Below are 115,343 nucleotides of genomic sequence, written 5' to 3' on the forward strand. Positions count from 1 at the left end.
ACTCCCTTGATTCTTCCCTACTCAGCGCGATGCGGTCCATCATCTTCAGCGCCTCCTGGTAGATCCCGATCGACACCTTGTCTTCGAGAAACAGCGCCGAGTTCAAGTTGGCCCTGTAGACCAGCGGCTCGAACTTCTCGAACTTCAACAGGCTGAAGTCACCTGTCAGGGCGCGCCCCGCGGGAAGGATCCGCATGCCGATGTACGGCCGGACCGACATGCGTACCAACTCGTGCAGTTGCTCAGCCAGCACATCGGCACCACCGACAGGCGAGCGCAGCACTGGCTCATAAAGGTAGAAGACGAACTTCTTGTGCCCCGCCACGATGCCGCGTCGTTCCATCCGGGCCGCGACCCACTCGGGAACCTCCTCTGGCTCGATGAACGGAGAGTCCTCGGCCACGGCGCGTGCGTACAGCTCGGTTTGCAGCAGACCCGGTATGTACAACGAACTCCAGTGCACGATCTCCTTCGCGATCCGCTCATGCTGGACCAGGGTCCGGACGTGAGCGGGCAACACCGAGTCGAAGATCTGCAGCCAGCCTTTCTCCCTCGACTCCAGGAAGAAGCGTTTCATAGAGTCGAACTCGTCCGACCCGACGCCGCACATACCGAGCAAGAAGGCGAACTCATCAAGCGAGGTCCCGCCCTTGCCGTTGACGAGATCTGACATCTTGGCGTGCTCCCACCCGAGCTTTCGTGCCAGCTCGGACTCCAGCAGCCCGGTACTCCGGATGAGCTCGCGCAGGCGCTCACCGAACTCACGTCCTTGCACAGTGGACACTCTCTTTGGCATGCCAAGGAAATTAGCGCCACCGCTCCCCTCAGCTCCAAATTTTCGGACCCAAAATGACCTGAAAGAAGCAGACGTAGAAGGGTTCTACAGAATTCCTAAGGCCACCAGCGCGCGACATCGTCAACCACAGTTGCGACGTCGGCAACGGCCTCCATTCCCACGGCGCACGCGACGTGCCGGGCCCCGGCCGCCAGCACGACCATCGCGCCAGGCCTCCCGAGGTCGGCGAAGAGCTCCCGCAGCGGCCCGATCGGGGACTCGCGCCACGACTCCGCGTCCGGCTCGACCGCACCGAGCACCGCCTCACGCATGCGTGCTTTCGTCCCGTCCTGCAGGTGACTGACGCTCTGCAGCATCTTGACCAGAAGTGATGCGTCCGCCTGCCTGGCGAGGGCACCGAAGTCGGCGTCCGGTTTCATCACGAACTTCCGCAAGTCGATCGTGGCATGCGCAAGCAGGTCCGCTTTCAGCTCAGCCGACAGCGAGGGCAGAACGGCGGCCAGCGCCTCGACCTTCAGTGGCCACTGCAACAGCCATTCGAGCTCCGGTTCCGTCATCGTCCGTGCCAGCGCACCGGTGGTCGGGGCATCCAGCTCGGCGAAGTCCTCTTGGGACAGAAACTGCATCACTCCGCATTTCAGGCGCGCGGCGATCGTCGCCGTCGGCAGGGCACGGTAGGGCGGAGGCAGTTCCACGGCCTGCTCGAACGCCTTACGGATCTCCTTCTCCTTCTCCAGGTGCGGCGCGCCGACGGCGAGGAACCTGGAGTACACGCGCTCGTCGCAGTTCTTCACCGCCTTCACCGCTGCCCGCCAATGCTTGTCGGACAACGACCCCGGCGGTGCGAGAGCGGCCCACACGTCGAGCGCCACGTCCGGATAGCTGACCGAGAACGTGTCGAGCAGCCGGGTCAGCACCTCGTCGTCGGTCAGCACCGGGCGCACCGCCGCCAGTCTCGCCACGAAGCCGTGGTCCCAGGCTTCCGGCCGAAGCGGAAGGTGCGCCACGGCCTCCCGCAGCATCCCCAGTGCGATCAGCACGTCCGCACGGCCCGGTCCCGCGCAGGTTTCCAGCAGTTCCAACGCCCGTGCCGTGAGCGCCGGGCGGTCGGAGCGGAACCCCTGCCCTGCCAGCGCGGCGATCGCGGCGGCTCGGGGCTGTTCGTCGCCGACGCGTTGCATGACCCGCAGGGCCAGCTCCAGCTCCTCCTGGTCCAGTGGTCCTTCGGTGAGCGCGTCGAGCACCGCCAACCGGTGTTCCGGCAGTTCGCATTCCGCGGCGAGTGCCAGCGCGGCCAGCCGCTCCTCGTGGTTGAGCCTGGGCGCGACCAGCTTGAGCACCTCTGCCCGCCGCCAGTCACGATGGCGCGCCGCGGTCGCGATCGCCTCCGCGCCGGACCGCGCGTTGCCGACGTGCGGCGTGAGCAGCTCGAGAGTCTCGGCACGTTTGTGATCGTCCGAGGAACCTTCCGGTGGCAGGGCGCGCAACGCTTCTGGTGCCAGCTCGGGACGTGCTCGCACCAGCGCGGCGAGGGCGAGGGCACGTGCACCAGGCAGGTTGCGCGGATCGATGCCGCGGGCGATGCGCACCGCGATGTCGACCGCGTCGCCTTCGAGGAACTCCGAAAGCCCCTCCAGCTTCAACGCCGTCGTCCAGTCCCGAGACCGCGCCACGTGCTCCAGCACCCTCCGCAGCAGCGACTGCCGACGAGTGGTGTCCATCGCATCGAACAACGGCCGCACCGGAACGCGTGCGGGGTCGGGTGCGTTGAGTCCATAGAGGACGTCGACCAGGTATTCGTCGACGTATGCCGGTTCAAGGCCATCACGCACCAGCCGTGTGACGAGAGCGTCCTGGAGGATGTGGAAGCCCGGTGCCGGCGGCAGCGCCATCAGCGTTCGCAGCGTGGCCACGGACACGTGCGGTACGAGGGCGGGCAGCACCCTGGCGTACCGTTGCCACGGATCCCGGATCTCCAGTGCCGACGCCACACACCGGTCGAGCTGCTCTTCGTCCAACGCCCCGGCGAGCGTCACCCAGATCCACGACTGGGCCGGAGAGTTCGGGTCGAGCGCGAGTGGCAGCAGCTCCTCGACCTTCGCGGTGCGGTCCTCGGCCGGCAGGCGGGGCAGCAGAAGTCCCGCCACCACGTGGTTCCGGCCGGTCTTCAACGGAGAGACCAGGTCCCACAGCCCAGCTGCATCCTCTTCGGACAGACAATGCTTCCCGTTGGGGTAGCGGGCCTGCAACAGTGCTTCGAGCAGGTCCATCCTGACGTTGCGGTCCCGCACCGCCCGGATGCGGCCGATCGCGAGCTTGGGCCACCACAGCCGGCTCTCGACCAACGCGCGCAGCAGGTTCGGCGTGATGTTCGCGGTGAGCGACTCGACGCTGGCCTCCATCAGGGCGCAGGCGATCTCGCGGACCACAGCCCTGGACGACCTGCCGGCGTTGATCTCCTGATCCGCCTCGCGAACGGCGAGCCGCCGTGCATGAGCGAGGTCTTCGCGATACTCGTTGAGCGCGCCGTGCTTGTCGTGCACTGAGAACCACAGGTTGCTCGTACCGTCTTCCAACGCCAGCAGGCGATACACGTCCTCCTGCCTGCCCGCATTCTCCAGGTGCACGACCAGGTTGCGCAGCCCGTAGCCGTCGTCGAGCGACTTCAACGCCGCGTCGGAAGGCCAGTAGTGGCGCACGATCCGCAGGTGGGTGTCGTGCGCGGCCGTCCGCAGCTGGTCGATCCGGGTGAAGTCGCCCGTCATGTCGTCCTGCGGCCGTTGGCCGGTGAAGTAGTTGCGGAGGCTGTCGTGGTCGACGCTGTACAACGGGTCGTCCGCCTTCGTGATCTGCACGAAGTTGCGCAGCGGCCCCGTCATGAGCGCGCGCACCTGCACTTTGTCCTCGACACCGGCCAGCGTGACCAGCGTGTCGAGGTCGACTGGCTCGGCGGTGCAGGCGAGCGTGCTGATCGCGGGCAGTGCGGCGGCGAAGTGCGATCCGGCCAGCTCGTCGAATGTCCGGCTGTAGAACGACCACAGGCCCAGTGGCAGGTTCGGCACCTCCTCCGGATCGATCGTGCCGTCCCGGATGCCGTCGAGCACGCGGCTCAGGTAGACCCACACGCCGGCACACTTCCGCACCAGCGTCTCGGTGAAGGTCGCCTTGTCCTTGACCCTGTCGCTCAGCAGCGCGTCGGTCCGCAGCACCGCTTCGATGTGGTTGCGCACGTCGACGAGCGCCTCCGGGCCGTACGGATCGATCACCGTCCGGCCGTACCGCCGGTCGCGACCGGCGCCGATCACCTCGAAACCCTCCCGCATCGCGGCGACCACGTACACACCGTCCGGGAGTGCGGCGGGCAGCCCGAACGGCATCGGACGCACGTCGTCCGCCTGCTCCAGGCCGTCGACGAGCAGGACCACCTGGTCCTTCTCGTCCTTCGCCGCGGCCGCCTGTGCCAGCACCTCCGCGAACAGGCCGGTCTCGCGCACCTCCGTCGTACGCAGTTCGTCCAGCTCGTAGCGGTCGATGAGCTGGTCGGCGAGTCGTTGCAACGCCACGGCGGTCGACCGGCTCTGCCGCTCGTCCGAGACGACGTGGGTGGCCCAGCCGTGTGTCTTCGCGAGGTGCGCGATCAGCGTCGACTTGCCGACACCCGTCTTGCCCTCGATGAAGAAGTAGCCGCTGGGGCCGCCCTTCAGGAACTCGTCGATCTTGCCGGTGAGCCAGTCGCGCGGGGTGAAGTCGACCGGCGTGCGCACGCCGCGCAGACTCCTGAGCCGCAGAGCCCGGGCCCGGTGGGCCTCGATCCTGTCCCGCGACTCCAGCAGCGCGTGGTACAGCTTGAGCTCCAGCTCGTCCGGCGTCTGGAACGTCATGTGGATCGCCGGCACACCCTTTACCTTGCGCCGGAATTCCAGCTGCTTCTTGTCGGGCACCTTGCCGTCCGGCTTCAGCTGGAGCAGTAGCACCCGGTACTTGTCCAGCCGCGTGGCCGTGTCGAACTCGTGCTCGGTGTAGGACACGTCGCGGCCGGTCACCTGTGTGCCGTAGTCGAACCCGATGATCCCGACGTAGATGTCCGCGTCGGCTACCTTCTCGGCGTCGTAGTAGGCCGGTTCCAGGTCCACCGCCGGGTACTCCGCCATCTCCACGCTCAGCCAGCCTGCTCGCCGCAGCGCGCTGTTCGCGGCGTCGACGAACCCGCCGTCGGTGAGCTCGGAGGTGTGGCTGAGGAACGCGCTGTGGATCACGCGACCGATCTTCCACCGAACGGGGCCAAATGGAGTAGTCAATTCGTGGCCAACTTCTGGCCAATCACGGACTCTGGTCGGCGGGTATGCCGGCGAGTTCCTCACTAACGCTCGTGAACGCCTCCGGCTCAACCCGCAACATCCCGGTGAACGGCTGCGTCATCCCGGCGCACAACACACACACGAACGCCAATACCGCCGCAGTGAGGCTCAACTGCAGAACGTGCCGCACGCGCGAAGTGAACCCGATCAGCAACGGGAACAGGATCATCCCCACCGCGCCCGTGATGGTCCCGATCAGCATCAGCTTGCCGGTGTTGTCCAACCCACCGGCCTGATCCAGCCGATCGCGCCGCAGGTCCGTGATCTCCCGCAACCGCTCCAGCGACCGTTCGCGCGCGCTCTTCACCTGATCCGGCGAGGCAGGCAGCGACAGGATCTCCGAGTGCAACGAGTTCAGCGTCGACGTGGTGCGTTCGTCCGACTCCCCCACCGCCAGGCGCGCCCATTCCTTGTCCGCCACCAGTTTCGGGTACTCGGCGAGCAGCGAGCGAATGTGATCACGTTGCGGCTGCGGCATCACGGACGTTTGCCAGTAGGCGTCGGCGATGGCGGCGGCCTCGTGGGCGGCGTTGTCCTCGGCGGAGCCGTTCTCCTCCCACACGATCACCACGTAGAACGCCAGGGCGACGATGAACAGGCCGCTGATCACCGCGCCGAGGAAGCCGCGCGAGTCAGCGTCGCGGTCGTCGGACTGTTCGTGCGCACGGGAGCGCCCGAGCAGAAGGCAGGCGACGGCCGTGACGACCATCGACGCGACGACGACTACAAAAGCGGTCCACATGGCCTCAATCTCCCCACAGCGGCCACCGTTTGACCACCAACACCACGCTTCTCGGCGGTCTCACCCGCCCATCAAGAGCAACGGCGGGTGGATCAAGCACACAGCAGGTCCACATCGGATCCCGGCGGCGAACCCTTTGACACGAATGGGAGAACCGCACTGCCACAGTCCTCAACGGAGAGTGAGCGGGCGCTGATCGACTGGCGGTGACAACGCCGCCTCAGCGTGCCAACCTGTGCGCCGACCCCGACCGAGAGGCGTGGCATGCGCGTCCCGATCCTGATCGCCGTTGTGCTGCTGGTTCCGCTGCTCGCCCCAGGTCCACAGGTCGCCGCGGCCGAGGTCTGGCACACCCAGTTCAACGAGGCGGTGTACGGAGACGTCTCGGTCGTCGGCAACGCCGTGCTGACCTGCCCGACCCCCGAACAGGCGGGACCCGACCCGAAGTACCCGCAACGATCCTGTGTGGACGCCCAGAACCGCCAGGGCCACGGCCCGTCCGCGCAGAACAACGCTCACCGGATGTCCTACGCCGACGTCGACAACAACCCGGCGACGTACAACTCCTCCAGCGCACAGCTGCAGATCCCCACTGGAGCAACGGTCGCCTACGCCAAGCTGGGCTGGGCCGGCAACGCGACCTGCCGCGACGCCCAACCACCACCCGGCAAGCCGCAGGACCCGGTCACCCTGAACGGCACGAGCATCAGCCCCGGCCAGTTCGCCATCGACTCGCCGGACGACCTCTCCCACACCGACAACGCCTTCTACAGCGCCGAAGCCGACGTCACCCCGCACGTCGGAAGCGGGACCGTCACCGTCGGCAACGTCTGGGCGCCCCAAGGCTTCGACTGCTTCGGCGGCTGGTCGCTGACCGTCGTCTGGAAGTTCGCCGGCCCCACCGCGGCCGCACCCGCCCGCAGGCACGTCTCGGTGCACGGCGGGCACGTCCGCCTGCCCACGAAGGCCCCGGCCATCCGCACCCCGATCGCGCCCACGCACCCCGCGGGCGGGACGATCCGGCTCGGCATCACCGCGTACGAGGGCGACTGGGCCACGGACGGCGACCAGATGCTGGTCAACGACAGCTCGATCGCCGGCCGCAACGCGTTCGTCTCGAACGCACAGGGTGCGGTACAACCCAGCAATCCCAACAACATGAGCGTCGACGCACGCACGTTGACCCTCACCGACGGCGTGCTCAAGCCCGGCACCAAGAGCGCCGAGCTGGCGTTCAAACGAGCCGACGACGCGTTCCTGATCCAGAGCATCGCCTGGTCGTTCCCGCTGCCCGAACTGACCCTGGCCGTCGACCCCGAACAGCCCGCCGCGCATCCCAAGGACAACGTCGCGCAAACGGCGACCGTCACGAACGTCGGTGACGCCCCGGCCGCGAACGTGTCCGTGTGCGGCCAGAACATCGGCACGATCGCCGCGAAGGCCAAGGCCACCCGCACGTGCACCTCGCTGGCCGCCGACGACGACTACCCGGCCACCGTCACCGCGAGCGGCACCAGCCTCGCCGGTGACCCGATGTCGATCCACCTGACGTCGGCCGTCGACGTGCTGCACCCGGCGTTGCGCGCGACCACCGCGACGGACCCGCTGACCGCGCTGCCGGGCCAGGCCGTCAGGTTCACGACGACCGTCACGAACAGCGGCGACACCCCGCTCTACAGCCTCAGCGGCCGAGCCCGGGGCGGGTGCGCTCCCATGCAGGGCCGGCTCGACCCCGGCGCGACCTCCACGGTGGACTGCACGGCTCCCGCTGGCGACGAGTCCGGGGCGCTGACCTCCACCGTCTCCGCGGCCGACAAGATCGGCGGCAAGGTCGAGGCGTCCGCGTCCGTGCAGGTCAAGGTGATCTACCCACGACTGACCATCACCGCACTCTGGTCGAAGGACCGCGCGGAGGACGGCGAGCTCGTCACGGTCACGATCACCGTCGGCAACCCGTCCGAGTACCCGATCAGCGACGTCGAGGTCGGCGGCGAACCCGCCGCGTGCCGGCGCGCCTTCCCCGCACTTCAACCCAGGGAACGGATCACCTACACGTGCCAGGTCGCCGCTCCGGTGAACTCCCGGTTGACGGTGTCGGGCGCGGGTGCCGGGCAGGCGATCAGCGAGAGCGCCGTCCTGCGGATCGCATCGGCGACCACACCGCTGCCGCCCGAGCCTCAAGAGCCTGCATCGACACCTGACGAACCAGCTCCTCCACGCCCGGTCGCGCACGTTCAGCAGGTGTCGAAACCGGCGATCGGTGGCGTCGCGGCGATAATCGGCGTGATCGGCATGGTGCTGGTCGCCAGCGCGATTTCCGGGCTGGGCCGGCGGTGAATCCTGAAACCGTTTGCGTTCCCGGTCAGGACAGAGGCGTGTTCCTCCAGTCCGGAATGCGGTAGAAGGACTTCATGGAGATCACCGCCTTCCTAGACCGCAAGCTGGCCCGCCGGTTCCGGACGTACGACTCCGACGGCGACGGGTTCATCGAGCGCGAGGACTTCACACAGGCGGGCGAGCGCACCACGAAGGCATTCGGGCTGGCGGGCGACGACCCGAAAGCGGTCAGGTTCCACACCACGCTGATCGGGCTGTGGGACCAGCTCTCCTCGGTCACCGACCAGGACCACGACGGGCGGATCAGTCTCGACGAGTACAAGAAGGCGTTCGCGAACGGGCTGCTGGAGACGCCCGAGTCGTTCGACGAGGGGTATGTCCCGTTTCTCGACGCGGTGATGGCGATCGCGGACGAGGACGGCGACGGCAGGCTCACGCTCGAAGAGCACGTGACGTGGACCGGCGCGTTGATGAACCTCTCGGAGGGTGACGCGCGCGGAATTCACGACCTGCTGTCCGATGAGGACGGGTTGTTGTCCACGCAGGCATTGCTGGACGCGATCCGCGAGTTCTACTTCTCCGAGGATCCCGCGGCCGCCGGAAACTGGCTGCTCGGGTCGTTGGACTGACGTGCTGCTCAAAACGCTGCAGGAATACGCGGCACGGGCCCAGCCCGCCGCCCACGTCGAGGAGGCCGGCGGCTGGTGGCTGCGGCACTCCCCCGGCGACGCCTGGTGGGTGAGCGCGGTGCTGCCGCACGACCGGGAGGACCGGGTCGCGCTCGCGGAGGAGTTCTGCGCCGAACGCGGGTCCGGGGTGCGGTTCCAGATCACGCCCGGCGTGTGCGCGGACGATCTGGACGCGCGGCTGGCCGACAGAGGCTACGAGCGGGGGCACACCATGTCCCTGCAGATCGCGTCGACCGCCGAGGTGCTGCGGCACGCCCAGGCCGACGCGGGCGCGGTCGAGACCCGGCCGACCGACAAGTGGCTGGCCGCGTGGCGCGCGGTGACCACGCGGGACGTCAGCGCCGAACGCGACCTGCTCAGCCGGGTCGAGCACCCCAGCGCGTACGCGTATGCCGAGGTGGACGGCGAAGTGGTGGCCGTCGGACGTGCGGTGGCCGAGAACGGCTGGGCGGGCGTGTTCGGGATGGCGACGCTGCCGCACGCACGGGGTCAAGGCGCCGCACGGTCGGTGCTCGCGGCGCTGGCGTCGTGGGCGGCCGCGAGAGAGGCCGACCGCATGTACCTGCAGATGGAGAAGCAGAACAGCAGCGCGTTCCGGCTGTACGAACGGACGGGGTTCCGCGAGGTGTGCACGTACCACTACCGAATCGGGCCACTTCCGGACTTTGGCGACAACCAATCAGGAATCAAGAAGGCAGGAGGGTGCCGCCCGAGCTAGTTTTGCGCCATGACCAGGACAGCACCGGCGGCGCACGATGCCGACGCCCACGATCTGATCCGCGTGCAGGGCGCGCGAGTGAACAACCTTCGCGACGTCGACGTCGAGATCCCGAAGCGCCGGCTGACGGTCTTCACCGGTGTCTCCGGTTCCGGCAAGAGCTCGCTGGTGTTCGGCACGATCGCCGCGGAGTCGCAACGGCTGATCAACGAGACCTACAGCGCGTTCATCCAGGGCTTCATGCCGACGCTGCCGCGCCCCGAGGTGTACCTGCTCGAAGGCATCACCACGGCGATCCTGGTGGACCAGCAGCGGATGGGCGCCGACCCGCGCTCGACCGTCGGCACCGCGACCGACGTCAACGCGATGCTGCGCATCCTGTTCAGCCGCCTCGGCGCCCCGCACATCGGCGGCCCGCAGGCGTTCTCGTTCAACGTCGCCTCGATCTCCGGCGCGGGTGCCGTGACGATCGAGAAGGGCGGCCAGAAGGTCAAGGAGCGGCGCGAGTTCTCCATCACGGGCGGCATGTGCCCGCGCTGCGAGGGCCGCGGCCAGGTCTCCGACATCGACATGACCGAGGTCTACGACGAGTCGAAGTCGATCCTCGAGGGCGCGATCAAGGTGCCCGGCTACAACGTCGACAACCAGTGGACCGTGCAGACGTTCGCGCAGTCCGGTTTCCTCGACCCGGCCAAGCCGATCCGCAAGTACACCAAGAAGGAACTGCACGACTTCCTGTACAGGGACCCGGTCAAGATCAAGGTCAACGGCATCAACCTGACCTACGAGGGCCTGATCCCGAAGCTGCAGAAGTCCATGCTGTCCAAGGACCGCGAGGCACTGCAGCCGCACATCCGGGCCTTTGTGGACCGCGCGGCGACGTTCGGCACCTGCCCCGACTGCGACGGCACGCGGCTCACCGAGGCCGCCAGGTCGTCCAAGATCAAGGGTGTGTCGATCGCGGACCTGTGCGACATGCAGATCACCGATCTGGCGGACTGGACCCGTGGCCTGAAGGAGAAGTCCGTCGCGCCGCTGGTGGACAAGCTCGTGCACACCCTCGACTCGTTCGTCGAGATCGGTCTCGGCTACCTGTCGCTGAACCGGCCCGCGGGCACGTTGTCCGGCGGTGAGGCGCAGCGCGTGAAGATGATCCGGCACCTCGGATCCGCGTTGACCGACGTGACGTACGTGTTCGACGAGCCGACCATCGGGCTGCACCCGCACGACATCGAGCGGATGAACAACCTGCTGCTCCGGTTGCGGGACAAGGGGAACACCGTTCTCGTCGTCGAGCACAAGCCCGAGACGATCGCGATCGCGGACCACATCGTCGACCTCGGGCCCGGCGCGGGCCGCAACGGCGGCACGATCTGCTACGAGGGCACGCTGGAGGGGTTGCGCAAGAGCGACACCGTGACCGGGCGGCACCTCGACGACCGCGCCCAGCTGAAGACCGAGGTCCGCAAGTCCAACGAGGTGCTGGAGATCCGCGGCGCTTCGACGAACAACCTGCGTGACGTCGACGTGGACATCCCGCTCGGCGTGCTGACGGTGATCACGGGTGTGGCGGGCTCCGGCAAGTCGTCGTTGATCCACCAGTCGATGCCCCGTGACGCCGGTGCGATCGTCGTGGACCAGACGCCGATCAAGGGCTCGCGGCGGTCGAACCCCGCGACCTACACCGGGTTGCTGGAGCCGATCCGCAAGGCGTTCGCCAAGGCCAACGGCGTGAAGCCCGCCCTGTTCAGCGCGAACTCCGAGGGCGCGTGCCCGAACTGCAACGGCGCGGGCGTGGTGTTCACCGATCTCGGCATCATGGCGACGATCGAGTCCCCCTGCGACGTGTGCGAGGGCAAGCGGTTCGACCAGGCCGTGCTGGAGTTCAAGTTCGGCGGGCGCGACATCTCCGAGGTGCTCGCGATGCCGGTGTCCGAGGCCGTCGAGTTCTTCGGTTCCGGCGAGGCGAAAACCCCCGCGGCGCACGCGATCCTGTCGCGACTGGCCGACGTCGGCCTGGGCTACCTGTCGCTGGGTCAGCCGCTGACCACGTTGTCCGGTGGCGAGCGGCAGCGGCTGAAGCTGGCGACGCACATGGCGGACAAGGGCGGCATCTACGTCCTGGACGAGCCGACCACCGGCCTGCACCTGGCCGACGTCGAGCAGCTGCTCGGCCTGCTGGACCGGCTGGTCGAGTCGGGCAAGTCGGTGATCGTGATCGAACACCACCAGGCCGTGATGGCGCACGCCGACTGGATCATCGATCTCGGTCCCGGCGCTGGTCACGACGGCGGCAAGGTCGTGTTCGAGGGCACGCCCGCTGAGCTGGTGGCCGGCCGGTCGACGCTGACCGGCGAACACCTGGCGGACTACGTGGGTGCCCCGGCCCGCCGCAAGAAGCGCTGACGAGGTACTAAGAGGGCATGCACATCACGTCGTTCCTGGATCGCAAGCTCACCCGCAGGTTCGAGACCTACGACAGCGACCAGGACGGGTTCATCGAACGCTCGGACTTCGAACGCGCCGGTTCCCGTACCACGGCGGCGTTCGGCCTGAGCGACGACGACCGCCGGGCGAGGCGCTTCCACGAGCACCTGCTGGGTGTGTGGGACCACCTCATCGCCGTGACGGACACCAACGACGACGACCGCATCAGCCTCACCGAGTACAAGGCGGCGTTCGCCCGGCAGCTGCTGGAACGGCCGGAGTCGTTCGACGACAGCTACCTGCCCTTCCTCGACGCCCTGATGGCCGTCGCCGATCACGACGGCGACGGCCACCTCGGGGTGGACGAGTACGTGCGGTGGAGCGGCGCGTTGATGAACCTGCCGCCCTCCGACGCCCGCGTCGTGCACGCCCGGCTCGATCACGACGGTGACGGTCTGATCAGCAGTGACGACCTGCTGGCCGCGATCAGGGCGTACTACTTCTCGGAGGACCTCGACGGTCCCGGCGCGTGGCTGTTCGGCCCGCTGGACTGACCGTGCGGGTGCGCGGTTTCAGGAGCGCTCGGCGAACTTCCTGATCGTCTCGGCCTCGGTCTCGACGTACTGCCTGGCCAGCTTCTTCGTGAACAGCCAGCCGATCCCGCCCAGCGGGCCGGAGATGCCCACGGTGAGGGTGAGCCGGGTGCCGTCCGGATGCGGCTCGACGAGGTGCGAGGCGACACCGGTGACACCGGGCGCCTTCTGCTCCCAGGTGTACGACTTCCCGTCGGTCAGCTCGGTGACCGTCCACACCGCCTCCGGCAGCTTGGGCTGCCGCAACCGGGTGCGGGAGCCGACGGCCAGCGGTCCGGCGTCGAGGCGCTCCACCTCGTCGACCGTCGGGATCCGCTCCGGCCAGCGCTCGACGTCGATCAGCACCGCCCAGACCCGCTCCGGTGGGGCCGCGATCGTGATGACGTGCTGGAAACCAGCCATGCGCCAAGTCTACGGCTCAGCACGTCGCCAAAGTTCTGTCCGTTACGCGCCAAGGGGCTGCGGCTTGGCCCTGATGGCGTCTGCAAGTACCGCCAACTCAACATCAACAGGCACTGTTCTACTACCAACAGCCCACTCGGGCCTGCCGGCTCGGGAGTCCGCGAACAGGTTGGGTGTAGTTGGGGGCGATTCGATCAAGTGTTGGTGGTACTTGCAGACGCTTGTCGGCACCAGCGGGCCAGAGAATTCGGACAAGACTTCTGGCCAGGTGCTCAGAACCGCTGTTCGATCTCCTTCACCGCGGTGGCCGCGATTTCGGCGGCTGCCTTGCGGGGTGAAGGCGCGTCGACGATCTTCGCGACGAGCTTGCGCATGTTCGTGCCGATCTTGTCGAACGCCGACTCGGCGGTGGCCTCGATGTCGCCGAACAACGTCCACCACCACCAGGAGTTCGTGGCGGAGTTCGCGACGACGTCCGGGATGATCAGCGCGTCGATCTGTTCCTCGGCCTCCCGGGTGACCGGCATGTTCGCGGCTTCGACGATCAGCTTGGCGCGCACGGACTTCGCGTTGTCCTGGTTGATCGCGTAACTCGTGGCGGCCGGGACCAGCACGTCCGCCTCGACGTCGAGCCACTTGTCGCGGTCCAGCTGGACGTCCGTGTCGCGGAGTTTCGCCCGGTCGATGCCGCCGTGCGAATCCCGGGACAGCAAAAGGGTTTCCACGTCGAGACCGGCAGGGTTGGCTACGACCCCGTGGACATCCGCGAGCCCGACGATCTTGACGCCGGCCAGGGCGAGGTAGCGGGCGGTGGCGCCACCCATCGAGCCGAAGCCCTGGACGAACGCGGTGGGGCTCGGCAGGTTCAGGTGCTCGATGCCGGCGAGCGCCGCTTCCGCCACGCCGTAGCCGCCGACGAGTTCGTCCAGGCTCACTCCGTCGACGGTGACCGCGAAGGCGTCCGCAAGGCGTTGGCGAGCCTTCTCCTCGTCGTCCAGCAGCGGGTAGACGGCCTGGATCGACGACTGCAGGCCGATCTTCTCGATCGCCCTGTCGATCGTGGACTGCCGGAGCCCGAGGTCCTCCCCCATCGTCCAGAACCGTTCGATGTAAGGCGACATGGCGAACAGGTAGGCCACGAGGACCTCTTCCGCCCGCGGGTCGTAGGGGTCGAAGTCGATGCCGCCCTTGGCGCCGCCGAGCGGCACGTAGCGCGCCTCGGGGTCGTAGTTGAGGGCTTCCTTGGCGGTCATCCCCTCGGCCAGCCCGCGCACCTCGTCGAGCGTGCAGCCCTCGCGCATGCGCAGTCCCCCGCTGCTCACCCCGCGCACGAGCCGGTCGATGACCAGGTAGCCGCGCGCCCGCGTGGCCGGATCGGTCCAGGTGACCTGGAGAAAACTCATCGAACACACCCCCTTGACTTCAGCGTATGACCGCGGTCACATGGTCCGTCCAAATAACTGACTGACGGATCAGTTAACCATCTGGAGGGCCCGTGAGCGAGGTACAGCCTCTCAGCGGCAACTGGCTCGGCGAACGCACCCACCTGCGCAAGTCGCTGCGCCGCGTGGACGTGACGTTCTACCTGCTCTGCACCCTCGTCGGCCTGGACACGATCGGCAGCGTCGCCGCCAACGGGCCCCAGGGCCTCGTCTGGATGGTGATCCTGGCGGTGGTGTTCTTCCTGCCGTACGGGTTCCTGACCACCGAACTGGGCACGGCGTTCCCGATCGAGGGCGGGCCCTACGTGTGGACCAAGCTCGCGTTCGGACGTCTCGCCGCCGGGGTGAACCAGGTCCTCTACTGGCTGTCCAATCCACTGTGGATGGGCGGCACGCTGGCGATCATCGCGGTGACGACGTTCGAGACGTTCTTCGTGGAGTTGGGACTCGTCGGCAAGTACGTCGCCGGGCTGGCGTTCATCTGGATCGGCGTTCTGGCTGTTGCCGCCTCCTTGCGGATCGGCAAGTGGGTCCCGATCGCGGGTGCGTTCGCCCGAATCGTGCTGCTGGGGTTCTTCACGCTGTCCGTGGTCGTCTACGCGTTCAAGAACGGTGTGCAACCGTTGTCCGGCGGGGATTTCGTGCCAACCTGGGCGGGTTTCGTGGCGTTGGTACCGGTGCTGATCTTCAACTACGTCGGCTTCGAACTGCCCTCGACCGCGACCGAGGAGATGACCGATCCGCAGAAGACCGTGCCGTTCGCGATCCTGCGGGCGGGCATCGCGTCGTTCCTGCTGTACGGCGGGCCGATTCTCGGGATCCTGCTGGTGGTTCCGGCCTCTCAGATCCAGGGCCTGGGCGGGTTCATCGACGCCGCCAAGCAGGTCCTGACCGTCTACGGCGGATCCGTTGCCGCCGACGGGACCGTGACCCTGACGGGTGTGGGAGCCGTTCTCGGGTCCGTCTGCGCGGCCGGTCTGATCATCGGCGTGCTGACGTCCGGCGTCTCCTGGGCGATCGGCGCACACCGGGCGCAGGCCGTGGCCTGTGCGGATGGTGCGGGGCCCGCGTACCTGGGCCGGCTTTCCTCGCGGCACGGCACGCCGATCCGCGTGAACGTTCTTTCCGGACTGCTGGCTTCGGTGGTGCTGGTGACAGCTCTGAACCTGACGGGCGGGAACTCCGAGAAGTACTTCACCGCCGGGCTGGCGCTGGTGATCTCGACGACGTTCATCAGCTACCTGCTGACGTTCCCGTCGATGCTGGTGCTGCGCCGCCGCCTGCCGGACGCGCCACGTCCGTTCCGGGCACCTTTCGCGGTGCTGACAACCGTTCTGACGACCGGCCTGGTCGCGTTCACCGTCGTGGTGCTGATCTGGCCGCTCGACCTGCCCTCGGCATTCGCCGGCGAGCGAACGGCCTACACGCTGTCGCAGGTGGTTCCGCTGCTGATCGTGATCGCCATCGGCTTCCTGTTCTACGCGCTGGGTGCGCCCACGCGTGCGCTGGACCGGGAAGTGCGGCGGGAGGTCACCTCGACATCTGCATGAGGAACTCGGCGTTGCTCTGGGTCTTGCGCAGCCCTTCGAGAAGCACGTCGATCTCGCGGTCGGCCATGGCCCGGCGCATCGTGTCGGTGATGGCGAGTTCGTGCGGGGAGACCAGCAGCTCCGCCTTGCGGGTGCTGGACTGGTGCAGATCGACCGCGGGGTAGATGCGCTTCTGCGCCGCCTTGCGGTCGAGCTTCAACTCGGCGTTGCCGGTGCTCTTGAGCTCCTCGAAGATCGCCGTGTCGGCCAGCGACCCGGTCTCGACGAGCGAGGTGGCGAAGATCGTGAGACTGCCGCCGTCCTCGATGTTCCTGGCCGCACCGAGGAACTGCTTGGGCGGCGTCAACGCCCTGGCGTCGATGCCACCGCTGAGGATGCGGCCACCGTTGGGCTGCGCGAGGTTGTACGCACGCCCGAGCCTGGTCAGCGAGTCCAGCAGGATCACGACGTCCTGCCCGTCCTCGACCAGCCGCTTGGCCCGCTCGACAGCGAGCTCCGCGACCCGGATGTGCTCGTTGGGATGCTCGTCGAAAGTCGACGTGAACATCTCGCCGGGGATCGTGGCGCGCATGTCCGTGACCTCTTCCGGCCGTTCCCCGACGAGCGCGACGATCAGGTGGACCTCGGGGTTGTTCTTGGCAATCGCTTGCGCGATCTGTTGCAGCACAATGGTCTTGCCTGCCTTGGGCGGCGCGACGATCAGCGCCCGCTGCCCCTTGCCGATCGGCATGACCAGGTCGATGGTCCGGCTGGTCAGCTCGTCGGGGTCGTGCTCCAGCCGGAGCCTTTCGTTGGGGTAGAGCGGCGTCAGGTCCTGGAACCTGGGCCGCTTGTGCGGCTTGAGCCCGTTGACCGTGTCAACGCTGATGAGCTTGTCGTTCTCGGCCTCACCGCTGATCTGGTCACCGCGGCGCAGGTCGTGCTGCCTCACGAGACTCTGCGGCACCTGCGGCCCGTCAACGAGAAAAGCCTTGCTGTTACGTACGTCTAGTACACCGATGTGCATCGGGGACTGTCCTTTCAGGAGGGTTGTTTGAGACGCGCTTCATCGACTCCGCACACAGGGCGTGCCCTGCTGGAGGAGAGCGCTTGCAGATGCGTTCTGACGGCATCTGATGTAGGTCCGCCAGCGTGAGAAGCTGGGGGTGTGGGCTGCGGATTCAAGAGCGTCCAGCAGCTGGTCGGAACTTACGTGCGCTAACCGCGCACCGCCGGTTACAAACGGACTGTAGCAGACAACGCCAAGACCGCGCGTGTTATTCCGAGCACTTCTTCCACGAGAGCCGGAACGTGGTGCTCACACTCGAGTCGGTCGAGTCCATGGTCATGAAGCTTTCGCTCCCCTTCCCGGTGACCTTCAACTCGGCCTCGATCGTCAACGGCTTGCGATCCTTGCACGGCCCGTGCGCGACCCCGCCCGGCCTGTCGGTGACCTGCCAGTTGTCACTCATCGGCCCCTGATACGTGTGCATGCTGTGCCGCGTAGGAAACCCCGGGAAGTGGTAGCTGTTGCGCGCGACGCCCTTGGCCTTGTCCGTCAGGTGCGCGAACCCGCGGAAGTCCGTGGCCGCGATGCCGTACGTGTACCCGGCCGTGTGGTTGATCCGGAGCGCGATCGTGCAGCTCCTCTTGGCCTCGCTCCCGTTCCCCTGCACCAAAAAGTCGCTGTAGTTCACCGTGAACGCCTCGTTGTCCTGCGACATGGCGACAGTCGTCGTGCCGGCCGGACACCCGGACCCGCCGACGCTCACGACGTCGATGGTGACCGGACCGGGCGGCGGCACAAGGGTCGCCAGCAGTGCCACCACAGCCAACATCGAGGCCTCCTCACATCACTGCTGGAGAACCTATCGGTCCGCACAATCACGCAATCGGACCAGCAGGGCCCGCGCATCCTCCCGCATCAACTCACTCCACCGGGCCAGATCACGTGCCGCGTTGCGCCTGACGTGCCTCGGCACCGTCTCGTCCCACGCCACCGCCCGCGCGATCACCGACGCCACCTCCCGCTGGTCCCGCCGCATCTCGACCAGGGCCCGCGCACACCGCATCCGCACCACCGGGTCGAGCTCGCTCCTCCCCATCGCCTGCAAATGCATCGATGCCCGCATCGAGTCGAACTCACCAATGCGACCCAACACCTGCACGCGCCGCAACGGATCCGCTTGCTCGACCAGTCCAGTGAGGACGGTCAACGCCTCACGCCGTGCAGACCGTTCGACCTGGTGGAGGATCATGGCCGCTTCCGCCCGCGCCAGCACCGGAAATTCGGACGCAGCGATCATCGCGCGGGCCGCGCAGGCCGCACGTCTCCGTCCCACCACCCCGAAATCATCGAGATAGGTCGCCGCCCGCACCCGCAACGCGGGCCGTTCGCGCTCGTCGACAGCGATGTCCTCGATCAACTGAACCCCGGCGATGCGGTCGTCGGCGGAGTACGGCCCGAGCTTCCACGCCGCCCGCAGCCGCGCGACTGGCAGTTCATCGACGCCGTCGCGGATCTTTCGGATGGTGTCCAGATCCTTCGCCACCAGGCGGTCGTCGATGCGGCGCAACCACGACGGCGCCGCGCACAACACCTCCGTCACGGCAGCGTCGAGTTCCGCGCCGATGTCGTTCAGCAGACGGGCGGCAGCGTGCCGGACGCGGAACGGCAGTCCCTCGTCCATCGCCTCGGCAAGCGCCTGGTCGTGCACGCGCCACCAATGCGTCTCGCTGAGGCCCGCGAGAGCCGACAGCGCTTTGGGTCCCTTCAGCTGCTCCAGAACTGCGACAGCCTCGGGCTGAAAGGCTTCGGACACCTCTACAAGCGCGACCGCGGCGTCCGTTAGTTCACCCAAAGGGGTTTCCACTGCTGCGATGACATCACGGATTTCGGCCACCGCCTCATTGCGCAACGGCAGGTCGTCCCACTGGTCCGCGGACGGCACCCGGTCCTCGATCGGAATCGCGCGGTTGTGCAGCATTGAGCGCTCCAGGTCGGTGCGCACCGGACGGGGCACCGTGGTGATGAGCCACTCCCAGACCTTCCTGCTCACATCCGGATCGCGCAGCATCTCGACCGCCGCCTGCTCGAAGCGCGGCGTCGTCGGACGCAGCAGTACCCACAGCCACCGCAACGCTCGCGCTCGATCCTTCATCGGGACGCTCGGGTCCTCCGCGAAGCGCCACTGGACGGGGATCGCCGACGCCGTCGTTGTCCGGTCGAGCTGAGTGAGCGACCAGACCGCGCGGCTGCGTTCGTCGATCGGGACATCGTCGTCGTCGATCACCGACCGCAGAAAGGCCGCCGCCTCCCCCAGTGCGGCCGGCTCCACCGACACCAGGTTCTGGAACGCGAACCGCCGCGAACTGAGCGGCAACAGATCGTCCTGTGCGAGCCGGCGCAGCATGGCGGAGTCTCCGAGCACGGTGGCGGCGGCGATGAGCTCTCCCGACGTTGCCCGGCCCCCGATCAGCTGTGCTTGAAACCGGCCTTTCAGGTCCACATCGGACAATCGCGGGTCGCCGACACGGCTCCAGAGCAACTCGAGGGGAAACGACCACGCCGCGGCCACGAGCAGGTTCGCGGCGTGGTCGAGATGGGCCGGTCGCCGCGACGCGAGCAGGCATGCTGCCTCGGCCCGGTCGTCGGCGGCGAGACCGGGGAAGTCCACCAGGCGCTCCAGTGCCGCGAGTACCGCCTCATCGCCTCCGTGTCCCAGTTCTTCCAGGGCCAGAACGGCTCTCCACGCTTTCCGAGCCGAGGTTCGCTCGTCACCGAGGATCTCCAGCAACGCGTCAGCCAGTTCCTGGCGTGGGCCAGGTCCGTTGGCCGAGTGGTAGGAGGCCATGTAGAAGAACTCAGAGATCATCGGTTCACCGCCGATGATCCTGCGCAGTTCCACGGCCGACTCCCGGTCGAAACGGCTGCCGAGCACGCTGAGCCCGTTCGCGGCGGTGATCCGGATTCGCATCGGCCGTCGCTCGTCCCGCGCGGCTTTCCTCAGCACGGCCGCGGCTTCCTCCACCCGTGCGCCGTCCTGGCCCGACACCGTGTTGGCCAAGGTGGACATCACGTCGTCGGCGGCTTCCGGCGACCGGGCACAGTCCAGGAGCGCGGCCAGCGCCTCGTCGCCGACGCCGGTGCGAGCCAGATCCTGGTATGCGGAGGGAGACGCGAGCCGCCGCAGGCACTCGATCGCTTGTGGGTGGTGGTCCGGCCCCGACCTGATGAGAGTGTTGGCAGCGCGGCATCGAACTTCGCTGTGCACATCGGGGGCAACGAGCAGATCGCGCAGGTCGCGCACCGCCTGTGCGCGGTAAGGCTCACCGAGGCTCACGAGTTCGTCCAGAACGGTGACGTGGTCATGTGAGCCGGGTGGTGCACCGGAGTTCAGCAGAGCGGCGGCCGCCTCGTCCCGGAACGAAGGCCCCACCTTGCCGATGGCCGAGGCCACCCGCCTGATGTTGTTCCAGTTCTGGTGGCGTTCGGCGAGCATCTTCCGCAGGCCGGCGAGAGCCGTCTCGCGCTGCGTCCCATAGGTGACGAGGTGGCCGAGCAGGAGCGAGCGGTCCATCTCGCGAACGGCGCCTTCCGCCGCGGCGGCGACCAGCTCTCCTGCCGCCTGCCGGTGCTGTGCCCCCAGCTCTCGAAGCGCCGTCGCCGCGGCGATCACCTCGTAGACCGTGCGACGACCGTCGACGACGTGCGCGGTGAGTTCGGCCACCGCCTGCTCCAGGTGGGCAGGGCTGATCGAGGCGAGTCCGAACGCGGCGTCGCCCCAGGTGAAATAGGTCTTCGCCGGGCTCCGCAGCAGGGCGAGGAAGTGGTGGGCACACACGTCCGCGAACTCGGGGCCGATCTCCAGCAGACCTGTTGCCGACTCAGCGATGAGCAGCGGAGCCGAATCCACATTGGACAGCTTGCTCTCCAGCGTGCCTACCGCGAACTCTCGCGCTTCCCCGCCGAACGTCGCCAGGACCACCGCAGCTGTTCGCACGGAAGAGGCCGAAGCGTTGGGATCGGTGAGCACCGCGCGCAGACCGCGTTCGGCCGCTTCGCGTTCGCCGATGCCGCACTGTGCCAACGCCTCCGCGGCCATGAGCCGGTCGGGCACCGAAGCCCGCGGCTCGTCGGCCAGGTGGTTCAGGAGCCTGACCGCGTCCGCGGTGTGCTGGCCGCGGACTCGCACCGCCAGCGCGGTGGCCGCTTCCGCACGTGAACCCCATGGCGCACCGGCACAGTTCATCAGGCGGATCAGCCAGGTCGTCAGACCGGCGAACCGGGTGGCGCGGGAAGCCTCGGCGAGGATGTCAGCCGCGTGGTAGTGCGTGGTCATGGCCCAATCCCAGACCGTGTCGAGAAAGGCTTCAGTCTGGTCGGCGCTCGTCGGCAGGTGATGCGCCAGCAGGCGGGCCGCGAGCAGGTGCTGATCACCGTCGCCATGGTGCAGCCAGTCGAGGAGCCGGTCTGCTTCGGTGGGACGCAGCCTGGAGTGGTGGAGCAGCACGGCTCTGGCGAAGCGGCCTGACTCACGGGGGCCGGCTGCGTGCAGGACATCGGCGAAGGCATTGGGGCAGAACTCGTCCGGCAGGTCGCGGGCGCAGGACGTGGCGGCGAGGTGTTCGGCGAAGCTGTGGTGCAGGAACGCGAGGTCGTCGCCGCGCAGGATGAACGGCCCGACCGAGAGCAGGTAGGCGGTCAGTTCTTCCTGCCACGACGTCGAGTTCGGGACGCCGCGGTCCGTCACCCAGGTGCGGGCGGCGTTGAGGAGTGAGCCGTCGGTTTCCAGACGGGTGCGCGCGAGGTGTTCGAGGAGCTTCTCGCGGTCGAAGCGGTCTGGCTGGTCGCGGCGGATGTGCGCGAGATAGGTGTCGTAGAGGGAGTACTGGTTGCCGGGCAACGGTTGTGCGTTGTACTCGCTGAAGATGATCGCGGCGATCGTGGCGAACAGCGGGACCTGGACCAGTTCGTCGAGGTAGGCATCCCGGATCTGACGGAGGAAGCGGAGAGCGTCGTCCTCGGGGAACCACTTGGCGGCGAAGCGTTCGAGGGCGGCTGCGTCGAACGGCTGCAGTTCGTAGCGGACCGCGCTGATGCGGTGCAACGGGGCGAGGGCGCCGCCTTCCGTTGGACGGGTGGTCAGCAGGATCCGGTGGGCGCCCGCCGAAGCCCAGGCGGCGAGCGCGCTCACGAGGCGGTGGCGTTGGTCGGCATCCGCGACCTCGTCCAGGCCGTCCACCAGGAGCAGCCAGCGGCAGCCGACCGCGCGGCCGGCGAACAGGTCCTTGTCGACGGGTTCGCGCAGGAGCGGACCGTACTCGGCGACCGTGCTGTCGGCCAGCGCCTGCGCGAGCGGGACGTCCAGGTGGGCGGCCAGTGTGCGGGCGGTGAGCCTGAGCGGAACGACCGGTTCGGCCAGCGGGTCTTCGTCCAGGCGCCGCATCCAGTGCTGGGCGATGTCCGCGGCCAGGCGCAGGGTCAGCGTCGACTTGCCGAGACCGGGACCTCCGGTGACGACGAGGTGCGCGTCGCCGTTGAGAGCCTCGCGCAACGTGCGGGACGGCGGGCGGACGGTGAAGCGCACGACAGGGCGGGCCGGCGTCTCGATCAGCCTGCCGTCGTCGTCGAGCATCGGGCCCTGGCGTGGTTGTTCCGGCTCGTCGACGGCGCTGCCCAGGTCCTGGCGGACGTAGATGGTGTCCAGCGATGGCTTGCGCGCGCCGGGCAGGCGGTATGGGGCCTCATAGGCCGCGTTGACCTGCGCCAAAAGCAGCCACATGATCTCCGGTGGCCATTGCGGCGCTTCTGCCCACGTATGGGGCGGGTCGTAGGCAGGTCTTGGTGCTTTGCCCGCGTGGACGTGCACGTCGCCGTGGACGTTGTTGGCCTGGAACACCGTGCCGGTGACGTCGCCAGTCGTGAAGTCCAGGTCGTCGCGCGCCATCGCCGGATGGTCCCACGATCGGGGCGGCCATTTAGTGCCAAATCATGGACTCAGGCGCCGGCCAGGTCGCCCACCACGTGGATCACGGTCGGGCGGTCCGCGGTGAAGGCCTTGCGCAGGGCCGTGGCGAACCTGTCCTGGTCGTCGATCGTGACGCCGTGGCAGTTCAGGCCCTTGGCGACCTTGACGAAGTCGACGCCCGGCAGCGTCACGCCGTGCACCGGATCGCTGCGGTCCACCATCTCGCGGCGGATCTCGCCGTAGCCGCCGTTGTCCGCGATGATCACGGGCAGCGGCAGGCGTTCCTGGGCCGCGGTGGCCAGTTCGGGGAGGGTGAACATCACGCCGCCGTCGCCGTGCAGGGCCACCACCTGACGGTCGGGCGCGCCCATCTTGGCGCCGATGGCCGCTGGCAGGCCGTAGCCGAGGGTGCCGAAGCCGGTGGGATACAGGAAGCTGGCCGGGCGTTCCAGCGGCAGGTTGGACAAAGTGCCGTAGTAGCAGGCCATTGCGCTGTCGCCGGCGACGATCGCGCCTGGGGACAGGGCTTCCCGCATGGCTTCCACCAGCGGTAGCCAGGGGGCGCCTTGGGAGCGGGCGTGTTTGCGGAAGAGCCTTTGCCAGCGCTCGGCGCGTTTCACCGACTCCTCGTCTGTTTTGCCCTTGCCCAGCCGTTGGTTCAGGGCCGTGACGGTGGCTTGGGCGTCGCCCACCAAGCAGTAGTCCGGGAGGGCGTTGGTGATCATCTGGGCCGGGTCGACGTCGATGCGGATGAGGTCGCCGCCGAACTTGAGCGGGCCGTTCCACAGGTCGGTGGAGGCGAGTTCGGTGCCGATGGCCACCACCACGTCGCATTCGGCCACGAACTCGGCCACCGCCTTGTGGTGCAGGCCCGCGCCGATGGAGAGCCGGTGGCGTTCGGAGAAGGTGCCTTTGCCGTTGGCCGTGGAGACGACCGGGGCGCCCAGGCGTTCGGCGAGGGCGGTGATCTCCTCGGCCGCGCCCCTGGCTCCGCCACCGATGATCAGGCCGGGGCGGGTCGCCGCGTTGAGACGTCCCGCGGCCGCGGCGATGGTGACGGCGTCGGCCGGCGGGTGGGCGACCAGGACCGGGGCCACGTCGCTGACCTTGTCGACGGCGTCGATGAGGTCGAGCGGGATTTCCAGGTGTGCCGGGCGGGGGCGGCCGGAGGTCATGTGCGCGAAGGCTTGTGCGACGGCGAGCGGGATCTCGGCGACGCTGTGCACGCGGTTCGAGTAGCCGATGACGGCTTCCAGTGCGGCGCTTTGGTGCCGGACCTCGTGCAGGGTGCCGTTGCCGCGGCCGGGGTGGCGCAGGGGCATGCCCGGCGAGATCAGCAGCACTGGCACGGAATCCGAGTACGACTGGGTCACGGCGGTGATCGCGTTGAGCACGGCGGGGCCGCTGGTGGTGAGGCAGACGCCTGGTTTTCCGGTGACGCGGGCGTAACCGTCGGCGGCGAAACCGGCGCCCTGCTCGTGGCGCGGGGTGACGTGCTGGACGCCGTGCTCGGCCAGGGCGCGGTAGATGCCGAGGTTGTGGGTGCCGGGGATGCCGAACACCAGCTCGGTGCCGTGCGCGACGAGTGCGCGCACCAGCGCGTCACCCCCGCTGATGCGAGGTGGGGTCATGCTCATGCCACGCGTCGTCCGCTCGTGTCGTTCAAGGTGTCCCCCGAAGGGATGATCAGCGCGTCCACGGCCAGCACGCCGTCGGGACCCACGCGCACAGGGTTCAGCTCGATCTCGGCGAGGTCCGGTCTGGCGGCGAGCGTCTCGGAGACCTGTGCGATGACCTGGGCCAACGCTGTCACGTCCGCCGTCGGCGCGCCGCGCCAGCCGGACAGGAGCGGGGCGGAGACGAGGCGTGCCAGCATGTCCCTGGCTGTGGCGGGCGTCACGGGTGCCAGCTCGATCGCGGTGTCCTTGAACAACTCTGCGTGGATGCCGCCCGCCCCGACGAGAACTACTGGGCCGAACGAGTGATCCCGCTTCGCGCCGATGATCAGTTCGACCACGTGCTCGCGGGTGTCCATCTCTTCGAGGACGTAGGTGCCGGGGCCGAGCCTGGCTTCCATCTCCGCGAAGGCGGCGGACGGGTCGGTGACGTTGAGCCGCACGCCGCCGTGCTCGCTCTTGTGCGCCAGCCAGTCCGCTTTGAGCGCGTACGGTCCGGTCAGCGTGGTCGCCTTCGCCTCGGCGGCTGACGTGACGGCGTGTGCCTGGGGGAACCGGACGAAGCTGAGCAGCTCGCGGGCCGCGAGGTAGCCGGGCCGGAACGGCGCTGCTGTGGCCGTGTCGCGCAGAACAACGCTCTGGAAGTTCGCGCCAAGTCTTGAAGCGTGGCCCAGTGCGGCCACCGCGCGCTCGATCGTGTGCTGGACAGGCACCCCGCCGGCCCGCAACGCCCGCACCGCCGCCGAGTCCGCACGCATGCTGTGCACGAGCACCGGCACGCCGGTCTCCCTTGCCAGCAAGCAGATCTGCGCCGCGATCGCCACCTCTGACGACTCCAGCGAGGGCGTGTCCTCTCCGTAGCTGCCGAAGTAGCCGGACAACACGACGGTGTCGACTTCGCCGCCGCGCACCAGCGCTGACACCGCGCGAAAGTAGTTCTCCAGGTCCCGCTCCCCCGCCCCCGCGAGGTCCACCGGGTTCCGCGGCAGCACACCAGCGGGCAGACCGTCCACAGAAGACAGCTCAGGCACCGAGAGTCCGGCGGCAGCAGCAAGGTCCGCCGCGATCGCACCCTGCCCACCGGAGTCGGAGATGAGCCCGACCCTGTGCCCGGCAGGGACACCGGCGGAAAGCACCGCCGCCAGGTCCACCAACGCGGCAGGCGTCGCCACCCGAACCGCACCGGCCCGGCGGCAGGCCGCGTCCACAACGTCCAAAGAGGACGTCAACGCACCGGTGTGCGAGCGAGCGGCTTCCTGCGCGGCAGAGGAGGACCCGACGGTCAGCAGCACCACCGGCTTCCCGGCCGCGCGCAGTTCCGACATGGCCGCCACGATCCCCGGACCGAAGCTCTCCAGATACACCCCCACGACCGTGGTCAGATCGTGGGAAAGCAAGTCCCGCAACGCTTCCGTCGCCGTCACGTCCGCCTGGTTGCCCACCGAGACGAACCGCGAGACTCCGATCCCCGACGCCGCCGCGAGCCCGGCGATCTCCAGCCCGACCTGCCCGCTCTGCGACACCACGCCCAGCGAACCCGCCTGGAACTGCCCCCACGCGAGGTGCAGTGACGTCGCCGCGTCGAACACCCCCAGGCAGTTCGGCCCGAGCAACCGCGCCCCCGCCTCGCGGATCCGGCCGATCACCCCGTCGTCGATCCCCGTGGGAATGCCTACGAATCCCCGTACCCCGACGGCCAACGCCTCGTCCACCACGGCCGGCACGTGCGCGGCGGGCACCGCGAGCACGACGAGTTCGGGCGCCTCAGCCAGTTCCGAGAGGGATCGCACAGTCGGGTACGAGAGAACCGGTCCACCGCCGCGGTTCACGAGGTGCACGGCGCGGCGATCACGCCCGGCCAGTGCGCCGCGAGCGAGCCAGTGGCCCCATTTGGCGGGGTCGTCACTGGCGCCTACGACCGCGACGGACGCGGGATCGGAGAAGATCATCTCGCACCGAGGCCGCGGGAGATGATGAGGCGCTGGATGTCCGAGGTGCCTTCCTCGATCTCTTCAAGCTTGGCGTCACGCATCCAGCGCTCGACGGGGTACTCGCGCGAATAACCGTAGCCACCCAACGTCTGCACAGCCGCGTGCGTGCACCACATGGCGTTCTCCGAACCGACGAGCTTCGCCATCGCCGACTCCTGCGCCACGGCGTGCCCCGCGTCGTACAACGTCGCCGCGCGCACGGTCAGCAGATGCGACGTGTCGACGCACGTGGCCATGTCCGCGAGCCGGAACGCCACCGCCTGGTGCTGGATGATCGGCACGCCGAACTGCTCACGTTCGCGCGCGTAGTCGGAAGCGAAGTCGAGTGCGGCACGGGCGAGCCCGGTCGTGGCGGCGCCGATGAGGATGCGCGAGGCGTCGAACGTCCGCATCAGGCCCGAGAAGCCCTGCCCCTCGTCGCCGAGCCGGTTCTCGAGCGGCACGCGCACGTCGTCGAGGAACACCTCGGCGTTGACGATCGCGCGCTGCCCCATCTTCTGGAACGGCGGCCCGACCACGAGCCCCGGAGTGTCGCGCGGGACCACGAACGCCGTGACGCCCTTCGCGCGCTTGGCGGGATCGACCGTCGCGAAGATGACGAAGTGCTCGGCGTAGGGGGCGTTGGAGATCCAGGTCTTCTGTCCGTTGAGGACATATCCGGCGCCGTCTCGTTCGGCCGACGTCTGGATGCCCGCCGCGTCCGACCCGCTGCCCGGCTCGGTGACCGCGACGGCGGTGAGCGGCGGGTTCTCGGTCCCCAGTGGACCGAGGAACCGCTCCTGCTGCTCTGGCGTGCCGAGGTGCTCGATCGGCGCGCTGAAGAAGCCGTTGGACGTGATCAGGTTGCCGATGCCGATGTCGCCGTGGCACAGCTCCTGCTGGACCAGCACCTGGGTGAGCAGGTCGGTGACACCGCCACCGCCGAACTTCTCGCCGATCATGAACGACGTCAGCCCCAGCTTGGACGCCTTCTCCCACACGTCGAGGGGTGACTCGGTGTCCGCCTCGTCGACGGCACGTCCGCGCGGGCGGATCTCGTTCGCGGCGAACTCCCTGGCCAGCTCGACGAACTGCTCCTGTTCGGCCGTGAGCCGCAGGCCGTCGCGGACGGTCCGCCCCATCTCGCACCCCTAAGTTGACTGACGAATCAGTTATTCACGATCCACGGGGCAGCCTAGCTCTGTCAAGACGCATCAGGAGGGTCGCGAACGGGTGACTACCAGCGTCCGGACGTGGAGATCGTCGAAGGTCCGAGGACCGTGCCGAACCGGCGATCAACGGGAGCGTGCTCGACCGTTGGGACCGAAGGCGAAGTGACGGGCGGAGGTGAACATCAGGCTGGCGGACGAGCCGTGAGCGCACGGCTCGCCGACCTCCAGCCCGGCGACCATTGTGGAACGTCGTTGTCCCACAATGGTCAGGGGCGCAGCGCCGCCCGGACGATCTCCAGGGCTTCCTGCGACGTGAGGCCCAGCTCCGTGGACATCGTCGCGTACTGGGCCGCCGCCGCACGGATGCGCTCGCGGTTGTTGTCGCCGTTCGCGCTCACCACGGTTCCCGCGCGGCCCCGCGTTTCGACGAGGCCTGCTTCCTCCAGTTCACGGTAGGCACGCGCCACCGTGTTGACCGCCAGGCCCAGGTCCTTCGCCAGGGCGCGCACGGTCGGCAGCTTGGCGCCCACCGGCAGTTCCCGATTCGAGATGGCGCTCGCGTAGTGCACACGCACCTGCTCGTACGGAGGCATCTCCCCGTGGTGGTCGATCTTCACTGCGCCCCATCCTCCCCGCATGCAACTACTTCTGTATTGACCAACGGAGGAAAGGCGCGGAGGTTGCGGTCGAATCAGCGGAGATTGGTCTGGTCCGCTCCCATCCGCACGTAGAGCCGGCGCCAGCCCTGGTCGGCGGCCGTGGCTTCTTTGCCGTCGCAGTAGGGTTTTGTGCCGTTCGAGGTGTAATAGCGCAGGATGGACAACGAGACGACGGTGTCCCAATTACCTTCGTCGAAGTACGTCTCACCCGGTGTCTGGTCCTGGTGCTTCAGGCAGGAGATGTCGGACTGCTGTTCGTCGTCGAACTGAGCGGTAGCCGCCTCTGGCGAGGTGGAGCACGCCGCCAGGGCGAGCGCGGCCAACACGATGAGCTTCTTCATGATCTCTCCAATCAACCGGCCAGCGCACGCGTGGCCAGACCGACTCCGACGAGCATCACCAGCGCCGCGGTGCCCAGCGGCGTGATGTCCGAGAACCTGCGGAAGCGGGCCAGCCGCCCGCCGAAGCGGTCCCGCAGCGAGACCAGCAACAACCCGGCCGCGGTCAGCGTCGCGGCCATGCCCAGGCCGTACGCCAGCACCAGCACCACGCCGAACCACGTGCGGCCCAGTGCGATCGCGCCGAGCAGCACGACCAGCGCGGACGGCGACGGCACCAGGCCGCCCGCGACTCCCATTCCGACGAGCCCCGCCCGGCGGTGCCCATGACCATGTCCGTGGCCGTGTCCATGACCATGTGCGTCGTCGTGTTCGTCCCCTTCTCGGGCACGCTTGCGACGACGCGCCAGCACCGCCGAGCGGAGCAGCACCCCTCCGATCACCGCGACCAGCAGACCGCTCGCCACGCCGAGCCAGCGCAGAACTGACTCACCGGCGATCACGCTGGACACGCTGAGCAGCAGCCCCAGCACCAGGACACCCGCCGTGTGGGTGACGGTGACCGTGGCTCCTACGAGGAATGCGTCACGGCGGGTTCCCCTCGAACCCGCCAGATAGGCGGCCATCACGGTCTTGCCGTGGCCGGGCAGCGCAGCATGAGACGCGCCCAGCACCAGAGACAGCAGGACCGCACCGATGCCGACCAACGGGGTGAGATCACCCACGAGGCCGACGGCCGCCTTTGTGGCTTCACCTAGTGCTCCAGGCGGGGTGACGACCGTCCCCTCGCCCGGTTTCGCGACGAACCGCACCGCCCGCACGTCCAACGGCGACGACAGCAGGTCGTCCGGGTAGGTGCGCAGCTCGTTGCTGATCGTCTCGGCCGGCGCGCCCGACACCGCGACGTCGACACCGACGACGGTGATCTCGCGCCAGCCGAGCTTGTCCTTGAGGTACGAGTCGCTGAACGTCACCTCGACCTCGCCGCGCACCGGCAGCAAGGCCGTGTACTCGCAGGTCAACCGCATCGTGGGCAGGCCGGCCTCACCGGCGGGGCGCACGACGTCGGCGTCACGCACCTCGAACGTCAGCTCGCGCTCGTCGGCCATGGCGTTCAACGACTTCCCGCGTTCCGTGCAGCGCTTGCGGGCGTCGACGAACTCGCGGTCCTGCAGGGTCGGGATCTCCGCACTGTCCACAACGGACCGCAGCTCGATCCGGTCGGGGAACACCCGCAGGCCGTCGTAGTGGTTCACGCTGAGGTTGCTCAACGGGTGCGCCTGCGCGACCCCGCCCATCAGCAGCATGCCGAACACCACCAGCAGGAACACTCTCATCGCAGGCTCCCCAGGATCGCCTCGCGGTGCCGCAGGACCTCCGCGTCACGCCAGCCCAGCGAGACCGCCTTGTCCGAGTACGGCAGGGCTTCCGCGGATCGCTTGTTGACGTGCAGAGCCCACGCCATCGCGTCCGCGGTGAAGACGCTCTGCCGCTTCGCCCACTCCTTCTCGGCGAACCTCAGCGCCTCCGCGGGGTCACCGTGATCAGCGGCGATCAGGGCGGCGGTGAGGTCGTCTCCGCCCAGAGCGCGCAGCTGTTGCAACGCGAGGTCGTACTGCGCCCGCGCCTCAACCGGCTTGCCCGCCTTGTCGAGCGCCTCGCCATACCTCACGAGGTGCTCAGGCGAAGGCACCTTGGACGCCAGCTCGCGAGTGGTCTCGAGAGACTCGTCGGTCCGCCCTTCCAGCTTGTCCAGGTGGAGCCGGCAGAACGCGACCTCGTCAGACGAGGAAGCGGACTCCAGCGCCCGCTCCAACGCCCCGCGCGCCTCGTCCAGACGGCCGTGCAGCTCGAAGTGGTAGGCGGCGCGGGTGAACGACGCGACACCGGGCCTCAGGTCCAGCATCCGTTGCAGCGCGACAGAAGCACCTGCGTCGTCACCGAGCTGCGTCAGTGCGTCGACCAGCACGCCCTGAGCCGCCGCGGAGTCCGGCAACGCCGTCACCGCTCGCTGACCCCACTCGCGGGCACCAGCGAAGTCGTGCTGAGCGTTGGCGAGCGCACCGCGGCCGATGAACGCCTCACCGTTGCCGTCCGGCTTGAGCCGCAACGACTCGGTCAGCGCCCGTTCGGCGCGGCTGTGGTGCTGGGGATCGAACGTGACGCGGGCCAGCTCCACCTGGGTGACGCCGAGCTGTGCCCACGCGGCCGCGTCGGCGGGCGTTCGGCGAAGCTTGGCCTGCAAGGACTCTGCGTTGCGCTGCAAAGAAGAAGTCTGCGTGGCGGCGGGTGTTGCCGCCTGCGGGGAGGCGCAGGCGGCAACAGCGAGCACGGCTGCCAGCAGCGGAATGGTTTTCCACATGTCAGGCACCCTCACTCAGCGGGAGTTGACCGCCCTGTTGCTCGGCAGGCCGACGTACGGGAACTTGTCACCGAAGCGAACGTCGTTGGCGTTCACCCGGTCGCCCTTGGCGAGCGCCGGCACGAGCTTGCCGGTCTGCGCCGCACCGACCACGGCCTGGATCTCGATGTCCACCACGTCGTCGGCGAGCCTGCGGCCGTTCGGGAAGCCCTGCAGGTCACCGCCGAGCACGCCGAGCCGGTTGGGGTTCTTCGTCACCGGCGTGGACATGTTGAGCCGCAACATCTCCGACGGCGCGAACTTCTTCGGGTCCACGTCGGCGTTGTTCAGCTGCGAGTTGAGATCGGCCCTGATCGGGCCGCCCGCCTTCGTGGTGATCCCCGTCAGGAAGATCTCCACCAGGTCGGCCCGTGGCGTCTTCGGCGCCGGGATGCCGTAGATCGCCTGGATCAGCCGGGCCAGTTCCGGGTCGTTGACCCGGTCCAGCAACGCCTGAACCTTCGCGTCACCAACGGGTTCGAGCCCGTTGAACGCGTCCTTGATCGCCGCCGACGACACGACCTCGTTCACCAGCGGGTTGCCCAGCCGCGACACCTGCACGAACGGTCCCTGCGGGGTGGCCTTGCCGGGGTCGAGCTTCAGCGTGCGGCGCTCGGTGTCGCTCCACACGCCGATCACCGGGTTGCGCTTCGGGTCGCCCTTCAGCGCGAGCATCGTCTTGGGCACCTGGATGGCGATGGTGTTGACGTTGTAGCCCATCAGGGTGTCCTGGTTGACTTCCTTGAGGTTCCCGCCGTAGAGCAGGTCGAACACCCTCAGGTCCAGGAAGAACGAGTCCTCCGACGGTCCGATGTAGACCTGGCCGCCGCCGGGCAGCTTGGCCGTCGCCTGGTCCCTGATCGCCGCGAAGTTCGGGAACGACGCGGGGCCGGTGTTGGACGGCGCCGCGCGGCCGTTGCGCACGAGCTGCGTGGTCTTGCCGGGTTCGATCAGCTCGAGGTTGTAGTTCTGGCGGAACAACAGGTTGTCGTCGTTGATCGACGTGACGGGCCCGTTGTTGTAGAGGAAGGTGTTCTTGCCGCGCCGGTCGTCGGTGCTGAACGTGAACCGGAAGGTCTTGTCCGGCACCGCGTCGCCGTCGGCGTCGATGTTGAGGTCGTATCGGGCGTCCGTGGCCCACGGGTAGAAGTTGGGGCCACCGTTGGGTTCCTGCAGCCCGAACCAGTTCGCGACGAGCGTGACGGTGTCGGGTCTGTCCGGGCTGGTGAAGGCGTACACGTCGGTGTTGTCGACCGCCGGGTCCGCCGCGATGAGCGGTGCCTCGCGGTGGCTTGACGCTTCCGCTGCCGGTATGGCGGCCGCCGCTGCGACGACCACCGCGGCGATCGCACCGCGGCGTAATCGCTGTTTGTTGCTAGTTGGCATTGTCCTGCTCCCTTCCAACAGCCAGGGATTCGGAGCAGGACGCCTGCCGGTTCGGTCTGAATTCTGTTGTTATTCGGCGGCTTTCGGAGCGACGACCGTGCCGCGGGCGCGCGTTACGACGATCGGCTCAGCCAGTACGTCGGCCGCCGAAGGACCGCGTTCGGGCGCCGAGCGGCACACCACGCGTGCCTCGAACTCGATCTCACGCGACCGCTTTCCGATGCGCACCAACGTCGCCGTGGCCTCCACGACGTCACCGGCCTGGATCGGCGCCGCGAACTCGACGGAGCTGTAGCCGGCGAAGAGCCCCTCGTCGGAGTCCGTGTGGATCAGCAGCTCGGTGGCGACGTCACCGAACATGCCGAGCCCGTAGGCACCGTCGACCAGGTTGCCGCCGTAGTGCGCGTGCGAGTGCGGAACGTACCGCCGGTGCGTCACCGAAAAGCCTTCGACCAAAGCCCCGCTCACGCGGCGACCCCCTTTTTCTCCTGCATCGCGTGCACCAGGTAGCTCGCGACCTCGCCCGGGGTGGTACCCCGGCTGAACACTCGATCAACCCCCAGCTCGCCCGCCATCAACGGGTCGAACCGCGGGCCGCCCGCGACCAGCAGCGGCCGCCTGTCCCCCATCGCCTCGCGGAACGCCGCGGACATCTCCTGCGTGTTCAGGATGTGCGCGTCCCGCTGGGTCACGACCTGGGAGATCAGCACGGCGTCGGCCTTCTCCGCGCGGGCGGACCGCACCAGTTCGGGCACCGACACCTGCGCGCCGAGGTTCACGACCTTCAGCTCGCGGTAGTACTCCAGGCCCTTCTCGCCGGCGAAGCCCTTGATGTTGAGGATCGCGTCGATGCCGACCGTGTGCGCGTCGGTGCCGATGCAGCCACCGACGACAACGAGCTTGCGCCGCAACACCTTCTTCAGCGTGGTGTTGACCTCGGCCGGGCTCAGCAACGGGTATTCGCGCTCGACGACCTTCACCTCGTCGAGGTCCACGAGGTGCTTCACCGAGCCGTAGACCACGAAGAACGTGAAGTCGTCGCCGATGGGGTTCGAGTGGACCACCATCGCGGGATCCATGCCCATCTTGTTCGCGAGCTGCTGCGCCGCGCCGTCCGCCTTGGGGCCGAAGGGAATCGGCAGCGTGAACGACGTCTGGATCATGCCGTCGCCGGTGGTGTCGCCGTAGGGCCGCACATACCTCTTGGACTCGGTCACCGCGCTGCCTCCAGCATCTCGCTCGCGGGGTTGAAGTACGTCTCGGCCTTCTCGATCACGCCGTCCGCGCCCTTGCCCTTGTCGGCGGGGCGCTTCATCAGGCCGAACGTGCCGTCCGCGATGGCGTTGAGCAGACCGTCGTCGACGATGCGTTCGAGGAGGTCCACGGCCTCGCCGAGCACCTGGTGCGCGCGCTTGACGATGAGCCCGTCCGGCGAGGGCCGGAAGTCCTCCGCGAGGCTGCCCGCCGCGTTGAGCACGTACCGGACGTTCTGCAGCGCGAGGTCGCGGTCGGACAGGAACGGCGTCACGACGGCTTCCGTCATCATGCCGACGAGCAGAATGGACTGTCCTGTCAGGACACCCGCGAGGTTGAAGAACCCGTCCAGCAGATAGCCGTTGAACACGTCGCCGGTCATGTGCTTGGTCGGCGGCATCCACTTCAGCGGCGCGTCCGGGAAGAGTTCGCGCGCCAGCAACGCGTGCGCGAGTTCGAGCCGGAACGAGTCGGGCACCTTCGGATTGATCTCGAAGGCGTGGCCGAGGCCCAGCAGGTGGTCGGGCAGTCCCGCCTCGTGGGCGAAGTGCTCGTTGAGCAACTGGGAAACGGTGACGGTGTGCGCGGCGTCGACGGCGTCCGCGGTGGTGAGGTAGTTGTCCTCACCGGTGTTGATGATGATGCCGGCACGTGCGTGGACCTGGCGGCTGAAGCGCTGGTCGACGAACGTGCGGATCGGGTTGATGTCGCGGAACAGGATGCCGTACATCGAGTCGTTCAACATCATGTCGAGCCGCTGAAGCCCCGCCAGCACAGCGATTTCGGGCATGCACAACCCGGACGCGTAGTTGGTCAGCCGCACGTACCGGCCGACCTCCTTCGACACGTCGTCGAGCGCCGCCCGCATGATCCGGAAGTTCTCCTGCGTGGCGTACGTGCCCGCGAACCCGTGGTGCGTGGCGCCTTCCGGCACGTAGTCGAGGAGCGACTGCCCGGTCGACCGGATCACCGCGATGATGTCGGCACCCGCCCGCGCCGCGTTCTGCGCCTGGACGACGTCCTCGTCGATGTCGCCGGTCGCGACGATCAGGTAGATCCACGGCCGCTGGGCGGGGTCGCCGAGCTTGTGGACCAGCTTGTCGCGCTGGGCCCGGTTGCGGTCGACCGTCTTGAGCCCCTTGGCAACAGCGGACGTGGCAGCCTTCTTAGTGGTGTTTAGGTCCCTGCCAGTAGGGATTGAGAACTGGATCTGCCCGGCCGCGGTGGCTTCCGCGAGTTCGGTGAGGCTCGCGAGGTTGTGCTGCTTGAGCGCGTGGAACGCCGGCAGCACCACGCCGTGTTCGAGGCCGCACTGCTCACGCACCGTGTCGATCACGCGGTTGACCCACGGGACGTCACCGGCGCGGTGCGTGGAGTCCGCGCCGGTGATGCCGGCCAGGCGAAGTGTGGCGCGCTCGACGGCAACGGTGGTGTGCGCCTTCGCGATGGACACCACCGGTTCGGCCGCCCGCGCCGCGAGTTCGCGCGCGGTGGCGACGACCTTGGGGTCGAGGTCGAGCAACGCCATGAGTCACTTCCTTTCGTAGATCGTCCGGCCGTTCAGCACGGTCCGCACGCACACAGGCGCAGGGCCGGTCAGATCCGGCAGTCCAGGCACACCAGAGCGCGGGTCGGTGGACCAGCGCTGCACCCGCGAGTCGCTCCCGGCCACCACGAGCTCGCCGGTCTCCCACACCGCGTACGTCGCGGGCGCACCAGGCTGAAGGGTGCCGGTCAGGCCGTCATCAACCCCTGCCGCACGCCACCCACCACGCGTGTGAGCCGTGAAGGCAGCGCGAGGAGAAATCCCGTGGCCCTCAGTCTTGTGGTGCACCGCAGCGGTGACGGCCGCCCACGGGTCGATCGCGGTCACCGGGGTGTCCGAGCCGAACGCCAGAACCACGCCGGCCGCGGCGAGACGTGAAAAGGGATTCAGCCCCACTCCGCGTTCCGCGCCGAGGCGCTGAACGTACATTCCGGCCGGTCCGCCCCACTCGGCGTCGAAAAGAGGCTGCACAGAGGCGACGACGCCCCACCCGGCCAGTTGCTGGGCCTGCTCGGCGGACACCATCTCGACGTGTTCGAGGCGGTGGCGGGCGGACGCGAGTTCAGGCGTGCCGAGGGCCTTTTCGGCGATGGAGAACCCCTCGATCACGGCGGCCATGCCGGCGTCGCCGATGACGTGGAAGCCCGCCTGCACGCCCAGCTCGGCGCACTTGATCAGGTGGTCGGCGACCTGCTGGCCGTCCAGGTAGAGCGCGCCGGACGTGTCCGCGTCGGCGTAGGGCTCGACCAGCGCCGCGGTGCGGGAGCCGATCGCGCCGTCGACGAAGTGATCACCGGCGAGGCCGCGGACCTCGACGCCGGGCAGGTCGTGCGCGCCCCAGTAGGCCACCACCTCGGGGCCTTCGCCGAGAGCGAGAAGTTCGCGCAGGTCGTCCTCGCCGGAGATGTCCGGGCCCGCGCACTCGTGCACGGACGCGATGCCCATCGACGCAGCGTGCGCCAAAAACGCGCGTTGGGCAGCGTTGCGTTGTGCGGGCGTGATGGCTGCTTTCGCGGTGCCGCGCACGTGGTGGTGGGCGGCGCGCGAGAGAGGACCGTCGGCGGAGAAGCCGTCGGCTGTGCGGGTTTCGTCGATGATCAGGTTCGACGAGACGAGCGCCGAGTGCACGTCGATGCGCGACAGGTAGACCGTCTTGCCCGCCGCGGCCTCGTCGATCTCCGCGCGCGTGGGCGGACGGTTCTCCGGCCAGCGCGTCTCGTCCCAGCCGTGACCCCACACGAGCGGGCCGGGCGCGTTGCGGACCTGGTCCAGCAGGGCGTCCACAGAGGACGTCCTGGTCAGGTCGAGGCCGGTCAGCAGCAGGCCGGCCGAAGTGGCGTGGACGTGGGCGTCGACGAACGCGGGCGCGACGAAGGCACCGTGCAGCTCCACGACCGTGGCGTCGGGGTGCAGCGCACGGCCTACCGAGTCCTGTCCGATCCACACGACGACGCCGTCCGTGACGGCCATGGCCGTCGCATCCGGTGCGTAGATGCGGCCGCCGACCAAAAGTTGCGTACTCACGTCACGCAGTCTGCCGTTGCTCGAACAGCGCCCGCACACCCGGCTGCGTCCGGACGAGGTCCAGCGCGAACTCGGCGTGACCAGGCACATACCCGTTGCCGACCAGCATCTCGACGTCGGCCGCGAGACCCTCCGCCCCCAACGCGGCGGCGCTGAACGAGGTCGCCATGGAGAAGAAGATCACGGTCCCGCCGTCGCCGGTCGCAAGGATGGCGCCGTGCTCGCACCCCGGCACGTCCACACACACGACCGTGACGTCGACCTGCTTACCAACCGCCTCGGCGACCGCCACCGGGTTGCGCGCATCCGCGATCACGACCTCATCCGCGAGACCGGCCGCACGCACCTGTGCAGCCTCACGCTCGGTCGGCACCAACGCGACGAGGCGCGACGCACCAGCCTGACGTGCGGCCGCGAGAGAGAGCGAGCCCGACTTACCACCACCGCCGAGCACCAGGACAGACCCACCAGGATGCTTCCGCACCACACGGTCGGTCAGCGCCGGTGCACCACACACGTCCAGAACAGAAAGCGCCAGCTCGTTGGACATGTCGGACGGCAGCACGGCCGCGATCGACCGTCCGAACAGCACCGCGGTCCCCCGGCACGGCACCTGCTCGTCCTCGCCGGTCCAGTCCTGCAGGCCGTCGTTGATCCTCAGCGGCGTCAGCGTGAGGCTGACCAGCGTCGCGATCCGGTCGCCCGCCTTCAGCCCGAGCGGCGACGACGGCCCGACCTCCAGCACCGTGCCGAGCAACATGCCGCCAGATCCGGTGACCGGGTTCTGCATCTTGCCGCGCTCGGCCACGATGTCCAGCACGGCCTGCCGGACCGCGTCACCGCTGCCGTGCTGCTCCCTGAGCTGCCGGAACGACGCCGCGTCCAGGTTGAGCCGCTCGACCGCGACGATCACCTCGTCGGCGGCGGGGACGGGTTCCGCGTCCAGCCGCCACGCCTGCTGCGGCAGGACACCGCTGGGCTCGAGGACGCGGTGCAGTCCGTACGCGCTCACCTGAAAATCCTTCGGTCGACGACGCTGTCTCGACAATATCTTCACGTGAAGCGATAAGATCCCGCAAGTATCGCTCGGCGATCCGCGCCCTCATCCGCCGCTGGAGTCGAGCGACCGAGCACGGACGAGGTAGTCCTGTGCCCGATCGGCGTCACCGGCGGAACTCCAGGCCGACGCCAGCTTTCGCAGCAGTTCAACGGCCTGCACCGGCGCTACGTGCCTGATCAGCGCGTCCACGTGGAGATGGATGTGTTCGAGCACCCGCCAGTCGATCTGCTGCTCCGCCGCGAACCGGCGGACGACCGCGTTCACCACCAAACCTCCAGGCGCGAAGTCCACCAGTGATGCCCGGATCAGCGCGGCGACAGCGTGATCGGACCGCAGCTCATGAGGCAACGTCGACTGACCGAGAAGGCACAGGGCGATCAGCAGCGCTCGCGGCTCGTCATCGACCTGTCTGATCGCACTGGTCAGCGCTCCGCTCAAGGACAACGCACCAGCGGTGACGAAGGACGTGCCGTTCTCGTCGAGCATGCGCAGGTACTCCTGCACCGACATACCGTGTTCCAGCAGTTGACGCTTGGCGCAGGCAAGCGCCAGTGGCAGATCTCCGAGCTGCTCCGCCAGCGAGTCTGCGTCCGACCGATCCAGATATCTCACCGACTGACTCCTGGTGAACGGGTCGACCTCGACCACCTCGCCGTGCTCAGCCCAGTCACGGTTGTGCGTGGTGACCATGATCAATCCCGCGCTCAGCCGCGGCAACTCCGCTGCGAGGTGCACGTTGTCGAACCCGTCGTAGATCAGCAGCACGCGGCCCGCGGAGTCGAGCCGGTCGGAGAGGGCTGTTATCCCGACGGAGAGACTCCTCGCGAGGCTGTCCATGTCGTCGTGGTAGGTCTCGGCGCGAATCAGCCAGACGACGCTGAAGCCGGAGCGACGGTCCCTCGCATAACGCAGCGCCTGCATCGTCTTGCCGCTGCCCGGCGGACCGACCAGGACGGTGATGGGCGCTCGCGGCGATACGTCCGGCCGGTCGTCGCGCCGTACGAGGTCGTCGCGCCGTACGAGGTCGTCGGGAAGGCGCGGGAGGTTGTTGGCCTGAGGACGGTACGACGGACGCGGATCATCTGTTGCCCAGGTGCGTGGGAACGAGTAGCCGAATCGCGCCAGAACTGTCGTGGCGAACTCGTCATCGTCCATTGACACGAGGTTCAGCGACTCCTGTCCGTTCAGAAAACGGGACCCCAGCGCGTTCTCCACGCGCACAGCCAAGAACGGTATCCCGTTCGCCACGGCGGCCGCCCACCGACGTTCCGCCTCATCAGAGCCGGTAGACGCCCACGTCCACACGCCGATGACGAACCCGTCGTCCAGGGGATGGCCGTCCTCGACCAAGGCGATCACGACCTGCTCGCCCGCACCGCGCAGCAGTTGCTGGATTCGGCCGGCCCAATCCTGGTCCTGGCGCAGGCAACTGACGACGATCAAGCGCCGAGCGGATCTCTGCGAGGGTTCGGGTGCGGGTTCCTCGGCCACCGCCACCGTGTCGACAATCAGCAGGTAGGCCTCGACCGACACCGAGGAGAAGGTGTCCACGTAGTCGTTCCCCAGGCAGAACAACGCTCCGAGCCCCGGATACAGCTCCGAGAACCGCTCCACCTGCGCCTTCAGCACCGCGTCAGCGTCGTCGTCCGGCGCCCGATAGGCCTGCTCCAGCCGGGCGAGCAGCGAGTGGTCGTTGACGGCGGCGCGGTAGACCTGCCGGAACTGCGCCTGGATCACCACCAGCTTGGCGAGCACCGACGGCACCGGTTCGAGGTCCGCGGACAACTCCTTGAGCAGCGTGAAGGCCTGCACGCTGCGCTTGATCCGCCGCGGGTTGTACGGAGTGGTGCCGCGCAGGATCGGCAGACACGCCAGCACATCCGGATCGGACGAGATGGTGCGGATGTAGGACTCGACGAGCCCTTCGGCGGGCGACGGCAGCGAGTACGGCAGCTGCACGATCTTCTCGAAGAACGTCTCCCCCAGCTCACCGACCGACGGCAGGTCCTTGTACTTCACCCGGATCGCGTGCTCGATGACCTCCCGGTCGACCGCGAGCAGGAAGACGCAGCCGGGTTCGTCGAGGAAGAGCTTGACCGTCTCGATGATCTGCAGCGTCTGTTCCGGCAGGCACCGGTCCAGGTCGTCGATGATCACCACCAGCGGCTTCTTGCGGTACACGACCTTCAGCACACCCTGAAACTCGGCGGTGAAGTCGTCCAGCAGCGCGGTCTGCGAGCGATGCGCCCGACGCCGCCGGAACGCGCCCAGGTCGGCGCCCAGCTTCACGTCGAACAGCTTCAGCAACGCCTCCGGCTTGGTGCCGAAAGCCGCCACGACCCCGATCAGCACCCGGATCCACGGCTCGGCGAGCAGCGGGCTGCCGACGAGCCAGCCCGCGATCGGGTTGCCGGCGACCGGCACCAGGCTCAACGCCATCAGGATCAACGCGCTCAGCATCGCGATCTTGAAGCCGATCGCGAGCAGCTTGCGGAACAGCTCGAAGAAGCCCGCGCCGAAGTCGATCGACCGCAGCCAGATCCGCAGCCGCACGTCCGGCACGCGGTACCAGGGCACCGAGCGGCGGGCCTCCACCACGATCTTCTCGATCAGCGCGGCCCAGAGGTTGTCGTCGCGGGCGTACTTCCACGCGTTGAACCAGATCGGGCGCACGCCGGACGGCAGCAACGCCTTCTCGACCAGCCGCAGGAACGTCGTCTTGCCGCTGCCCCACTCGCCGTAGACGCCGATGGTCCATGGTGTCGTGGAGCGGTCGGTGGCGGCGATCGTCCGTGCGAGCGGGACAGCGAAACGGTCGAATCCGAGTTCGTCGGTCGAGGCGGGCGTGTCGGGCACCGGCATGCTCGTTAGTCGCCCGCCGGCCGGGATTCGCTACGTGACCAAACGGAACCAGCGGCAGTCGTAGGGCGCGAGGTCGACCTTGGCCCCGATCTTCGCGGGCTTCACCCGGCCGCCCGTCAGCAGGTCGTCGAGCACCCCCTCGGCAGGAACCCTCACGGTGACCTCCTGGTCGGCGAAGTTGTGCACGGCGATCACCGCGCCGCCATCGCAGTCCGCACGATGGGCGAACACGCTCGGGTCGCCCACGTCGAGCACCTGGAAATCGCCCCACGCCAGCTCCGGGCACTCCCGGTAGAGCTCGATCAGCCGCCGCATCCACACCAGCAGCGAGTCCGGATCGTGCCGCTGCTTCGCCGCCGCCTCCCAGTCCATCGGCACGCGCACCGCCAGCCTGCCCTCCAGCGACAGGTCCTCGACCAGGCCGACTTCCTCGCCGTAGAACAGCACCGGCGTGCCCGGCAGCGTGAACAGCAGGCTGTAGACCATCCGGATGCGGCGCTGGTCGCCGCCCAGCATCGACGGAAGCCGCCGGCGCAGGCCTCGGCCGTAGAGCTGCATCGACTTCTCCGGGCCGAAAGCGTCGAAGACCTCCTGGCGTTCGTCCGTGGGCAGCTTGTCCAGGGTCAGCTCGTCGTGGTTGCGCACGAACGTCGCCCAGTGGCCGTCGCGTGGCGGCTGCGGGCGTTCCTGCAACGCCTTGACCAACGGACCCGTCGACTTCCGCGCCAGCGCGAGGTACATCGCCTGCATGCCAACGAAGTCGAAGCACATCGTCAGCTCATCGCCCACGCCCTGGCCGTAGAACGCCATCGTGTCCTTGTACGGCAGGTTCACCTCGCCCAGGAGCACTCCTTCGCCGTTGCGGCGGTTGAGGAACGCGCGCAAGTCGGTGAGGTAGTCGTGCGGGTTCGGCAGCGAGAGGGCGTCCATCGAGTCGTTGTGCTCCAACAAGAACGGCACGGCGTCCACACGGAAGCCGCTCAGACCCAGTTCCATCCAGAAGCCCATGATCCGGGCGATCTCGTCGCGCACCTCGGGGTTGGACACGTTGAGGTCGGGCTGGTGCTTGTAGAAGCGGTGCAGGTAGTACCTGCCCACCTCCTCCGAGTACTCCCAGAGGCTGTTCTCCTTGTCCGGGAACGTGATCCCCTGCGGTCCGTCCTGCTGCGGCTCGTCGGCCCAGACGTACCACTCGCGCTTCTCCGGATCGTGGAACCACGGGTGCTGATCGGAGGTGTGGTTGACGACGAGGTCCGCGATCACGCGCATACCCCGGTCGCGGGCCGCGCGCACGAACTCCACGAAGTCGCCCAGCGAACCCAGGCGCGGGTCGACGGAGTAGAAGTCGATGATGTCGTAGCCGTCGTCGCGTTCGGGTGTCGGGTAGAAAGGCATCAACCACACACACGTGACGCCTAGGGCGTGCAGGTGGTCGATGCGTTCGGTGGCGCCGCGGAAGCCGTCGGAGGAGAAGGTCTCCACGTCCAGGCAATAGAGAACGGCGTTCTTCCACCAGACGTCAGACGTGCGGATCACTTCGTCACCTCCGGCAGGACGTGCTCACCGAACGCGTCGATGAACGGCATCAGGTCCTGACCCACGTGGTGCAGGTAGATCTCCTCGAAGCCCAACGACGCGTACTGGTGCAACTGCTCGATGTGCCACTTGAGGTCAGCCGAAGCGTCAACGACCTGTGCGACCTCTTCTGGCGTGACGTGTTCGGCGACGACGTCGAAGTGCTCGGCCAGTTCCAGGTCCCAGCACACGGGTGGACGGAACACGTTGGATCGCCACTGTTCGTGCGCGATCGCGAGCGCGGTCTCGTCGTCGGAGGCCCAGCTCAGGTGTACCTGCAGGTGAAGCTTGCCCCGCCCGCCCGCGTCCCGGTAGGCGTCCGCGACCTCCCGCAATCGGTCAGGCGGCGCGCTGACCGTGATCAACCCGTCGGCCCACTCCGCGCACCAACGGGCGGTGGCCGGGCTGACGGCGGCACCGATCAGCAGCGGCGCCTCGTCCGGCAGCGTCCACAACCGGGCGCGGTCCACGCGGACCAGGCCGTCGTGGCTGACCTCCTCGCCCGCGAGCAGCGCGCGGATCACGTCGACGCACTCCCGCAGCCGGGCCGTGCGGACGTCCTTGCGCGGCCAGCCGTCGCCGGTGATGTGCTCGTTGCTCGCCTCGCCGGTGCCGAGCGCGGCCCAGAACCGGCCCGGGTACATCGAGGCGAGCGTGCCGACGGCCTGGGCGGTGATCGCCGGGTGGTAGCGCTGGCCGGGGGCGGTGACCACGCCGAACGGCAGGCTCGTGGCCTGCAGCGCCGCGCCCAGCCACGACCAAGCGTACCCGGACTGGCCCTGGCGCGCACTCCACGGTGAGAAGTGGTCGGAGCTCATCGCCGCGGTGAACCCGGCCTCCTCGGCCCTGCGCACGGCGTCGAGCAGGGCGGTGGGGTGAATCTGCTCATGGGACGCATGGATGCCGTAAACGGTCATGAGTGTTCAGGTACCCAGCGCGAAGATCGAGGCAACCTCCGCGGCGGTTCGAACGTGACCGTGTCATGAAGATCCTCATCGCCGCACTGGCCGCCGCCGCACTCGCCCTCCTGCCGTTCGCGAGCCAGGAGACCCAGAACGTCGCCGCATCCGGAGAGCTGGGCTGGTGCTCTGACCAGGTCACCCCGGCCGGCCCCGGCCCCTGCACCTGAGTCCGCGCGGGTCGCCGAGATTTCTTCGCCGGAGCGTTGAACCGACCTCGAACAGCATCCGTGTGGACATCAACGCCCTCGAAGAGGAGGAACGGCGATGTTCAACGAGACGCGGATCGGCACCGCCACCGTCGTTGAGTTCATTCGGCCGGACGGCACCGTCGAGCCGATGAACGTCGACCTCCACTACCGCTCAGACGATCCGCACGCCGTCACGCTGCGGTTTCACACCAGAGACCAGGAGTCGACCTGGCTGGTCGGGCGGGAGCTGCTGTCCGACGGGCTGCTGTCGCCGGCGGGCCTGGGGGACGTGCGGCTGCGGCCGCACCACGGGGACGTGCTGGTGCTGGAGCTCTTCACCGAGGACTCGCACGCGGTGTTCCACCTGTCGTTCGACGAGTTGCACCGGTTCCTGGAGTCCACCTACGCGGTGGTGCCGGCCGGGCGTGAGGTCCTCGACTTCGACCTGCTGCTGAAAGACCTCCTCGCCTGACACTCGTGACCTCCTCGCGGGGTCAGAGGCGCAAGCCCAGGACGAGCTTGTCAGCCGAGTCGATCACGCGGAACCCGAGGTGTTCCCAGAAACCGATCGCGTGTGTGTTGTGGTGCCGCACGTGCACATGAACGCCCTTCTCGAGACGTTCGAGCACAGTGCGTACGAGAGTGCCGCCGAATCCCTTGCCCTTGGCGCGTGGCAGCAGGTTGGTGTGCATGTGCGCGGGATAGTCGAGCGTCAGCAACGGATCGACCTTCGCCGGCTTGTGGATCTGCTGCACGACCCGGTTGGCACCAGGCGTCAGCGGATACCGCAGGCGCAGGTCAGGCCACCAGTCACGGTCACAACGATCTTCGAACGCCACGCTGTCGGGCGCCGCGATCGCGTAACCGCACACCCCGAGGTCGTCCTCCACCACGAACGCCAGGTCAGGCTCGAACGCCACGTACGGGCCGACGTACGCGTGCCCCATCAGGCGCGGATCGTCGAACAGGTGACGTGCGCCCAGGCCACCGTTGCCGGTGTCCAGGCAGATGTCGTACAGCGCGTCCAGGTCAGCGGGCCGGTACGCGCGGATCACCGCAGCTCGCGCCGTTCCGCGATGATCACCGGCTCGGTCTCGACGTCGACCACTTCGCCCTCGACGACCTGACCAGCGCCGAAGCGCCGTTCGTGCTCGAACTTCAACGCCGCCGCCTCCGCCTTCCGCGCGATCCGGCGGCTCACGAGCCTGCGCGTCGGCGGGAACAGCAGGAACAGCGCCGCGACGTCGCTGATGAAGCCCGGCACCATGATCAACGCACCGGCCGCCGCGATCAGCACGCCGTCGGCCATCTCCTGATGCGGCTGCTGACGCCTCAACACGGCCTCGGAGAACGCGGCCATCGTCTGCGCCCCCTGCCTGCGCACCAGCGACAGGCCGACCAACGTGCCGGCCAGCAACAACGCGATCGTCCACAGCCCGCCGATGGCGTTGCCGACGGCGACCATGACCGCGATCTCGGCGAACACCCCGAGCAGCACCAGCGCGAAAACAGGCATACCCCCTCAACGCGCGAGGTCCCGAAATTGCTCCCGACCCGCCGTCGACCAGGCCTTGAGCTGAAATATTTACGGCACGCTAGCGGTATGACAGGATATCTTCACGCGACCTCGACGCTGAGGAGTACGGATGACTGCGCTGCACGACGCCCCCACGGCGCTGGAGCGGCTGGGCCGACAGCCCTACACGTACGTGCGCCGTGAGCTGGTCGAACCCGACTGGCGGCGCTTCCCCGGCTGGTCCCACGTGACCGAGTCGCAGTGGCGTGACGCCCAGTGGCAGCGCGTGAACTGCGTGAAGAACGTCAAGCAGCTCCGCAAGGTCACCGGCGACCTGCTGACCGACAAGTTCTACGACGACCTGGCCGCCGACCAGGAAACCTTCGCGACGATGTCGATGCTGCTCCCGCCGCAGATGCTCAACACCATGGCGGTGGACGCCGGCCTCACGCCGTCGGAGTTCACCGACGCCTTCCTGGCCGACCCGGTCCGCCGCTACATGGTCCCGGTGCGCTCCGACCGCGACCCGCACTGGCCGTCGCACCCGCACTCCCAGCGCGACTCGCTGCACGAGGCCGAGATGTGGGTCGTCGAGGGGTTGACCCACCGCTACCCGACCAAGGTGCTGGCCGAGATGGTGTCGACCTGCCCGCAGTACTGCGGCCACTGCACCCGCATGGACCTGGTCGGCAACTCGACGCCGCTGATCGACAAGCACAAGCTCTCCCTGAAGCCGGTCGACCGCCAAGACCAGATGATCGAGTACCTCAAGAAAACCCCCGGCGTACGCGACGTGGTGGTCTCCGGCGGCGACGTGGCAAACGTGCCGTGGCCACAACTCGAGTCGTTCCTCATGCGCCTGCTGGACATCGAAACCGTCCGCGACGTCCGCCTGGCCACCAAAGCCCTGGCCGGCCTCCCCCAGCACTGGCTCCAGCCACGCGTAGTCGAAGGCCTGGAACGCGTCGCCCGCACCGCCTCACGCCGCGGCGTCAACCTGGCGATCCACACCCACGTGAACCACGCCCAGTCCGTGACGCCTCTCGTCGCCGAGGCCGCCCGGACCGCTCTTGAAGTCGGCGTCCGGGACGTGCGCAACCAGGGCGTGCTGATGAAGGGCGTCAACGCCACGTCGGACGACCTGCTGGACCTTTGCTTTGCGCTGCAAGGGGAAGCGAACATCCTGCCGTACTACTTCTACATGTGCGACATGATCCCCAACGCGGAGCACTGGCGGGTGTCCGTGTGGGAAGCCCAGGAACTTCAGCACGCGATCATGGGCTATCTGCCTGGGTACGCGACGCCGCGGATCGTGTGCGACGTGCCGTACGTGGGCAAGCGGTGGGTGCACCAGCTCGCCGAATACGACCGTGAGCTGGGCATTTCCTACTGGACGAAGAACTACCGCACCGGGATCGAGCTCGAGGACCCGGAGGCGCTCGACCGTCGCTACCCCTACTACGACCCGATCTCCACCCTCGGTGCGGCTGGCCAGAAGTGGTGGACCGACCAGACCTGACGGGTCACGATGGGGCCGTTTTCGGGATCTTCCGAAGGCGGCCCCATCGGCATGTTTTGCCTGTTCAGCACCGATAGGGTCACATTAGGCCCCGACGTCAAATGTCCCCAGAATGCCCCAGAAAGTCCATTGAGGACGGTGCCGGTAGTCCATATTGGACACCCAGTCACGCATTGGTCCAGTACATCAGCTCGTCGACGGGATCGGCTCCGTCGCGGACGGCGAAGCGGCCCTCGATGAACGGTGCCGCCGGGGAGCACCTCAGCCCAGAAGGTACGCGCGTGCCTGCTCGGCGACCGGTTCTGGCGCCGTCCAGAACGCCGAGTGGTCGTGGTCGGCCAGCGTCAGCACGGTGACGTCGGGCAGGATCGAGGCCAGTGCCTCCGCGCCCTTGCGGATGAACTCCTCGCCGTTGCCGCCGACGGCCACCGCGATCGGCGCCTCGATCGACCAGCGATCGGTGGGCAGCGGTTTGCCGTCCTGCAACCCCTGAAGGATGCGGCCGTCGTAGGCATAGGTGTGGGCGTACTTGGCCATCTCGTCCCAGGACGGATCCTGTTTCATCGCCGGGATGTACTCGGCCGGCACGCGGATCATCTCGGTCATGAAGTACTCGACGGCCTCGCTGCGTTTGCCCGCCGCGACCAACGCTTCCAAGTGCTCGACGTAATCGGTGGGCGCCGGGGGCCGGGAGTCGTCGACGATCAGCGGCGGCTCGTAGAGGTAGAGCCCGGTCACCTTGTCTCCCAGGGCGCTGGCCGCGTCGAGAGTCAGCCCGGAGCCACCGGAACCGCTCATCAGGGCCGCCGAACCGCCCAGGACCTCGACCAGCGCGGCGATGTCCTCGATCTCGCGGGCCGGGTCGTAGGGCTGCGGGTCACCGCTGGCGCCGCGCCCGCGGCGGTCGAAGGTGAGCACGGTGAAGTGCGCGGACAACGCCTTGGCCAGACCGGCGACTCCGGTGCGGTCCTCGGCGACGTTGCTGATCACGACGACCGCGGGACCGGAACCGGTCTTCTCGTAGGCGATCGTGGTGCCGTCGGCGGAAGTGATCGTGGACATGATCGTTTCTCCTTCGTTCGAAAGTGGTTCGAGCAGGCCGGCGAGCCGGTCGAGCGCTTCGGCGTAGCCGCCGGCCATCTGGAGTTCGACGGCCCGCTGCAAGGCGGCACCGTCGGGAAAGGTCGCTGCCACCTCGACGGTGCAGCCAGTGCCGGACGCGGCGAAGGTGACCGTGGTCGGGAAGATCCCCGTGCCATCGGCTTCCCACGCCTCGTCGGCGAAGCTGTCCTCATAGGACAGTTCCGCACGGGGTACGACCGTGCCGTAAGTGGCGATGATGCGGACCGGGTCGGCCGATTCGTCCACCGGCGCGATCCGGAACCGCCATCGCCCGCCTGGGCGCACGTCCATCTCGTACACGGTCGCGACCCAGCCCTCGGGACCCCACCAACGACTGATCGCCTCGGCGTCGGTCCAGGCCCACCACACCCGGTCGAGACCCGCGGTGTAGGTGCGGCTGATGTGAATGGTGTTGCGCGACCGGTCGATCGCGATGCCGTCCGGCATGTTCACACTCCCTGCTGGCTCGTGTCGTCGTCGAGGAAGGCATCGAGGCGGTCCATCCGGGCCGACCACAGCTCGGCGAAACCGGCTGCCCAGTCGCTCAGCTCGCGCATCGCTTCGGGGTGCAGCCGGTAGATCCGCTGCTGGGCCTTCTTGGTCGCCTCGACCACGCCCGCCTCGGCGAGCAGCCGCAGGTGCCGAGACACCTGCGGCTGGCCGAGCCCCAGCGCGCCCACGATCTCCCCCACCGACCGCGGGCCGCCCCTGAGCAACTCGACGATCCGGAACCGGTTCGGCTCCGCGATCGCCGTCATGCGCTGTTGCACGTAGTTGACCACGACACGAACATACACAACGGCATATATACACACAAGTAGATGTACGGGCCGCCTGGTCTCTCGTGGCATCGGCCAGCTGAAGGCATCCAGGCAAGCCGGCAGGTCCTGCCGCAGGGCAAGCAGGTCCGCGCCCAGGCGCCGGACACGACGCCTTCCCCATCCGGCGGCGGGGATCGCGAGTTGTCTGGCCGGGTAGAGGTTCGGGACGATCGGGTGGTCAGCTCCCGCTCCCCCGCCTATGCCCCGCTCATCGCCTCGCCCAGAGTCCCCAGGTACGCCTTGCGGTACCCGCTCGGCGTCGCGCCCACCTCACGACGGAACACCGACCGGAAGTTCGACCCCGTGCCGAAACCGGTGGCGGCGGCGATCCGGTCCACCGGCCAGTCCGAGGTCTCCAGCAGCCGCCGCGCGCTCAGCACCCGCTGCATCGTCACCCACCTCATCGGCGAGTACCCGGTCTCCCGTTCGAAGTGCCGGATGAACGTCCGCCGCCCCAGGTTGCTCCGCATCGCGAGCTGGTCGACCGTGATCGCCTCGCCGAGGTGCGCCATCGCCCACGACCGCACCGCGGTCAGGTCCGCACGCATCGGGCTCAACACGTCGATGTACTGCGGTTCGGCGCCGTCACGGGCAGGAGACGCCACGACCTCACGGCCGGCCTCATGCGCAGCGGCGGCGCCGAAGTCGGTGCGGATCAAGTGCAGGCACGCGTCGATGCCTGCCCCACCGCCCGCCGACGTGAGCAACGTGCCGTCCTCGACGAAGAGCCGGTTCTCCAGCACCTTCACCGACGGCCGCAGCGCGCGCAACAGTTCGAGGTAGCGCCAGTGCGTGGTGGCGTCACGGCCGTCGAGCAACCCGGCGAACGCGAGCGCGAACGTGCCGGTGCAGATGGCGGTGATCCGGGAGCCGCGAGCGTGCGCCTCGCGCAGGGCGTCGAGATGCTCGGCGGCGGGCGCGGTCTCCGGGTTCTCGTAGCCCGGCACCACGACGACGTCGGCCGGCTTGAGCTCGCGCACGACCTCGACGGCGTAGCCGGGCTGTGTCCCGAGCACGTGGGCCGGGATGCTGAGGTCGAGCGGGTACACGTCGGGCAGCGCGAGAATCGCGACGGTCAGCACGCACCCGACCGTACGCCAGGTGTCACGATCCTTGCGGTTTCCGGCACCAACACGGATCGTGTCCACACGCGACCTTCGCAAGGCTCAGCGGCATGGAAACGCACAACCACGACGTGCCTTGGGAATCCGCCTACGGCTACGTGCAGGCGCTCAAGCACGGTGACACCATCTACATCTCCGGGCAGTTGTCGCACGACGGCGCGGACCTCGTCGCGCCGGCCCCTGTCGAGAACGGCAGGGCGACGAGCTTCGAGCAGATGGAAGCGCAGATGCGGCAGACCTACGTCAACGCCGCGAAGCTGCTCGAACGGTTCGGCGCCACGCTCGACAACGTCGTCGAGGAGGTGGTCTACGTGCTGGACATCCCTGCGGCGTTCGCCGTCGCGGGCAAGGTGCGCAAGGAGGCGTACGGCAGGCCCGACCCGCAGGTCGCGAGCACGCTCGTCGGCACGAACGGGCTCGCGTTCCCGGAACAGCTGGTGGAGATCAAGTTCATCGCCCGCGTGTGACGAACGGGTTACCTCGACGCCACCAGCGAGGAACAGACCGAGTTCGACGAGCACTTCGACAAGCGCAAGGTCGAACTTGGCTCCTGCGGGCGCCCAGCCAGTGCTCGGACGTCCACGCCTGGTGGGCCGCGTTCTCCTTGCCGGCCATCGCGTCGATGTCGACCTGGGAGGCGTAGTGCGTGATCCTGCACTTTCTTGGCTTGTCTCCTCAGCTCGCCCCAGATGTGGCCGGCATCGCTGACTGGAGACTACGTCCAGGCGGGATCACGGCCGGTCAGGCCAAGGATGCGGTCCAAGGTGGGCGCGTCGGCCGGCACCGCGACTTCCGGTCCGTACATGCCCATCTCCCGGCCCTGCTCCACGCCGGCGAACACCGTGTCGTGCAGATGCACCAGCAGGTCGGCCGGTAGTTCCAGCCGCTGCCCGGTCGCGACCGCCAGGTCCCAGCCGTGCAGTGCCAGTTCGCCGACGATCATGTCGCCCATGACGGGCGCGGGCAGCATGTGCGGCGTGCCCATGCTCGTCTCGCCCTCCCAGGCGCTCGGCGGCGCCCACGACGACGTGATGTCGTCCAGCAGGGCGAGCAGGCTGCCGCGCCAGTCGCCGACCGCCAGGTCCACATCGGACTCGGCGGCCGCCGGCTGCGCAACGGACTCCTTGCGGCCGGCGCCGGCGAGCGACGGGCCCCAGAACAGGAGGTGGTTGACCAGTGCCCGCACGTCGTACTCGGTGCACGGAGTCTTGTTGGCGAGCTGGTCGTCGGTGATGGTGCGGGCGACCGCGGTCATGGCCTCAGCCGCGTTGGACAGGTGTGACATGGCGGCGACGCTAGGCGGCGCGGGCCGGAAGGGTATTGGACAAAGGCGACATACACTCTGCTGTGTGGGGCGGGACGTTCGTGAGCTGGGGAGTGCGTGGACCAGGTATCAGCGCCACGCGTTCCACGACCCGTCGCCGGCGCTCGCGCCATGGGTCGAGCGGTACTGGGAGGCTCGCTGGGACTACGCCGAGCCCTACCGGCAGAAGATCGTGCCGTACCCGAACGTGCACCTGTCGTTCGGCCGCGGCCGCGCGGACGTCAACGGCGTGCGCAGCGGCTACCAGCTCAAGGTCCTCGAGGGCCGCGACCACGTCTTCGGCGTCGCGTTCCGGCCGGGCTGCTTCCGCCCGTTCCTCGGTGCCTCCGTCTCGACGATCACCGACCGCGTCATCCCGGCGACCGAGGTGTTCGGCCCTGACCTGCCCACGACGCTCGACGTGCCGACCGTGGATGCGTTCCTGCTGAAACACCTGCCGGACGACGACCCGCAGGTGCGTCAGGCGGTGGCCGCGGTCGCGCTGATCGCCGAGGACAAGGCCGTGACCAGGGTCGAACGCCTCGCCGGCGAGCTGGGGCTGAGCGTGCGGGGGCTGCAACGGCTGTTCGCGGAGTACGTCGGCATCGGGCCCAAGTGGGTGATCCGCCGCTACCGCCTGCACGAGGTGACCGCACGCATGGCCGCCGGCGGGGCGATCGACTGGGCCGCGCTGGCGGCGGACCTCGGCTACGCCGACCAGGGCCACTTCATCCGCGACTTCAAGAGCATGTTCGGCGAGCCACCGACCTGGTACGCGCAGCGGTATTCGAGATAACAACCTGCTCGACTCGGTCATGCGCTCCTGACAACTCGCTCGTGCTGGTGACCGTCGCCAGGTCACCGCACCTTGCCGCGCCGCCGGACCAGCAGGACGCCACCCAGCACCAGCGCTGCCAGCACGATGACGAACGGCAGCGGACCGATCGACGTGAACCAGTCGACGAGCAGTCCCTGCAACCGTCCGGCGCCGTCGACGACCGGATCCGCGGGATCGGCATCGCCGAGGAACAGCCGCAGTTCGTAGATCCCGTAGTACGTCACGTACGCCCCGACGAGCACCAGCAGCACGCCGCCGAGCCGGGACACATGGGGCAGCAGCGAACGAGCCTTGCGCGTCACCACGTCGCTCGCCAGCGCGGTGGCGATCGCGAGCACCGTGACGACCAAGCCCATGCCCGCCGCGTAGGCGAGGAACGCCGTGAGGCCCTCTACGACGTCACCACTGCGCAACGTTGATCCGGTGACGGCCAGAAACGGGCCGATGGTGCACGACAGCGACGCGATCGCGTAGGCGACGCCGTAACCGAACATCGAGCCGACATGCCGGTTCGGTGCTCCCCTGGCCGGCTTCGGCATCAGCAGCGTGATCTCCCGCCCCATCAACAGCAGCACGCCGAGCACCACGAGCGCGAGCCCGATCACCACCGTCACGAAAGGCAGGTAGCGCTGCACCGACGACGCGACCACGGAGAACACCAAGCCGAACGCGCCGAACACGGCGACGAACCCGAGCGTCATCATCGCGCTCGACACCACGGCACGGGTCAGCAAGCGCGCCCGCGACTGCTCGCTCGCACCCGCGACGACCAGCGCCAGATAGGCGGGCAGCATCGCGAAGCCGCACGGGTTGACCGTGGCGACCATCCCGGCCACCACGGCCACCAGCAACGTCTCCGTCATGCCAGCCGGCTCAGCCGTTGCGCGAGGTCCTGTTCGGACAGCTGGCTGGTCACGAGCTCGACCTGGCCAGAGGTGCCGATGAACGCGTAGGCGGGCTGAGCGGTCACGCCGAACCTCTTCCAGACCGAGCTGTCCACGTCGGCGACGTGCTGGAACGACTGCAGGCCGTACCGCTGCACGAACTGCTGCATCGCGGGCACCTGGTCCAGTGCCGCGACCCCCAGGAACGTCACCTTCTCGCCGTGTTTCTCGGCAGCCGCGGCCATGCCAGGCGCCTCCCGCTGACACTTGGGACACCACGGCGCCCAAAACCACAGCACGACCGGCTTCCCGGCCAGATCCGCGCCGGAGATGTCCTTGCCGTCGACCGTCTTCGCGGTGAACTTCAGCTGCTCCGGCGCCGCGACCGCGGACGTGCCGCTCGGTTGCACGGCAGCGCTCGATGAAGTCGTGGCCGGCGATGTTGAGGCGGGGCCGGGTGAACTCACCGGACCACCACAAGCGGTCAGAGCCGCGACCACGACAAACGCCCCTGCCACCACACGGATTCCGAACATGGGGCCGATCCTGCCGCACCACCGGCCCACCAGTTGTTACGAACCGCTGACGGCAAACACCTTCACAGGATCGTGAAGGTGTCGTGGCCGCAGCGTGAGAGGGCGCGCAGGAACTCGGTCGTGCGGACGGCGAGCCTGGCGACGCCCCTGGTCAGCGCATTGCCTCGTTCGCCGTAGGCCATGGTCCAGAGTGCAGGAATCATGTTGTGAGCGTGGGCCCGGACAGACTGCGAGCCGGGTTTTGTGGATGATCCTGGACGGTGGTTGCGTGCGCACGCAGAAAGGGCTAACTTGGAACGGTTGGTTCAAGTTAGCTTTGGGGTGGCGACGATGCCCGACGTGAAGCACTTCGACCCGGACGCCGTGCTCGACGAGGTGATGGCGTTGTTCTGGCGGCGAGGTGCGGCGTCGACCGGTATCCAGGACATCGTGACGGCGACCGGGCTCAACCGGTCGAGCTTGTACTCGACGTTCGGTGGCAAGCGCGAACTCTACCTCGCGGCGCTGCGCCGGTACGTGCACGAGCGCTCACAACCGATCTTCGCTCGGCTGATCGCCGACGATCGCGGCTTGGCCGCGATCGAGGACTTCTTCGCGGGCCTCATCACGACGCGATGCTCAGGCGCGCACGCCAGATGGGGTTGCATGGTCGCGAACGGGCATGCGAACGGCGAGAACGACGACGCGGACATCAGCGCCGTGCTGCGCGAACATCACGACCAGCTGAGCAAGGCGTTGCACATTGCTCTCGAACGCGAACAGCAACTGCGCATCTCCGCCGGGCAAGCCGCGGACATGCTCGCCATGCTCGCTTACGGGGTGAACCTGCGTTCTCGCGCGGGTGCCGACGAGAAAGCGCTGAACGCGACCGTCAAGGCCGCGCTCAGCGCTCTCGTCTAGGCCGGGACTTTCTCCCGCTCCGGTGGGAGGAACACCATCTGCTGCTCGACCCTGGTGGGCAGCGCCCATCGGTAGAGCGGCACTGCGGCCGCCGTGGTGATCACCGCGACCAGGACGAGCATGGAGAACACTTCCTGGGTGATCATCTTCTGGGCCAAGCCGATGTTGATGAAGATGAGGATCATCAGCCCGCGGGCGTTCATCAGCCCGCCGACGGCGAACGATTCGCGCCATCCGAACCCGACAGCACGCATGGAGAGCGCGCAGCCGAAGTACTTGCCGGCGAACCCGGCGATCAGGATCAGCGCGAACGGGACCAGCAGTGCGGCGCTGGCCAGGCCGTTCAGCTGAGTGTTGAGGCCGGACAACGTGAAGAAGATGGGCAGCAGCAGAACGCACACCACGTCCATCATCTTGCCGTGCAACGCATCGCGGAACGCCTTGTTGCGAGGCATGGCGAGCCCGGCGATGAAGCCGCCGAACACCGAGTAGATGCCGATGTAGTCGGTGCAGAACCCGGCGAGCAGCACCACACCGACGACGATGTACATCTGGTCGAAACCGAACCTGCCGTTCCGTTCGACCTGGTCGCCGAGCGGACGCAGCAGCCGCCGCACGCCGAACAACATGACCACCACGAACGCGGCGGCCAGCCCGATCGTCACCATGGCGCTGCCGATGCCCGCGTTGGCGTGCAGCGCGGACAGAACAGCGAGGAAGCACCACGCCGCGGCGTCGTCGATGGACGCGGCGAACAGGGTCAGCCTGCCGATCTTCGTGTTCTGCAGCCCGCGCTCGTACAGGATCCGCGCCAGCATCGGGAACGCGGTGATCGACAGCGCACCGCCGATGAACAACGCGAACTGGAACATGTTGACGTTGGGCAGGGACAGCTTGTCGTGCAACAGCACGGCAACGCCGGCACCGAGCAGCAATGACGGCAGGATCCCCGAGATCGCGAGTACGGCCGCCTTGCCGCCCTCGCCCTTCTCCTTGGAGCCGTGGTCGAGTCCGGCGCCGACGAGGAACATGAACACCGTCAGGCCGATGGTGCTCAGCACATACAGGATCGGCTTGACGTCTGCCGGGAACAACGCCTGCTGCACGCCTGGGAACCAGGCGCCGAGGAACGTGGGCCCGAGCAGGACGCCCGCCACCATCTCGCCGAGCACCCTCGGCTGCCCGATCATCATCGCGAGCCTGCCGCACAACGCCGACGCGGCCAGGATCACGACGATCGCGGGTAAGACCTTCAACACCAACAACAAATTCGGATCGGTGTGTTCGAGCACCGATTCCCCCTCCCCCTAGGTGGTCACCCGCGGCCGCGGGATCCGCAGTTCGGTCAGCCAGCGCTCATCGGCGGCGTCCACCACGACGCGACGCGCGTACCAGCTGTCGACGAAGGACAAAGCGAACGTGGGCAGCAGTGACCAGATCGCCAGCGTGGCGAGCGTGGCGTGCCCGGTCAGCATCGCGATGATCACCACGACGAAGACGTTCGGATATGTCATCGCCACGTAGTCGTCCACGCCCTGCAGACCGTTCCGTCTGGTGAGTGCCAGCGAGACAAGGCGCAGCACGACGGCAACTCCCACCGCCGCGAGCCCGTACGTCGAGAACGTGGAGAGATCCACGGACAGCGACACGAGCACGATGAACGCGGTGAGCAGCAGCACGGCCAGGTAAGCATTGCGCTCACCGAACTTGGCCGTGCGGATCGGGCTCCGCTTCCGCAGCTGCTTCACCACCGCGTACGACACGAGGACGGTTCCGGTCGACGCCAGCACGCTGAGCACGACCGCGAGCACGATGTTGCGGTCCAGCACCACCGACAGCACCGCGGAGAACGACACGGCCGCCGCCAGCGAGGACAGCATCACGTGAGCGAACGCGGGCACGATCATGCCGCCCAGGCACCGGCTCACGGTCATCGCGACCACCGAGCTCGGTGCCGCGACCAGCACGGCCACGTACCCGACGCCGCCAAGCGGGAACCAGTGCAGCATCAGGGCCAGCGCGACCGGCAGCGCCACGTACCGCAGCAGGACCGCCCTGATGATCCCGCGGTCGGTGACGTACCGGCCCGCACTCTCGATCTCGATGCGGCACATCGTGATCACGCTCGCGGCCACCAGCAGCCCGAGCAACACGTACGGTGACGCCGGAATCCTGACTCCGGCGAGGTTGCCGAGCAGACCTGCGATCATGCCGAGGCAGAACACGACCGGGTGGTGCACGACGATCCGGTCGTAGAACATGTTGCGCCGCTTGTTCTCCCGGCCGACGTAGCTCGCGATCCGGTCACCGCGCAGCATCTCCGAGTTCGGCAACCGCAGGTCGTACGACTCACTCGCGGGCCGATCGAGGATGAACCGGCAGATCAGCTCGACGACATACTTGTGCGACACCACGCACACGACCTCGCCACGTTCCAGCGCGGGCACCAGCTCCTGCACGAAGAAGTCGTGCACCCGCGACCGGAACTGCTCGAAGGTCTCGCCGCCGGACATGGTGTCGCTGTCGCCGTTCATCGCCTTCTCGTACTCGGCGACGCCGTGTTCCTTTTGCAGCAACGACTTGCTCTGCAACGTGTAGTCGCCGAAGTCGCGTTCCACCAGACGCGGGTCGACGATCATGTCCGGCCGGTCGCCGAGAATCGTTCGAGCCGTGTCGTGCGCCCGCGAAAGCGGTGACACGAAGACCCGGTCGAACTGTTGCCCCTTGTGCTTGCTCGCGACCTTCTCCGCCTGGACGCGCCCGAGGTGGGTGAGGGGCGCGTCCAGGTTCCCCGCGATGCGGTGCACGACGTTGCAGGTCGACTCGCCGTGCCGCACCATGAACAGCCGGTCGAAGATCGTCACTTCAGCTCCACCGCGGTCGTGCGGACCTGGTCGGTGTACTGCGGCGACTGCCACTCCGACAGCCTGGTGATATCGCACATCGACTGCACGACATGCTTCTCGACCAACAGCGCGAGCAGTGCGGTGAGCCGTTGCGCGACAACGGTTTCCACGTCGAGTGTCTCGCCGAACTCGGACAGGTCGTTGGCGATCGCCTTGCGCAGCTTGGCACGCTGGTCCCGATCCTGCGCCTGCAGATACGCCAGGGTCGCGGGCAGCACTGACTCCTGTGCGTGGGCCAGCACCCGGTCCTTGAGCTGCGGCACGCCCAGGTGCTCGACGAGCCAGCCGGAGCTGCGGATCAGGCAGTGCGACACGTCCTCAGGAATTGCGGACACTTCAGGGAAACGCATGTGCCGCAGCATTTCCATGGCCGTGTCGAAGCACTGGTTGCGCAGCGTGCCGATGCTGAACACGAAGGCGCCGAGCCGGCCACGGCGACACGTCTCGTCGCCCTGGCGCATGGGGCCGACGCCGTAGAGGGTGGCGCTGACCTTGCCGTCCTGCGCGACCAGCTGGCCGTGCTGGCGAACCTCGACACCGCGGCCGGTCGTGCCGTGCGCACGGGCCTGCCGGCGATCCTGGACCAGTCCACGCCACAACGGGTGCACGACCGTGCTGTAGTCCGTGGTGTTGCCGAGGCAGTTGACGACCCGGTCGACGTCGAGATCGGGCCGATCGCTGAACGACACGCGAATCTTGTCACCGTGCACTGTCATGCCGGTGATCTCCGCAGGCAACTGGGAGATCGTGCGAGGCGCGCCGGGGTAGCCGCGCATCCGGCTGCGGACCACATTGCCGATGTCGGGCACGGTGCTGGTGCGGCTGGCGACGATGAGGCTCTTGTACCTGTCCAGCAACATGCGCACGTCCGCCGGATCCAGCCGCTGGGCCAGCTCGATGACGTACGGCTCCCACGCCTTCATGATCCGTTCCGCGACCACGTCCGGATGGACGTCGTGCAGCACCGCCTTGAGGTGCAGGTACTCGGACCGGACGCCTTCGACCACGGCGTCCGCGGTCAGCGTGTCGGCGTCCAGGAACGGTGGCCGCCGCGCCTGCCAGATGTCGTGCTGATGGTCGGCGGGGTAGGTGCCGTGCAGGTAACCGGCGCGCGAGCAGATCAGGATCTCGCCGGAGTGACCCGCGTTCACCAGCGAAACAACCGCGTCGAACGACGTCAGGCCCGAGCCGACGAGCAGGACCGTCTCGTCCGGCGCGATCGAGCCGAACACCGCCCGCGAGCTGTTGGCGTACGGGTTGAACAGGAACCGATCCGACTTGGCCACGCCGTCGTAGAACGGCTTGCGCACCGGATCCAGGTGGCCCGTGGCGAACACGACGTAGTCGGAGTGCAGGGTCTCGACGTGTCCCTCGTCGCCGGACACGAACTGCACGAGGTGCCCCTCGCCGTCCGGCCGCACATCCACGACGGCGCCGGTGCGCTCGACCAGAGTCGACTGCTCCCGGGCCTCCGCCGCGGTGGCGTGGAGACGTTCGGTCAGGTACTGGCCGAAGATCCGCCGTGGGACGACGCAGCTGAGGCCGAAAGCGTGGTACTTCCACTTCGTCGGCCACGTCGCCCGGTCGGCCTCGTGGTTGGCCCATTCCAGGAAGTCCTCGGCCCGCTCCCGGTAGAGCGTGATCCGGCCCGCCTGGATGTTGAGCATGTGGTCCCAGGTCGTCGACGCCTCGCCGAACGCGATCCCGCCGCCGCGAACGCCCTCGTTGCGCTCGATGATCGTGATTTCCAGCGGCGAGTCCGCGAACTGCAGCAACCTGGTCGCCGTCAACGTCCCGGAGAACCCCGCCCCGACGATGACGACCTTCTTGATCTCCCCCGTTGACACTCTCATCCCCCTGTTGTCCACCGGTACTCGAACGCGACGGAGATCGCGTCCTTGATCGAGTTGTGCACGATGCAGCCGCGTTCGGCCTTCAGGAACGGCTTCGCGAACTCCGCTTCCAGCTCGGCGGGCGCCGTCACCTCGACGGTGATCGAGGTGAACCTGGTCGGCGCCGGCGTGAGCACTCCGGTGACGTCGAGGCTCACCAGTTCCCGGTCCAGCGGATGACCGTCGTCCTTCACCATGCCGAGAAACGTGCTGAGGAAGCAGCCGCCGAGGGCGAGCAACAGCAGCTCACCACCCATGGGGCCCTTGTCGTTGCCACCCTTGGATTCCGGCCGGTCCACGACGACCGAGTGCGACCGGGCCTGCCCGGTCGTGACCGTGTCTCCAGCGTGCTGGAGCGTGACGTTGATCTCTGCCATGACGGCAGCTTCTCGGTTGGGCGACTGAAACGGTTCGGACGTGGACGATCCTGGACGGAATGTGCCGCCGAGTGGGAAAGCCTTGACAACCCGGCTATCTTGAAACGAGTGTTCCAAGTTCGCTGAGGGGGGCGTTCGGTGTTCACTCCAGGAAGACCGCGCACGCTGGACGACTACGTCGCGGCATTACGCGCGTTGAAGGTCGACGCGGGCAGTCCGTCGATCACGGACATCACCCGGCGCATCCACGCGTCGTGGCAGAAAGCCGGCAGGCCGCGCAGCGAATGGCCCGCGCGGTCGACCGTGGGCAACTGCTTCCAGACCGGTAGGCGCCGCCCGAACTTCGACCTGATACTGGCCGTCGTGGACGTGCTCGTCGATGGCGATGTGGCACTGGTCGGCCAGTGGCGGCAGGCGCTGCGCCGCGTGCTCGGCGAAACCGATGCGACCGCCTGCGCACGCGTTCAGTGTGAGCTTCCCTCGGACCTGCCCGAGTTCGCCGGCCGCACAGAGCTGGTCGACCGGTTCAGTTCCGGCGGCGTCGTTGCCCTGGACGGGATGCCCGGCATCGGCAAGACGGCGCTGGCCGTCCACTTGGGACACAGGTGGATCCGGCGCGGGCTCGTCAACGGCCCGGTGCTGTTCGTGAACCTGCGCGGCTTTGACCAAACCCGCCCGCCAGTGACCGCGGCGGCGGTGCTCGAGTCTTTTCTCCGAATGCTGGGTGTACCCGGCGATCTGATCCCGCCGGATGTCGACGCGCGAATCAGGGCGTATCACCGCGAGCTCGCTGGAACGCGCGCACTCGTCGTGCTCGACAACGCGGCGGATGCGGCTCAGGTCGAACCACTACTACCGCCACACGGGCATCACGCGGTGATCACCGGCCGCCGCACGCCGCAAGGACTTCACTCCGTCACCCTGCCTGCGCTCACCTCCCCGGAAGCGCTGCAGGTGTTGCGGCAGATCGCGGCACCGCGCCGCTTCGACCCAGGTCCGGCGACTCGTGTCGCACACGCTTCGACAGGGCATCCGCTGGCGTTGTCCATCATCGGCCGCCACATGCGCGAGCACCCCGGCTGGACGCTCAACGACTACGTGGAGTCAATGGCCGCACTCTCACTCGAAGGCGGACTTCGGAACACGTTCGCGTTGTCCGATCGAGCGTTGCCTCCGGAGTCCCGCAGGCTGCTCCGGCTGCTGACCCTCCACCCCGGCGACATCTTCGATGTGCGCGCGGCCTCGGCGCTCGCCAACCGCGCCGTGCGACCTGTGCGACGCCTGCTCGACACACTCCTCTCCGCGCATTTGCTGGAGTGCGCAGGACGCGGCCGCTACCGGTTCCACGATTTGGTACGCGCCTACGCCGCCGAACGCCTCGGCGTCGACGAGCCGGTGAGCGGTTGTCGCAGCGCACTGGAACGACTACGCGACCACAGCAAGCTTCGCCTGGTGAGCTGAGCGGGCTCGGGCAAGCGCCTCCGTCACATGCGGCCGTCGGCGTCCTGTTCGATCAACATCACGTCCTCCGCGTCGACGCTGACCGCCAACCCCTCCGAGCAGGCACTGCTGGAACAGCGGCTCAGGCCTTGACCGCGGCCACCCGTTCGACCATGCCGAGCTTGAGCCGCTCCTGCCGCTGCACCACGAACCCGGCCTGCTCCACCAACGGCAACGGCCGCCGGGTCTGGTAGTCGCCGCACATCCGCACGCTCAGCCTCTCCAGCAGCGACTGTACGAAATGGACAAGGCGATGGTGGCTACCGACGTGGTCGAGCAACAGCAGCTTCCCGCCAGGCCGCAGCACGCGGTGCATCTCGGCGATCGCCGCGCGCTCGTCGGGCACACCGCACAGGCCGAGCGTGCAGACCGCGGTGTCGAACGACTCGTCCGGGAACGGCAACGCCTGCGCGTCTCCCTCATGCAACTCGACTTCACGTCCGAGCTCGGCCGCGCGGGTGCGGGCGATGCCGAGCATGGCCGGACTGAGGTCCAGGCCGGTCAGTCTGACGTCCGCCGGGTAATGCGGGAGGTTGAGGCCGGTACCGATCGCCACCTCCAGCACGTCACCGGTCGCCTGCGGGCACACCCACTCGCGGCCGCCGCTGAACTGGATGCGTTCGAAGAAACCGATGTCGCGGTCGTAGCGCGGCGCGTAGCGATCCCACACCTCACGGAGACCCTCGTTGTCCAACTTCTTGCTCATGTCGATGACCCTTCCGGCAGCAGTCCACGCGTGAGCAGGCCTGCCAGCGTGGATGGAACGGCAGCGGTGTCCTGAGGCTCGTGCCGGGCGGGATCCCAGTGCAGGTGCACCGCCCACAACACGCAGGTCTCCAGAATCGTGCGGGCGACCAGCGGCGCCGGTCCGGGCAGCCGCAACGCCTTGCGCCGCTGGAGATACTCGGTCAGCACGACAACGAGACCCGAGCGGCCCTGGCCGAACCAGACGTCGGCCAGTTCCGGCAACTCGGGGGCACAGCGGTCGACCAGCTTGATGCTGACCCGGTGCCGGGACAGCGTGTCGTACAGGTTCGTGATGATCTCGCTCAGCTCCACGGCGAGCGGGCCACGGCGTCGTTTCGACAACGCCTCGACCAGCCGCAGCTGCTCGACCTCGCCCCGCAGCCGCTCGGCAACCATCGCGGCCAGCTCGCCTTCCGCCGGCGCGCGGACCGGCAGATCGGCCACCTCGGGCAGCGGCTCCACACCGTCGGCGAACCGCAACGCGGCCCCGAGCAGCGCGTCCTTGTTCTCGACATAGCCGTAGACGGTGCCCTTCGCCACCCCCAGCGCGTCGGCGACATCCTGCATCTGGGTCCGTTGAAAGCCCTGCGCGATGAACGTCTCGGCCGCGGCCGAGACGAGCTTCGGAAACATGTCCGCTGAACGAGTGCGTGGCACCCGCACAGCATAAATGACCGACTGGGTCAGTCAAGACTATTTGCCGCCCGGATGGCGCTGTGCACCACCAAGGCGATGCGATCAGCGGCCTCACCCGGGTCAGGTTGCCCGGCGTCGAGCCAGGCGATCACGGCCTCGAGGGTGACTGTCGGCACGTACTGCACCGCCCAGTCCAGCCATGGACCTTCCGGAATCACCGCGGCCAGCTCGCGCCGGGTGACCTCCGCCGACATCGCGCGGATTCCGTCGACCACGTCGCGGAAGTCCGGCTCTCGCGCGGCATGCCTGAACAGCAACCGGAACCCGTCCGGATCTTCGGCGGCAGCGCGCAGCAGCGCGGAGATGCTGTTCTCGTCGAAGTCACTGGAGCCGACCGTCGCCTCAAGCCGGGCACACGCCCTGTCGAGCACAGCTCTGTACAGGTCAGCCTTCGAGTCGAAGTGCCGGTACAACAACACAGAGGTGACCCCGGCTTCGGCTGCCACGCCGTCGAGTCCGGTCGCCACGTATCCAGCACGGGCGAACGCGCGGGTCGCGGCGTCCAAGATCTGCTCTCGTCGTTGAGCACGAGGCATGCGCCGCACGTTCTGAGGACCCGCCACCACTGTCGCCTCCACTTGTTTAGGTCAGACTAAACAAGTAGCTTTGTTTAAGTCAACTTATACAAGCGCGCCCGAACAAGGGGGCACACGTCATGGTTTCTCCTGCTCAACTGCCGTTCGAGCAGCCCCAGCCGCTGCAGGTCCCTCCGCAACTGCGTGTACTTCAGTCACAGGGCGCGGTCCACCGAATCCGCACCGCGGTGGGCCACGGCGCGTGGCTGGTCACCGACTACGCCCACGTGCGCGAGCTACTCGGAGACGACCGGCTCGGCAGATCGCACCCTGACCCGCAGAACGCGGCACGCACCGGCGAATCCGCTCTCTTCGGCGGCCCGCTGGGAGACTTCGTCACCGAGCGGGCCGACCACACCCGCATGCGCGCGCTGCTGCAACCGCACTTCTCCCCCAAACACATGCGCGCACTGCGTCCCCGCGTCGACGTACTGACCGCACAACTGCTCGATCAACTGGCCACCTCAGAGACTCCAGCCGACCTGCACGCCGCGGTCGCGGTCCCGCTGCCGATCCTCGTGATCTGCGAGCTGCTCGGCGTGCCGTACGACGACCGCGACCAGTTCCGCGCGTGGACCGAGGCCGCCGCGAACATCAACGACCGAAGCGTCTCCGAACAAGGTCTCGGAGACCTGTTCGGCTACGGCATTCGCCTGGTCGAGACCAAGCGGCAAGAGCCGAGCGACGACGTGATCTCACGCTTGTGCGCGACCGACGGTGTCTCCACAGAGGAGGCCGCCATGCTTTCCATGGCACTGCTGTTCGCCGGCCACGAGACGACCGTGGTTCAGATCGGCATGGGCGCACTGCTCCTGCTGGCCAACCCTGATCAGTGGAACGCCCTGCGCGACGACCCCGGCCTCATCCCGAACGCCGTCGAAGAAATCCTTCGCGCGCCCGGCAAGGGCGGCGGCGGAATCCCTCGCTATGCCCGCACCGACATGGAGATCGACGGCGTCAGCATCCGCGCCGGCGACCTCGTCCTGCTCGACATCGGCGCCGCCAACCACGACGCGACCGTCTTCGCCGAGCCGGACCGCGTCGACATCACCCGCCAGGCCGCCGCCCATCTCACCTTCGGCCACGGCCTCCGCTACTGCATCGGCGCTCCCTTGGCTCGCATGGAACTACAAGCCGTGTTCTCCCAACTGATCCCGCGCTTCTCGACCATGCGCCTGGCCGTTCCCGCGGAGAGCCTGACGGTGCGGAAAGACGTGCTGACCGGTGGGCTTACCGCACTTCCGGTGACGTGGGACCGCTGACCTCCCGCAGGGTGCGGTCGTGCTCCTCAGAGTCGAGGATCTCCCAGGTCGCCTGTCCGACGGCGAGGACACCGCGGGCAGGCAGGGGAACGCCGCCGATCATCGGGTTGTCCTTCAAGCGGACTGGAGTCCCCAGGTCGGTTCCGGCGAACGTCGCGTGCGAGTCGTCGACGAAGTACATCCGCTCGGGCATGAGCTTCCCGTTGTGGCCGCTGGGCATGACTCCGGCCATCTTGAGATGTCCCATGCCCAGTGCCTGGGCCATGAGCTCGCGGGCGCGGACCAGAGGTCGCGGGCGCCAGGTGGCGAGCGGCATCGCCGAGCTGAGGACGTTGATCACGTCGAGGAGCCGGGTCGAGTGGGCGGTGAGTGTCCAGTCCAGTGCCGGCGAGTCCATGGTGATGCGGGCAGAGGTCTTGCCGGTCCAGGTGACGTCGATGTGGGCGCGCCCCGTGTGGGTGCAGGCAGCGCCGTAGTAGCGAGGGCATGCGGTGTCGATTCGGGGGCCGTCGACGTAGATGGTCCAGTTGCCGTCGGGATCGCGGTGCCAGACAGTGCGGTACGGGCCGAAGTCGCTCTGGGGGAACACCCTCAGGGCGAGTACGTGGCCGGAATCGAACGGCAGGCCGAACACGCCCCATCCCTTGGCGTACTCGTGGCCCGGCCACGGCGCCGTTCCCGTTGTCACGGGCAGGTCTGACAGTGAAGACAAGTCGAGCATGGTCATCACCTCATGTCGGAGTCCACGGCTCGCACGAGTCACGGGCATCGAAGGTAAGCCGATCGGCACCGCACCGCTCGTTAGCCCGACTAACTACGGCAGCCGCAGATCCGGCTCACCGAGACCGCTCCCTTGCCCGGTCACAACGAAGTGATGACCGGAGGCGATCACGACTCCCGCGAGCGACTCGTGTGCTCGCCGGCGCGATGCGAACACCCCGGCAAACGGGCTGTGGCCGCGAAGTCCTCGCGGCCACAGTTCACTCAGTGCTGGTGATGACCTTCGTGGCCGCCGCCGTGGTACTGGTGCACCACGGCGTGCCCTTTACCGCGCGAGATCAGCCAGCGGTTGACCGGGACCGTCACCACGAACGCCACGGCCAGCGCGAAGGCGAGGCTGACCCAGAACAGCCAGTTCGCCAGGCCCGCTTCCATCGCGCCGGGCACGAGCAGCATCACCGCGTTGTCGACGATCTCCATGACGGCGATCGACACCGTGTCGGCCGCGAAGGCGACACCGATGGCGGCGCGCAGCGGCAGACCCGACTTCAGCACCGGGCGGATGGTGAGCGCGTAGCCGAACACGAAGGCCAGCGCTACCGCGAGCACGATGGTCGACAGGTTGGACCAGCCCAGCGCGGTACCGATCACCATGCCCAGCACCTCACCGATGGCACAGCCGGTGAGGCAGTGCAGCGTCGCCGATATGGCCAGTTTGGTCAGACTCTGCTGTGCACTGCCGCGCTCCATGACTTTCCCCTTCGAGTTGTTGTACCCCCTAGGGGTATGTTGAGAAGCAAGTTACGCTCATACCCCCTAGGGGTGTCAACCCCGATTTGAGCAGTCGAGGTGAACCGGTCGCGACCGTCACCCGTAAGCGTCGGTGATGGGACCTACTAGGTACGGTAGTTGCGTGACCGGGCGTGCGCAGCGAACAGTGACCCAGTGGGCCCTGCTTTGCCTGCTCGTTCTCGGTGTCGTCGGCATGCACCACGTCAACGCGGACGCGGACGTTCCAGGCGGACACACTGGCATCGCCGCCACAGGCAGCACCCACGGTGGCCATCACGCGCCGGATGAACCGGAGCCCGCACCTGTACACGACATGTCGCACATGTGCATGGCGATCCTGTGCGCTGTGGCATCACTGCTTCTGCTCGGCTGGTTGCTACTGCGCCCGACCCGCCCGTCGGACGACCCTGCGGCTTCCACTTCCACATGGCCACGCGCACCCGCCAGGCCTCCCCCCGCTCGGCGGCCGCGAGTTGCTGAACTCCTTGTGCGTGCTGAGGTTGTGACCGACACCGGCTTCCGGACGGTCACATTCCCAGCACAGAAGGTTGCCCATGATGAGGAAGTCCCTGATCGGTTTCGGTGTCGCCGGCCTGGCGGCGGTAGCACTCCTCGCGGGATGCGGGAGCGGTGACGACATGGCGGGCGTGCAGCACAGCTCGACCGCCGCCTCCCCGTCCGCCAAGGGCCAGCAGGACGGCCACAACGAGCAGGACGTCAAGTTCGCGCAGGACATGATCGGGCACCACCAGCAGGCGCTGGACATGGCGGCGATGGTCCCGAGCAAGAGTACGAACCCGAAGGTCACCGACCTCGGCAAACGCATTGCCGCGGCACAGGACCCCGAGATCAAGAAGATGAACGAGTGGCTGACGAAGTGGGGCGCCGCCCCCGCCTCGACGTCGATGCCGGGCATGGATCACGGCTCTGGCCACGGCTCCATGCCGGGCATGATGACGGCCGGGGAGATGGCAAAGCTCAACGGCGCCACCGGTGCGGAGTTCGACCGCATGTGGCTGGACCTGATGATCAAGCACCACCAGGGTGCCGTTGAGATGGCCAAGACGGAGCAGGAGAAGGGTTCCAGCGCCGACGCCAAGAAGCTCGCGCAGGACATCATCGCCGCCCAGCAGGCGGAGATCACCGAGATGCAGACCCTCCTCAAGTAGAGCTGACGCAGTAAACGCCGGACGGACAGCGCACAGCGGTCCGTCCGGCGTTCTCCTTGCCGGAGCTGGCCGCATCCGGCCGAACACTGAGCGCCACCTCGCATCACATACCCCCACCCCGTATCGTCGAAATCCTTGCACACCCATACCCCCCCATAGGTATAAAGGCGGCAAGCTCGCCGTCACGTCCCGGCCGTTCACCCGGACCACCGCCGCTCCGCTGACCCTGACCAGAACGTCACCGCCGCTGACGAAATCCGGCCGGACATTCGACTCGACTTCGATGGAAGCCGGCGAATGCCCGGCGGCCGCCGCGGGCACTGCTGCGGCGACCAGGCAAATCGCCACCATTGCCGACAAGAGCGAATGTGGAGTCCCTTTTCCAGACGCTGGTCCTGGCCAATTCTCCGCACAATCCTCTCCATGTGGAGACGGGGGTGTGACGAGGTCGTCCGGCGGCGGCCGCGGCACGGTGCTACGATCCGGAATAGCTATTCCGCTACGAAGGAGGTGGAGATGACACCGGATCGGCAGCACTGGTGGGTGCTGACTGTCGTCGCGCTCGCGCAGCTCATGGTGGTGCTGGACGCGACCATCGTGAACATCGCGCTGCCCGCCGCGCAGGCGGACCTGGGGTTCGGCGACGAAGACCGGCAGTGGGTGGTGATCTCCTACTCTCTCGCGTTCGGCAGCCTGCTGCTCGTCGGAGGGCGGCTCAACGACCGTCTCGGGGCGCGGACCGGGTTCGTCATCGGCCTCGCCGGGTTCGCCATCGCCTCGGCGGTCGGCGGGTGGGCGGACGGTCTGACGACCCTGGTCGCGGCACGCGCGGCACAGGGCGTGTTCGGTGCGCTGCTGGCGCCGGCCGCGTTGTCGTTGCTGTCGACGACGTTCCGAGGCACGAAGCACCAGGGCCGCGCCTTCGGCGTCTACGGTGCGGTCGCGGGTGGCGGCGGTGCGATCGGACTGCTGCTCGGCGGCGTCCTCACCGACCTGGTGTCCTGGCGGTGGTGCCTGTTCGTCAACGTCGTGATCGCGGTCGTCGTGATCGTGGGCGCGCTGGTGTGCCTGCCTGCCACCACAACGCGCGCGGTCTCTGAGCGAACCGACTGGCTGGGCACGGTTCTGGTGGTCACCGGTCTGTTCGCACTCGTGCTCGGGTTCGGCCGCTCCGAGGTACTCGGCTGGTCCAACGCGACGACGATCGGTTCTCTTGCGGCGGGCGTCACGCTGCTGGTGGCGTTCGTGTTCGTCCAGGCCCGAACCCGCACACCGTTGCTACCGCTCACGATCCTGCGGTCACGTGTCCGTGGAACGTCCTATTTGGTCATGTTGCTCGCCGCCGTCGGGATGTTCTCCGTCTACCTGTTCCTGGCCTACTACCTGCAGCGGACACTGGGGTTCTCCCCCGTGCTCGCCGGTGTCGCGTTCCTGCCGATGGCGGTCTCGGTCGCCATCGGGTCCGCGGCCTCCGGTGCGGCTTTGGTGCCGCGGTTCGGCATCCGGATCCCCGTCGCCGCCGGGTCGGCGCTCGCCGCGGCCGGGTTCCTCTACCTGACCGGGATCGGCGGCGACTACGCCACCACCGTCCTTCCTGGACTGATCATGGCCGGGCTCGGCCTCGGCGCGGTGTTCGGCTCGGCCATGAGCTCGGGCGCGGACGGGGTTCCACCGGCACAGGCAGGGATCGCGTCCGCGACGGTCAGCACCACCCAGCAGATCGGCGGCTCCATCGGCATCGCCGTGCTCACCAGCCTGTCGCTGTCGGCCTCGCGGTCGGGCGGCGAGATGGCCGGCTACCACGCGGCGTTCTGGGGTGCGGCCGCCGCACTCGCGCTCGCCGCGGTGATCGCCGCCGTCCTGTACCCCCGGCGTTCGGCCTCCATCAGCGAACCAGCCCCGGTGAGGAGCGGGTCATGACGAAGTCTCCAGGCCTCTTCACGCGTGTCGTCAGCGCCGTCCACCGCAGGGCGACCGGCCTGCCGCCAGGTGCCGTGCCGTACACGGTGGAGCGCGGGATCCGCGTTCCCACCGGCGACGGCGCGCAGCTGGTCACCGATCTCTACCTGCCTGACGGCGATGCTCGCGGCACGGTTCTCATCCGCTCGCCCTACGGCCGTGGCTTGCCGGAGAGCCTGTTCCACGGACGGGCTTTCGCCGACCACGGCTACCAGGTCGTGATCCAGAGCGTGCGCGGAACCGGAGGCTCCACCGGGACGTTCCGCCCGATCGCGCAGGAGACCTCGGACTCACACGACACCGTCGCGTGGCTGCGTGAGCAGTCGTGGTTCAGCGGGCGGCTGGCCACGCTCGGCGGTTCCTACCTCGGCTGGACGCAGTGGGCGCTGATGCGGGATCCCCCGCCCGAACTGCGCGCCGCGGTGGTCCTCGTCGGGCCGCACGACTTCTCCCGCGCCATCCGCGGCACGGGTTCGCTCGCCCTCGCCGACTTCCTCGGCTGGAGCGCCAACGTCAAGGCGCTGAACAGCGGCGGGATGAGTGCGATGGTCACGGCCGGTCGCCGGGTGACGGCCGCCCTGCACGAGCCGACGCCCGAACTCGCCGCCGCCGCCGCGCTCGGCGACGAGCCCACGTGGTTCGACGAGTGGCTCGCCCACCCGGACCTCGCCGACCCGTTCTGGCAGCAGTACGACGCCACGTCCGTGCTGGGCACCACGACCGTGCCCACGCTGCTGATCGGGGGCTGGCACGACGTCTTCGTCGACCAGACGCTCGAGCAGTTCCGCAGCCTCGAAAGCCGTCAGGCCGACGTCGCGATGACGATCGGCCCGTGGACCCACCTGGACACCACGGTCAAGGCCGCCAGAGTGGCCGACACCGAGGCGTTGGCGTGGTTCGACGAACACGTCGGCGGACTCGAACGTGCACGCGAGGCGGCGGTGCGGGTCTACCTGACCGGTGCGGAGCAATGGCGCACGCTGCCGACCTGGCCGCCGTCGACGACCGAGCTCACCCTGACGCTCGACGCGAGCAGGCTGCTCAGCACGGAACCCGGCTCCGGCACCGTCGAGTTCGGCTACGACCCGTCCGACCCGACGCCCTCGCTCGGCGGGCGGCACATGTCGGCGAAGGCGGGTCGGCAGGACAACCGCTCGATCGAACGCCGTGCGGACGTCATCACCTTCACCTCTACCGCGCTCGGCCAGCCGCTCGACGTCGTCGGTGCACCTCGGGTCACCCTTCAGCTCAAGGTCACCGGTGCGGCGCCGGATCTCTTCGTCCGGCTCTGCGAGGTCGATGCCCGCGGCCGGTCCTGGAACGTGACCGAGGCGTTCATTCGCTTCGACCCCACCGGCGGGCACGTCGAACTGCCCCTCGGCTCGTGCGCGCACCGGTTCCGTGCCGGTCACCGCGTTCGCCTGCAGATCTCCGGCGGGGCCTACCCGCGTTTCGCCCGCAATCCCGAGCCGAGCCACTACACGGTCGACTGCGCGGGATCAGCTCTCAGTCTGCCCGTCGAGTAAGAGTAGCGTTGTGAAGACAGCTGTAGCGATGTGCGCGCTGGCACTGGCGGTGAGCGCGTGTTCGTCCGCCGAGCCGGCGCCGTCGAGCGCCACCGCGCTGACGACCTGCCCGTCGAGCGTGGTGCAGGCAGGCCAGGGCCAGCGGCCTCCACAGGCGGCCGAGCTCAAGGTGCCCGTCGACACCAGCACGAGCGAGGTGATCGACCCGGCCGGCGCCAAGCAGATCCAATGTGGACGGACCAAGCTCACCGCCACCAACGACGTCGTGTACACCGCGGCCGGGACCGCCAAGCCACTGCACGTCGACGTTCAGGTGCCTGCGGGGGACGGCGCGAAGCCTCTCGTGATCTACGTTCCCGGTGGCGGTTTCTCCTCGGCCGACCGGAAGCAGACGCTGAACCTGCGCACGTTCGTCGCCGAGGCCGGGTACGTGGTGGCCAGCATCGAGTACCGCGTGCAGCCCGACGGCGCGGTCTACACCGACGGGATCGCCGACATCCGTGCGGCAGTGCGCTACTTGCGCGCCAACGCTGCCACCTACGGCATCGACCCCGGCCGCGTCGCGCTGTGGGGCGAGTCGGCCGGCGGCTACCTCGCCTCGATGGCGGGCGCGACGGACACCGACGCGGACAGCCGCGTTCAAGCCGTCATCGACAAGTTCGGTGCCTCGGACTTCACGAAGCTCATGGCGGACTACGGTCCCGAGGCCGAGCAGGGGTTCGCGAACTCGCCCAACCCGATCGCGCAGTACATCACCGGAAGCGCCGGGAAGACCCTCGCGGCCAGCCCGGAGGCGGTCGTCGCGGCCAACCCGGTCACGCACGCCGGACCGGGCGACCCTCCGCTGCTGATTCTGCACGGTGACAGCGACAAGCTCATCTCCCCCAGCCAGACGTTGTTGCTGCACAACGATGTGACCAAGGCAGGCGGTGACAGCACCCGTTACGTGGTGCGCGGTGCCGATCACGGCGACCTCGCGTTCGCCGGTGACCCGAACGCGGCATCCCCCTGGGCGACCGAGCCAGTGGTCGCCGTGATGACGGACTTCCTCAAGACACATCTGCCGCGGCCGTGATCAGCTTCGTGCGCGGTCGCGGCTAGCATCGGTCAGATGAGCACGCCCCGCCGCCGTGACGCGCAGGCCAACCTCGCGCGGGTCCTCGCCGCCGCGGCCGAGGTCTTCGCGGAACGCGGCTGTTCGGCGACGCTGGCCGACGTCGCGAAGGCGGCCGGGGTCGGCGTCGCCACGGTGTACCGGACGTTCGAGACCAAGGACGACCTGATCTACGCCGTGTACGAGCCGAAGATCGCCGAGGCGCGGGAGCAGGCGAAGGCGGCGAGCGACGATCCGGACCCGTGGCAGGGCGTCGTGGCGCACCTGGAGCAGTCGGTGCCGACGCTGGCCGCGGACAAGGGCTTCCGGGAACTGCTGAGCGGCTCCTACAGCGAGACGCTCGGCTGGTCGCGGCCGCGCACACCACATCGGCTCGCCAAGCTGGTCGAGGACAACCACAACCAGACGGGCGAGCACCTCGAGCGGCTCGTCGGACGCGCTCGCAGGGCCGGTGTGGTGCGCGACGACCTCGTGGCGGGCGACCTGCTGCTGTTGTCGATGGCGGTGCAGACAGCGGTCGAGTTCGGCGGTCCCACGCATCCGTTGCTGTACAAGCGGATGATCGGTTTCCTGCTGGACGGCATCAGGCCGTCGCGCGCGGCGCCGACCCCGCTTCCGGAGCCCGGACTGACCAGCCCGCAGATCGCCGCTCTGGAACGCGAGCGCAGCGAGCGGATGTCCGGGTCGCCGGAAGCGTGACGATCAGACGGTTTCCGCGGCCTGCTTCACCAGCTCGGCCACGGCACCCGGCTGCGACTCGTAGATCGCGTGGCTGCCGGCCACCTCGGTCACCGTCGCGCCGGCCCGCTCGGCCATCTGACGCTGTGCGGGCGGCGGGATCATCCTGTCGTCCGTCGCGACGAGGTACCAGCTGGGGCTGACCCGCCACGCCGGCTCGCTGACCGCGCCCGCCAGTGCTCCGACGCCCCACGGGACCTGGGAGTCGGCGAGGAACCTCGCTCGGCCCTCCGGCAGGTCACCGGCGAACGAGGCGTGGAACTTCTCCTTGTCCAGGAACAGGAACCCGTCCTGCGGGGGCAGGATCGGCGGTACCGGGGCACCGGGCGGCGGGTCGGCGATCAGCGTGTTGACCGACTCGCCCTTGTCGGGGGCGAAGGCCGCGATGTACACGAGGGCCGCGACGTTGCCGTGCGTGCCCGCCTCGCTGATCACGGCACCGCCATAGGAGTGGCCGACCAGCACGGTCGGGCCGTCCTGCTGGTCGAGGATCAGCCGGGTGGCGGCCGCGTCCCCCTCCAGCGACAGGGTCGGGTTCTGCACGACGCTCACCCGGTAGCCGTCCGCCACCAGGAGGTCGTGGACCGCCTGCCAGCCCGCGCCGTCCACGAAACCGCCATGGACGAGAACGACGTTGCGCGCACTCATCTTTCCTCCTCGGGGTCGGTGATGCGTGGCGACGGTAAGTCGGTCTCGGGTGGCCCCGATTCAGTCAAATGACTGTGCGTCCAGCTCGGTCAGCGCGTCGCGCAGGGCCGCGCGGGAGGTGACGCCGAGCTTCGGGAACAACTGGTACAGGTGCGCGCCGACCGTTCTCGGCGAGAGGAACAGCTGGGCGCCGATCTGCTTGTTCGTCAGGCCTGCCGCGGCCAGCGTGGCGATGTGATGTTGTTGTGCCGTGAGCACGACGGCTGGTCGTGGCTGGTCGGACCGCGCTCCGGTGGCACGTAGTTCGCCACGGGCTCGCGCCACCCACGGCTGCGCGCCGAGCCGCTCGAACCGTTCCAGAGCGGCGGCGAGGTGGCGGCGGGCGGCAACGAGGTCCCTGTCGCGGCGCAGGCGTTCACCGAAGTACAGGTCCGCGCGGGCCAGTTCGAACGGCCACCGCTCCAGGCCGGGTGCGGCCAGCGCTTCGGTGAACTGGCCCGGCTCCGACGTCATCGCCTCCGCCACGCGTCCGACGAAGGTCAGACGTGGTGAGATCGCGCCGATCTCCCGTGCGGCGAGTGCGTGGGCTCGGGCTTCGGCGTGCCTGCCGGAGTTCTCCGCGGACTCGACGAGGTCGAGGATCGTCCACAGCGCCTGCGGGGCGTGCGGCGTGAACGTGCCGGGTGGGGTGATCGAGGCGGTGCATCGATAAGCGGTCTCGAAGTCACGCCTGCCGAGAGCTTCCAGCGCCTCGACGTGCCACGCCTGGTGTTGGACGAGCCCCTTCTCCGTCGTTTCGCCTCGTGCGGCGGCCACCAGCGCACGCAGATACCGGCTGGAGTCCCCCGCTTCATCCCATTGGCCGGTCTGGAAGGCGTCGGTGGCCAGCAGCAACCTCGCCTCGGCGGCCTTCGCGGCCGGACCTCGCCTCGCCACGCGGTGCAGCGGCTCGCGGCACACGGGCAACCGGTCGACGTACATCGCGGCGGCTCCGGCCCGCACGATCCGGGTCGGGGACGTCTCGTGGGCCAGGTCGGAGAGCAGGGCGTCCAGCCGGTCGAGGACCGCCTGTGTCGACCGGGCCGGGTCACCGAACGTCGTCTCGGCGATCTCCAGCAGTTCCGGGGACGCTGGGAGATCGTGCGCGTCGCCGGGTTCGCGGGTGACGACGAGCAGGCCGATCCTCGTTCCGGTCACCCGTCGTGCGACGAACTGGAGCACCTTGGCGGTCGTCCACTGGACGTCGTCCACGACCACCAGCAGTGGTCCGTCGGCGGCCGCGGCGGTGAGCCGTGCCAACGCGCGGTGAGCGTCGGCAAGGTCGCCCAGTTGTCCGCCGAAGTCCGCGCCGGTCAGGTGCAGGACCTTGGTACCCGCGGCCGACGCGTGGGACACCGCCACGTCCAGGAGCCCGGCCTCGTGCAGCAGGAACACGCCCCCGGACTCGGCGGCGTCGTCGACGAAGGCGAGCAGGTTCATGTTCGGTCCAACCGCTCGAGCGCGTCCCGCAGTCCCGCGCGCGAGGACACCCCGAGCTTCGGGAACACCTGGTAGAGGTGGGTGGCGACGGTCCGCGCGGACAGGTTGAGCCGTTGCGCGATCTCCTTGTTGGTCAAACCTTCCGCTGCCATCCTGACGATGGTGAGCTGCTGAGCGGTCAGCTCGCCGCCGGGCCGGTGCGCGTCCGCGGGGCGGAGTTCACGTTCCACCCTGGCGACCCAGATCCCGGCACCGAGCCCGGCGAAGATCTTCTGAGCCCGAGCCAGCTGCACCCGTGCGAGCTGGTTCTTCCTGGCCCGCCGCAGCTGTTCGCCGTGCAGCAGCAGAACACGCGCGTGCTCGAACGGCCACGCCTCTACTCCTGGGTGTTCGAGCACGTCCTCGAACGGTGCCGAGGTGCACAAGGCCTCCGCCGCGCCGACCAGCAGCACGTACCGAGGTGAGATCTCCTCCAGCCGCGCCGCCCTCGCCGCCTTCACATGGGCGACGGCCTCGTCCCGCAGGCCGAGCCGCAACGCCGACTCGACGAGGTCGAGCACGAACAACGGCGCCGCGGGCACGTGCGACGCGAGCTCTCCGGCCGGGGACACGGACGACGCGTGCCGGTAGGCCGACTCGTGGTCACCGCGTCCGATCGCGGCGAGCGACAGCGCTTGGGCGGCGAGCGTCGACAGCATGGTGGCGCCACGAGGGGCCGCCCAGCCGATGATGCGGTTGGTCAGCTCGGTGACGGCGCGGTCGTCGCCCCGGCCGGCCGCGACCATCGCCCTCGGGTAGAGCCCGAGGCAGCGCAGCAGGCTGTAGCCGTGTGCGTCGGCCAGTCGCACGTGCTCGTCGGCGAACTCCACCGCCTCGTCCCACGCGCTGGCCGCCAGCCGTTCCAACGCCAGCAGGGACAGAGTGTGCAGCTCCGCGGTCGCCGGCAGACCCGGCCGTGCCCGCAGCCGCAGCAACGGTTCCCGGCAGGCGGCGAGCCGGTCGACGAAGACGCCGGTCAGTCCGGTGCGCACCAGGTCCACCGGCGGCACGTGGTCGTCCCACCCGGCGATCACGCGGTCCAGTTCGTCCAGTGTGGACAGTGCTGTCCGCGCGGGGTCGGCGCAGAACGCACGCAGCCGCTCCACCAGCGGCGGCAGCTCTCCCATCCGCGACGTGACGTGGTGGAACGCCTCCCACCACCGCGGCCCGCCACCGAAGTAGCACACCCAGCCCAGCGTGATCACCGCGTCGGTGATGGTGTCGTCCGGCTCGTCGAACTTCTGCATCTCCAACGCACCCACCAGCAGCCGGTGCGCGGTGTCGATGTCGCCCTCACCGCTGAAGAGCAGGTAGTGGGCGGCAGCGACGGCGATCTCCAGTGACGGCAGTTCGTCTCCGGTCCGCACTTCCTCCAGCAGTTCGGGGACCCGCCGCAGTTGCCCGTCGGCCAGCGCGCCGATGTACGCGGCGTCCGCGAGCCGGCGGCCGCGAGCGTTGATCGACCCGCTCAGCTCTGCCGCCCTGATCAGCGCCGAGACGGCACCGGCGGTGTCACCGCGCTTGCGGGCGTGCAGAGCCGCGTCCTCCAGCAACAACGCGATCTGCTCGTCCGGTTCGGCCGCGGTCTGCGCCAGGTGCCAGGCGTGCCGGTCGGGCCGGTCACGCATCCGTTCCGCGAGAACGGTGTGCGCGTGCCGCCGGTCGTCGGCCGTCGAGACCGCCACGACGGCGGAGCGGGTCAGCGGATGCCGGAACACCACGGCGTCCCCGGTCAGGTCGACCAGGCCCAGGCGCTCGGCGGGGGCGAGGTCCCGCGCGGACTCGAACAGCTCCAGTGGTGCGGGACTTTCCAACGCTGCCAGCAAAAGCGCCTGCCTAGTGGCGTCCGGCAACGCGCTCACCCGTGCCGCGAACACCTCACGCAGCCGCTCCGGCACCGTGTCACCGACCTGCGGCGAGGCCGAGGTCAGCGCGGCGGGCAGTTCGAGCAGCGCCAACGGGTTCCCGCGAGCGTCGTCCAGCAGCCTCCTGCGCACCGCCGAGGTCATCGCCGGATACCGCGCCTCCAGCAACCTTCCCGCCGCGTCGTCGGACAGCGGGCGAACCACGCGCACCTCCGCGCCGGCGACGTGACCGGCCTGCTCGCCCCGCATCGCGAAGAGAAGGCCGACGCGGCCCAGCTGTCTCTGCGCGACCTCGTCCAGCACCATGGCGCTGGGCCGGTCGAGCCAGTGCAGGTCGTCCACGGTCACCAGCAGCGGCTGAGCGGCCGACAGCAGGGCTGCCACCGCGTCCACCACCTCGGACCTGCCCGGTGGCGGTCCCTCGGCCATGCCCAGCGCGACCGCCAGCGGGGACGCGACCTCGGCCCCCGGCAGCGTGCTGACCAGCTGGTGCAGGCCGGCGAACGCCAGTTCGGCCTCGAACTCCGCGCCCGACATCGGCAGGATCCGCATGCCCAGGCTCGCGGCGTGGCCGGCCGCCGCGTCCAGCAACGCCGTCTTGCCCACGCCGGGGTCACCGGCCAGCACCAGCGCGGACGTCCCGGTCAGCGCCCGGTGCACGAACGCGTGCAGGGCGGTCAGGTCGTCGTCACGGCCGATGAGGCTGGGTCTGGCCATCAGGCGCCTCTCCCTCTCAGGCCGTCCAGTGCCACGGCGATCACGGTGTCGGCGAGGTCGGCGGGAGTGAGCCCACCGCTCGGCCGATACCAGTCGATGAGCGAGTTCACCATGCCGAAGAGCAGCCTGGTGACCGTGGCCGGTTCGACGTCGGCGCGCAGATCGCCCTCGGCCACGGCCTGGGTGACGAGGTCCGTGACGATGCCGTCGAACTCGCGGCGGCGGACCAGCGCGGCGCGCTCGGTCTCCGTGTTGCCGCGCACGCGCAGGAGCAGGGTGACGAACGGCAGCTCATCGGCCAGCACGGCGACGCTGCCGCGGACGAGCTGCTCCAGGCGGTCGACCGCGCGGCCGTCGTCGCCGAGCTGCGCGACCTGGGCGAACAGGCCGTCCAGCGCGCGGTCGACGGCGAGCCCGAGCAGCGACTCCTTGCTCGGCACGTGGTGGTAGATGGCGGACTTCCCGACACCGAGGCGGGTCGCCAGGTCCTGGATGCTCGTGCTGTCGTAGCCGCGCTCGTGGAACAGTTCGGCAGCCGCCCTCAGCAGCGACTCCTGGTCGTAGCCCGGCCGGCCGCGCCGCCTGGTCGTCACCACCGGTAGAACCCCTCACCGGTCTTGCGGCCGAGGTGCCCGGCCGCGACCTCGTCCCGCAACACCTGTGGCGGGGCGAACCGGGGGCCCAGCTCGCGGGAGAGATGCTCGGCGATCGCCAGCCGCACGTCCAGGCCGACGATGTCCGTGGTGCGCAACGGGCCGACCGGATGCCGGTAACCCAGCGTCATGGCGTTGTCGATGTCCTCCGCGGTGGCGACGCCTTCCTCGACCATGCGTATCGCCTCGAGCGCGATCGCGACGCCGAGACGGCTGCTCGCGAATCCCGGTGAGTCCCGCACGGTGATGGCGTGCTTGCCCAGGCCCTCCACCCATTCCTGAGCCCTCACCACGAGCTCGGGAGCGGTGCGGGCGCCGACCACGACCTCGACGAGATCGCTGGCCGGGACGGGGTTGAAGAAGTGCAGTCCGATGAGGACGGACGGGTCGGGCAGCGCGCCGGCGAGGGCGTCGATGGGCAACGAGCTGGCGTTCGTGCCGATCGCCGCGTCCGGCGCGCAGCGGGCGACGGTCGCGAGCACGGCGTGCTTCACCTCTGGCAGTTCGGGAACCGCCTCGATCACGAGACTCGCGGTGGCCAACGCCTCCGGGCCGGTGACCACCTCGACGGTGCCGGTGACGGTCATGCCCAGTTCCACCGACTTCGCCAGACTCTTCTCGACGCGGGCTCGTGCGGCCGCCGCGGCGCGGTCGTCGTTCTCGACCACGGTGACAGCGCTGCCCGCGACCGCGAACGCGTGGGCGATTCCGGCGCCCATCCGGCCACCCCCGTAGACACCCACCACGGCTGGAACTGTCATCGGGGGTCTCCTTCTGGGGGTGATTTACTGACCGATCGTTCTGTTATACCTGGGCGGCCGCCTCCCGCGAAAGGACTCTCGACCGTGACCGCTTTGCTGGAGAGCTATGCCGCCGGGAGCTGGTTCCGGGCCAAGGCCGAGGGCGAACCGCTGCTGGACGCCACGACCGGCGAGGTGGTCGCGCGCCTGTCGAGCGACGGGCTCGATCTGCGGGCCATGGTCGAGCACGCGCGGCACGTCGGAGGCCCTGCCATCCGCGCGCTGACGTTCCACCAGCGCGCCCTGCTGCTCAAGGAACTGGCCAGGCACCTCAGCGCGGACAAGGACTTCCTGTACGAACTGTCGTTCCGCACCGGCGCGACGAGGCGCGACTCGACGGTCGACATCGACGGCGGGTTCGGCACGATGTTCAGCTACGCGAGCAAAGGCGTGCGCGAACTGCCGAACGACACCGTCGTGCTGGACGGCGGCCTGGAGCGGCTCGGCCGCGAGGGCACGTTCCTCGGCCAGCATCTGCACACCTCGCGACCGGGTGTCGCGGTGCAGATCAACGCGTTCAACTTCCCGGTGTGGGGCATGCTGGAGAAGCTCGCGCCCGCGTTCCTCGCCGGGCTGCCCAGCATCGTGAAGCCGGCGAGCCAGACCGCCTACCTGACCGAGGCCGTCGTCCGGCGGATCGTCGAGTCCGGCATCCTCCCGGAAGGCTCGCTGCAGCTGCTGTCCGGCAGCCCGCGTGGCCTGCTCGACGAACTGAACGAGCAGGACTCCGTCGCCTTCACCGGGTCCGCGCACACGGCGAGCATTCTGCGCAACCACCCGAACGTGCAGCACGGTGGTGTACGCCTTGGTGTGGAAGCGGATTCGCTCAACTGCTCGATCCTCGGACCCGATGTCACGGTCGACCACCCCGAGTTCGACCTGTTCGTCAAGGGCGTCGTCACCGAGATGACGGTGAAGGCCGGTCAGAAGTGCACAGCGATCCGGCGCGCGATCGTGCCAGAGCCGATCGCCGATGCCGTCGTCGACGCGATCATCGCCCGGCTCGCCGAGATCACCGTGGGCAATCCGGCGGACGAGAGCGTGCGGATGGGCCCGCTGGCGTCGCTCGGTCAGCGCCAGGACGTCCGCAGGGCGATCGAGTCGCTGCGCAACGCCGCCGATGTCGTGTTCGGCGACCGCCCAGCTGACCTGATCGACGCCGACGCCGAGCGCGGCGCGTTCCTCTCCCCCGTTCTGCTCCGCGCCTGGCCTGGCGCCGCCGAGCCGCACGACATCGAACCGTTCGGGCCGGTCAGCACCGTGCTCACCTATCGCACAGCGTCCGAAGCAATCGAACTGGCGGCGCGGGGCAAGGGCAGTCTGGTCGGGTCCCTCGTGACGAACGATCCCGGTGTGGCAAGGCGGATCGTGCTCGGCACCGCGCCGTGGCACGGCCGGATCCTGGTGCTCAACCGCGACGACGCGGCCGAGTCGACCGGGCACGGCAGCCCGTTGCCGATGCTCGTGCACGGCGGCCCCGGCCGTGCGGGTGGCGGCGAGGAGCTGGGCGGCATCCGCAGCGTCCTGCACCACATGCAGCGCACCGCCGTGCAGGCCTCGCCGGACATGCTCACCGCGATCACCGGCCGGTGGACGACCGGGTCGAAGCGGTTCGTCGACGAGGTGCACCCGTTCCGCAAGAGCCTGGAGGGACTGAGGATCGGCGACACCGTCGTGTCCGCGACCCGGCAGGTCACGCTCGCCGACATCGACCACTTCGCCGAGTTCACCGGCGACACCTTCTACGCGCACACCGATCCGGAAGCGGCGGCGGCCAACCCGTTGTTCGGCGGCATCGTCGCGCACGGCTACCTGGTGGTGTCGCTGGCGGCCGGGTTGTTCGTCGAACCCCGGCCCGGTCCGGTGCTGGCCAACTTCGGTGTCGACCACCTGCGGTTCCTCACGCCGGTGAAGGCCGGTGACGTCATCGCGGTGAAGCTGACGGTCAAGGAGATCACGCCGCGCGCCAACGCCGACTACGGCGAAGTCCGCTGGGACGCCGTCGTCACGAACCAGGACGACGCGCCGGTCGCGACCTACGACGTTCTGACGCTGGTGGCCAGGACGTACAGTTGAAAGTGACGTCACTTTCAACAGGAGGCCTTGGTGACCACGTCGAAGTCGGACCGCGCGGCCGAGGAGTTCAAGGACGCGGCCCGGCGGGTCTTCGCCAGGCAGGGCTACACCGCCACGAAGATCACCGACATCACCGCGGAGGCCGGCCGTGCCACCGGCGGCATCTACCGCTACTTCGACTCCAAGGCCGCGGTGCTGCGGGCGCTGGCGGACGACTTCCTGGAGGCGCGGCACGAGCGGGTCGTGCACGCGTCGGGCCACGGTCACACGATGGAGACCGAGCAGGACGTCCGCGACCACGTGCGGGCGTACTGGAAGTCCTATCAGGACTACCTGGCCGAGATGGTGGCGATCTACGAGGCAGCCGCGTCCGATCCGCAGTTCGCCGAGATCCAGCAGCAGATCCGCTCCAGGGACCTCACGATCTGGCGTGCCCACATCAAGGAGCTGCGGGCGCACCTCGGCGTGCCCACCACCAACTCCGGCGTTCTCGCCGACATGGTGGTGAGCCTGCTGGAGAGCTACTGCTACACGACGCTGCGGCAGGACAAGGCGACGCGGAAGCACGTCGACACGCTCGCCGGGTTCGTCTACGGCGGCATCACGCGCTAACGCGGCACACCTCCGAGGAACAGCTCCCCGATCTCCTCGTTGGCCGACAGCCCCTCAGCGGTGTCGGTGAGCAGCACCCTGCCGCTCTCCATGACGACGCCGTGTGTCGCGATGCCCAGCCCGAACCGCACGTTCTGCTCCACCATCAGCACGGTCATCCCGGCCTCCCTCATGGCGGCGACCGAGTCGCGCACCGACTCGAGCGCCTTCGGATCCAGGCCGAGCGACGGTTCGTCGAGCAGCACCACCTTCGGGTCGATCATCAACGCCCTGGCGAACTCCACCATCCGGCGCTGGCCACCCGACAGGTTGCCCGCCGGGTCGCCCGCTCGTTCGGCGATGATCGGGAACATCGCGGTCAGCTCGTCGTACCGACGGCGCAACAACTCCTTGTCGCGCCGCCGCACGTAGCCGCCGAGCAGGACGTTCTCCCGCACGGTCATCGCGGGGAACAGCCCGTTCTGCTGCGGTACCTGGACCACGCCGGCACTCAGCACGTCCGCCGGGTGCAGGCCGCTGATCACCCTGTCCCCCAGCCTGATCCGGCCCAGTCGTGGCTTCAGCAGGCCGCTCAGGGTCCGCAGCACCGTCGACTTCCCGGCGCCGTTGGGACCGACGACGCACGTCACCGATCCCTCCTCGACGACGAGGTCAAGGCCCTGCAGCACATCGCCGGATCCGTAGCCGGCGTACACGCCCTCGACGGTGATCATGAGTTCGTCCCGTGGAGTTCCCGGAAGTCCGCGCCGAGGTAGGCGTCCAGCACGAGCGGGTCCCGCTGGATCTCCTGCGGGGTGCCGGAGGCGATGCGGTGGCCGTTGGCCAGCACGTGCACCTCGTCGCACAGGCTCAGCACGAGCGGCATGTTGTGCTCCACGATCAGGAAGGTGGTTCCGGACGAGTTGAGCTGCCGGATCAGGCCCGCCATCTGCTCGATCTGGGTCGGGTTGATGCCGCCGGCGGGTTCGTCGAGCAGCACGAGGTCCGGGTCGAGCATGAGCACCTGGGCCAGTTCGACGAGCTTCTGCTGGCCGTAGGAGAGGCTGTCAGCGAGCTTGTCGGCGTAGTCGGCGAGACCGATGAACTCCAGGAGCTCCATGGCCTTCTCCGGCCGGCGAGCACCGGCGAGCAGGTTCTCCCGCACGGTGAGGCGCGGGAAGAGACGGGTCAGCTGATAGGTGCGGGCGAGGCGGGGCGGCCGCGAGATCGTGCCGGAGTCGGCGCGCAGGAGGCCGTGGACCAGGTTGAACACGGTGGTCTTGCCGGAGCCGTTCGGCCCGATCAGGCCGGTGATCGAGCCGCGCTTCACGTCGAACGAGCACCCGTCGAGCACCCGCAGCCCGCCGAAGCCCTTGTGCAGGCCGGTGACCTCCAGCAGGGCCGGTCCGAACGTCCTGGGACCGGACGGCCGCGCGACCGGCAGGTGGTCGAGGCGCTTGCCGACCGGTGCCGTGGCAGGCGTTCGCTTCAAGCGCTTCTGGATCTCCGGCAGGATTCCGTGCGGCAGGAACAACACGACCAGCAGCAGCACGCCGCCGAACAGCACCAGCCGCCACGCACCGGCGTCAGGTCCGGTGAACTGCTGGTTGGTCCATTGCGAGAACGGTTCGACCAGCAGGGCGCCGATGACCGGGCCCCACAGCGTGCCCGCGCCGCCGAGCAGGGCGGCGAGGACCAGGGTGATGCTCGCGACGATCGTGAACATCGCGCGAGGGTCGAGGAACGACAGGTAGTAGCCGTAGATCCCGCCCGCGACACCGATCGGGACACTGCTGACCACGAACGCCAGCAACTTGTGCCGTGGGGTGTTGATGCCGAGGCCCGCGGCCTTCTCCTCATCGTCGCGGATCGCCAGCAGGCCGATCCCGAACCTGCTCCGGCGGATCGCCCACGACATCAGCACCGTCAGTGCCAGCAACCCGAGGAGTGCGTAGTAGAAGGGCCAGTTGGCATAGGCGGCGTCCCAGGTCGGGATCGCCAGGACCAGGCCGTGGCTGCCGTTGGTCAGTGAAGACCAGTTCACCGCGACGATGCCGAGCAACGCGAGCAGGGCGAACGTCACGATGATGAACACCGTGCCGCGAGCCCGTGCCGTCACCAGTCCGAGCAATGCGGCCAGCACACCCGCCGCGACACCGCCCAACGGTGCCGTGAGGAACGGCGACACGCCCCAGGCGTTCGCGAGAATGCCCGTGGTGTACGCGCCGACGCCGAGAAAGGCGCTGTGCCCCAAGGAGATGTAGCCGGTGTAGCCACCCATGACGTTCCAGCCGCCGGCCATGATCGCCAGCAGGAACACCATGATCAGCATGTTCTGGTAGTAGCTGTCCACGAAGAACGGCGGCACGCACGCCACCAGCAGCGCGCCCAGCGGAAGGAGCTTCCTCATCCGGCCATCACGTCCCTCCGTGTCGTGCGCCCGAAGATCCCCTGTGGACGCACCAGCAGCACGGCGATGATCACCACGAAGGGCACCGCCGTGGCCCAGGCGGTCGAGACGTACGTCGTGGTCATGGTTTCCGCGATCCCGAACAGCAGGGCGCCGGCCAGGCCACCGGCGAGGCTGCCCATGCCGCCCAGCACGACGATCGCCAGGCCGATGCCGATCCACCGGTCACCCGAGTCCGGCATGAACGGCGCGAGCACCGAGACGATCGCCCCGGCCGCCCCGGTCAGCGCGACGCCGATCGCGTACGTGACGACGTTGACCCGCTCGACCCGGACACCGGTCAGCGTCGCGCCCGTCGGGTTCGCCGCGGCAGCCCGCACTCCCCTGCCGAGCCAGGTCCCGTTCAGCAGCAGGTACAGCGCGCCGAGCAGCACACAGGCGATGACGAACCCGATCGCCTGCACGGCCGGGAACACGATCGGCCCGAGCCGGAACGAGGAGTTCACATAGGACGGTGTCACGTTGTGCGGCTCCGCACCCCACACCAGCGCCAGCACGCCCTCGATGATCATCGCCAGCGCGAGCGTCGCCAGGATGATCGACGCCTCTCCACCACGCCAGGCGAACCGGATGACCCCTTGGTAGAGCAGGCACCCGAGCGCGAACAGCGCCGCGCACACCAGTGGTATCGCGAGGAACGGGTCGAGCCCGGTGGAGTTCCAGATGGTGTAGGTGAGGAACGCGGCGGCGACCATCAGGCCGCCGTGCGCGAGGTTCACGATCCGCATCACGCCGAAGATCAGCGAGAGACCGGACGACGCGAGCGCGTACACCCCGCCGACCAGCACCCCGAACACCAGTGACTGCAGGAAGGTGACCACGTCACGCCCACCCCGGCTTCGGGCGCACGACGTTCTGGGTGGTCGCCGCCTCGGAGGGCGCGACCACCTCGATCTGGCCCTTCTGCCACTGCACCAGCAGCATCGACGCCTTCGGCACCCCGCGTTCGTCCCACGCCAGGGTCCCGGAGACCGTCGGCACCGAGTTGGCGTGCAGCCACTGCGCGATGGCGTCCTGGTCGATCTTCCCGACGGCCTTCACCCCGGCTTCCAGCACCTGGGTCGCCGTGTAGGACGAGGCCGCGTCCTCTGTCGGTTCCTCGTTGAACTGGGCCTTGTACGCCTCGACGAACTCGGCGTTGCCCGGCGTCTTCGCCTTCGGGTGCCAGGCAGCGGTGGTGAAGATGCCCTCGGTGTTGCCCTTGCCGATGCCGTCGGGGAACGTCAGCGGATCGGACGGTGACTTGGTCTGGAAGAGGAACTTCGGGCTGAATCCGACCTTCTGGAACGACCTGATCATGCCGACGCCGTCCGCGGTCACCGCGCCGTGCACCACGAGATCCGGGGCCGCCTGGGCGATCGTCGCGGCCATCGCGTCGAAGTTCGCCGTGTCCGCCGGGTAGTTCGTGCTGTGCACAGTTCTGATGCCGAGCGCCTCGAACTTCTGCTGGAAGATCTGCACCGGGACGTCCGCGCTCGGGTCGTTCTGCGTCGAGTACGCCGCTGTCCGCGGCCGATCACCCGGTGGCAGCGCGGTGATGTAGTCCACGAACCGGTCCGGCACGTCCTTGGTCGTGCCCGGCTGGGCGAAGAAGAGCCGCTTGAGGCCGCGTTCGAAGATCTCCGCAGCGCCGCCGGAAGGTTCGATGTAGAGCATGCCGTGCCGTTCGGCGATGGTGGACGCGGGCAGGTTCAGGAACGACGAGAAGGTGCCGAGCAGCAGGTCCACCCGGTCCTGGCTGATCAGGCGGTTGTAGTTGGCCACCACGGTGTTCTGGTCGAAGCCGTCGTCGAGGACGACGAACTCGACCTGCCTGCCGAGCAACCCGCCGGCCGCGTTGATCTTCTTCTGCCACGCCTGGTAGCCCTGGTAGCCGGGCTTGGACACGTCCGCGACCGGGCCGGTCAGCGGCAGCGAGGCACCGATCCGGAGTGGTCCGGAGCCTCCACCGCTCGTTGTGCCGCCGCTGCACGCTGTCAGGAGCACGGCACCGGAGCCGAGGAGGAACGTTCGCCTGCTGAGTTCTGGGATGCGCCGTTGCATGAGGTTCTCCAGATCAAGGCTGTGCCGAATCAGTTCTGGACCGGGTAGTGGACTCCGGTGAGGCCCGGCACGACGACTTTCGCCGGGTCGTTGTCGTTCGCCACCAGCTGGTCCACCGCGAAGTCGGTGACCGCCGCGGACAGCAGCTGACGCGGGTCCTCGAGCACGAGGCGCAACCTGCCGACGAGCGCGGAGAAGTCAGTGGCGGACCGGATGACGGACGGGGTGTGGCCGTCGGGTTCGAACCGGGGGTGGCCAGGGAACATCGTGCCGCCGAGCTCCACGGTCGCCCTGATGCTGGACCAGAGCGTGCGGAGGCCGGTTTCCATCGCCGCCACCTGCGAGACGTCGCCGTCGACGGGAGTGTCGAACACGGGCGCGTGCGGCGCCATGTAGAGCCTTTCGAGCGGGAGCTTGCCGCGGGCGGCGCCGAGGATGAACGTGGCGACGCTGCTGGTGTTCCAGGTGACGCCGGCGGTGGGTCTGCCCTGCCTGCCCGCGATGAGCACCATCGCGTTCTGCCAGTCGAGTTCCCACTCGTCGAGCCACCGCAGGACTCGGTGGGCCGCGTCCATGCCGGCCAGGAAGAACGTCGCCACCATCATGCGGTTGATCGGGACGGGTCCGCCGTCGAGGTAGTCCCGGTGCAACGTCTCCGCGCAGAGATAGTCCTCTTCGGACAGTGCGCGCTCGAGGTATCTCGCGGTGACGGCGCACGAGTAGTCGACCATGTCCGCGATCTGCTGTTCGAGACCGCGGAACGCGTCGACGGCCAGCACGTCCTGCCAGAGCCCGACGCTGTTGGCCTCGCGGGCCTTCCGCACGTCGGCCAGCAACTGCTCGCCGTCCGGCCGCCACGCGTCACCGCGCATCTCGCGGATCATCACGAGGGAGCCGACCGCGGGGCCGAGGTGCGAGATCCCGGTCAGTTCCTTGAACCCGCGTGTGCCAAGCCGGAAGCTCTCGACCTCGGGCGGCCAGCCGGAGCCGGGGAACAACGCCAGGTCACGCCCGGTCGCGACGATCAGCGGGTCGTTCTTCGCCAACTCCCGGTGGGCCTGCGCGAGCCGGGCGCCGATGTTGTCGGGGCCGCCGGTGTAGGTCTCGAACAGCGCGGTGAGTTCAGGGCTCGTCATGGTGTCCACCGGTAGATGACCGTGTCGGTGCGGAACCGGACGTCCTCGGTGAGGCTGTTGGACACCGCGACCAGGTCACCGATCACCGACACGGCCGTGCCGCCCGAGGTCGGGAAGTGCGCCACGTCCACGAGCACTTCTCCGTCCCACTCGTAGACCTGTGACTCCTGCCGGGTCATGGGGTTCTCCCGTGGACCCGTGATGAAGTTGACGCGGATCAGGTAGCTGCCGAACACGGCGAACTCACGGCCGCCGGGACCGCCGAGAACCTGGTGCAGCGTGAACGCCCCGTGGTCCCAGCGGTAGAGCAGCGAGTCGTGGTCGATCACCGCGACCGCCAGGTAGAGCAAGCCGTCCGATTCGAACGTCGCGAACGCCCGGCCGCCGGACGGCGCCAGGGGCTGGTGCTCCGCGAACCGGTCGCCGGTCCAGCGGAACAGCACCGACCGCGCGGCGTGGTCCGCGTGCGCCAGGTAGTGCTCGCCGTCCACTTCGAAGTGGTGCCAGTTGTACGACCACTGCGAGTCGATGACCTGGAACGGCACGAACTCCGCACCGTTCCACTCGAAGATCACCGACGGCCGGTTCTCCTCCGGGCGCACGGTGACGCCCTGTGCCAGCGCGAGGAAGTCCCGGTCGTCGATCCTGAAGTGCTTCCACTGTTTGGCCGCGTACGTCGGGATCTCCTGGAACGGCTGGAACTTCTCGCCGTCCCAGCGGTGGATCACCGAGTTCGTCGCGTACCGGTACGGCCCGCGACCCGTCCGGATGCTCGCCACCGCCAGGTAGACGGTGCCGTCGACGGTGAAGACCTCGGCGTCCTCGCCTCCCGGCGCCGGGATCCGCTGGTACTCGGCGTACCCGCCGGGCTCACGGATGAGCACCAGCAGGTCCGTGTCGCTGTCGCCGCCGTTCATGCCTGGCGGGGTGCCCTCGGCGTCCATCGCGAGCTGCGGGATCGCCAGGAACTCACCGTCACCGATGGTGAACGGCGTGACGCCACGGGCGCCCGACGTGGGTATCCGCCACACCTCGGTCAGGAGAGACACGCGCACCACCTCGTTCGCAGTGTTGAATCTGAATTCATTTTCACGGTAGCGTCGTGCCTGGCTGTGACGCAAGCAACGATCGGGGAGGCGCACCGTGAGTTCGTTCCTGCAGCGGTTGCACGAGGGCAGGCCGACGCTGATGCTGCCGATCCGCAGCGGCCGGACCCCGGACGTGGTGCGCATCGCCAGGGCCACCGGGCATCACGCGGTGATGATCGACCTGGAGCACTCCACCATGTCGCTCGACGTCGCCGCCCAGCTCTGCGCGACCGCCGCCGACCTGGGGCTCACGCCGTTCGTGCGGGTGCAGGAACGCGAGTACGGCGCGATCGGCCGGCTCCTCGACTGCGGCGCGCAGGGCATCGTGGCGCCGCGCGTCGACACGGCTCTGGAGGCGCGGACGGTCGCCCGTGCCTGCCGGTTTCCGCCGCGCGGCCAGCGCTCCCAGCTCGCGATGGTGCCGATGCTGGACATGCGCCCGACGCCCGCGGCCGAGCTCAACCCGTGGCTGGACGAGTCGACGATCGTGCAGATCCTCGTCGAGACCCCGGACGGCGTCGCCGGCGCGCGCGAGATCGCCGCGATCGACGGCGTCGACATGCTCGGCATCGGCGCGAACGACCTCACCGCGGAGCTGGGATCTCCCGGCGACCACACCCGCATCCGCTCGCACGTCGCCGAGGTGGCGCAGGCGTGCCGGGAGCACGGCAAGCTGCTGCAGCTCGGCGGCGTCGGAGATCTCCAGCTGCTGAAGTCGCTGCTCCCCCTGGGCGTCTGCCCGCTGTTCATGACCGGCACCGACACCGATCTCCTGTACGCCGGCGCGTCCGCACGGGCCGGACTGGTTCTGAAGGAGTTCTCATGACGATCGCCCAGACCACGCCGATGCGCCCGGCCGGCACCAACACCAGGCCCACGTTCGTGCTCCCGCCGGGCAGCTGCGACACGCACTTCCACGTGTTCGAGGCCGGCTATCCGCACGTCGACGAGCCCCAGTACACGTTCCCGGACGGCACTCTCGACCAATACCTCGCCGTGACGCGGTTCCTGGGCGTCGAACGGATGGTGCTGGTGCAACCGACCTTCTACGGCAACGACAACAGCCTCACCCTCGACGTCCTGCGGAAGCTCGGTGGCCGGTGCCGCGCGGTCGTGCGGATCGAGGAGGACCTGCCCGACGCCGAGCTGGACCGGTTCCACGAGCTGGGTGTCCGGGCGATCCGGCTGGACCTCTTCGCACGGGCCGACTGGCCGGTCGCCGACCTGACCGGCTACGTCGAACGGATGGCCGAACGAGCCCTGCCGCGGGGCTGGCACCTGCAGTTCTACACGCCGGGTGCGGTGCTGGAGCGGCTGCTGGACTTCCTGCCACGCCTGCGCGTGCCGTACGTCGTCGACCACATCGGCTACGGACTCGACACGGCGAAGCTCGTCGGACTGCTGGCGGAGGGCAACTGCTGGATCAAACTGTCCGGCGCGTACCGGCTGGCCAAGAACCTGCCACTGTCCACTGTGGAACCACTGGTGGCCGCACTGGTCCAGGCCCGGCCCGACCGGCTGGTGTGGGGTTCGGACTGGCCGCACCTGCCCGACGGCCGGCGCGACACCGGTGAGCTGCTCAACCTCCTCCCCCGCTGGGCACCCGCCGACCTGCGGCGGATCCTGGTCGACTCCCCCGCCGAACTGTTCTTCTCATGACCAGGGCGGCGGAGGAGTTCAAGGACGCGGCGCGCAGGGTGTTCGCCAGGCAGGGTTACACGATCACGAAGATCACCGACATCACCGAGGAGGCCGGCAGGGCCGCCGGCGGCATCTACCGCTACTTCGAGTCCAAGCCGGCCCTGCTCAAGGCACTCGCGGACGACTTCCTCACCGCACGGCGCTCGCACGTCGTGCACTCGTCCGGCGATCACCACACCATGACGACGGAAGAGGACGTCCGCAAGCACATCAGGGCCTACTGCCAGACCTATCGCGACTACCTGCCGGAGATGGTCGCGATCTACGAGGCGGCCGCGTCCGATCCCCAGTTCGCGGTCCTGCGCGAGCAGATCCGCGAGGGTGACCTCAAGATCTGGCGTGACCACGTCGCCGAGACCCGTGCGCACTTCGGCAGGCCGATCGCCGACGCGGCGGGGGTCGCGGCGATGATCATCAGCCTGCTGGAGCTCTACTGCTACAACTCGCTGCACCTCGGCACGACGAAGGCCGACGAGGACGCGCTCGCCGCGTTCATCTACGGCGGGATGACGTACTGAGGAGCCTCTCCACCTGGAGATACCGTGTTCGAACCCCGATGTGCGAAGGTCACCGGATGACCGTCGAGCGTGCCGCGGACCGGGTCGCCGAGCGTCTCACCGCGCTCGACGAGTTGCTGCGCGAGCGCGACGGGCTGCTCACCGTGATGGACCGGGTGGTGGCCATGCACGGCACCGCCAGGCTGATCCGGACGATGGTCGGCGCCGACTCCGGGTTCGTCGCGGACGTGGAGACCCCGGACCGGGCCGTCGTCAGGTGGATGTCCGGCACGAGGACCGACCAGCTGCAGAACCTGGTCGTGCCGATCGGCCAGGGCATCGGCGGCCGGGCGCTCGCCCTGGGCACCGCCGTGCGGGTCACCGACTACGTCAGCTCACCCGCCATCACGCATCACTTCGACGCGCAGGTGCGGCATGAGGGCATCGGCGGGATGCTCACGGTGCCGATCATCGACCGGGAGGGTCAGACTCTCGCGATCGCCTACGCCGCCATGCGCAAGTCCGCCACGTTCGGCGACTTCGCGGTCGACCGGATGCACGAGATCGCGGGGCAGGCCGCGACCGCGCTGCGCATCGCCGACGCGACGGAGGCCCGCGAGGCCGACGCGGTCGCCGCCGAACGCCAGCGGATGCAGAGCGCCCTGCACGACTCGGTCGGCGCGATGCTGTTCCTGATCGGGGTCCAGGTCCGCGACCTGCACAGGTCCATTGAGGACAATCCGGCGATGGCCGATCGGCTGCGGAAGCTGGAGTGCGACGTCTCCGCGGCTTCCAACGCGTTGCGGGAGTCGCTGCTCGTGATGGCCGAGACGACGCCGGAACGGGCGCTGCCGGTGGAGATCGCAGAGTACGCCCGGTCGTTCGAGGCCCGGACCGGTGTGCCGGCGCGGTTCGTCCAGCTGGGCAACGTGGCACCGCTCGACGCCGAGCGCACGACGCTGCTCGTGGCGGTGGTCAGGGAAGGCCTGCTGAACGTCGAGAAACATGCCAACCCGCAGTCTGTGATCGTCAGTCTCGGCTCGTGCGAGGACGGTGGTGTGCACGTGGTCGTCGCCGACGACGGCACCGGAGACGCGACAACCACGCCCGGCAGCGGCCTCGGTATCAGGACGCTCGCCGAACGTGCCGTGCGCCTCGGCGGGCACGTGAGCCTCGTCCGGGACGACGACGGAGGCTGCACGCTGCGCGGCTGGCTGCCGCGATGACGGCGAGCGTGTTCGTGGTGGACGACCACCCGGTCGTGCGCGACGGAGTGACGTTGCTGCTGCAGTCGGATCCGACGCTTCGGATCATCGGTTCCGCCGAGTCCGGGCGTGCCGCGATCGAACGGATCACCCAGCTGAAGCCCGATCTCGTGCTGCTCGACCTGCGGCTGCCGGACATGCTGGCGCCAGAGGTCATCGCGGAACTGCGCAAGGTCCACCCGCCCGCCAAGATAGTCGTCTTCACCGCGCACGCCGACCACCACGGCATCACGGCCTCCCTGGAAGCAGGCGCGAACGGCGCTCTGGTCAAGGACGTCGCGGGCACGGACCTGATGGCGGCGTTGCGACAGGTGCTGCACGGCGAGCGGATCATCGATCCGCGGATCGCGCCACACCACGCTCAACGCTCGGAAGCGTTGGCGCGCAGCGGGTTGACGCGGCGTGAGTACGAGGTGCTCAGGTTCGCCGCGCAGGGGCGCACAAATCCCGAGATCGCCGAGTCGACCGGCCTGACCCGCAACACGGTGAAGACCTATCTGCAGTCCGCGCTGCACAAGTTGGGCGCGCGCAACAGGGTTGAGGCCATCGGCAAGGCCAGCGAGGCCGGTTTGTTATAACCGACCTCTCCACCTGGGGGTGTGGGGACGCACCGGGTTCTCCGCAGACTGTCGGCCGACAGGAGCGGAGGGATGTCAGTGCTGACAGTCCGGAATCTGCGGGTGCGCTACGGCCGTTCGGTGACGGCACTGCACGGCGTGGATCTCGACGTTCCCGGCGACGGCGTGCTGGCGGTGCTCGGCACGAACGGCGCGGGAAAGTCCACTCTGCTTCGCGCGATCTCGGGAACGCTGCGGCTGCACCGGGGCTCGGTGCTCGCCGGAACAGTCCACTACGGATCGGCCAGGACCGACGGGCTCGATCCAGCTGAGATCGTCCGTCTCGGCGTTGTCGGCGTTCCGGAAGGGCGCCAGATCTTCGGTCGGATGACCGTCGCCGAGAACCTCCGTGCCGGAGGGGTCGCTGCCCGGTCTGCGGCGGACCGGGCAGCGGCTGGGCAACGGGTCCACGCGCTCTTCCCCGTGCTGGCGGACCGCGCGTCCCAGAAGGCGGGTCTGCTCTCCGGTGGCGAACAACAGATGCTCGCGATCGGCCGGGCGTTGATGTCGGGGCCGAAGCTCCTGCTGCTCGACGAACCGTCGCTGGGACTGGCACCCAAGATGGTCGAGCGGATCGGCGAGACCATCCGCGAGATCCACGCCCAGGGCACCGCGGTCGTGCTCGTCGAGCAGAACGCCGCGATGGCACTGGAGGTCGCCGACCGCGCTGTCGTGCTGAACGTCGGCACCGTCGCCGCGTCCGGACCGTCCGCCGAGATCGCCGACCACGTCCACCACCACTACCTGGGTGTGCCCGCGCACGAACGTCGGTCCCTGGCCAGGTGGTCGTGATGCTGCACGTCGACAAGGTGACCCTCAGATTCGGCGGTCTGGTCGCGCTCGACGAGGTCTCGTTCACCGTCTCCCCCGGTTCGCTGCACGCGTTGATCGGCCCGAACGGCGCCGGGAAGTCCAGCTGTTTCAACGTGATCAGCGGTCTCTACCGGCCGACCTCCGGTCTCGTCAGACTGGGTGACGAGGACCTGACCCGCGTCCGGCCGCACCGTCTCGCCAGGCTGGGGGTCGGGCGAGCCTTCCAGAACACCGCGCTCTCCTCGCACTCCACGGTGCTCGACAACGTGCTGCTCGGCCGGCACGTGCTGACTCGCGGCGGGTTCCTCGCGTGCGGACTCGGGCTGACGCGCCGGGAAGAACGACGGCATTGCGCACGTGCCAAGGAGATCTGCGATTTCCTCGGCATCGGTGACACCGTCGACCAGTCCGTGGGCGCGCTGCCGTACGGCGTGGTGAAGAAGGTGGACATCGCACGGGCGCTCGCCGTCGAGCCGTCGCTGCTCCTGCTCGACGAACCCGCGGCCGGGCTGAACCCAGAGGAGACCGCCGCACTCGCGGCCACGATCGGCCAGATCCGCGCCGATCTCGGCATCGCCGTCCTGCTGGTGGAACACGACATGGAGCTGGTCATGGGCATCGCCGACCGGGTCACCGTGCTCGACTTCGGGCGGGTGATCGCCGACGGCACCCCGGCCGAGGTGCAGAACGATCCCGGCGTGATCAAGGCCTATCTCGGGGTGACGACGTGACGACCTTCGTGCAGCTGCTCGTGAACGGACTCGGCAAGGGCGCGGTGTTCGCGTTGCTCGCACTGGGGTTCGTGGTGATCTTCAAGGCGACCGAGGTGGTGAACTTCGCCCACGGCTCGCTCGTGCTCTTCGGCGGCTACCTCGTGCTGGTCACCAGGGACACGCTCGGCTGGGCCGGCGCGGCTGTCCTCGGAATCCTGAGCGCCGGCCTGCTCGCGCTGGCCGTCGAACGGCTGCTGCTGGCCCGATCCAGGCACGCCGACCCGTTCAGCCTCGCACTGCTGACCATCGGCATAGACGTGATCATCACCGAGGAGGTGGTGCGGCGACTGGGCGTCTCGCTGCCGTTCATCGGTGACGCCTGGGACGCCCAGCCGCTGCAGATCGGTGGCATCACGCTCTTCCGCACTCACCTGGTGGCGTTGCTCGTCGCGACCGTGCTGATCACCGGGTTCTTCCTGCTGCAGCGGTACTCCAGCTGGGGCATCGCGATGCGCGCCCAGTCGGAGAACCGGGAGGCCGCCGCACTGGCAGGGATCCGGAGCGCGCGTGTCACCGCGTCGGTCTGGCTGGTCGCGGGGCTGCTGGCCGGGATCGCGGTGCTGTTCATCGCCACCCAGGACTTCTCCGGCTCCGGCCTGTCCCGCGGCACGCACTCGATCGCGCTGGCCGCGTTCCCCGCCGCGATCATCGGCGGTCTCGACTCCACGGCTGGCGCGATCGTCGGCGGCATCACCGTGGGGCTGGTCGACGCGCTGTCCACGCACTACATCTCGTTCGCCTTCGCCAAGAGCGCGATCTTCCTGGTGATGCTCGTGGTTCTCGTGGCGAGGCCGGCCGGGTTGTTCGGCACGAGGGAGACAACCCGTGTCTAAACGACTTCTCTGGCTCGCGGGTGTGCTCGTGCTGCTCGCGTTGCCGCTCTACCTCGAAGCGCAGTGGCTCAAGGCCGGTCAGTACATGATGATCGGCGCGGTGGGCGCGATCGGGCTGACGCTGCTCACCGGTCAGGCCGGGCAACTGTCCTTGGCGCACGGGTTCTTCCTGCTGGTCGGCGCAACCTCGTACACCGTCCTTTCCGGACCGGGCGACAACCTCGTCGGGCTGGGACTGGATCCGCTGCTCGCGTTGGTCGGCGCGGTGGTGATCACGGCACTGACCGGAATGGCGTTCGCACCCGTGGCAGGCCGTCTCCGGGGGATCTACCTCGGCGTCGCCTCGCTCGCACTGGTGTTCCTGGGGCTCTATCTGGGGCAGGAGTGGGAGACGCTGACCGGCGGCACCTCCACCGGACGCGCCCCGGCGGCGTTCGAGCTGTTCGGGTTCTCGTTCTCCAACTCCGGTGAGTTCGCGATCGCAGGCTTGCCGATCCGCGGTGCCGAACGGATCTGGTACCTGTTCCTGGCGCTGCTGGCGATCGCGTATCTGCTGGCGCGGGGCGCGGTCCGCACGAGAGCCGGCCGATCCTGGCGGGCGGTGCGGGACAACGAGGCCGCCGCCACGGCGATGGGTGTCGACGTGGCACGCACCAAAGCAGCGGTGTTCGCGGTGTCGTCGGCGTATGCGGGGCTGGCAGGCGTGATGACGGTGCTGTGGTTCGACATTCTCAAGCCCGATGAGAGCGAGTTCGGCACCTACGGCGTGAACACCTCGATCGCGTTCCTCGCGATGGTGATCATCGGCGGACTCGGCTCCGTGACGGGCGCGGTGGTCGGTGCGCTCGTCGTCTTCGGCCTGCCGCAGTTGTTGACGCTCTACTCCACCGACCTCGGCTGGTTCACCGGTTCGATCACGCCGGTGCTGGTCAGTTCTTTCGTCTACGGCGCCGCCATCGTGCTCGTCGTGCTGTTCGAACCCGGCGGGCTCGCCGCCCTCGGCCGCAGACTCAAGGAGTTGAGACGATGAAGAGAGTGCTGGTGGCATCGCTGTTGCTGCTCACCGCGTGCAGCACGAAAGCAGGCACCGCGACGGACACGAGCTCGGGCGGGGTGAAGTCCGGCGTCGGCGTGACCGACACCGAGATCACGCTCGGCGTGATGACCGACCAGACAGGCCCGTTCAAGAGCCTGGCCACCGCCATCACCCACGGCAACGAGCTGTGGGCCAAGGACTTCAACGCGGCGGGCGGCGTGTGCGGGCGCCAGGTCGAGCTGGAGATCGTCGACCACGGCTACAAGGCCGACACCGCGAAGACGCTCTACCCGCAGATCGAGCCGAAGGTGCTCGGGTTCGTGCAGCTGGTCGGCTCGCCGATCATGGCCGCGCTCGGCAAGAACCTCGAGACCGACAAACTGACCACAACCCCGGCCTCGTGGTCGTCCGAGCTGCTCAGCAACCCGTACGTGATGATCGTCGGCACCACCTACGACGTCGAGATGATCGACGGACTGAGCTACCTGCAGAAACAGGGCATGATCGCCGACGGGGACGCGGTCGGGCACATCTACGTCGACGGCGAGTACGGCGCGAACGGCCTGCGCGGCTCGAAGTACTACGCCCAGCAGCACGGGTTGAAACTCTCCGAGGTCAAGATCACCTCCACCGACACCGACCTGACCAACGTGGTCACCGGACTCAAGGGCCAGGGCGTCAAGGCGATCCTGCTGACGACCACGCCCACCCAGACCGGTTCCGTCGCCGCGGCTAACAAAGCGCTCGGGCTGAACGTCCCGATCCTGGGCAACAACCCCAGCTTCGACCCGGTTCTGCACCAGAGTCCCGCTGCCGGTGCACTGGACAAGATGTACGTCGTGGCCAGCACGGTGCCGTTCTCCGCGGACATCCCGAAGGCGAAGGAGATCGCGGCGAAGTACATCGCGGCAGGGTTCAAGGAGCCGCCGCACGCCGGCGTTCCGTACGGGTACGCCGTCGCCGAGGTCTGGGGCACGGTGCTCAAGAAGGCCTGTGAGAACAAGGACCTGACGCGCGACGGCATCCACGCGGCGATGCAGCAGACGACCTCCGCCGACACCGGCGACCTGGTCGCCTCACTGGACTTCGGCAAGGCAGGGGCGCCCGCGACCCGTCAGGTGTACGTGGCCCAGCCCGACGCCTCGGCACCGGGCGGCCAGAAGTACGTGCAGCAACTGTTCGAGGCCGACCAGGCCAAGACCTACAAGGCACCCCACGAAAAATGATCCCCACCTTCAGCACCGACGAGCTGGCCGCGCTTCAGCTCGAGCGTCTCCAGTGGACACTTCGGCACGCGTACACGAACGTTCCGCTGTACCGGCGGAAGTTCGACGCGGCCGGAGTGCATCCCGACGACTGCCGCGGCCTCGACGACCTCGCGAAGTTCCCGTTCACCACCAAGCAGGACCTGCGCGACAGCTACCCGTACGGCATGTTCGCCGTGCCGGAGCACGAGGTCAGCCGCATCCACGCGTCCAGCGGCACGACCGGGCAGCCGACCATCGTCGGCTACACCGCCGCCGACATCAGCACGTGGTCGGACGTGATGGCCCGGTCGCTGGTGGCGGCGGGCGCCCGTCCCGGCGACAAAGTGCACGTGGCGTACGGGTACGGCCTGTTCACCGGAGGTCTCGGCGCCCACTACGGCGCCGAGCGCCTGGGCTGCACGGTGATCCCGGCATCCGGTGGGATGACCTCGCGGCAGGTCCGCCTGATCACCGACCTCAAGCCGGACATCATCATGGTCACGCCCTCGTACCTGCTCACGCTGCTGGACGAGTTCGAACGCGCCGGCCTCGACCCCGCGGCCACTTCGCTGCGGGTCGGCGTGTTCGGCGCCGAACCGTGGACCGAGCAGATGCGAACCGAGATCGAGAGCCGGTTCGCGTTGGACGCCGTCGACATCTACGGGTTGTCCGAGGTGATCGGTCCCGGCGTGGCGCAGGAGAGTTCGTCGACGAAGGACGGCCTGCACATCTGGGAGGACCACTTCTACCCCGAGGTGGTCGACGCGGTGAACGGGCAGTCACTCCAAGGACAGGGCGAGCTGGTGTTCACATCGCTGACCAAGCAGGCCATGCCGATCATCCGCTACCGCACCCGCGACCTGACGACGTTGCTGCCCGGTACCGCACATCCACCGTTCCGCCGGATGACCAAGGTGACCGGCCGCACCGACGACATGATCATCCTGCGCGGCGTCAACGTGTTCCCGACCCAGATCGAGGAGATCGTTCTCACCACCCCCGGCACCGCGCCGCACTTCCAGCTCGTGCTGTCCAAAGCGGACCGGATGGACCACCTCACCGTGCGGGTCGAAGCCGCGCATGCCATGTCCGGCAACGAGATAGTCGCAAAGATCAAGAACGACATCGGCGTCACGGTGAGCGTCGAGATCCTGCCGCCGGGCACCCTGGAACGGTCCACCGGGAAGCTCCAGCGGGTCATCGACCGCCGGTGACCCGTCGAACGCCGCGGCGGCGGGCCGGCGCCTGCCGTTTCGTCTCGCTGTTTCCACATACTCGCAACAGCAGCGTCACGAACGGAAACTGCTCGACCAGTACGCTCACGCTGCCCCGCACCAACTGCTTGAGGCGGTCGACGGCGCGGCCGTCGACCGCTTCGAGCTTGGATGCGATGACCTGGGTGCAGCGCCGCAACGCCGGCCCCGGTTCGTGATCGCGACTCGCGCGCAGGGGTTCACCGCGGTCGACGCGGTGCCGATGCGGCCGCGTGAGCAGGTGATCGGTGCGCTCAACCTGTTCCGGACGTCACCAGGTGCGGTGAACCCCCGGGCGGAGCTCCTGGATCCAGGTGTGGAACAGCGCGGTCGTCGCGACGACCCAGGCCATCCCGAGAACGTACCCCGCGAAGACGTCGGAGACGTAGTGCACCGACAAGGCGACTCGGGACAGGCCGATGCCAAGCACCATCACCGCCGCGACGGACACGGCGACTCGCCGCCACATGGATCGCAGCAGAGACCAGAAGAGCAACAACAGCGTCGCGTAAGTGACCACGGCAGACTGGGCGTGGCCACTGGGAAAGCTCAGGCCGGTCACGGTGGTCAGCGGGTCGGTCACCACCGGGCGGGCGCGCTGAACGGCTCTCTTGACCATCGCGTTGAGCACGGCGCTGCCTGCCACCGTCACCACCGCGAACGCCGCGGACCTCGGGTGGCGCCGGTGCAGCAGCCACCCCGCCACGAAGGCGAACACCGTGAGGTAGACCGGTGTGGAACCGACCGTGCTCATCGTCTTCATGGCCATGGCGAAGACCGGATGCTCGACGGTGTAGCGGTACAACTCCTCACGGACACCGTTGTCCACGGACAGCAGCGGCCCCCACCTGGCCCGCACCAGGAGCAGGAGCACGCCGAACGGGACGGCCACGATCGTCAACGCCACCAGCGCCAGCACGGATCGGACGCCGAACCTCGCATCGCTCGACGCGCGGAATTTCATCCTTACGACAGTGCGGCCGGTTGATTAGAGGATCGTGAAGATCAGGCAGGCGGCTCCACCGCCAGAGGAAGGCGGACGTGGAAGCGCGCGCCGTCTGTCGAGTCGGCGAGCCACACCGCGCCGCCGTGCCGCTCGGTCACCTCGCGCACGATCGCCAGTCCCAGGCCGACGCCACCGGTGTCGCGGTCACGGGCACGTTGTGAGCGGAAGAAGCGCTCGAACACCTTCGTCCGGTCCGAATCCGGAATGCCGGGGCCGTCATCGGCGACGACCAGCTCCGCGAACCGTTCCGTCGACCACAGACCGACCGTGATCCGGTGCCGTGCGTGGTGTTCGGCGTTGTCCAGCAGGTTGCGCACGACACGACTCAGCTCACCCGCTCGGCCGCGCAGCCTGGCTGCGGAGAACGGAGACAGCTCGACGTCCACGACGCCGCGGGCGCGGACCGCGTCGATCTCGTTCAGCACCACCTCATCCAGGTCCACCCACTCGACCGGCTCGGTGACCCCGTCCGCGAGTGCCAGCACGATCAGCTCGTCGGTCAGGTCGCCCAGCCGGACCGCCTCGCGGTGCAGGTCGCCCGCGACACGCACCCAGTCCGTGCTGGACGGGTGCGCGAGACCGACCTCCAGCCGGGTGCGGAGGCTCGCCAACGGGCTGCGCAGCTCGTGCGCGGCGTCGGCGGCGAAGCGGCGCTGCCGTTCGTGCACCTCCTCGAGGCGGGCCAGCATCTCGTTCATGGTGCGAGCGAGCCTGCCCACCTCGTCATCGGCTGACGGCTCCGGGACCCGGCGGTCGAGCTGGCTCGCGGTGATCTCGGTGACCCGTTCCCGGATCGCCTCCACCGGACGCAATGCGCGGCCTACCACCAGCCACGCGGTACCGCCGGCCGCGACCAGAAGGAGCGGCACGATGATCGCCAACGCCGTTGTGGCAGCCTCGACGCCCTCCTCGGCGTGTTCCAGCGACACGGCGGCGTACACGGCGACGGAGCGATCGCGCACCGAGGCAGGTACTCCGGCGACGGCGTGGTGCTCACCATCGGGCAGTCGTGAAGTTCCCGTGACCACACCGCTTTCCGGCCACAGCGCGAGCAGTCGGGTGTGTGCGAGTTCGGAACTGGCACCGAGCACCGAGCCGTCCCGCGCGACGACCTGGACGAGCGGTGGAAGGGCGGAGGGCAAGCCGTCGGCGATCACGGAGGCGAACGAGTCGACCTGGCGGCGGGCCTCAGCTTCGGCGTTGCCGGTGAGCTGGTCGCCGACCAGCGTCAACGCCACCGCGCCGCCCACGACCAGTCCCAGCCCCACGACCAGCACCGCCAGCGCGGTCAGCCGGACGCGGACGCCGGCTCGCCGGCTAACCGCCATCGGGAGCCAGCCGGTAGCCGGATCCCCGGACGGTTTCGACGGCGTGCGTGCCGAACGGCAGGTCGATCTTGCGTCGCAGATAGGCGACGTAGACCTCCAGCACGTTCGACTGGACCGGGATGGCGGAGTCCCACACCTCCTCCAAGGCGAACCGCTTGGACACCACCTGGCCCGGTCGCGACATGAGCAACTCCAACAACGCGAACTCGCGTGGCGTCAGTTCGATCGCCGTCTCGCCGCGGCGGCAGCGCCGGGCCACCCGGTCCAGCGCGAGATCACCCGCGGTCAGCACGTCGGCCAGGCGCAGCCCCGACCGCCGCAGCAGTGCGTGCAGACGAGCCAGCAACACCCGGTAGGAGAAGGGTTTGGTGAGAAAGTCGTCCGCGCCGATGCGCAACGCGCGCAGTTGGTCCAGTTCGCCGTCGCGAGCGGTCAGCACGAGCACGGGCACCCGGATTCCCGCGCGGCGCAACTGCGCGCACAGGTCAAGACCGGGCAGGCTCGGCAGCATCAGGTCGAGCACGATCGCGTCGAACCGCCGGGTCAGCCCGGCGTCCAGGCCGAGCAGGCCATCTGTCGCGGTCTCCACCTCGAACCCGTCCTGGCGCAGACCTTCCGCGAGCGCGTCGGCGAACGGCGCCTCGTCCTCGATCACCAGCACCCGACTCATCTGGGTCATGTCGTCATCACCTGACCGGAGACCAGCTTGCCTCGTTCCAGTATCAGCACCCCGGTGCAGATCCGCTCAACCTCGGGCAACGCGTGTGCGGACAACACCACCGTGATTCCACGTGCCTCGGCAACCGTTCGCACCAGGGTGAGGAGGTCCCGCTGACCAGGCGGATCCAGTCCGGCCGCAGGTTCGTCGAGCAGCACGACCGACGGGTTGTTCACCAAAGCCCGTGCGATGCCGAGGCGTTGCCGCATGCCACGGCTGTACGTGCCGATGCGGGCGCCGCCCCGGTTGCTGAGCCCGACCTGGCCGAGCAGCCGGGCGGCGCGTTCACGTGCCTCGGCGCGCGACAGGCCGAAGAGCCTTCCGTGGTAGGCCAAGAACTCCAAACCCGTTTGATGGCCGGGATATCCGGCGCTCTCCGGCAGCACGCCGATGAGCTTTCGAAGCTCGGTGTGCCGCGTGCCCGGCACACCGCCGACGTAGATCTGGCCACGGGTCGGTGTGACCACAGTGGACAGAATGCGCAGGGTCGTGGTCTTGCCGGCACCGTTCGGGCCGAGCAGACCGAGCACCTCGCCCTTGCGCGCGGTGAAGCTGATGCCGTCCACCGCCCATGAGGTGCCGTATCTCTTCGACAGGTCGCGCACCTCCACGGTCACCTCGTCGGACAACGGGTCGGTGCGCGCGAAGGACCAGATCTCGTGTGGCAGCTGGGTTCTCGCGGGAAACCGCACGAACGGTGCGTCGAGCGCCGGATCAGCGCACAGGATCGCGCGTTGCAGGTCGCTCAGCCGCGACTCGGGTTCGAGCGCCTGCTCGTCGGCCAGCCGGACGCGGGCCGCGCGGTAGGCGTCAAGTGCGTCGGTCACCCGGCCGCAGCGGTACAACGCCAGCATCAGCAGCGCCTGAAACCGTTGCCGGTGCGGGTGTTGCGCCACGAGGTCGGTCAGTTCGTCGACCACTGCGGCATGCCTGCCGAGGCGCAGTTCAGCGTCCAGACACTCCTCCAGCGCGGCCAGCCGTGCCTCTTCGAGTCCGTGGCACAGCACCGCGGCGGCGTCCGGTGTGGTCACGTCCGCGAGCGGCGGGCCGTGCCACATCGACAGGGCGTGCCGCAACAGCGACACCTTGACCGAGTCGTCGATCTCCTGCCTGGCGCCCGTGACCACCGCGCGGAACCGGTGCACGTCGACGGACAGCGGGTTGACCTTCAGCATGTAGGCCGAGCCACGCGTGATGATGTTCGCGTCGTTCTGGCCAGATCTCCCGTCGGCGATCGCCCGGCGCAGCCGCGACACCCGGACGTGGATCGCGTGCTGCGCGGTGCGCGGCGGCTGCGACGGCCACGTCAGGTCGACCAACCGCTCGACGGGCACGAGCTGGTTGGCGTGTAACGCCAGTATTGCGAAGGCGAGACGTTGTTTGCGCGGGCCGAGATCAAGCTGAAGTTTCTGTTCCCAAGCCTCCACAGCCCCTAGCAGGCGAAAATCCACCACGCCCCCTTACTTGCGTTCCTCCCTATGAGGGAATCGGCCGAGTCGGGCATTTCGTTTTGCTCCATTGGTGTGAGTGACTGGCAGCGTGCAAGTCATCACTGCAGGTTGAGGGCCATTTGGCTCAATTTCGGGAGCGGTTCTCATCGTTCTCTCATCTCCATCGAGTCCCCTTATGGCAATTACTCCGAATGGAGAGGAGACGTGATGCCGGGTGTGACTCTCGAAGTTCGCGAGTTGTCCAAGTGGTTCGGTTCCCGGACGGCTGTCGACTCGGTGAGCTTCACCGTGCACGAGGGCGAGGTGGTCGGTCTGCTCGGTCCCAACGGGGCGGGAAAGACCACCACGATCCGGATGCTGTCGACCGTCCTGGCACCGACCGGCGGCGACTTCGCCGTCGCGGGTGTGCCGTCGTCCCGGCCCGCGGACATCCGGGCGCGCATCGGCGTGCTGCCGGAGAGCGCGGGCTATCCCCTGCACCAGACGGGATTGGAATATCTGATGTACCACGGGAGGCTGTTCGGGCTGGCCCGTGACGAGGCCAGGCAGACCGCCGTACGTCTGCTCGGCCAGGTGGGGCTGGCAGACCGCGCCCAGACCCGGATCGCGACCTACAGCCGCGGTATGCGGCAACGACTCGGCATCGCACGGGCGCTGGTGAACAACCCTTCCGTGATGTTCCTCGACGAACCGACGCTGGGCCTGGATCCCGCCGGGCAGCGGGAGATTCTCACCCTGGTGCGGACGATCGCCGAGGCACGCGGCACGACCGTGGTGGTGTCGACGCACACGCTGCCGGAGGTCGAGCAGGTGTGTTCCTCGGTGCTGATCATGAACAAGGGCAAGGTCGTGGTGTCCGGCAGCGTGGCGGAGGTGACGAGCACGGAGGCCGCCAGCCGCCGGTCCGGCCGCCTGCGTGTGCCGCCGGACCAGGTCGCGCGGGCGTCCGAGGTGCTGCAACGCCTGCCCGGCGTGTCGGTCGAGGTGTCGAAGGACGTCGTGACGGTCACGTCCGCGGACGGAATGAACGACGTGTTGTCCGCCGTGCTCGACGCCGGGGTCACCCTGCTGTCGTTCGAGGTCGACGGCGCGAGGCTGAGCGACGCCTTCCTGGCGATGACGCGGGGAGGTTCGTCGTGAGCGCGCGGATCATCGCCGGTCAGGAGTGCCGCGACCTGTGGCTGAGCGGCCGCGGTCCGGTGCTGACGTTCGCCTACGCCGTGTTGCTGAGCGCGGTGACCTACCTGGCCGCCACCAACCAGGTCCTGAACTTCCTGGAACAGCGGGAGTCGGTGAACCTGGTGCTGCAGATCGCCGTCGCGGTCGGGGTGTTGCTGACGCTGGTCGTCGCCGCGGACGCGATCAGCGGCGAACGCGAGCGGGGCACCCTCGAAAGCCTGCTGCTGACGCCGGTGTCGCGCGGCTCGATCGTGCTGGGCAAGCTGGTGGCCGCGATGACGTTGTGGGCCATGGTCTTCGTGGTCGCGGTGCCCTACCTGTGGGTGCTCGGCAAGGGCGTCGCGGTGGTGGGCGAGGCACTGCTGCTCGGCCTGGTCGTCGGGACCCTGCTGGCGCTGTCGATGGCCGCGGTCGGTCTGCTGATCAGCGCCCGGTCCTCGACCAACAAGGTGAGCCTCGCCGCGTCGCTGTTCCTGTTGCTCGCCTTGTTCGCGCCCACGCAGTTGCCCGCGATGCCGACGTCGTCGGCAGGTGACCTGCTGGTGCGGATCAACCCGGTGACGGCCGGGATGCACTACATCGGACTGGTCATGCTCAAGGGACACACGTGGACCCAGGACCTGTCGTACCTGATTTCACCGGTGGTGGCCGTGGTGGCCACCGCCGTGGCACTGGTCGTGATGGGGCCGCGCATCGTCCGGCTCACGGGAGGAGTTGGTTCGGGATGAGACTGCTGCTCGCCGCCATGGTACTGGCGCTGTTCCCCGCCACGGCGTCGGCGACCGTCGAGGTGGCGGTGTCGGAATCCCGCATCACCGGCACCGTCGGTCAGTACCTGAACATCAGGTCGACGGTCACCAACACCGGGTCGTCGCCGACCGGAAAGCTGATCGCACATCTGAACGTGGCCTCGTTGAACGACGTGTACGTGGACCTGGAGGACTGGACGGCAGCACCGACGCAGTCTCTGCCGCCACTGGGACCAGGCGAGCGCGCCGAGGTGTCGTGGGACATCCAAGCGGTGAACGCCGGGGTGTTCAACGTGTACGCCGTCGTGCTGCCCAACGGTTCCGAGTCGTTGTCCGCCAGCCCGCCCATCCACGTGGAGGTGGCCGGGCGGCGCACGCTCAGCGCCGGTGGCGCTCTGCCGATCGCACTGATCGTGCCGATCCTGCTGGGGATCGCGGTCTACGCGGTTCGCCGCCGTCTCCGCGACACCGCGTGAAAGCGTGAAGGGCACCCTCACCGGAGGGTGCCCTTCACCGCATCTCGGCTAAGCGGGAACCGGCGTGGGTTCTGGCTTCGGTTCGGGGTCCGCCTCGCGTCGTGGCCCGGCGAACCGGAGATAGAGGGACGGCGTCACGAAGAGGTTCAGCAGGGTCGAGGTGAACAGGCCGCCGATGATGACGATCGCCATCGGGTGCTCGATCTCGTGCCCCGGCAGGTCGCCCGCGATGGCCAGCGGTACCAGGGCCAGACCGGCGGCCAGTGAGGTCATCAGGATCGGCGCGAGACGTTCGCGGGCACCGCGCAGCACCAGGTCCCGGCCGAACGGCTCGCCCTCCTCCCGTTCCAGGTGCTGGAAGTGGTTGATCATCAGGATCCCGTTGCGGGCCGCGATGCCCAGCACCGTGAAGAACCCGACCAGCGACCCGAGTGACAGGAGACCACCGGTCAGCCACGCCCCGAACACGCCACCGACCAGTGCCATCGGCAACGTCAGCAGCACCAGCACGGCCAGCCGCCAACTGCCGAACGCGGTCACCAGGATCAGCAGGATCGCGATCAACGCTCCGCCGGCGAAGAGCAGCAACCGGTTCTGCGCCGCGGTGGCCTCCTTGTACTCGCCCAGCAGTTCGGCGTGGAACCCGGCGGGCATGCTCACCTGAGCCAGCCGCCGCTCGACCTCCCCCGCCACGTCGCCGAGTGCGGCGCCCTCGGCCACGTTGGCACCCACGTCGATCCGGCGCGACCCGTTCTCCCGCAGGATCTGGTTCGGCGCGGACACGACCTTCACCGAGGCGAGGTCACCGATCGGCACCTTCCTGCCGTCCGGCGCGTCCATCAGCAACTGGCGCACCGACTCCACGCTGTACCGGGCCTTGGGCTGCGACCACACGTGCACCTCGGTGTTCTTGCCGTTGCGCCAGATGTCGCCCGCCTCCTCGGAGGAGATGAACGCCGAAGCCGTCCGCCGCACCTCACCGGGCGAGATCCCGTACTGCGACGCCTTCTGCAGATCGACCTCCACCGCCACCTGCGGGATGTTCGTCTGCAGTGTCACGTGTTCGTCGATGATCCCGTCGATCCCGGCGATGAGCTCCTTGACCTCGTTCGCCTTCTGCCGGATGCCGTCGAGGTCGTCGCCGTAGATGCGGACGGTGATCGCGTCACTCGATCCAGTCAGCACCTCCTTGGTGCGTTCCTTCAGGTACGTCTGCACGTCGCGTTGCAGGCCCGGATACCCGTCGACGACTTTCTGCACGGCGGCAAGGGTTTTCGTGTAGTCGACGTCCTTGTCGATGCTGATCCAGTTCTCGGTGAAGTTCATGCCGACGACCTCGTCGGCGAGCGTGCCCTGGCCGATGTGCGCGCCGAAGTTGCGCACACCCGGAATCGCGCGCAGCTCCTTGCTGGCCTGCTGGGTGATGCGGACCATCTCCTCGCGCGAGGTGCCCGGCTGGGCGACCCAGTGCATCAGGAAGTCCCGCTCCTTGAACGCCGGGAACAGGTTCTGGCCGAGGAACGGCGCGATCGCGAAGCCCGCGATCATCACCACGGCCACGCTCGAGTACGCCACGCCGGGCCGCGGCACGATGCGCGCCAGCAGTGCCGTGTAACCGCGTTGCAGCCACCGCACCAACGGCGACTCGCGGTGTTCGATCGGCGCGTTGCGCAGCATGATCAACGCCAGCGCGGGGATCACCGTCAACGCCACCAGCAGTGACGCCAGGATCGACAACCCGTAGGCGAACGCCAGCGGGCGGAAGAAGGCCCCGGTCAGTCCACTGAGGAGGAACACCGGTGCCGTCGACGCCAGGATGATCAGGGTCGCGTGCACGATCGGGCCGCGGACCTCGATCGAGGCCTCCAGGATGATCGACGCGGTGGATCTGGCACCGCCCTCGCGCCGATGCTGCCGTATTCGGCGCACGATGTTCTCGATGTCGATGATCGCGTCGTCCACCAGGACACCGAGCGCGATGACCAGTCCCGCCAGGATCATCACGTTTATCGTCCCGCCGGTGGCGTTCAGCACGAGCCCCGCGGCCACCAGTGACAACGGGATGGTGATGGCGCTGATCAACGCCACCCGCCACTCGAACAGGAAGAAGATCAGGATCAGCACGACCAGGCCGAAGCCGATCAGCATCGCGCGGCCCAGGTTGTTCACCGATGTCTCGATGAACGTCGCCGGCCGGAAGATCTCGGTGTCGACCTGCAACCCTCGCATACCGGGCTGGAAGTCCTTGATCACCTGCTCGACGCCGCGCGTGACCTCCAACGTGTTCGCCCACGGCAGCTTCTCGATGATGATCATGACACCGAGACCGTCGTTGATGACGGCGTCGCCGGTGAGCAGTGACGGCGGCATGACGTCGTCGCGGATCTCGGCGACGTCCTTGAGGTAGACCTTCGGCTCACCGGGTTTGGTCTCGATGGGGATCTCGGCCAGTTGCTGCCCGGACAGCTGGGGCAGCTGATGCTGCACCGGGAACCGGTTGTTCGCCGTGTCCACGTACCCACCGGTGCCGATCTCGAAGCCGCCCTTGAACTTCAGCTGCCCGACGTCGACCGCGTTGCCCGCGGAGTCGAGCACCTGTTGCATGGTGACGTTGTGCTTGTTCATCAGGTCCGGGTCGACCAGTGCCTGCTTCACGTGCCACCGGTCGCCCCAGATCGCCGCGTTCGCGACGCCGGGCACGCGCATCAGCCGCGGCCGCAGCGACCAGTAGGTCAGCAGTGCCATGTCGATGTGGGCCTGGTCGGACTTGTCGTCCTGCGAGATGCCGATCTTCATGGCGCGGCTGGTCGACGACAGGGGCTGGATCATGAACGGCGGGTTCGCCCACCGCGGCAGCCGTGGTGTGATCGCGTTGACGCGTTCCTGGATCAGCAGCCTCGCCTTCATCAGGTCGGTGCCCTGCTCGAAGATCATCACGATCGACGACAGCTGGGACACGGACTTCGACCGCATCGCGGTCAGTCCCTCGATGCCGTTGAGCCCCTGTTCCATCGGCACCGAAACGAGCTCTTCGACGTCCTTTGCGGACAGTCCGATGCAGATGGTCTGAATTTCCACGCGGGGCGGCGCGAACTCGGGGAACGCGTCGATGGACATGTCCTTGATCTGCAGGATGCCGAAGAACATCATCATCGACGCACCGACGACCACGAGGAACTTGAGTTTCAGGCTCGTACCGATGATCCAGCGCATCATTTGAAATCCTCCGAGGACACGCCGCTCTCCAGGGCGGGGAAGGGCGGGAAGAACCACTTGCTGATTTGTGATCCATGGGTGGGCAGGTGAAGCGGGGGTTCAAGTACCGCTTCTATCCGACGGAGGCGCAGGCAGTGGAGCTGTCGCGCACGTTCGGGTGTGTCCGCAAGGTCTACAACCTGGCGTTGCAGGCTCGCTCGGAGGCGTGGGGGCAGCGTGGGGAGCGGGTCGGCTACGAGGCCACGTCGGCGTTGCTGACCGTATGGAAGCGCACCGAGGAGCTGGCGTTTCTGGGTGAGGTGTCGTCGGTGCCGCTGCAGCAGACGTTGCGGCATCTGCAGACTGGGTTCACGAACTTCTTCGCCAAGCGTGCGCGGTATCCGCGGTTCAAGTCGCGGAAGAAGTCGCGTGCCAGTGCCGAGTACACGCGTTCGGCGTTCCGCTGGCGCGACGGGACGCTGACCCTGGCGAAGATGGCCGATCCGCTGGACATCCGCTGGTCGCGGCCACTGCCCGACGGCGCGGTGCCGTCGACGGTGACCGTGTCGCGGGACCCGGCCGGACGCTGGTTCGTGTCCCTGCTGTGCGAGGACCCCGGCGTGCGGCCGCTGCCCGCCACGGATGCGGTGGTGGGCATCGATGTCGGTCTCGAGTACCTGCTGGTGCTGTCGTCCGGGGAGAAGATCGGCAATCCCCGGCACGAGCGCCGGGACCGGACGATGCTGGCCAGGGCGCAGCGGACGTTGTGCCGCAAGCAAGTCGGCAGTAGCAACCGGGCCAAGGCCCGCGTCAAGGCCGCCCGCATACACGCCCGTATCGCTGATCGGCGCACGGACCATCTGCACAAGATCACTACTCGGCTCGTGCGTGACGCCCAAACGCTCGTGATCGAGGACCTGGCCGTGTCCAACATGGTCGGCAACCACCGCCTGGCCCGCGCGATCAATGACGCGGGCTGGCGGCAGTTCCGGCAATTGCTGGAGTGCAAAGCAAGTTGGTACGGGCGGGACGTGATCACCGTTGATCGCTGGTTCCCGTCGTCCAAGCTGTGCTCGACCTGCGGCGCGCTCGCCGCGGACATGCCGCTGCACGTGCGCACCTGGACCTGCAACTGCGGCACGACCCATGACCGGGACGTGAACGCGGCACGCAACATCATGGCCGCCGGGCTGGCGGTGACAGTCTGTGGAGCCGGTGTAAGACCTCAACGGAACCCTCCGAGCGGGCAGTCGGTGATGAAGCAGAAAGCCCTGCGGTGCGAGCCGTAGGAGTCCCTCGTTCACGAGGAGGAAGAGGCCAAGGTTGGCTACTTCCCGACGCCGAGTTCGGCTCCGTACAGCTCGATGAGGCCTGTCTTCACGATCGTGGTGCCGACCGCCGGCCCTGCGGACAGGAACGCTTCGGTACCCGCGTTGCCGCCCACCGTCGCGATGGTGACCTGCTCGCGCACGTACTGGCGCGACCCGGCGACGATGTAGACCCAGGTGTTGCCGTCGGGTGTGTAGATCACCGCCTGGTACGGCACGACCGTTCCGGTGGCGGCCGCGGCGACCGTGGTCGTCTCGACGCCGACGCGCTTCACCGCCTGCTCGGTCAGCGTCACGCTCTTCACGTTCTTGCCCTGGACCGCTTCCACCTTCGCAGGCTTCTCCTGCGGGGCCTCCGTGGCGGAGGTGACGGTGGTGCATCCCGGCACTCCCAGGCCGAGGACGATCAGGGCCGCCGCGGCCCATCGCTGGCTAGACATCTGTCTTCTCCTGGGCACCTGTCTTCTCCTGGGCATCTGTCTTCTCCTTCGCGGCGAACTGGGGGTAGAGACCAGGCAGGATGAACAGGTTCACCAGTGCGGTGGTGACCAGGCCGCCCACCACGACCAGCGCGAGCGGCGCGAGGATCTCCAACCCGGTCACGGCGCCGTAGATCACGAACGGCACGAGCACGAGGCCAGTCGCCAGCAGACCTGTCACGGCCGGGGTGAACCGCTCGCGCATACCCCGTACGACCATGTCGGGACTGGTTTCTTCCAGTCGTTGCAGATGTGCGATCTGCAGCACGCTGGTGCGCACGGCCACGGCCAGCACGGCTAGCAGGCCCAGCAACGCGGCCACGGACATCGAGCTCCGGCCCAGCAAGGCGGCCAGCACGCCGCCCGACAGCGCCACCGGCAGCAGCAGGAACGTGAGCGTCGCCAACCGCCAGCTGCGCAGGCCGGCCTGGAGCAGGAAGAAGATCAGGATCGCCGCGCCCGCGACGTAGGTCCAGACTCGGAAGTCCGTCGCCGACCGGGCCTGGCTCTCCCCGAGCACCTCGAGGTGGTGTTCACGCGGGAAGCTCAAGCCCTTGACCCGCTCGGACACGGCGGCCGTGACGTCGTCCAGCGACCTGCCGCGGACGTTCGCGACGACGTCCATGCTCCGCGACACCTGGTCGTGCGTGATCATCGCCGGCTTCGGCGAGACCCGGACGTCCGCGACGTCGCTCAGCTTCACCTGGGTGGGGCCGCCGTCCTGCCCACCGGTCGGCGCGTCGATCAGCAGGTCCTTCACGGTGTGGGGGTTCTGACGCAGCTCCGGCTTGCCCCAGACCACGACCTCGAAGATCTTCTGGTCGTCGAACAGGTTGCCGGCGATGGTCGCCGCGACCAGCGTCGCGGACTGCCTGCGGACGTCGCCGGGCTTGAGGCCGTACTTCGCCGCACGCTCCACGGAGACCTCGATCTCCATGGTCGGCTGGATCTCGGTCGAGTTGATCCGAGGGTCGGCGACGCCGTCGATGCCCTTGATGATGCCGAGCACCTCGTTCGCCTTCTCGTTCAGCACGCCGTAGTCGTTGCCGTAGACGCGCACGACGAGGTCGGCGGAAGTGCCGCGGCTGAGGACGTCGCGGACCTGGCGGTCGGAGTAGGTCAGCACGTCGCTGCGGATGCCGGGGTAGCCCTTCACCACCTCGCGCACCGCGTTCAGGGTGCTGTCGTAGTGGGCCTCTGGTCGCATGCTGACCCAGACCTCACCGGAGTTGATGTTGGCGACCTGGTCGGACGCCAGCGCGCGCCCGGTGTGCGCACCGGCGTTCCGGATGCCACCCGTCGTCCGCAACTCGGAGGTGAGCGCGGCCGTGATCCGGTTCATCTCCTGACGCGACGCGCCGGGCGCGGCCTCCCACTTGATCAGCACGTCACGTTCCTGCAGCGTCGGTGACAGCGGTCGCGAGACGAGCAGCGGCAGCAGGGCCGCCGACGCGATCACCAGCAGGACGCCGAGCGCGTACCCCAACACGCGGAAACGCACGAACGTGGGCAACAGCCTGGCGTATCCGCCTTCCATCCGTGCGGCGAGCGGGGACGGCTTGTGCGCCAACGACTCCTTCGCCAGCAGCATCGTGGCCAGCACGGGCGCGACGATCAGCGCACAGAGCAACGACACCACGGTCGCGACCAGGAACGCGACCGCCACCGGCGTGAGGAACGCGCCCCTGACGCCGTCGAGCACGAGCAGCGGCACGACCGACACCGCGGTGATGACCGCCGCGACGAACAACGGCCCACGCACCTCGATGATCGCCGCGCCGATCACGTCGGAGGCCGAGGTCTCCGTCGACGTCTCCTGGCGCTCCCTCAGGCGTTGACGCACGTTCTCCACGCCGACCACGGCGTCGTCGATCACCACGGCGAGCGCCATCACCAGGCCCGCCAGGGTCATCATGTTCAGCGGTATCCCGAACCAGGACAACACGAGCACCGTCGTCCCGACCGACGCCGCCACGGTGACGAGGCTGACCAGCGCGCTGCGCCAGTGGAACAGGAACGCGCCGAGCACGAGCAGCAGCAGGAGGCCGCTGATCAGCAGGGTCGTGACCAGGTTCTCCTTCATCTTGTCGATGAACGACGCCGGCCGGTAGATCGTCGTGTCCATCTGCACGCCGGGCAGGCCGGGACGCAGCTCGTTCAGCGCGGCCTCGACGTTCTTGGTGACCTCGGAGACGCTGCTGCCGGGGAACCGCTCGACGACGAGCATCAGGTTCGGCTGGTCGTTGACGACCGCGTCACCGATGAGGATCTGGTGGTCCTCGGTGATCGTGGCGACGTCGGAGAGCTTCAGACCGCGGTCCTCCGCGCCCTGGATCGTCACCTTGCCGAGCTCGGTGGCGGTCTTGATCGGCTGGTTGTGCTGGATCTCGATGCGCTGGTTCTTCGTGTCGACGAAACCACCCAGACCCGGCGTGGACGCCTCGACGAACGTCAGCGGCGACACCCACAACGCGTTGGCCGAGGTGCGCAGGACCTGGTCCAGCGTCACGGCGTTCTTCGCGAGCTGCGACGGATCGACCTGCACCTGCAGCTGCCGGTCGCGGAAGCCCCAGACGGCGACGTTCGCCACGCCGGGCACGCTGAGCAGCCGCGGCACGACCGACCACCGGGACAGCAGCGACATGTCGATCAGCGACTTGTCCTTGGACGCCAACCCGATCATCATCAGCCGTCCGGTGGACGACAGCGGCTGCACCACCAGCGGCGGCTTGGACGACGCCTGCGGCAGCGCGGTCGACATGGTCAGGCGCTCCTGCACGACCTGTCGTGCGCGGATGGGATCCGTGCCCGGCTCGAACGTCATCTCCATCGACGTGAGGCCGGGAACGGTGCGTGACTCCAGCTTCGCGAGCCACGGGATGCCGTTGAAGAACTCGTTCTCGATGGGGTTCGTGATGAGGTTCTCGACCTCTTCGGCGGAGAGCCCCAGTGCCTCCACCTGAACGTCCACCCTCACCGGTCCGAACTCCGGCAGCGCTTCGACGTTGCTGTTGCGCAGCTGCACGAAGCCGAGCGCGATGAGGGCAATCGCGACCGCCAGGACGAGACGGCGGTACCTCTGGCTCGACCCGACGATCCAACGCATCATGGCCGGGGACCTCTCACTCCGATGACCTTGCGGGCATGGAGCGACCATGAACTTGCCTGGTCACAGGCCGCTCATAGCGGCCTCATAGTCCACTCACACCGTGCTCTGAGCACCAGGCGGGACTCGTCTCACGGACGCGGCGAATGCGATGCTGCTGGTCGTGGGCGCCACCGGCGGCCTCGGCAGCCACGCCGTCCAACTCGCCAAACGGGCCGGCGCGACCGTGTACACCCGCGCTGGCCTCCTCCGCGGCCGCGGCGAAGCCCGCTACACCGGCACCCGCGGGACGGCTCGACGAACTCGCCGCACTGGCCGCGACTGGCGCACTGCGCGTCCAGATCGACGCCGAGTACCCCTTCGCCGCCGCCCGGCAGGCGTTGACCGACTTCACCACCGGCCGTGTCCGCGGCAAGATCGTCATCACCTTCTGACCGATCCGGCAGGCGCTACGGAGTTCGACGAGGTCGCGGATTTCCTGCGATCAACTCACCCACGCAACGCCGCACCGCCTTCCGCGGCAATTCTGTCCGGTGGTCAACCGGTCGCACTGTTGCCCCGCCAGTGGCGAGCGCGCAACCGCCGAGGCTGCGTGGCGGGTTCCGTTACCTGACGGTCTTCCTCAGCATGTCGGGCTGGGTGGATCTCACCGGTGTCTCGCTGAGCTTCACCCCGGCGTGTCAGGCCGTGTACCGCGCTTGGAGCCGTGCGCATCTCCGCCTCCGGACCGCGGAGGTGACCCATCTGCCGAAGTCGCCGAACTCGACGTTCGGCGCGTTGCCCCAGTTGTGGTCTTGATACCCGACACCTGAGGTCCCGGTCGACGTGTCGGCCACGCGGTAGTTCGCCTTCACCCTGCCCTGCGGTCGCGGCCGAGGTCCTCCGCGCGGTCCGCTGACCACGGACACTTCCGAGCCACCCGTGCCCATGTCAGTGGCGAATCGCTTTCTTGCGCCCTACCAGCGAGCCGAGAACCTCGACGACACAGACCGGCACCATGCGGCAGGCGATCCTTCCGGATCCCCCTCTGTCCTTTGTGGACACAGGAAGACGCGTGACGCAGCTGTCAGCAGTTCGCTGTCGCGGAATGTTGACGCCGCGACTACCGACCCCATTATGCTGCGCAGGCATACCCTGGGGGGTCTAGTTGAACAGCATCACCAGGAGGACGGCGATCAAGAGCGCCGTCCTCGCCACTGGCCTGGGCGCGTGGAGCCCAGTTGCCGCGGCCACCGCGAACGGTGCGCCGCCTCCTGCCGACGGCCTCGCGGTCGCGGCGGACATTCGGTTCCTGACCAGCGTGTCGCCCGGTTACCCGGCGGTGGTCGACACCGGCCGCGGGCTGGCGGCGTTCGCGCTCGGTCCCGAGCGCCATCTGCACTACCGCCGCCAGCACGCCCGCGGCGGCGCCTGGTCGGCGTTCGAGCTGGTGCGCGACGTGGCGCTGGACTGCCGGCCGGTCGCGGTCACGGTGCCCAACGGCGCGATCGTCGTGTTCGCCCGGTCCGGTGGCGAGGTGGTGCACTGCTGGCAGAACGTCTACGGCGGTGAATGGTCGGACTGGCACGGACTTGGCGCGGTCGCCGGCACGAACGAGCCCGCCGTCACGGTCGGGCCCACCGGGCGAATGGCCACGTACGTGCGCGACGCGCAGGGTTCCGTGATGTACCGCGAGCAGCAGTCCGAGTCGGGCGCGTGGAGCGGCTGGCTGGATCTCGGCGCGGCGGGTCGGCCTCGTGCGGTCATCAGCGGATCCGGTGGTGCGGTGGTGTTCGCCCGCAACGGCGGCGGTCTGGTGCATCGCTGGCAGGTCGGGGTCGGCGGCGAGTGGTCGGCCGGTTGGACGGGGCTCGGGGACTCGCTGGGCGGTGATCCCTCCGCTGTCGTGACGCCGACCGGTGCGATCGCGGTCGTCGTTCGCGGCGAGGACGGCACGCTGCGGTACTTGAGCCAGGGCACCGGCGGCGGCGCGTGGGGATCCTTCACCTCGGTCGGTGACCAGGCGATCGAGGGCAGGCCTGCGGTGCTCGTGGGACCGAACGGTGGCCTTGTGGTGGTGGCCCGCGACGCAGGACGCCGGGTGCGGTTCGCCGAGCAGAACGGGCACGGCGGTGTGTGGTCGACCTGGACGGACCTCGGCGGCTCGACGGTCACGGATCCGTCCGCGGTGCTGAGCCCCGCCGGGGAGATCTCGGTGTTCGGGGTGACGCAGAACGGTGCCATGACCTGGACACGGCGGACCGGCGCGGGCTGGCAGCCGTGGCAGAGCTGGGCGGGCGACGGCGTGGTGACGGCATGAGCTTCACAATGCGGATCGAGTCCGTCGACCACACGCCGGGCGCAGGCATTCCGATGGGCGGCTACGGCTGGTCCGAGCGCCGCAGCGACGGCAGTGTGGTGGAAGCAAGGCGGCTCCGGGCGCAGTGCGCTGTGCTGGCCGACGCGACGGGTCACGTCGTCGTGCTGGTGCGGGCAGACGTGATCAGCGTGCCGCGCGCGGTGTACCTGACGATCGTGGCGCGGCTGGTGTCCGCCGGTCTGGTCACCTCGGCCGCGGACTTCGTGCTGGCGCAGA

Annotated in this window: 101 protein-coding genes (1 of these 101 running past the window's edge); 40 read left to right on the forward strand and 61 right to left on the reverse strand. The window is 68.4% G+C overall.

The genetic code is table 11. The annotated features are described in order from the left end of the window. The 3 genes from SK803_RS20280 to SK803_RS20290 all read right to left on the reverse strand — a co-directional run. On the reverse strand, positions 1 to 673 hold a 673-nt coding region (locus SK803_RS20280), incomplete at its 3' end, for a DUF5753 domain-containing protein (RefSeq protein ID WP_319967600.1). A 218-nt stretch (positions 674 to 891) separates the two neighbouring features. Continuing rightward, the gene (locus SK803_RS20285) at positions 892 to 5,052 is read right to left on the reverse strand and encodes a DUF4062 domain-containing protein (protein WP_319967601.1); all 4,161 of its coding nucleotides are present in this window, start codon (positions 5,050 to 5,052) and stop codon (positions 892 to 894) included. 64 nt (positions 5,053 to 5,116) lie between these two features. Further along, positions 5,117 to 5,896, reverse strand: coding sequence for a bestrophin-like domain (locus tag SK803_RS20290; protein WP_319967602.1), 780 nt, complete (start codon positions 5,894 to 5,896; stop codon positions 5,117 to 5,119). A 264-nt stretch (positions 5,897 to 6,160) separates the two neighbouring features. Here SK803_RS20290 and SK803_RS20295 point away from each other — a divergent pair, with 264 nt between their 5' ends. The 5 genes from SK803_RS20295 (at position 6,161) to SK803_RS20315 (ending at position 12,621) form a co-directional block, all read left to right on the forward strand. Beyond that, positions 6,161 to 8,233: a COG1470 family protein gene (locus SK803_RS20295; protein ID WP_319967603.1), complete on the forward strand. Its 2,073-nt coding sequence runs from the start codon at positions 6,161 to 6,163 to the stop codon at positions 8,231 to 8,233. A 74-nt stretch (positions 8,234 to 8,307) separates the two neighbouring features. Then, the gene (locus tag SK803_RS20300; RefSeq protein ID WP_319967604.1) at positions 8,308 to 8,862 is read left to right on the forward strand and encodes an EF-hand domain-containing protein; all 555 of its coding nucleotides are present in this window, start codon (positions 8,308 to 8,310) and stop codon (positions 8,860 to 8,862) included. A gap of 1 nt (position 8,863) precedes the next feature. Then, positions 8,864 to 9,640: a GNAT family N-acetyltransferase gene (locus SK803_RS20305; RefSeq protein WP_319967605.1), complete on the forward strand. Its 777-nt coding sequence runs from the start codon at positions 8,864 to 8,866 to the stop codon at positions 9,638 to 9,640. A gap of 9 nt (positions 9,641 to 9,649) precedes the next feature. Continuing rightward, a complete protein-coding gene (locus tag SK803_RS20310) occupies positions 9,650 to 12,046 on the forward strand; it encodes an excinuclease ABC subunit UvrA (protein ID WP_319967606.1) in 2,397 nt (798 codons plus the stop codon). A gap of 17 nt (positions 12,047 to 12,063) precedes the next feature. Beyond that, positions 12,064 to 12,621, forward strand: a complete 558-nt coding sequence (locus tag SK803_RS20315; protein ID WP_319967607.1) for an EF-hand domain-containing protein — start codon at positions 12,064 to 12,066, stop codon at positions 12,619 to 12,621. An 18-nt stretch (positions 12,622 to 12,639) separates the two neighbouring features. Here the strand turns inward: SK803_RS20315 and SK803_RS20320 are convergent, their stop codons facing one another. Beyond that, positions 12,640 to 13,062, reverse strand: coding sequence for an SRPBCC family protein (locus SK803_RS20320; RefSeq protein ID WP_319967608.1), 423 nt, complete (start codon positions 13,060 to 13,062; stop codon positions 12,640 to 12,642). Positions 13,063 to 13,334: 272 nt separating this feature from the next. Continuing rightward, on the reverse strand, positions 13,335 to 14,465 hold the full coding sequence (locus SK803_RS20325; RefSeq protein ID WP_319967609.1) for a Glu/Leu/Phe/Val dehydrogenase dimerization domain-containing protein: 1,131 nt from the start codon (positions 14,463 to 14,465) through the stop codon (positions 13,335 to 13,337). A 92-nt stretch (positions 14,466 to 14,557) separates the two neighbouring features. On the opposite strand from SK803_RS20325, the gene SK803_RS20330 reads away from it, so the two are divergent. Then, positions 14,558 to 16,054: an APC family permease gene (locus SK803_RS20330; RefSeq protein WP_319967610.1), complete on the forward strand. Its 1,497-nt coding sequence runs from the start codon at positions 14,558 to 14,560 to the stop codon at positions 16,052 to 16,054. Here SK803_RS20330 and rho read toward each other — a convergent pair. From rho to SK803_RS20425, 19 genes are all read right to left on the reverse strand, one after another. After that, positions 16,035 to 16,985, reverse strand: a complete 951-nt coding sequence (gene rho / locus SK803_RS20335; protein ID WP_319967611.1) for a transcription termination factor Rho — start codon at positions 16,983 to 16,985, stop codon at positions 16,035 to 16,037. The two genes, SK803_RS20330 and rho, sit on opposite strands and share 20 nt — an antisense overlap. A 325-nt stretch (positions 16,986 to 17,310) precedes the next feature. Next, positions 17,311 to 17,871: a DUF4360 domain-containing protein gene (locus SK803_RS20340; protein WP_319967612.1), complete on the reverse strand. Its 561-nt coding sequence runs from the start codon at positions 17,869 to 17,871 to the stop codon at positions 17,311 to 17,313. Between the two features lie 30 nt (positions 17,872 to 17,901). Further along, entirely contained in the window at positions 17,902 to 22,983 is a 5,082-nt protein-coding gene (locus tag SK803_RS20345) for an NACHT domain-containing protein (RefSeq protein ID WP_319967613.1), read from the reverse strand. A gap of 50 nt (positions 22,984 to 23,033) precedes the next feature. Then, positions 23,034 to 24,641: a thiamine pyrophosphate-binding protein gene (locus SK803_RS20350; RefSeq protein ID WP_319967614.1), complete on the reverse strand. Its 1,608-nt coding sequence runs from the start codon at positions 24,639 to 24,641 to the stop codon at positions 23,034 to 23,036. After that, a complete protein-coding gene (locus SK803_RS20355; RefSeq protein WP_319967615.1) occupies positions 24,638 to 26,629 on the reverse strand; it encodes an acetate--CoA ligase family protein in 1,992 nt (663 codons plus the stop codon). The genes SK803_RS20350 and SK803_RS20355 overlap by 4 nt, the downstream gene beginning before the upstream one ends. Beyond that, the gene (locus SK803_RS20360; RefSeq protein WP_319967616.1) at positions 26,626 to 27,792 is read right to left on the reverse strand and encodes an acyl-CoA dehydrogenase family protein; all 1,167 of its coding nucleotides are present in this window, start codon (positions 27,790 to 27,792) and stop codon (positions 26,626 to 26,628) included. The genes SK803_RS20355 and SK803_RS20360 overlap by 4 nt, the downstream gene beginning before the upstream one ends. A 296-nt stretch (positions 27,793 to 28,088) precedes the next feature. Further along, positions 28,089 to 28,415: a GntR family transcriptional regulator gene (locus SK803_RS20365; RefSeq protein WP_319967766.1), complete on the reverse strand. Its 327-nt coding sequence runs from the start codon at positions 28,413 to 28,415 to the stop codon at positions 28,089 to 28,091. Between the two features lie 98 nt (positions 28,416 to 28,513). Then, positions 28,514 to 28,822, reverse strand: coding sequence for a hypothetical protein (locus SK803_RS20370; RefSeq protein ID WP_319967617.1), 309 nt, complete (start codon positions 28,820 to 28,822; stop codon positions 28,514 to 28,516). Positions 28,823 to 28,833: 11 nt separating this feature from the next. Continuing rightward, entirely contained in the window at positions 28,834 to 30,156 is a 1,323-nt protein-coding gene (locus SK803_RS20375) for a nickel/cobalt transporter (RefSeq protein WP_319967618.1), read from the reverse strand. Beyond that, positions 30,153 to 31,181: a tetratricopeptide repeat protein gene (locus tag SK803_RS20380; protein WP_319967619.1), complete on the reverse strand. Its 1,029-nt coding sequence runs from the start codon at positions 31,179 to 31,181 to the stop codon at positions 30,153 to 30,155. The genes SK803_RS20375 and SK803_RS20380 overlap by 4 nt, the downstream gene beginning before the upstream one ends. 15 nt (positions 31,182 to 31,196) lie before the next feature. Beyond that, positions 31,197 to 32,606, reverse strand: coding sequence for a DUF4331 domain-containing protein (locus SK803_RS20385; RefSeq protein WP_319967620.1), 1,410 nt, complete (start codon positions 32,604 to 32,606; stop codon positions 31,197 to 31,199). Positions 32,607 to 32,675: 69 nt separating this feature from the next. Continuing rightward, complete coding sequence (kal, locus tag SK803_RS20390) at positions 32,676 to 33,074, reverse strand: 3-aminobutyryl-CoA ammonia lyase (protein ID WP_030470206.1); 399 nt, start codon at positions 33,072 to 33,074, stop codon at positions 32,676 to 32,678. Beyond that, the gene (kamE, locus tag SK803_RS20395) at positions 33,071 to 33,823 is read right to left on the reverse strand and encodes a lysine 5,6-aminomutase subunit beta (protein ID WP_319967621.1); all 753 of its coding nucleotides are present in this window, start codon (positions 33,821 to 33,823) and stop codon (positions 33,071 to 33,073) included. The genes kal and kamE overlap by 4 nt, the downstream gene beginning before the upstream one ends. Continuing rightward, positions 33,820 to 35,388 (reverse strand): lysine 5,6-aminomutase subunit alpha, encoded by a 1,569-nt coding sequence (kamD, locus tag SK803_RS20400; RefSeq protein ID WP_319967622.1) that lies wholly within the window; start codon positions 35,386 to 35,388, stop codon positions 33,820 to 33,822. Before kamD ends, kamE begins: the two co-directional genes overlap by 4 nt. 3 nt (positions 35,389 to 35,391) lie before the next feature. Then, the gene (locus SK803_RS20405; RefSeq protein WP_319967767.1) at positions 35,392 to 36,939 is read right to left on the reverse strand and encodes an amidohydrolase; all 1,548 of its coding nucleotides are present in this window, start codon (positions 36,937 to 36,939) and stop codon (positions 35,392 to 35,394) included. Further along, the gene (gene kdd, locus SK803_RS20410) at positions 36,932 to 37,942 is read right to left on the reverse strand and encodes an L-erythro-3,5-diaminohexanoate dehydrogenase (RefSeq protein WP_319967623.1); all 1,011 of its coding nucleotides are present in this window, start codon (positions 37,940 to 37,942) and stop codon (positions 36,932 to 36,934) included. The genes SK803_RS20405 and kdd overlap by 8 nt, the downstream gene beginning before the upstream one ends. Positions 37,943 to 38,032: 90 nt before the next feature. Continuing rightward, positions 38,033 to 40,846 (reverse strand): P-loop NTPase fold protein, encoded by a 2,814-nt coding sequence (locus SK803_RS20415; protein ID WP_319967624.1) that lies wholly within the window; start codon positions 40,844 to 40,846, stop codon positions 38,033 to 38,035. A 36-nt stretch (positions 40,847 to 40,882) separates the two neighbouring features. Next, positions 40,883 to 42,388, reverse strand: coding sequence for an alpha-amylase family protein (locus tag SK803_RS20420; RefSeq protein ID WP_319967625.1), 1,506 nt, complete (start codon positions 42,386 to 42,388; stop codon positions 40,883 to 40,885). Further along, positions 42,385 to 43,344, reverse strand: a complete 960-nt coding sequence (locus SK803_RS20425; RefSeq protein ID WP_319967626.1) for a TIGR03885 family FMN-dependent LLM class oxidoreductase — start codon at positions 43,342 to 43,344, stop codon at positions 42,385 to 42,387. Before SK803_RS20425 ends, SK803_RS20420 begins: the two co-directional genes overlap by 4 nt. A 65-nt stretch (positions 43,345 to 43,409) precedes the next feature. Here SK803_RS20425 and SK803_RS20430 point away from each other — a divergent pair, with 65 nt between their 5' ends. Both SK803_RS20430 and SK803_RS20435 read left to right on the forward strand, forming a co-directional pair. Continuing rightward, positions 43,410 to 43,556: a hypothetical protein gene (locus tag SK803_RS20430; RefSeq protein ID WP_319967627.1), complete on the forward strand. Its 147-nt coding sequence runs from the start codon at positions 43,410 to 43,412 to the stop codon at positions 43,554 to 43,556. A 97-nt stretch (positions 43,557 to 43,653) separates the two neighbouring features. Beyond that, the gene (locus tag SK803_RS20435) at positions 43,654 to 44,049 is read left to right on the forward strand and encodes an SsgA family sporulation/cell division regulator (protein ID WP_319967628.1); all 396 of its coding nucleotides are present in this window, start codon (positions 43,654 to 43,656) and stop codon (positions 44,047 to 44,049) included. 22 nt (positions 44,050 to 44,071) lie between these two features. Here the strand turns inward: SK803_RS20435 and SK803_RS20440 are convergent, their stop codons facing one another. After that, entirely contained in the window at positions 44,072 to 44,632 is a 561-nt protein-coding gene (locus tag SK803_RS20440; RefSeq protein ID WP_319967629.1) for a GNAT family N-acetyltransferase, read from the reverse strand. Beyond that, positions 44,629 to 45,093: an FxsA family protein gene (locus tag SK803_RS20445; protein ID WP_319967630.1), complete on the reverse strand. Its 465-nt coding sequence runs from the start codon at positions 45,091 to 45,093 to the stop codon at positions 44,629 to 44,631. The genes SK803_RS20440 and SK803_RS20445 overlap by 4 nt, the downstream gene beginning before the upstream one ends. Before the next feature lie 130 nt (positions 45,094 to 45,223). Here SK803_RS20445 and SK803_RS20450 point away from each other — a divergent pair, with 130 nt between their 5' ends. Next, positions 45,224 to 46,612 (forward strand): KamA family radical SAM protein, encoded by a 1,389-nt coding sequence (locus tag SK803_RS20450; RefSeq protein WP_319967631.1) that lies wholly within the window; start codon positions 45,224 to 45,226, stop codon positions 46,610 to 46,612. A gap of 261 nt (positions 46,613 to 46,873) precedes the next feature. Here the strand turns inward: SK803_RS20450 and SK803_RS20455 are convergent, their stop codons facing one another. The 3 genes from SK803_RS20455 to SK803_RS20465 form a co-directional block, all read right to left on the reverse strand. Further along, positions 46,874 to 48,181: an alpha/beta fold hydrolase gene (locus SK803_RS20455; protein WP_319967632.1), complete on the reverse strand. Its 1,308-nt coding sequence runs from the start codon at positions 48,179 to 48,181 to the stop codon at positions 46,874 to 46,876. A gap of 2 nt (positions 48,182 to 48,183) precedes the next feature. Next, positions 48,184 to 48,516, reverse strand: coding sequence for an ArsR/SmtB family transcription factor (locus tag SK803_RS20460; protein ID WP_319967633.1), 333 nt, complete (start codon positions 48,514 to 48,516; stop codon positions 48,184 to 48,186). Positions 48,517 to 48,752: 236 nt separating this feature from the next. Then, a complete protein-coding gene (locus SK803_RS20465) occupies positions 48,753 to 49,637 on the reverse strand; it encodes a GlxA family transcriptional regulator (RefSeq protein WP_319967634.1) in 885 nt (294 codons plus the stop codon). Between the two features lie 92 nt (positions 49,638 to 49,729). Here SK803_RS20465 and SK803_RS20470 point away from each other — a divergent pair, with 92 nt between their 5' ends. Further along, positions 49,730 to 50,146: a Rid family hydrolase gene (locus tag SK803_RS20470; protein ID WP_319967635.1), complete on the forward strand. Its 417-nt coding sequence runs from the start codon at positions 49,730 to 49,732 to the stop codon at positions 50,144 to 50,146. Between the two features lie 248 nt (positions 50,147 to 50,394). On the opposite strand, the gene SK803_RS20475 is transcribed toward SK803_RS20470, so the two are convergent. Then, complete coding sequence (locus SK803_RS20475; protein ID WP_319967636.1) at positions 50,395 to 50,964, reverse strand: TIGR03086 family metal-binding protein; 570 nt, start codon at positions 50,962 to 50,964, stop codon at positions 50,395 to 50,397. Positions 50,965 to 51,028: 64 nt separating this feature from the next. Here SK803_RS20475 and SK803_RS20480 point away from each other — a divergent pair, with 64 nt between their 5' ends. Continuing rightward, positions 51,029 to 51,778: a helix-turn-helix domain-containing protein gene (locus SK803_RS20480; RefSeq protein ID WP_319967637.1), complete on the forward strand. Its 750-nt coding sequence runs from the start codon at positions 51,029 to 51,031 to the stop codon at positions 51,776 to 51,778. Positions 51,779 to 51,840: 62 nt separating this feature from the next. Here the strand turns inward: SK803_RS20480 and SK803_RS20485 are convergent, their stop codons facing one another. The 3 genes from SK803_RS20485 to SK803_RS20495 form a co-directional block, all read right to left on the reverse strand. Next, positions 51,841 to 52,683 (reverse strand): cytochrome c biogenesis CcdA family protein, encoded by an 843-nt coding sequence (locus SK803_RS20485; protein ID WP_319967638.1) that lies wholly within the window; start codon positions 52,681 to 52,683, stop codon positions 51,841 to 51,843. Next, entirely contained in the window at positions 52,680 to 53,240 is a 561-nt protein-coding gene (locus SK803_RS20490; protein WP_319967639.1) for a redoxin domain-containing protein, read from the reverse strand. Before SK803_RS20490 ends, SK803_RS20485 begins: the two co-directional genes overlap by 4 nt. Positions 53,241 to 53,302: 62 nt before the next feature. Beyond that, complete coding sequence (locus SK803_RS20495) at positions 53,303 to 53,443, reverse strand: hypothetical protein (protein WP_319967640.1); 141 nt, start codon at positions 53,441 to 53,443, stop codon at positions 53,303 to 53,305. Positions 53,444 to 53,570: 127 nt separating this feature from the next. Here SK803_RS20495 and SK803_RS20500 point away from each other — a divergent pair, with 127 nt between their 5' ends. After that, positions 53,571 to 54,140, forward strand: coding sequence for a TetR/AcrR family transcriptional regulator (locus SK803_RS20500; protein ID WP_319967641.1), 570 nt, complete (start codon positions 53,571 to 53,573; stop codon positions 54,138 to 54,140). Here the strand turns inward: SK803_RS20500 and SK803_RS20505 are convergent. The 4 genes from SK803_RS20505 to SK803_RS20520 are packed head-to-tail and all read right to left on the reverse strand — an operon-like array spanning position 54,137 to position 59,315. Then, positions 54,137 to 55,399, reverse strand: a complete 1,263-nt coding sequence (locus SK803_RS20505) for a cation:proton antiporter (RefSeq protein ID WP_319967642.1) — start codon at positions 55,397 to 55,399, stop codon at positions 54,137 to 54,139. The two genes, SK803_RS20500 and SK803_RS20505, sit on opposite strands and share 4 nt — an antisense overlap. A gap of 48 nt (positions 55,400 to 55,447) precedes the next feature. After that, positions 55,448 to 57,004, reverse strand: coding sequence for a histidine phosphatase family protein (locus tag SK803_RS20510; protein WP_319967643.1), 1,557 nt, complete (start codon positions 57,002 to 57,004; stop codon positions 55,448 to 55,450). Next, positions 57,001 to 58,899, reverse strand: a complete 1,899-nt coding sequence (locus SK803_RS20515; RefSeq protein WP_319967644.1) for an FAD/NAD(P)-binding protein — start codon at positions 58,897 to 58,899, stop codon at positions 57,001 to 57,003. Before SK803_RS20515 ends, SK803_RS20510 begins: the two co-directional genes overlap by 4 nt. Continuing rightward, complete coding sequence (locus SK803_RS20520) at positions 58,896 to 59,315, reverse strand: OsmC family protein (RefSeq protein WP_319967645.1); 420 nt, start codon at positions 59,313 to 59,315, stop codon at positions 58,896 to 58,898. Before SK803_RS20520 ends, SK803_RS20515 begins: the two co-directional genes overlap by 4 nt. A gap of 138 nt (positions 59,316 to 59,453) precedes the next feature. On the opposite strand from SK803_RS20520, the gene SK803_RS20525 reads away from it, so the two are divergent. Then, entirely contained in the window at positions 59,454 to 60,776 is a 1,323-nt protein-coding gene (locus tag SK803_RS20525; RefSeq protein ID WP_319967646.1) for a hypothetical protein, read from the forward strand. 121 nt (positions 60,777 to 60,897) lie between these two features. Here the strand turns inward: SK803_RS20525 and SK803_RS20530 are convergent, their stop codons facing one another. From SK803_RS20530 to SK803_RS20540, 3 genes are read right to left on the reverse strand one after another with little or no spacing between them, the layout of a single operon-like run. Further along, on the reverse strand, positions 60,898 to 61,521 hold the full coding sequence (locus SK803_RS20530; RefSeq protein ID WP_319967647.1) for a class I SAM-dependent methyltransferase: 624 nt from the start codon (positions 61,519 to 61,521) through the stop codon (positions 60,898 to 60,900). Further along, a complete protein-coding gene (locus SK803_RS20535) occupies positions 61,518 to 62,219 on the reverse strand; it encodes a TetR/AcrR family transcriptional regulator (RefSeq protein ID WP_319967648.1) in 702 nt (233 codons plus the stop codon). Before SK803_RS20535 ends, SK803_RS20530 begins: the two co-directional genes overlap by 4 nt. A gap of 26 nt (positions 62,220 to 62,245) precedes the next feature. Further along, entirely contained in the window at positions 62,246 to 62,794 is a 549-nt protein-coding gene (locus SK803_RS20540; RefSeq protein WP_319967649.1) for a TetR/AcrR family transcriptional regulator, read from the reverse strand. Between the two features lie 119 nt (positions 62,795 to 62,913). Between SK803_RS20540 and SK803_RS20545 the strand changes: the two genes are divergently transcribed. Next, positions 62,914 to 64,095, forward strand: a complete 1,182-nt coding sequence (locus SK803_RS20545; RefSeq protein ID WP_319967650.1) for a cytochrome P450 — start codon at positions 62,914 to 62,916, stop codon at positions 64,093 to 64,095. Here the strand turns inward: SK803_RS20545 and SK803_RS20550 are convergent. Together SK803_RS20550 and SK803_RS20555 are read right to left on the reverse strand one after the other, a co-directional pair. After that, a complete protein-coding gene (locus tag SK803_RS20550) occupies positions 64,064 to 64,816 on the reverse strand; it encodes a hypothetical protein (protein ID WP_319967651.1) in 753 nt (250 codons plus the stop codon). The genes SK803_RS20545 and SK803_RS20550 overlap by 32 nt on opposite strands. A gap of 263 nt (positions 64,817 to 65,079) precedes the next feature. Then, on the reverse strand, positions 65,080 to 65,565 hold the full coding sequence (locus SK803_RS20555) for a DUF4396 domain-containing protein (protein WP_319967652.1): 486 nt from the start codon (positions 65,563 to 65,565) through the stop codon (positions 65,080 to 65,082). A gap of 599 nt (positions 65,566 to 66,164) precedes the next feature. Between SK803_RS20555 and SK803_RS20560 the strand changes: the two genes are divergently transcribed. The 5 genes from SK803_RS20560 to SK803_RS20580 all read left to right on the forward strand — a co-directional run bounded on the left by SK803_RS20560 (position 66,165) and on the right by SK803_RS20580 (position 72,074). Next, a complete protein-coding gene (locus tag SK803_RS20560; protein WP_319967653.1) occupies positions 66,165 to 66,776 on the forward strand; it encodes a DUF305 domain-containing protein in 612 nt (203 codons plus the stop codon). Between the two features lie 516 nt (positions 66,777 to 67,292). Then, a complete protein-coding gene (locus SK803_RS20565) occupies positions 67,293 to 68,696 on the forward strand; it encodes an MFS transporter (RefSeq protein WP_319967654.1) in 1,404 nt (467 codons plus the stop codon). Beyond that, positions 68,693 to 70,261, forward strand: a complete 1,569-nt coding sequence (locus SK803_RS20570; protein ID WP_319967655.1) for a CocE/NonD family hydrolase — start codon at positions 68,693 to 68,695, stop codon at positions 70,259 to 70,261. Before SK803_RS20565 ends, SK803_RS20570 begins: the two co-directional genes overlap by 4 nt. Positions 70,262 to 70,271: 10 nt before the next feature. Then, on the forward strand, positions 70,272 to 71,336 hold the full coding sequence (locus tag SK803_RS20575) for an alpha/beta hydrolase (RefSeq protein ID WP_319967656.1): 1,065 nt from the start codon (positions 70,272 to 70,274) through the stop codon (positions 71,334 to 71,336). Between the two features lie 36 nt (positions 71,337 to 71,372). Further along, complete coding sequence (locus SK803_RS20580; protein WP_319967657.1) at positions 71,373 to 72,074, forward strand: TetR/AcrR family transcriptional regulator; 702 nt, start codon at positions 71,373 to 71,375, stop codon at positions 72,072 to 72,074. 3 nt (positions 72,075 to 72,077) lie between these two features. Here SK803_RS20580 and SK803_RS20585 read toward each other — a convergent pair whose 3' ends face one another. Genes SK803_RS20585 through SK803_RS20605 form a run of 5 tightly spaced genes read right to left on the reverse strand, consistent with a single transcriptional unit; the run spans position 72,078 to position 78,275 of the window. Beyond that, positions 72,078 to 72,761, reverse strand: coding sequence for an alpha/beta fold hydrolase (locus SK803_RS20585; protein ID WP_319967658.1), 684 nt, complete (start codon positions 72,759 to 72,761; stop codon positions 72,078 to 72,080). A 60-nt stretch (positions 72,762 to 72,821) separates the two neighbouring features. Next, positions 72,822 to 74,240, reverse strand: coding sequence for a helix-turn-helix transcriptional regulator (locus tag SK803_RS20590; protein WP_319967659.1), 1,419 nt, complete (start codon positions 74,238 to 74,240; stop codon positions 72,822 to 72,824). After that, entirely contained in the window at positions 74,237 to 76,861 is a 2,625-nt protein-coding gene (locus SK803_RS20595; protein ID WP_319967660.1) for an AAA family ATPase, read from the reverse strand. The genes SK803_RS20590 and SK803_RS20595 overlap by 4 nt, the downstream gene beginning before the upstream one ends. Beyond that, positions 76,861 to 77,454, reverse strand: a complete 594-nt coding sequence (locus SK803_RS20600; RefSeq protein ID WP_319967768.1) for a TetR/AcrR family transcriptional regulator — start codon at positions 77,452 to 77,454, stop codon at positions 76,861 to 76,863. Before SK803_RS20600 ends, SK803_RS20595 begins: the two co-directional genes overlap by 1 nt. Beyond that, positions 77,451 to 78,275, reverse strand: coding sequence for a 3-hydroxyacyl-CoA dehydrogenase family protein (locus SK803_RS20605; protein ID WP_319967661.1), 825 nt, complete (start codon positions 78,273 to 78,275; stop codon positions 77,451 to 77,453). Before SK803_RS20605 ends, SK803_RS20600 begins: the two co-directional genes overlap by 4 nt. Positions 78,276 to 78,359: 84 nt before the next feature. Here SK803_RS20605 and paaZ point away from each other — a divergent pair, with 84 nt between their 5' ends. Together paaZ and SK803_RS20615 are read left to right on the forward strand one after the other, a co-directional pair. Next, positions 78,360 to 80,390, forward strand: coding sequence for a phenylacetic acid degradation bifunctional protein PaaZ (gene paaZ / locus SK803_RS20610; RefSeq protein ID WP_406601555.1), 2,031 nt, complete (start codon positions 78,360 to 78,362; stop codon positions 80,388 to 80,390). Between the two features lie 30 nt (positions 80,391 to 80,420). Next, complete coding sequence (locus SK803_RS20615; RefSeq protein ID WP_319967662.1) at positions 80,421 to 81,002, forward strand: TetR/AcrR family transcriptional regulator; 582 nt, start codon at positions 80,421 to 80,423, stop codon at positions 81,000 to 81,002. Here SK803_RS20615 and SK803_RS20620 read toward each other — a convergent pair. From SK803_RS20620 to SK803_RS20645, 6 genes are read right to left on the reverse strand one after another with little or no spacing between them, the layout of a single operon-like run. After that, a complete protein-coding gene (locus tag SK803_RS20620; RefSeq protein WP_319967663.1) occupies positions 80,999 to 81,715 on the reverse strand; it encodes an ABC transporter ATP-binding protein in 717 nt (238 codons plus the stop codon). The two genes, SK803_RS20615 and SK803_RS20620, sit on opposite strands and share 4 nt — an antisense overlap. Beyond that, positions 81,712 to 83,391, reverse strand: coding sequence for a branched-chain amino acid ABC transporter ATP-binding protein/permease (locus SK803_RS20625; RefSeq protein ID WP_319967664.1), 1,680 nt, complete (start codon positions 83,389 to 83,391; stop codon positions 81,712 to 81,714). The genes SK803_RS20620 and SK803_RS20625 overlap by 4 nt, the downstream gene beginning before the upstream one ends. Beyond that, complete coding sequence (locus tag SK803_RS20630) at positions 83,388 to 84,272, reverse strand: branched-chain amino acid ABC transporter permease (protein WP_319967665.1); 885 nt, start codon at positions 84,270 to 84,272, stop codon at positions 83,388 to 83,390. Before SK803_RS20630 ends, SK803_RS20625 begins: the two co-directional genes overlap by 4 nt. 1 nt (position 84,273) lies before the next feature. Then, entirely contained in the window at positions 84,274 to 85,494 is a 1,221-nt protein-coding gene (locus SK803_RS20635) for an amino acid ABC transporter substrate-binding protein (RefSeq protein ID WP_319967666.1), read from the reverse strand. Between the two features lie 29 nt (positions 85,495 to 85,523). Then, a complete protein-coding gene (locus tag SK803_RS20640; protein ID WP_319967667.1) occupies positions 85,524 to 86,630 on the reverse strand; it encodes a DUF5624 domain-containing protein in 1,107 nt (368 codons plus the stop codon). Beyond that, positions 86,627 to 87,679: a hypothetical protein gene (locus tag SK803_RS20645; RefSeq protein WP_319967668.1), complete on the reverse strand. Its 1,053-nt coding sequence runs from the start codon at positions 87,677 to 87,679 to the stop codon at positions 86,627 to 86,629. The genes SK803_RS20640 and SK803_RS20645 overlap by 4 nt, the downstream gene beginning before the upstream one ends. A 94-nt stretch (positions 87,680 to 87,773) precedes the next feature. On the opposite strand from SK803_RS20645, the gene SK803_RS20650 reads away from it, so the two are divergent. From SK803_RS20650 to paaK, 11 genes are all read left to right on the forward strand, one after another. Then, entirely contained in the window at positions 87,774 to 88,544 is a 771-nt protein-coding gene (locus SK803_RS20650; protein ID WP_319967669.1) for an HpcH/HpaI aldolase family protein, read from the forward strand. Next, on the forward strand, positions 88,541 to 89,377 hold the full coding sequence (locus tag SK803_RS20655; protein WP_319967670.1) for an amidohydrolase family protein: 837 nt from the start codon (positions 88,541 to 88,543) through the stop codon (positions 89,375 to 89,377). The genes SK803_RS20650 and SK803_RS20655 overlap by 4 nt, the downstream gene beginning before the upstream one ends. Beyond that, complete coding sequence (locus tag SK803_RS20660) at positions 89,374 to 89,937, forward strand: TetR/AcrR family transcriptional regulator (protein ID WP_319967671.1); 564 nt, start codon at positions 89,374 to 89,376, stop codon at positions 89,935 to 89,937. The genes SK803_RS20655 and SK803_RS20660 overlap by 4 nt, the downstream gene beginning before the upstream one ends. A 56-nt stretch (positions 89,938 to 89,993) precedes the next feature. Continuing rightward, on the forward strand, positions 89,994 to 91,142 hold the full coding sequence (locus SK803_RS20665) for a GAF domain-containing sensor histidine kinase (RefSeq protein ID WP_319967672.1): 1,149 nt from the start codon (positions 89,994 to 89,996) through the stop codon (positions 91,140 to 91,142). Continuing rightward, positions 91,139 to 91,759, forward strand: coding sequence for a response regulator transcription factor (locus SK803_RS20670; protein ID WP_319967673.1), 621 nt, complete (start codon positions 91,139 to 91,141; stop codon positions 91,757 to 91,759). Before SK803_RS20665 ends, SK803_RS20670 begins: the two co-directional genes overlap by 4 nt. 78 nt (positions 91,760 to 91,837) lie before the next feature. Then, on the forward strand, positions 91,838 to 92,590 hold the full coding sequence (locus SK803_RS20675) for an ABC transporter ATP-binding protein (protein WP_319967770.1): 753 nt from the start codon (positions 91,838 to 91,840) through the stop codon (positions 92,588 to 92,590). Beyond that, on the forward strand, positions 92,590 to 93,342 hold the full coding sequence (locus tag SK803_RS20680; RefSeq protein ID WP_319967674.1) for an ABC transporter ATP-binding protein: 753 nt from the start codon (positions 92,590 to 92,592) through the stop codon (positions 93,340 to 93,342). Before SK803_RS20675 ends, SK803_RS20680 begins: the two co-directional genes overlap by 1 nt. Next, positions 93,339 to 94,217: a branched-chain amino acid ABC transporter permease gene (locus SK803_RS20685; RefSeq protein WP_319967675.1), complete on the forward strand. Its 879-nt coding sequence runs from the start codon at positions 93,339 to 93,341 to the stop codon at positions 94,215 to 94,217. The genes SK803_RS20680 and SK803_RS20685 overlap by 4 nt, the downstream gene beginning before the upstream one ends. Continuing rightward, positions 94,210 to 95,247, forward strand: a complete 1,038-nt coding sequence (locus tag SK803_RS20690; protein WP_319967676.1) for a branched-chain amino acid ABC transporter permease — start codon at positions 94,210 to 94,212, stop codon at positions 95,245 to 95,247. The genes SK803_RS20685 and SK803_RS20690 overlap by 8 nt, the downstream gene beginning before the upstream one ends. Beyond that, positions 95,244 to 96,479 (forward strand): ABC transporter substrate-binding protein, encoded by a 1,236-nt coding sequence (locus SK803_RS20695; protein ID WP_319967677.1) that lies wholly within the window; start codon positions 95,244 to 95,246, stop codon positions 96,477 to 96,479. The genes SK803_RS20690 and SK803_RS20695 overlap by 4 nt, the downstream gene beginning before the upstream one ends. Then, positions 96,476 to 97,714, forward strand: a complete 1,239-nt coding sequence (gene paaK / locus SK803_RS20700; RefSeq protein WP_319967678.1) for a phenylacetate--CoA ligase PaaK — start codon at positions 96,476 to 96,478, stop codon at positions 97,712 to 97,714. The genes SK803_RS20695 and paaK overlap by 4 nt, the downstream gene beginning before the upstream one ends. Here the strand turns inward: paaK and SK803_RS20705 are convergent. From SK803_RS20705 to SK803_RS20725, 5 genes are all read right to left on the reverse strand, one after another. Further along, complete coding sequence (locus tag SK803_RS20705) at positions 97,698 to 97,913, reverse strand: hypothetical protein (protein WP_406601556.1); 216 nt, start codon at positions 97,911 to 97,913, stop codon at positions 97,698 to 97,700. The genes paaK and SK803_RS20705 overlap by 17 nt on opposite strands. 111 nt (positions 97,914 to 98,024) lie before the next feature. Next, entirely contained in the window at positions 98,025 to 98,717 is a 693-nt protein-coding gene (locus tag SK803_RS20710) for a phosphatase PAP2 family protein (protein ID WP_319967679.1), read from the reverse strand. A 41-nt stretch (positions 98,718 to 98,758) separates the two neighbouring features. Next, positions 98,759 to 100,087, reverse strand: a complete 1,329-nt coding sequence (locus SK803_RS20715; protein WP_319967680.1) for a sensor histidine kinase — start codon at positions 100,085 to 100,087, stop codon at positions 98,759 to 98,761. Further along, positions 100,077 to 100,766 (reverse strand): response regulator transcription factor, encoded by a 690-nt coding sequence (locus tag SK803_RS20720; RefSeq protein WP_319967681.1) that lies wholly within the window; start codon positions 100,764 to 100,766, stop codon positions 100,077 to 100,079. Before SK803_RS20720 ends, SK803_RS20715 begins: the two co-directional genes overlap by 11 nt. Beyond that, entirely contained in the window at positions 100,763 to 102,259 is a 1,497-nt protein-coding gene (locus tag SK803_RS20725) for a BTAD domain-containing putative transcriptional regulator (protein WP_319967682.1), read from the reverse strand. Before SK803_RS20725 ends, SK803_RS20720 begins: the two co-directional genes overlap by 4 nt. A gap of 204 nt (positions 102,260 to 102,463) precedes the next feature. On the opposite strand from SK803_RS20725, the gene SK803_RS20730 reads away from it, so the two are divergent. From SK803_RS20730 to SK803_RS20740, 3 genes are read left to right on the forward strand one after another with little or no spacing between them, the layout of a single operon-like run. Then, entirely contained in the window at positions 102,464 to 103,396 is a 933-nt protein-coding gene (locus SK803_RS20730) for an ABC transporter ATP-binding protein (protein ID WP_319967683.1), read from the forward strand. Next, positions 103,393 to 104,163, forward strand: coding sequence for an ABC transporter permease (locus SK803_RS20735; RefSeq protein ID WP_319967684.1), 771 nt, complete (start codon positions 103,393 to 103,395; stop codon positions 104,161 to 104,163). Before SK803_RS20730 ends, SK803_RS20735 begins: the two co-directional genes overlap by 4 nt. After that, the gene (locus tag SK803_RS20740) at positions 104,160 to 104,660 is read left to right on the forward strand and encodes a hypothetical protein (protein ID WP_319967685.1); all 501 of its coding nucleotides are present in this window, start codon (positions 104,160 to 104,162) and stop codon (positions 104,658 to 104,660) included. The genes SK803_RS20735 and SK803_RS20740 overlap by 4 nt, the downstream gene beginning before the upstream one ends. Before the next feature lie 48 nt (positions 104,661 to 104,708). Here the strand turns inward: SK803_RS20740 and SK803_RS20745 are convergent, their stop codons facing one another. Beyond that, complete coding sequence (locus SK803_RS20745; protein ID WP_319967686.1) at positions 104,709 to 107,876, reverse strand: efflux RND transporter permease subunit; 3,168 nt, start codon at positions 107,874 to 107,876, stop codon at positions 104,709 to 104,711. Between the two features lie 86 nt (positions 107,877 to 107,962). Here SK803_RS20745 and SK803_RS20750 point away from each other — a divergent pair, with 86 nt between their 5' ends. Further along, positions 107,963 to 109,144: an RNA-guided endonuclease InsQ/TnpB family protein gene (locus SK803_RS20750; protein ID WP_319967687.1), complete on the forward strand. Its 1,182-nt coding sequence runs from the start codon at positions 107,963 to 107,965 to the stop codon at positions 109,142 to 109,144. Positions 109,145 to 109,182: 38 nt separating this feature from the next. On the opposite strand, the gene SK803_RS20755 is transcribed toward SK803_RS20750, so the two are convergent. Continuing rightward, positions 109,183 to 109,623, reverse strand: a complete 441-nt coding sequence (locus tag SK803_RS20755) for a hypothetical protein (RefSeq protein ID WP_319967688.1) — start codon at positions 109,621 to 109,623, stop codon at positions 109,183 to 109,185. Continuing rightward, a complete protein-coding gene (locus SK803_RS20760; protein ID WP_319967689.1) occupies positions 109,616 to 112,771 on the reverse strand; it encodes an efflux RND transporter permease subunit in 3,156 nt (1,051 codons plus the stop codon). Before SK803_RS20760 ends, SK803_RS20755 begins: the two co-directional genes overlap by 8 nt. A 143-nt stretch (positions 112,772 to 112,914) precedes the next feature. On the opposite strand from SK803_RS20760, the gene SK803_RS20765 reads away from it, so the two are divergent. The 4 genes from SK803_RS20765 to SK803_RS20780 form a co-directional block, all read left to right on the forward strand. Next, positions 112,915 to 113,202 (forward strand): zinc-binding dehydrogenase, encoded by a 288-nt coding sequence (locus SK803_RS20765; protein ID WP_319967690.1) that lies wholly within the window; start codon positions 112,915 to 112,917, stop codon positions 113,200 to 113,202. 130 nt (positions 113,203 to 113,332) lie between these two features. Beyond that, positions 113,333 to 113,566, forward strand: coding sequence for a hypothetical protein (locus tag SK803_RS20770; protein WP_319967691.1), 234 nt, complete (start codon positions 113,333 to 113,335; stop codon positions 113,564 to 113,566). Positions 113,567 to 113,915: 349 nt separating this feature from the next. After that, entirely contained in the window at positions 113,916 to 115,067 is a 1,152-nt protein-coding gene (locus SK803_RS20775) for a hypothetical protein (protein ID WP_319967692.1), read from the forward strand. Beyond that, positions 115,064 to 115,343, forward strand: the 5' portion of a protein-coding gene (locus SK803_RS20780; RefSeq protein ID WP_319967693.1) for a hypothetical protein. 1,073 nt of this gene lie beyond the right edge of the window; only the first 280 of its 1,353 coding nucleotides appear in the window; the start codon lies at positions 115,064 to 115,066; its stop codon lies beyond the right edge, outside the window. Before SK803_RS20775 ends, SK803_RS20780 begins: the two co-directional genes overlap by 4 nt.

Origin of the sequence: Lentzea miocenica (assembly GCF_033949945.1) — a bacterium.
GTDB classification, from domain to species: Bacteria; Actinomycetota; Actinomycetes; order Mycobacteriales; family Pseudonocardiaceae; genus Lentzea; species Lentzea miocenica.

Excerpts from the sequence above, each read along its gene's own strand:
- SK803_RS20290 (WP_319967602.1), bottom strand. The coding sequence starts at position 5,896 with ATGTGGACCGCTTTTGTAGTCGTCGTCGCGTCGATGGTCGTCACGGCC.
- SK803_RS20295 (WP_319967603.1), top strand. The coding sequence starts at position 6,161 with ATGCGCGTCCCGATCCTGATCGCCGTTGTGCTGCTGGTTCCGCTGCTC.
- SK803_RS20300 (WP_319967604.1), top strand. The coding sequence starts at position 8,308 with ATGGAGATCACCGCCTTCCTAGACCGCAAGCTGGCCCGCCGGTTCCGG.
- SK803_RS20310 (WP_319967606.1), top strand. The coding sequence starts at position 9,650 with ATGACCAGGACAGCACCGGCGGCGCACGATGCCGACGCCCACGATCTG.
- SK803_RS20315 (WP_319967607.1), top strand. The coding sequence starts at position 12,064 with ATGCACATCACGTCGTTCCTGGATCGCAAGCTCACCCGCAGGTTCGAG.
- SK803_RS20320 (WP_319967608.1), bottom strand. The coding sequence starts at position 13,062 with ATGGCTGGTTTCCAGCACGTCATCACGATCGCGGCCCCACCGGAGCGG.
- SK803_RS20325 (WP_319967609.1), bottom strand. The coding sequence starts at position 14,465 with ATGAGTTTTCTCCAGGTCACCTGGACCGATCCGGCCACGCGGGCGCGC.
- SK803_RS20340 (WP_319967612.1), bottom strand. The coding sequence starts at position 17,871 with ATGTTGGCTGTGGTGGCACTGCTGGCGACCCTTGTGCCGCCGCCCGGT.
- SK803_RS20345 (WP_319967613.1), bottom strand. The coding sequence starts at position 22,983 with ATGGCGCGCGACGACCTGGACTTCACGACTGGCGACGTCACCGGCACG.
- SK803_RS20350 (WP_319967614.1), bottom strand. The coding sequence starts at position 24,641 with ATGAGCATGACCCCACCTCGCATCAGCGGGGGTGACGCGCTGGTGCGC.
- SK803_RS20355 (WP_319967615.1), bottom strand. The coding sequence starts at position 26,629 with ATGATCTTCTCCGATCCCGCGTCCGTCGCGGTCGTAGGCGCCAGTGAC.
- SK803_RS20360 (WP_319967616.1), bottom strand. The coding sequence starts at position 27,792 with ATGGGGCGGACCGTCCGCGACGGCCTGCGGCTCACGGCCGAACAGGAG.
- SK803_RS20365 (WP_319967766.1), bottom strand. The coding sequence starts at position 28,415 with ATGCCTCCGTACGAGCAGGTGCGTGTGCACTACGCGAGCGCCATCTCG.
- SK803_RS20370 (WP_319967617.1), bottom strand. The coding sequence starts at position 28,822 with ATGAAGAAGCTCATCGTGTTGGCCGCGCTCGCCCTGGCGGCGTGCTCC.
- SK803_RS20375 (WP_319967618.1), bottom strand. The coding sequence starts at position 30,156 with ATGAGAGTGTTCCTGCTGGTGGTGTTCGGCATGCTGCTGATGGGCGGG.
- SK803_RS20380 (WP_319967619.1), bottom strand. The coding sequence starts at position 31,181 with ATGTGGAAAACCATTCCGCTGCTGGCAGCCGTGCTCGCTGTTGCCGCC.
- SK803_RS20385 (WP_319967620.1), bottom strand. The coding sequence starts at position 32,606 with ATGCCAACTAGCAACAAACAGCGATTACGCCGCGGTGCGATCGCCGCG.
- kamD (WP_319967622.1), bottom strand. The coding sequence starts at position 35,388 with ATGGCGTTGCTCGACCTCGACCCCAAGGTCGTCGCCACCGCGCGCGAA.
- SK803_RS20425 (WP_319967626.1), bottom strand. The coding sequence starts at position 43,344 with ATGACCGTTTACGGCATCCATGCGTCCCATGAGCAGATTCACCCCACC.
- SK803_RS20430 (WP_319967627.1), top strand. The coding sequence starts at position 43,410 with ATGAAGATCCTCATCGCCGCACTGGCCGCCGCCGCACTCGCCCTCCTG.
- SK803_RS20435 (WP_319967628.1), top strand. The coding sequence starts at position 43,654 with ATGTTCAACGAGACGCGGATCGGCACCGCCACCGTCGTTGAGTTCATT.
- SK803_RS20445 (WP_319967630.1), bottom strand. The coding sequence starts at position 45,093 with ATGCCTGTTTTCGCGCTGGTGCTGCTCGGGGTGTTCGCCGAGATCGCG.
- SK803_RS20450 (WP_319967631.1), top strand. The coding sequence starts at position 45,224 with ATGACTGCGCTGCACGACGCCCCCACGGCGCTGGAGCGGCTGGGCCGA.
- SK803_RS20455 (WP_319967632.1), bottom strand. The coding sequence starts at position 48,181 with ATGCCGGACGGCATCGCGATCGACCGGTCGCGCAACACCATTCACATC.
- SK803_RS20470 (WP_319967635.1), top strand. The coding sequence starts at position 49,730 with ATGGAAACGCACAACCACGACGTGCCTTGGGAATCCGCCTACGGCTAC.
- SK803_RS20475 (WP_319967636.1), bottom strand. The coding sequence starts at position 50,964 with ATGTCACACCTGTCCAACGCGGCTGAGGCCATGACCGCGGTCGCCCGC.
- SK803_RS20485 (WP_319967638.1), bottom strand. The coding sequence starts at position 52,683 with ATGACGGAGACGTTGCTGGTGGCCGTGGTGGCCGGGATGGTCGCCACG.
- SK803_RS20490 (WP_319967639.1), bottom strand. The coding sequence starts at position 53,240 with ATGTTCGGAATCCGTGTGGTGGCAGGGGCGTTTGTCGTGGTCGCGGCT.
- SK803_RS20495 (WP_319967640.1), bottom strand. The coding sequence starts at position 53,443 with ATGATTCCTGCACTCTGGACCATGGCCTACGGCGAACGAGGCAATGCG.
- SK803_RS20500 (WP_319967641.1), top strand. The coding sequence starts at position 53,571 with ATGCCCGACGTGAAGCACTTCGACCCGGACGCCGTGCTCGACGAGGTG.
- SK803_RS20515 (WP_319967644.1), bottom strand. The coding sequence starts at position 58,899 with ATGAGAGTGTCAACGGGGGAGATCAAGAAGGTCGTCATCGTCGGGGCG.
- SK803_RS20520 (WP_319967645.1), bottom strand. The coding sequence starts at position 59,315 with ATGGCAGAGATCAACGTCACGCTCCAGCACGCTGGAGACACGGTCACG.
- SK803_RS20530 (WP_319967647.1), bottom strand. The coding sequence starts at position 61,521 with ATGAGCAAGAAGTTGGACAACGAGGGTCTCCGTGAGGTGTGGGATCGC.
- SK803_RS20540 (WP_319967649.1), bottom strand. The coding sequence starts at position 62,794 with ATGCCTCGTGCTCAACGACGAGAGCAGATCTTGGACGCCGCGACCCGC.
- SK803_RS20545 (WP_319967650.1), top strand. The coding sequence starts at position 62,914 with ATGGTTTCTCCTGCTCAACTGCCGTTCGAGCAGCCCCAGCCGCTGCAG.
- SK803_RS20550 (WP_319967651.1), bottom strand. The coding sequence starts at position 64,816 with ATGCTCGACTTGTCTTCACTGTCAGACCTGCCCGTGACAACGGGAACG.
- SK803_RS20555 (WP_319967652.1), bottom strand. The coding sequence starts at position 65,565 with ATGGAGCGCGGCAGTGCACAGCAGAGTCTGACCAAACTGGCCATATCG.
- SK803_RS20560 (WP_319967653.1), top strand. The coding sequence starts at position 66,165 with ATGAGGAAGTCCCTGATCGGTTTCGGTGTCGCCGGCCTGGCGGCGGTA.
- SK803_RS20565 (WP_319967654.1), top strand. The coding sequence starts at position 67,293 with ATGACACCGGATCGGCAGCACTGGTGGGTGCTGACTGTCGTCGCGCTC.
- SK803_RS20570 (WP_319967655.1), top strand. The coding sequence starts at position 68,693 with ATGACGAAGTCTCCAGGCCTCTTCACGCGTGTCGTCAGCGCCGTCCAC.
- SK803_RS20580 (WP_319967657.1), top strand. The coding sequence starts at position 71,373 with ATGAGCACGCCCCGCCGCCGTGACGCGCAGGCCAACCTCGCGCGGGTC.
- SK803_RS20585 (WP_319967658.1), bottom strand. The coding sequence starts at position 72,761 with ATGAGTGCGCGCAACGTCGTTCTCGTCCATGGCGGTTTCGTGGACGGC.
- SK803_RS20590 (WP_319967659.1), bottom strand. The coding sequence starts at position 74,240 with ATGAACCTGCTCGCCTTCGTCGACGACGCCGCCGAGTCCGGGGGCGTG.
- SK803_RS20595 (WP_319967660.1), bottom strand. The coding sequence starts at position 76,861 with ATGGCCAGACCCAGCCTCATCGGCCGTGACGACGACCTGACCGCCCTG.
- SK803_RS20605 (WP_319967661.1), bottom strand. The coding sequence starts at position 78,275 with ATGACAGTTCCAGCCGTGGTGGGTGTCTACGGGGGTGGCCGGATGGGC.
- SK803_RS20620 (WP_319967663.1), bottom strand. The coding sequence starts at position 81,715 with ATGATCACCGTCGAGGGCGTGTACGCCGGCTACGGATCCGGCGATGTG.
- SK803_RS20625 (WP_319967664.1), bottom strand. The coding sequence starts at position 83,391 with ATGAGGAAGCTCCTTCCGCTGGGCGCGCTGCTGGTGGCGTGCGTGCCG.
- SK803_RS20635 (WP_319967666.1), bottom strand. The coding sequence starts at position 85,494 with ATGCAACGGCGCATCCCAGAACTCAGCAGGCGAACGTTCCTCCTCGGC.
- SK803_RS20640 (WP_319967667.1), bottom strand. The coding sequence starts at position 86,630 with ATGACGAGCCCTGAACTCACCGCGCTGTTCGAGACCTACACCGGCGGC.
- SK803_RS20655 (WP_319967670.1), top strand. The coding sequence starts at position 88,541 with ATGACGATCGCCCAGACCACGCCGATGCGCCCGGCCGGCACCAACACC.
- SK803_RS20660 (WP_319967671.1), top strand. The coding sequence starts at position 89,374 with ATGACCAGGGCGGCGGAGGAGTTCAAGGACGCGGCGCGCAGGGTGTTC.
- SK803_RS20665 (WP_319967672.1), top strand. The coding sequence starts at position 89,994 with ATGACCGTCGAGCGTGCCGCGGACCGGGTCGCCGAGCGTCTCACCGCG.
- SK803_RS20670 (WP_319967673.1), top strand. The coding sequence starts at position 91,139 with ATGACGGCGAGCGTGTTCGTGGTGGACGACCACCCGGTCGTGCGCGAC.
- SK803_RS20680 (WP_319967674.1), top strand. The coding sequence starts at position 92,590 with ATGCTGCACGTCGACAAGGTGACCCTCAGATTCGGCGGTCTGGTCGCG.
- SK803_RS20695 (WP_319967677.1), top strand. The coding sequence starts at position 95,244 with ATGAAGAGAGTGCTGGTGGCATCGCTGTTGCTGCTCACCGCGTGCAGC.
- paaK (WP_319967678.1), top strand. The coding sequence starts at position 96,476 with ATGATCCCCACCTTCAGCACCGACGAGCTGGCCGCGCTTCAGCTCGAG.
- SK803_RS20710 (WP_319967679.1), bottom strand. The coding sequence starts at position 98,717 with ATGAAATTCCGCGCGTCGAGCGATGCGAGGTTCGGCGTCCGATCCGTG.
- SK803_RS20715 (WP_319967680.1), bottom strand. The coding sequence starts at position 100,087 with ATGGCGGTTAGCCGGCGAGCCGGCGTCCGCGTCCGGCTGACCGCGCTG.
- SK803_RS20720 (WP_319967681.1), bottom strand. The coding sequence starts at position 100,766 with ATGACCCAGATGAGTCGGGTGCTGGTGATCGAGGACGAGGCGCCGTTC.
- SK803_RS20730 (WP_319967683.1), top strand. The coding sequence starts at position 102,464 with ATGCCGGGTGTGACTCTCGAAGTTCGCGAGTTGTCCAAGTGGTTCGGT.
- SK803_RS20740 (WP_319967685.1), top strand. The coding sequence starts at position 104,160 with ATGAGACTGCTGCTCGCCGCCATGGTACTGGCGCTGTTCCCCGCCACG.
- SK803_RS20745 (WP_319967686.1), bottom strand. The coding sequence starts at position 107,876 with ATGATGCGCTGGATCATCGGTACGAGCCTGAAACTCAAGTTCCTCGTG.
- SK803_RS20755 (WP_319967688.1), bottom strand. The coding sequence starts at position 109,623 with ATGTCTAGCCAGCGATGGGCCGCGGCGGCCCTGATCGTCCTCGGCCTG.
- SK803_RS20760 (WP_319967689.1), bottom strand. The coding sequence starts at position 112,771 with ATGATGCGTTGGATCGTCGGGTCGAGCCAGAGGTACCGCCGTCTCGTC.
- SK803_RS20765 (WP_319967690.1), top strand. The coding sequence starts at position 112,915 with ATGCGATGCTGCTGGTCGTGGGCGCCACCGGCGGCCTCGGCAGCCACG.